The organism is Rhizobium sp. 16-488-2b, from assembly GCF_017741815.1.
Lineage (GTDB): Bacteria > Pseudomonadota > Alphaproteobacteria > Rhizobiales > Rhizobiaceae > Rhizobium.
Genome location: NZ_JAGHMF010000024.1, coordinates 1 through 114,722, shown reverse-complemented (window position 1 = coordinate 114,722; position 114,722 = coordinate 1). Strand labels below are relative to the sequence as shown.

Sequence of the window (114,722 nt, the reverse complement as noted above, 5' to 3'; positions counted from 1 at the left end):
CCGACCGAGAAGGTGCCGAACAGGGCTGTGGCCTGGTCGGTCTGCGGGGTGGCGAGCGTGCGGCTCTGCAGGAAACCGGCGCTCATGAAGAAGAGGGCGGCAAGTGCTGAGCCGACGGCCGAGCCCTTGAGGCTGATCTTCAGGAAATGTTTCTGGAACTCGTTGGCAACGAAGGAGCTCTCGGCGCCGACAAAGTGCAGGACTTCGACGATGTGCCTGTTGCCGGACAATGCGCCACGGGTGGCGAAGACGACGGTCAGCACCATGGCGGAGAAGACCAGCAGCAGCACGCCGGTGCCGATCATGACCGTCGTATGCGCCATCGAGACCAGGCGGTCGACCCAGGTGCGGTGATCGTCGAGCGAGGATTGCGGAATACTCTCCTTCAGCATGGCGCGCATCGCATCGAAATCGGGCGGATTGCTCTCGTCAATGGTGATGATGACGAGGCGGGGAACGGGCAATTCCTTGATGTCGAGGCCGGTGCCGAGCCAGGGTTCTAGCAGGCGCGCGGTGGCGGCCTCGTCGACGATCTGGCCATCCTTGGTGCCGACGAAGGTGAGCGCGATGCGGCGGGCGTCAGCCAGCGCCTTGTCCATGTCGAGCCCGTCGTCGGGCTTGATCTGGATGGTGATCTCGCGGGAGATCTGGCTTTCCCAGCTTGCCGCCGTCGAGCGCACCATGGAGACGCCGCCGAGCGTCAGGCAGGCGAGAAAGGCCATGATCGCGATGACGACCATCAGCGCGTTGCCCTGGATATTGGCGGACGGCAGGATCGGCGCGGTCGGGCGCACCTTCATCTCCGGGCGTTTCTGACCCTTGGAGGCTGCTGGCGCTGTGGGGCGGGCGGTTGGCTCAGTCATGGATGTCGAGGTGCCCTTCCGAGAGGATCATCCGGCGGGCGTCCACCTGGTCCATCAGCGTCAGATCGTGGGTGGCGATCACGACGGCGGTTCCGAGGCGGTTGAGTTCGAGGAAGAGGTTCAGCAGGCGGCGGGCCATCGGCGGATCGACGTTGGCGGTCGGCTCGTCGGCGAGCAGGATCTCGGGGCGGTCGATGAGGGCACGGGCGATCGCGGCGCGCTGCTTCTCGCCGCCCGAAAGCACTGGCGGCAGCACGTTGATGCGCTCGCCGAGGCCGACCCATTTCAGAAGTTCCAGCACGTCGGTCTTGTAGGAGCTCTCATCCTTGCCGCGCACGCGCAGCGGCAGCGCCACGTTCTCATAGGTGGTGAGATGGTCGAGCAGGCGGAATTCCTGGAAGATGATGCCGACGCGGCGGCGCAGCAGCGGCAGTTCGGTACGGGGTATATCGGTGATGTCGCGACCGAACATGCGGATCAGGCCGCGTGTCGGCTGCAGCGAGAGAAACAGAAGCCGAAGCAGCGTTGTCTTGCCGGCGCCGGAGGGGCCGGTCAGGAACTGGAAGGATTTCTTCGGGATGTCGAAGGTCAGGTCCCGGAGGATTTCCGGTCCCATTCCATAGCGCAAACCGACATTCTCGAAGTGGATCAACGGGCCGCTCAGTTTCTTGTTGTTTCACCGCATGACTTGTTAACCAGATCCGTTAACAACGGGTAAATTTCGCCGGAAAGACGCCTGTTTGATGGCGGCATTTGCGAAGCATTAACCAATAAAATTTACGAGTAGAGAGGATTCGTTTCAATGCCCGCCTCTGAGGTTGGGCGTGAAAGCAGTGGATACCGGAAAGGCGGTCGTCATGACATCCTCCTCGTTCAAGCGCCAGGCACCCGGGCGGGCCTACGATTTCCTGCCGCCTGATACCGTGAAGCGCGAGCACCGGCAAAGCCGTCCCGCCGATATCGCCGACGCCGAGTTCGTCGTCATCGGCAAGCAACGCGCGCCTGACTTCAACGATCGCAGCTTCAAGGGCCGTAGCTTCAACGACAACAGCCGCAGCGCCGGCGCTCGTCCATCGCCGCGTACAGCGCAAGCAGCGCCGGTTCAGGCGCCATCCTTCGTTCAGGCCGCAGAGGCCTGGCTGCAGCAGGCCTCGCTCAAGCATTTCTCCGTGCTTGTCGTGGCGCTCTGCGTCCTCGTCTTCGGCCTCTCCGGCGGGTTCTCCGGTCTGTCTGCATCCAATGCGGCGGTCGACACCGATCCGCTGCACTTCACCCATGTGACGGCGACACCGCGCGACGCCAATGGCATGCGGGTGCTGTTGATCAACGGCATCATCGACAATGTCAGCGGCACGACGCAGATGGTGCGGCCGATCCGCGCCAACCTCTACGCCGACGAAAAACTGGTCGCCAGCGTGGTGATCAATGCGCCCGCCGACGTGATCTATGGCGGCCAAAGCCGTGGCTTCTCCTCCAGGATACAGTATCCCGGTGGAAAAACGCCCGAGGTTCGGCTCGCTTTCATGCCCTAAAGCGCACCGCGATCCTGTGCGCGACATGCTTTATGGGGTGTTTCGCCGCGCGGTTTGTGCTAACGGCTTGTGCTTGTTTTCAGGGAGCAAGCCTTCATGCCTGTGGTGCGCGGTAAGAATATCGATCCTCTTTTCACGGCCGAGATGATTGCCGAGCGCAATCATGCCATCGCCCGGGAGATCGCCAAGGGACCGACCAAGGACCTGCTCGTCATCGCTGTCCTCAAGGGCTCGTTCATCTTCGCGGCCGACCTCATCCGCGCGCTGCATGACAGCGGGCTTGCGCCCGAGGTCGAGTTCATCACGCTGTCGAGCTACGGCACCGGCACGGTTTCGCAGGGTGTCAGGATCGTCAAGGATATCGACAGCGAGGTGAAGGACCGCGACGTTCTGCTGATCGACGACATTCTCGAATCCGGCCGCACGCTGAAGTTCGCCAAGGAACTGCTCTATGAGCGCGGCGCCCGCAACGTCACCATCGCCGTGCTGCTCGACAAGAGCGTGAAGCGCAAGGAAAAGCTGGAAGCGGATTATGTCGGCTTCGAATGCCCCGACTATTTCGTCGTCGGCTACGGCATGGACGTGGCCTATGCCTTCCGCGAACTTCCCTTCGTCGGCGTGGTGACGGGCGACGCGTAAACGTGTCATTTCAAGACGGGTTGTTAACCATCCCGTCCATCGCCCGGATCATTGCCTTCGGCCGTTTACCACTCGCAAAGGAAACTCGTGTGATTTGCGGGTAGGGCATGAAACGGAGCAATGCACACCATGGCAAGAATTCTGATTACGGAAGACGAAGATTCCCTGCGTTCTTTCGTAGCCCGCGCTTTGCGCCTCGACGGTCATGAGACCGAAGAAGCGGCTGACGGTGCGGAAGGGCTGGAGAAGCTCAACATCGGCGGCTACGACCTGCTGCTGTCGGATATCCGCATGCCCGTGATGGACGGCATCGAGCTTGCGCACCAGGCGAAGTCGGCCTTTCCGGCGCTGAAGATCCTTTTGATGACCGGCTATGCCGAACAGCGCGAACGCGCCGATGACCTCGCCGAGAAGATCGTCGACGTCGTGTCGAAGCCATTCGCGCTTCCCGATATCCGCAAGGCGGTCGCGCGCGCTCTGGCTGCCTGAGACAGCTCGTTAATGCCATTCAAAGCCGGCGCTCTCGCCGGCTTTTTCAGTTTTGTGGCTGAATGAACTTGCCCTCGAAGCGCACGCGAAAATTCCGGCGCTGCGGGTCTTCCTTGAAGCAGACGAAGATCAGTTCGATGTCTTCGGCATGGTCGCGCTTGTCGAGCAGGCTGAGGGTGACGACGAGCACGCCGTCGTAGGCGCGGGTCAGCCTGAAGGCGGCGTTGCGGATATCGTTGGCGTCGGGATCCTTGCGATCGTCACGGCGTTCATAGACCACCCAGAAAGGGCAGATGTCCCAGGTGGCGCGAAAGATCTCGGTCATTTCGGCCTGGAACTGCTCGGCATGCATGTTCGGGCCCCAGGTCAGCGTCTGCTCACCTTCGTCGGCGACGACGTTCAGATAGCCGTCATAGTCGTTGCCATGCTCGGACAGGGCACTGCCAATCATCTCGAATGCCGTGTTTTCGTCGATTACCGTCTTGAAGAGAATTGCCATCGAATCGCTATCGTTCGTCGCCTGCCGCCGCGACATTACGAAGCTTCCGCGGTTTTGGAATAGCCCCATACGGGTGAAAAGCCGCTGTTCGGGGCAGGTTTGAAATCAAGAATATATCCTGCGTCTTATTGAATATCGAGCAGGCGTTCAAGATAGCGCCGTTCCATCTCCTGTGAAGGGTTGTTGCCCAGCTTTTCTCTGATGGCATCGAGGATTTCGCGGGCGCGCTGCACGTCGATCTCGTCGGGCACCTTCACCTGATCGCCGAAGTCTGGACCGTCGGCGCGGCGCGGACGACCGAGCGGATCGCGGCCGTTCTGGTTGCCCTGGCCGACCTGGCCCTGCGGTCCCTGGCCCTGGCCTTGCTGACCCTGCTGCGCCTGCATCATCTGGTTCATCATGTCGCGGGCGCCCTGGCGTAGTGCCTCCAGCGCGCGGCCCTGACCCTGGATGGCCGGCTCGCCGCGGCCTTGGCCGAGCTCGCGGCCGGCGCCTTCCATCTCGCGCTGCGCCTGGCCGAAGCCCTGACCGGGCTTCATGCCCATGTCGCCGAGGCTCTTCTGCATCTCGCCGAGCTGCTTGCCGAGCTGGTCCTGACGCTCGCGCAGCTGCTTCAGCGCCTCGCGCAGCTGTTCGGCCGTCATCTCGTCCGACGGATTCTGGCCCTGCTGGCCTTGTTGACCCTGTTGCTGCTGGCCCTGCTGGTTCTGGCCTTGCTGGCCCTGTTGTTGCTGCTGATCCTGCGGCATGCCGTCATTGTCCATCGGCATGTCGTTCAGAAGCGGGTCGTTCATCCCGAGGTCGGGGTTCATGTTGTTGGGGTCGCCGCGCTGCATGCGGTCCTTCAGCTGCTGGTCGAGCTTGAAGGTTTCTTCCATCAGCTTCTGCTGATCGCGCAGGATCTGGCCGAGCTTGTCCATCTGCTGGCGCATCTGGCTGTTGTCCTGGCCCTGCTGCTGCTGGCCGCGCTGCGGCCGTCCGGCCTGCATGTTGTTCATCATCCGCTGCAGCTCCGACAGCATCTGCTGGGCGGCGTCGCGGTTGCCGGAGCGGGCCAGGTTTTCGATCTGGTCCATCATGCGCTCCAGATCCTGCTGGCGAATGACGTTCTGGGCGTTCTGGTTGGGCTGCATCGGCGCATTCTGCATGCGCTGTGCCAGCTCCTTCATGTAGTCCTGCATCGCCTTGCGCAGCTCGTCCATGAGCTTCTTGACCTCGGCGTCGGGCGCGTTGCGCTGCAGGGCGTCGGCGAGGTTCTGCTGGGCGTTGCGCAGATTGCGCTCGGCCTCAGAGAGATTGCCGTCCTCCATGCCGATGGCGATGTCCCAGAGATAGTCGGCGGTGTCCTTCAGCGCCTCGTCGCCCTTGGCGAGCTTCATGCGCTGGCGGGCGGATTCGATCAGCAGGTAATTGGTGAGATTGGGGATCGTCTCTTCCGGGCGCAGCGTCAGCGCCTCGTTGAGCGCGATCGCCTCAGGCATCTTGCGGGTGTCGAGCGCGAAGGTCTGGCGCTGCTCGGCGACGGCGGCTGCGAGCGGCTCGCTGAAGGGGCGGGCGGGTAGTGTCATCTCGTGCGGCGGGCTGCGGCCCGTCTGGCCGGCGGCGTCCTTGGCGATCAGCGTGATGCGCACGCGCTTGCCGGCGAGCGGATGCTCGGTGAGGTTCTTGCTGGCCACGCCCTTGGCGTCGCGGGCGTTGCGGCGCGGAATGTCGAGCTTGTATTCGGGCAGCGGATAAAGAGGCGTGGCGCTCGTGTCTGTCTCGACCGGCACGATTTCGGCGGTGGCTTCCTGGACGCCGTAGTCGTCCTTGATCGTGTAGCCGATCTCCAGCGCGCCGTTGACCGTCGGTTTCGGCAAGCCGTTGAAGGCGATCTCGGGCGCCTTGTCGGGGATGACGTCGAAGGCCCATTTGCGGCCGTTGACCTCGAGCGTGCCGTTTTCCTCGAGCTTCATCTGATGCGTGGAGGCGGTCTGCTGCTGGGGCGTTGCCGCTGCCGGCTGCTGGCCCTCTGCCGTTGACGGCGCGGGTGTCGCCGAAGCGGGGGCGTTCGGCGTGGCGGTAGGGTTCTCGGCTGCGGCGATCTCGATGCGTTGGCCGTCCTCGCGGGCGAAGACAACCTTCTCGTCGGCCTTGCCGCCGGAGACGCGCACGGTGAGGTTCGACGATTGCGGGATCTTGATCGCGCCCTGCTCGCTGCCGGTCGCGGTGAGATAGACGGGGGCGCGGCCGGTATAGGCGGGCGGGGTGATCCAGGCATCTATGCGCACGGCCGGGTCGGTTGCCTGCGCCTGCGGGCGCGGCTGCAACGCATCGCCGATCGAGCCGCCGTTCGTCGACAGCGAATAGCCGAAGGCGACGACGATCAGGAGGGCGGGGATGGCGCGCAGCGCCCAGCGGTCGTGCGAGGCGATATCGGGCTGCGGGAAGCCGGCGTCCAGCGAGGCGATCTTCTCGGCCATGCGGGTCTGGTGCTCGCGCCACAGCGCGCGGGCGAAGGGCGTGTCGAAGGCCGGCTCGTCTTCCTGCACGGCAACCGGCTGATGCGGCAGGCCGTTGCGCTCTTCCAGCAGCCGGTCGGCGGCGGCCGAGCCCGGCCAGTGCAGCTTGCGGAAGGGATAGAGCGTTGCCAGCAGCCCAAGGCCGAAGGCGATCAGCAGCACGATGCGCAGCCAATCGGGAACGATGCGGAAGACGCCGAACCAGGATGCGGCCAGATAAAGCGCCGCAAGCGACAGGATGGGCAGGGTGAGAGGCAGCACCTGCTCGAACAGCAACACGCATTGGGCGGTCAGGCGCTTTGCCGCCACCAGCCGCGCGAGCGACGGCTTCAGGGCAAAGGCACCTTTCTTTTCGCTCTTGGTGCTGTTCTTCAATCCGGTCTCCGCGATCTGGCGTTAGGGGCCTGGCGTTAAAGGGCAGAGAGGGCTTGCGCGGCGGCGACCGGGCAAGACGGTATGCGGAAAGGATAACACTCTTTGTGGCGAAGACGAGGGCAAGCCCCCGCCAATGCCGGTTTTTCCCGCGTCTTCGCCAAAAAGTGATTGCCGTTGATCAGTCGAGCCAGGCGGGGACGCTGTCGAGCGCGATCAGCTCTTCATAGGTCCGGCGCGGACGAATGACGTGGAAATCGCTGCCCTTGACCAGCACTTCGGGCACCAGAAGGCGGCTATTGTATGTGCCGGCCTGTACCGCGCCATAGGCTCCGGCGGAGCTAACGGCGAAGAGATCGCCCGATTTCGGCATCGCCATTTCGCGATCGAGCGCCAGGTAGTCGCCGGTCTCGCAAACGGGGCCGACGACATCGGCCTTGATGCGCGGCGCGTTGGCGGCCGAGATCACCACGGGGCGGATCTCGTGATAGGCCTCGTAGAGCGTCGGGCGGATGAGGTCGTTCATGGCGCCATCGACGATGACGAAGGTCTTCTCGCCGCCGTCCTTCACGTAGAGCACTTCGGTCACCAGGATGCCGGCATTGCCGACGATCAGGCGGCCGGGCTCCATGACGATCTTGCAGTCGAGTTCGCGCAGCTGGTTCTTGACGATCGCGGCATAGGCGTCGGGCAGCGGCGGCGGGTTGTTGTCGTCCTTGTAGGGAATGCCGAGACCACCGCCGATATCGACATGGTGGATGTCGTGGCCGTCGGCGCGCAGCGTGCTGACGAGCTCGCGCAGCAGCTTGAAGGCATCGTCGAAGGGCTGCAGCTCGGTGATCTGGCTGCCGATGTGCATGTCGATGCCGGTGGCTTCGATGCCGGGCAAGGTGGCGGCGCGGGCATAGACGGCGCGGGCGCGTTCCCAGGAGATCCCGAACTTGTTTTCCTTCTTGCCGGTCGAGATCTTGGCGTGCGTGCGGGCGTCGACATCGGGGTTGATGCGGAAGGAGACGGGCGCCTTCTTGCCGGCCTTGACGGCGCGCTGGTTGAGGATCTCGAGCTCAGGCTCGGATTCGACGTTGAAGCAGTAGATGCCGGCTTCGAGCGCATAGTCCATCTCATGCGCGGTCTTGCCGACGCCGGAGAACATGATGCGGTTGGCCGGGATGCCGGCTGCCAGAGCGCGGCGCAGCTCGCCTTCGGAGACGACATCGATGCCGGCGCCGAGATTGCCGAGCGTCTTCAGGACGGCCTGGTTCGAATTGGCCTTCATGGCGTAGCAGACCATCGAGTCGACATCGCTGAAGGCCTGCGAGAAGACCTTGTAGTGGCGCTCGAGCGTTGCCGTGGAATAGACGTAAAAGGGCGTGCCGACGGCCTTGGCAATCTCGGGAACGGGAACGTTCTCGGCGTAGAGGATGCCGTCGCGATACTCGAAATGGTTCACTTTAGTCGCCTGTTACAGAAGAGGATCGAGGAAGAAGTGGCGGTCCTTGACACCGGGCTGCTGCGTCGGTTTGGACGAGTCGCCCTCCTTCGTTGCCTGCACGCTCGGCGGATCGAGGTCGCCCTTGCGCCCGCATCCGGCGACGGCAAGGCCGATCACGGCGAAAACGACCGTCAGGCGGATGATCTGCGGGAAGCTGGTCTGCATGGAATTCCTCTTGGGAAGCGGCACGGATGGACACCTTCATAGCGAAGTTTATCCGCCTTGTGCACCCTGATTGTTGCGGTCTCGCGCTTTGCGAAATCGAAGGGGCGAAGCGGGTTGCGCTCCGCCCTTTTCGCGATCAGTTGCGGGCGCGCCAGTAAGTGATCTGCTTCCTGACTTCCGAAGGCGCCGTGCCGCCGAAGCTCTTGCGGCTGGCGACCGAGGCCTCGACGGTCAAGACGTCGTAGACCTTCTCCGTGATAGCGGCGTTGATCGCCTGGAGATCGGTGAGCGACAGGTCGGAGAGATCGCAGCCCTTGCTTTCGGCCAGCGCCACGGCGCGGCCGGTCACATGGTGGGCGTCGCGGAAGGGCAGGCCCGCCTCGCGCACCAGCCAGTCGGCGAGGTCGGTCGCGGTCGAATAACCGGTGCCGGCGGCAGCCTTCATGCGCTCGGTGTTGATGGTCAGGTCGCGGACCATGCCGGTCATCGCGGCGATCGCCAGTTCCAGGCTTTCTGCGGCATCGAAGACCTGTTCCTTGTCTTCCTGCATGTCCTTGGAATAGGCGAGCGGCAGGCCCTTCATGATCGTCAAAAGCGCGATCAGCGACCCGTTGATGCGGCCGGTCTTGGCGCGCACCAGTTCGGCGGCATCCGGGTTCTTCTTCTGCGGCATGATCGAGGAGCCGGTGGAGAAGGCATCCGACAGGCGCACGAAGCCGAACTGCGGCGTCGACCAGATGACGATCTCTTCGGCCAGGCGCGACAGGTGCATGGCGCAGATCGATGCCAGCGCCAGGAACTCGATGGCGAAATCGCGGTCGGAGACGGTGTCGATCGAATTGCGGGTCGGCTCGCGGAAGCCGAGCGCCTTGGCCGTCATGTGGCGGTCGATCGGATAGCCGGTGCCGGCAAGTGCGGCCGAGCCGATCGGGCTCTCGTCCAGATGCTCGATGGCGTGGCGCACGCGCGAGCGGTCGCGGCCGAACATCTCGACATAGGCCATGCAGTGATGGCCGAAGGTGACGGGCTGGGCGGTCTGCAGATGCGTGAAGCCGGGCATGACGGTATCGGCATGCTCTTCGGCGCGGTCGAGGAAGGCCGCGATCAGGCTGGTCAGCAGCTGTTCGGTCTTCTGCAGCTCTTCCTTCACCCAGAGGCGGAAATCGAGCGCCACCTGGTCGTTGCGCGAGCGGGCTGTGTGCAGGCGGCCGGCGGCAGGGCCGATCAGCGTCGCCAGGCGAGCCTCGACATTCATGTGAATGTCCTCAAGCTTGCGGGAGAATTCGAAATTGCCGCTCTCGATCTCTGACAGGATCGTGTTTAGCCCTTCGACGATCTTGTCCTTATCATCGGCCGAAATGATAGCCTGGTGGGCGAGCATGGTGGCGTGGGCGATCGATCCGCGAATATCCTGCGCAAACAGCTTCTTGTCGAAACCGATCGAGGCATTTATCTCCTCCATGATCGCATCTGGGCCGGAAGCGAAACGTCCGCCCCACATCTGGTTGGAGGATTTGGTGTCCGTGCTGTCGGCCATGAAAGATGCCTGCCTTGAAGAACGCGTGTCCGGGAGAATGAAATGACAACAAGAACGCCCTTGCGCCTGCCATCCCTGAAACTGATCGGGATCGCGGTCGTCGCAGGCATTATTGCCGGTGCGGCAGCGGTTTACATTAAGGAGACGGGGTCTGGCAATGGCGGCGCCGATATGGCGGCGGGCGAATGCAAGGCCACGAAGGACATCGCGACCCGCATCAAGCCCTTCCTGAAGGGCGAGGTGGCCGCCATGGTCGCGCCCGAACAGCCGGTCCGGATGACATCGATCGCCTTCAAGGATGCCGAGGGCAAGCCGATGACGCTCGACCATTTCGCCGGCAAGACGGTGCTTTTCAATCTCTGGGCGACATGGTGCGTGCCCTGCCGCGAGGAAATGCCGGCCTTGAACGCGCTGGAGAAGGAACTCGGCAGCGACAAGTTCCAGGTGGTGCCCGTCAACATCGACACCGGTGACGACGAGAAGCCGAAGACGTTTTTGTCGGAGACGGGGGTCGATGCACTGAAGCTTTACCGCGACGACACGATCGCTGTGTTCAACGGGCTGAAGAAGCAGGGGCTGGCGTTCGGTCTGCCGGTGACGTTGCTGATCGACGACAAGGGGTGCCTGATCTCGGCGATGAACGGCCCGGCGGCCTGGGATAGCCCGGATGCCAAGGCGCTGATCAAGGGGGCTGTGGGGATTTAGAGTTTTGGGGGGCTAGCCGCAACGTTTGCGCCGGTGGCCCCCTCATCGCCTCGCTGTGCTCCGGCACTTCTCCCCGCTGGGGAGAAGGGGCTGGGCGCGGGCGTTTTGCCCTTCTGAAGCCTTGGATAAGAAATTTCTCTAGCTAAGTTGCGAAGCGAGCGGCCCGCCCCAAAGTCTCTTCTCCCCGACGGGGAGAAGGTGCCGGCAGGCGGATGAGGAGGCTCCGGGCTCGGCGATTGCGGCCGGTCTTCGGCAGACCAAAAACCTACCGCGTCGGAACCGGAACCTCACCACGATAATCATAGAAGCCACGGCCCGACTTGCGCCCAAGCCAGCCGGCCTCAACATATTTCACCAGCAACGGGCAGGGGCGGTACTTGCTGTCCGCCAGGCCGTCATGCAGCACCTGCATGATCGAGAGGCAGGTGTCGAGGCCGATGAAGTCGGCGAGTTGCAGCGGGCCCATGGGGTGGTTGGCGCCGAGTTTCATGGCGGTGTCGATGGCATCGACGGTGCCGACGCCTTCGTAGAGCGTGTAGATCGCCTCGTTGATCATCGGCAGCAGGATGCGGTTGACGATGAAGGCCGGGAAGTCCTCGGCGACGGTGACGGTCTTTTCGAGCGAGGCGACGAATTCGCGGGCCTTCTTGAAGGTGGTCTCTTCGGTGGCGATCCCGCGCACCAGCTCGACCAGCTTCATGACAGGCACCGGGTTCATGAAATGGATGCCCATGAAGCGCTCGGGGCGGTCGGTGGCGGAGGCCAGACGGGTGATCGAAAGGGAAGAGGTGTTGGTGGCGATGATCGCTTCCGGCTTCAGGACCGGACAGACCGTGGCGTAGATCTTGCGCTTGACGCTTTCGTCCTCGGTCGCGGCCTCGATGACGAGATCGGAGGAGGCGAGGTCGTTGATGTCGGCGGAGCCCGATATCAACGAGAGCGTGCTCGAGCGCTCCTCGTCGGTCATCTTGCCGCTGGTGACGTGGCGGGCGAGGTTGCCGTTGATGGTGGCGAGCCCGCGCTCGATGCGATCCTGGGTAAGATCATAGATGTGGACCTTGTAGCCTGCGCTAGCCGAAACCTGCGCGATGCCGCAACCCATCTGGCCCGCGCCGATAATTCCGATTGTCTTGAACACCGCAGTCATCTCCACACCCCTGCTCGGCCTTCGCCCCCGCGATTGCCGTACCTATTCAACAAAACTGCCGGACGAATGATCGCCCGGCAGCAGTAGTAGCCCCTAAAAAGATAATTTTCCAGTCGCTCGCATGTGCGAAAGATGACACGCGATCATGGAAGCCCGGCGCCGCATGCGAAACCGGGCACCATCGACCTAGAGAGCCTTCTGCAGCTCGGGCAGGGCGTCGAAGAGATCGGCGACGAGGCCGAAATCGGCGACCTGGAAGATCGGTGCTTCCTCGTCCTTGTTGATCGCGACGATGACCTTCGAATCCTTCATGCCGGCCAGATGCTGGATGGCGCCGGAGATGCCGCAGGCGATGTAGAGATCGGGCGCGACCACCTTGCCGGTCTGGCCGACCTGCCAGTCGTTCGGCGCGTAGCCGGCATCGACGGCGGCGCGCGAGGCGCCGACGGCGGCACCGAGCTTGTCGGCAACAGGCAGGATGACTTCCTGGAACTTCTCCGAGGAACCGAGCGCGCGGCCGCCGGAGATGATGATCTTGGCCGATGTCAGTTCCGGACGGTCGGAGGTCGACAGCGCATCCTTGACGAAGGTCGACAGACCCGGATCGGAAACGGCGGGGATCGCCTCGACCGAAGCCGAACCGCCCTCAGGGGCAGCGGCGAAGGACGCCGTGCGGACGGTGATGACCTTCTTGGCGTCGGTCGACTGCACCGTCTGGATGGCGTTGCCGGCATAGATCGGGCGCTTGAAGGTGTCGGCCGAAACCACCTCGATGATCTCGGAGACCTGGGCGACATCAAGCAGGGCTGCGACGCGCGGCAGCACGTTCTTGCCGACCGAGGTGGCGGCCGAGATGATGGTGTCGTAGCTTGCTGCCAGCGAAACGATCAGGTCGGTCAGCGGCTCGGCCAGATTGTTGGCAAGCTCGTCGCTTTCGGCGAGCAGAACCTTGGAGACGCCCGACAGCTTGGCGGCGGCATCGGCTGCGGGCTTGGCGCCCTTGCCGGCGACCAGCACATGCACGTCGCCACCAATCTTGGCGGCTGCCGCAAGCGTCTTGGCGGTCTGGTCGGAAAGGGTTGCGTTGTCGTGATCAGCCAGAAGAAGAATGGCCATGGTGATATCTCCTTTCTCGAACCTTAGAGGACGCCAGCGGACTTGAGCTTTTCGACGAGCTCAGAAACCGATGCGACCTTGACGCCTGCCTTGCGGCCGGAGGGTTCTTCGGTCTTCAGCACCTTGAGCTTCGGTGCGGTGGAAACGCCGAAATCGGCGGGCGCCTTCTTGTCGAGCGGCTTCTTCTTCGCCTTCATGATGTTGGGCAGCGAAGCGTAGCGCGGCTCGTTGAGACGCAGGTCGGTGGTGACGACTGCAGGCAACTTGACGTCGATCGTCTGCAGGCCGCCGTCGACTTCGCGGGTCACGGTTGCCTTGCCATCGCCGATCTCGATCTTCGAGGCGAAGGTGGCCTGCGCGGTGCCGAGCAATGCGGCCAGCATCTGGCCGGTCTGGTTCGAATCGTCATCGATCGCCTGCTTGCCGACGATGATGAGGCCCGGCTGTTCGGCGTCGGCGACGCCCTTCAGGATCTTGGCGACGGCGAGCGGCTCGACGGCATCGTCGGTCTCGACGAGGATGGCGCGGTCGGCACCCATGGCGAGCGCGGTGCGCAGCGTTTCTTCGGCCTTCGCGGGACCGATCGAGACCACGATCACTTCCTCGGCCTTGCCGGCTTCCTTCAGGCGAAGCGCCTCTTCCACCGAGATTTCGTCGAAGGGGTTCATCGACATCTTGATGTTGGCCAGTTCGACGCCCGTGCCATCCGGCTTCACGCGGATCTTCACGTTGTAATCAACCACCCGCTTTACTGGGACGAGAATCTTCATGTGGTCCTTCCTTCAACTCTTTCGCCAAGAAAATGCGCGTTTCCGCGCTGCTCCGATTGTCGAATGGCGACATGGATACGCGTTTTTCCTCCAAAGACAACGCTTCCATGACGCAGACAGGCAAATTCCATGGGGATTATATTACCTTTACGTTCACGTCAATATTTTCGGCTTCATTTGTCCCAGGGCAAGCGAGGGCGGGGCGGCTGGCCTGACGTGGTGATCATGGCGGGATTGGGCGTGGGGCGGTCGCGCACGGCCTTGGGCGTCACCACCTCGCTGTCGAAGAGCGGCACCCCGCGACGGCGCATGACGAGCACCAGCAGAGCGCCTGCGATAATGCCGCCGACATGGGCGCCCCAGGAGACGTTACCATCAGGCTCGAGCGCCAGCATGACGAATTGCTGGCCGGTCCAGAGGATCAGCGGCACGAAGGCTGGAAGCGGCAGCGGCACGCGCATGAAGACCAGCACCCAGACCTTCACGCGCGGGTGCAGCATGAGATAGGCGGCGACGACGCCCGATATGGCGCCGGACGCGCCGATCAGCGGCGCCTGCGAGGTCATGCCGATCAGGCCATGCACTAGCGCGCCGGAGATGGCGCAAAGGAGATAGAAGACGAGGAAGCGCAGATGGCCCATCGCATCCTCGACATTGTCGCCGAAGACCCAGAGGAACAGCATGTTGGAGGCGAGGTGCCAGAAGCCGGAATGGACGAAGGCGTAGCTGATATAGGTCAGCGGCTCGGGCGTGATCGCGAGCGCCGGCTCGAGATGGGCGTAGTGGAAGGCGACGGCCGGGATGTAGCCGAGGCCGACGAAGGCTGCCTGCGCGACCGATTCCGTGGCGATGACGCCGGTAAACAGCCAGACGACGATGTTGACCGCGATCAGCCCCATCGTCACCCATTGCAGCTTGATATGCTTCAGCGTGTTGGCATCGTGCAGTGGTATGAACATATGGGCCGGCGGTCCAGTTGCTTGATATCAGTCAAGCCTAGCGGTTTTTTCCGGGAACCCAAAGCACATCCGCATGGCCGCGATCATTGGCATGGCGGGCGGCGACGAAGAGGAAATCGGACAGGCGATTGACGTATTTGAGCGCCGCGGCGCTGACGATCTCGCCTTTGCTGCGCGACAGCGTCACCATCAGCCGTTCGGCACGGCGGGTGATGGTGCGCGCCAGATGCAAGTGGGCTGCGGCGGAGTGGCCGCCAGGCAGCACGAAGGATTTGAGCGGCTGCAGATCGGCGTTCAGCTTGTCGATGTCGTTTTCGATGCGCGTCACCTGGCTTTCGACGATACGCAGCGGCTCATATTCCGGCGGCGTGCCGGTGTCGGGCGTGGCGAGATCGGCGCCGAGATCGAAGAGATCGTTCTGGATGGACATCAGCATGGCATCGAGTTCGGGCATGCCCTGCATGTGAAGCCTGGCGATGCCGATCGCCGAATTGGCCTCGTCGATGGTGCCGAAGGCCTCGACGCGCAGATCGTCCTTCAGCCGGCGCGGGCCGGCGACCAGCCCGGTCGTGCCGTCGTCGCCCGTCTTGGTGTAGATCTTGTTGAGCTTGACCATGCTTTATCTCCTCCTCGGTGGGGTGATCAGCTGGGGCGACCGCCGCCGGTCAGCCAGAGCGTCAGCATGATCAGGAGCACGGCGACGGCCTGCAGCAGCACGCGCAGCTGCATCAGCTTGTTGGACAGGTTGGCGTCGCCGCCCTTCATCATGTTGAACAGGCCGCGGATCAGAACGATGGCGACAAGGCCCATCACGATGATGGCGAGAACGTAGACGACAGTAGACATTGGGTTTCCTCCTCCTCAATCGAACCTGCGCAGCAGCCGGTAGAAGAGGTCCGCGGGCAAGAGCTTTTTCAAGAACATGCCCTGCTTGGCCGGCCGCGTCACTGGGTAATGTGGTCGCGGGCGCGGGGCGTTCAATGCGTGCTTCAGGACATCATAGACGGCCTCGGGGCCGAGCTTGTGGCGGTTGGCCGGGCCGGAGCCATCGAGCCTTGCCAGCTGGCGGCGATAATCCACGGCATGCGCCGAGCCCCTGACATTGATGTGCTCGTTGATCTTCGCAAGCGAATTGGCGACGAAGCGCGAAGCGATCGGGCCGGGCTCGATCAGGCTGACATGGATGCCGCTGCCTTCGAGCTCCATGCGGAGCGTGATGCTCAAGCCTTCGAGCGCGAATTTCGACGCGGTATAGGCGCCGCGATAGCGGTAGGGCACGACGCCCAGAATGGACGAGCACTGGACGATACGGCCGCGGCCGCACTTGCGCATCAGCGGAATGATCTGTCGCGTCAGCTCGTGCCAGCCGAAGAAGTTGGTCTCGAACTGCTCGCGCAACACGTCGGTCGTCAGGTCTTCGACGGCGCCCGGCTGGCCATAGGCGCCGTTGTTGAAGAGCGCGTCGATGCGTCCGCCGCTGAGCTCCGTGACCTCGCGGACGAAATCGGCGATCGAATCGGTGCTGGTGTAATCCATGCGGAAGGCTTCGATGCCATCGGCCTGAAGCGGCGCCAGATCGTCGAACTTTCTGACGGTCGCAAGGACGCGCCAGCCATCGGCCTTCAACGCACGGGCACAATAAGCACCGATCCCGGACGAACATCCGGTAATGATGATAGTGCGTTGATCCGACATGGAATGATTCCTGTACAAACTAGGACTCGTTTCCCATATTCGATCGGGCGACACAATGAGGAATGCCGGGAGCCGGAATGCTGAAACTTTTTCGCATCTTGTATGATGTGCTTTACGATGCGATCTGGCATTTCCTTGAAGATGACGGCTTCGCCATGGCAAGCCATGTCGCGCTTTCCACGCTTCTCGCCGTCTTCCCATTCCTGATTTTCGGCACCGCGCTTGCCAATTTCCTCGGCGCGGACCAGTTCTCGATGACGGCCGTGCATCTCGTCTTCGACACCTGGCCGGAGGCGATCGCCAAGCCGCTCGCCGACCAGGTATTGCTGGTTCTGACCGTGCCGCGCGGCGGGTTCCTGACGATCTCGGTGCTGGCGGCCGCCTACTTCGCCTCCAACGGCGTCGAGGCGCTGCGCATATCCCTTAACCGCGCCTACCGCGTGCAGGAAACGCGGCCGTGGTATTTCACCCGTCTCGCCAGCCTCGGCTTCGTGATGATCGCGGTGGTGATCTTCGCGGCGATCAGCATCCTGCTCGTGGCGGTGCCGCTGGCGCTCGATTATGCCCGGCAGTGGTTTCCGCTGTTTGCCGATACGCTCGACATCGTCTTCAACTGGCGTATCTACGGCACGCTGTTCGTGCTGACGGTCGGGCTGCTGGTCGTGCATCTGTGGCTTCCGGCCGGACGGCGGCGGGTGTTCGATGTCGTGCCCGGCGTGCTTCTGACGCTGATCCTGTGGTTCATCGGCGCACTGATCTTCGCCTATTATCTCGCGACCTTCGCCAACTACGCCGCCACCTATGCCGGTCTCGCATCGGTGATGATCGTGCTGATCTTTCTCTATATGATCGGGGTGATCTTCATCATCGGCGCCGAGCTCAACGCGGCACTGCTGAAATTCCGGGTGCGGGCGATCTTCTCGCACAATTTCCTGAGCGGTTAGGGCCAGAAGCCATCAAAGCCCGACGAGGTGGCGAATATCGTGCGCCGGGACGCCTCGGGCTCGTAGGTCCGAGAGGCTGGTATCGCCGCTGCTTTTCGAGAGCTTGCGACCGACCGCGTCGGTGACGAGGCGATGGTGGTGATAGGTCGGTGCCGGAAGATCGAGCAGCGTCTGCAGGGCGCGGTGCACCGAGGTCGCGTGGAAGAGATCGAGACCGCGCACGACATGGGTGATGCCCTGCAGCGCGTCGTCGACCACGACGGAAAGATGATAGCTCGACGGCGCGTCCGAGCGCGACAGCACGACATCGCCCCAGGATGAAGGGTCGGCGGCGATTACGCCCCGGTCGCCGTCGCCGGTCTCCTGCCAGGAGAGCGGCTCGCCGATGAGTTCGAGCGCTTTTGCCATGTCCAGCCGCCAGGCGTGTTTGAGGCCAGAGGACAGCATCGTCTGCCGCTCGCTGGAGGGGCGGTCGCGATCGTCAGTGGGGTAGAGCGGCGAGCCATCGGGATCGCGCGGCCACGCGCTGCCTTGTGCCTCGGATGCCGCGACCCTGGCCTTGACCTCGCCGCGGGTGAGGAAGGCGGGGTAGGCGAGGCCGCGGTCGATCAGGCCAGCCAAGGACGCCTGATAGGCGTCGAAGTGCTCCGACTGTCGGCGCACCGGTTCTTCCCAATTTATATCGAGCCACTTCAGGTCTGCGTAGATGCCCGCTTCGAATTCGGGTGTGCAGCGGGTGAGATCTATGTCTTCGATGCGCAACAGGAAGCGCCCGTCGGCGGCGTCGGCCATGTCGCGGTTCAGGAAGGCCGAGAGCGCATGGCCGAGATGCAGCGGGCCGTTGGGGCTCGGGGCAAAACGGAAGACGGGCTTTTGACGGGGAATCGCGATCATGCTTTCTTCTGCCACGGATTTTGGAAGATCGCGAGGAAGCGTGCATATCATTCGCAACGACGGGGACGTGGCCCAGGGATTGGCCGAACTCATCATCATCGACCCGCGTCTCGTCTCGATCGCCGCCGATGCCGGTCCGCTGCCGCTGCGATTGCGGGAGCCCGGCTTTGAGGGGCTGGCGCATATCATTGTGTCGCAGATGGTGTCGCGGGCGAGCGCCGAGGCGATTTGGCGGCGGATGCGGCCTGGCGATGTCGTGTTGACGGCCGAGGCCTATGCCGGCCTGCACCCCGAGGCATGGCGCGAGGTCGGCCTGTCGCGCGCCAAGGCGGAGACGCTGACACGGATCGCCGAGGCCGTCGCCTCCGGCGGGCTCGACCTGCAGGCACTGTCCGGCCTGCCGCCGGAGGAGGCTTTGGCGGCGCTGACGGCGCTGAAGGGCGTCGGGCCATGGACGGCGGAGGTTTATCTGATGTTTTGCGGCGGCCATGCCGACGTGTTTCCATCCGGCGACGTGGCGCTGCAGAATGCGGTGGCGGCCGCCTTCGGCTTGGACGCGCGGCCGGGGGCGCGACAGCTGGCCACAATGGCGGCGGACTGGGCGCCGTGGAGATCGGTGGCGGCGCGGCTTTTCTGGGCGTATTATGCAGCGAAACTGGGCCGCGGCCTGGTTCCGGTCGGCTGAACGGCAACACATACAAATGCCATTGTGTGGCTTGAATTTATTGGACTTCACAATGCCGTCACAACCGGCCTAATATAAGAGTGCAGATGCCGAATCGATCAGGAGAGTGCCTTGACGATTGCTGTTTCACCTCAGGCCCTGCCAGCGCTCGTTCTGAACGCTGACTATCGGCCGCTGAGTTATTATCCCTTGTCGCTCTGGTCCTGGCAGGACGCGATCAAGGCGGTCTTCCTTGACCGTGTGAATATCATCGCGGAATACGAACATTCGGTCTCCTCGCCGAGCTATTCGATGCGGCTTCCGAGCGTCGTGTGCCTGAAAACCTATGTGCAGCCTTCGCGCAATCCGGCTTTCACGCGCTTCAACGTGTTCCTTCGCGACAAGTTCGAGTGCCAGTATTGCGGCGATCATAACGACCTGACCTTCGATCACGTCATTCCGCGCGCCCATGGCGGCGAGACGACGTGGCAGAATGTCGTGGCGGCCTGTTCTCCCTGCAATCTCAGGAAGGGCAGCAAGCTGCCGAAGCAGGCAGGCATGTTCCCGCACCAGAAGCCCTACCAGCCGACCGTGCAGGACCTGCACAACAATGGCCGGCTCTTCCCGCCGAACTATCTTCACGACAGCTGGCTCGACTATCTCTACTGGGATAGCGAACTGCAGCCCTGATCCCCAGTCCGGCCCGTTTCCGGGCAGGGCTGCTTCACGCTTCGATGGATCAGCCCGGCTTGGTCGGGCCGACTTTGTTGGTCAGGCAGACTTGCGCACGCCGATAAAGGCGAATGCGGCGAGGATGAGGCTTGCGATCACGTTCCAGCCAGCCATGGACAGGCCAGCGACGCGCAGTGCCGCTTCCGTGCAGGAGGGGCCCTTGATGGTGTTGAGTTCCGTGAGCAGATCGCCGGCGTTCTGCGTCATGCTGCTGGCGCTGGTCGAGCAGGCGGTGGGGCCAGCCCAGAAGTGCCATTCGACACCGGCGTGATAGACGCCCATGCCGGCGCCGACGATCATCAGCAGGCCACCGGCGAGCAGGAAGGTGCGGCCGATCCAGTTGGGCAGGCCGAGCGCCGATGTGATGGCGCCGATGATGACCAGCGGGATGCCGTAGTAATAGGGCTGGCGCTGCATCAGGCAGAGCTCGCAGGGAATATAGCCACCGATATACTGGAAACCGAGCGCGGAGCCGATGACAATAGCCATGCCGATCGCCAGCACGATGGAATAGATGAAGGTGGGACGGCGGACAGAGAAGGTCATGCGGGGGCTCCGGGCAAATGGCGCATGGGATTATGGTATTAGCGGATGATCAGTGGGCAAGCAGCTTGTAGCCGACACCTGCCACGATCAGCACGCCGGCAACGATCGCGGTGATCTGGCCGAGGCGCTTTTCGATGAAGTGGCGGATCGGTTCGCCATAGCGGCGCAGCAGCCAGGCGAGAAACAGGAAGCGGGCGCCACGGGCGATGATCGCCGAGATGATGAAGAAGCCGAGGTTCATGTGAATGACGCCGGCAAGAATGGTGACGATCTTGATCGGCGGCAGATGCGCGAGACCCGAGGTCACCAGCAACAGCAGCAGGATTTCCCACTGGTCGTGGATATAGGTTCGCATCTGCTCGAAGGCGTCGAGCTTGCCGTAGAATTCGAGCACGGGGCGGGCGACGGTGTCATAGGCGTAATAGCCGAGCGCCCAACCGGCGATGCCGCCGAGCACGGAAGCGACGGTTGCCACCAGCGCGTAGCGATAGGCGCGCTCGGGCTTGGCAAGCGCCATCGGGAGATAGAGGACATCGGCCGGAACGAGAAAGACGGAGCTTTCGACGAAGGCGATAACGGCAAGCCAGACTTCGGCCGATTTGCGGGATGCCAGCGACATCGTCCAGTCGTACAATCTGCGAAGCATTCCGGTCCTTTCAGGTTGCGTGCATGAGCTTTATGGGCCTGATATCGGCCTGTAAATGGCTGCTGTGTCAGTCATGCGGCAGTGCGGTGAAAAACTCTTCGTGATCGTGCGAGGGGATTGTGCCGTGATCACGCCGGATCAGGAGGCGATACCAGGAGAAGGGACGCGCTTCTGGCGCATGACGTTCATCTCGGTGCGTTCGCGCGCCATCTCGCTGACCATCTGGCGCAGCGCCGGATGTTTCGCGGTGAACATGTTGAAATCGCGCCGTTCCAGCACGAAGAAATGGCAGAAATCGACGGCGACCACATCGGCGTTGCGGCGCCCGCCGCTGAGCAAGGCCATCTCGCCGAAGAAGGCGCCGGGCTCGAGCCTTATCGCATCATCCGGCAGCTGCACTTCGACGGCGCCCGCCGACAGGAAATACATGCCGCCGCCGCGATCACCCTTGCGCATGACGCGCTCGCCCGGGAGCGCCGATTTCGGGCGGAACAGCAGGAGCAGCTCCTCCTGCGAGTTCTCGTCGACATTGGCGAAGAGCGGGAAGGTTTCGCTGAGCTCACGCATTTCCAGCTGGTGCTGGTGTTCGCGCGCTTCGGTGATGGCGCGGATCTTGTCGAGCTCGTCGTTCAGCAGGTCGAAATTGGCGTGGCCATGGCGGGCGCTTTGCGGCCAGCGGCGCTGGATATAGCCATGCAGCGCCTCGGCCCCGGCGCAGACGATGGGGTTGAGCGTGATCGAAATGATGGCGCTGGCGAGAATGATGTCCTGCCCGTCGGTCGGCAGCAGGCCGAGCGTGACGCCAAGGCCGGCGAGGATAAACGAGAATTCGCCGATCTGCGCCAGCCCGCCCGCCACCGTCAGGCCCATGCCGATGGGATAGCGCAGCAGCGTGACGACGACGAAGGAGATGATCCCCTTGCCGACGATGATGAGCAACAGGGCGGAGAGCACGCCGAGCGGCTGGCGCACGATGATCGACGGATCGAACAGCATGCCGACCGACACGAAGAACAGCACCGAAAACGCGTTCTGCAGCGGCAGGGAATCGGCGGCGGCGCGGTGGCTGAGGCTGGATTCGCTCATGACCACGCCGGCGAAGAAGGCGCCGAGCGCGAAGGACACGCCGAAGATCTGCGCCGAGCCGAAGGCGATACCGAGCGCCAGCGCCAGAACCGTGAGCGTGAAGAGTTCGCGCGAGCCGGTGCGGGCGACGCGGATCAGGAGCCAAGGCACGACCTTGGGGCCGAGGAAGATCGCCATCGCTGCAAAGGCGCCGACCTGCAGAAGCGTCAGCGCGATGGTGAGCGGCAGCGGCATGGCGGCGCCATGCGCGCCTGATGGCGCGTGGCCGCCGAGCAGTTCGGCCAGAGCCGGCAGAAGCACCAGCGCCAGCACCATGGCCAGGTCCTCGACGATCAGCCAGCCGACGGCGACGCGGCCGCTCGCGGCATTGACGAGATTTCGCTCCTCCAGCGCCTTCAGGAGCACCACGGTGCTCGCGACCGACAGGCTGAGCCCGAAGACGATGCCGGCGCCGAGGCTCCAGCCCCACCACTCCGCCAGCCCGACGCCGAGCAGCGTCGCGACCAGGATCTGCGCGATCGCGCCCGGAATGGCGACGCCGCGCACGGCAAGCAGGTCACGCGCCGAGAAATGCAGCCCGACGCCGAACATCAGAAGGATCACCCCGATTTCGGCCAGCTGGCTCGCAAGCCCGGTATCGGCCACGAAACCCGGCGTGATCGGCCCCATCAAAATCCCGGCCAGCAGATAGCCCACCAGCGGCGGCAGCTGCAGGCGATCGGCAAGATAGCCAAGGATCGCCGCGAACCCGAAACTGACGGCAATGGTGGCAATGAGGGGGACGTCGTGATGCACGCTTGTGTGTTCTCCTTTTGGGAGCGGGCACTTTGACCGATGTGCGGGGGAAATTAAACTGCTGATTTAAATTGAGCTATGTATGGGCGTGGGGAAAGCCGGAGAGAACCGTTTTGCGCCTGCTTTTCGATAGTCGGGGCATGAGTCGGCGGCGTGACTTTCGGGAGCGCCCGCGTAACAGGGCGACAACCGTTCTCAACTTTAGATCATGGTAAAATGCAAAGGCCAAGCGGTAATGGGAAGTCCAGTGGTGCCCCATGCCGGAGTCGAACCAGCACTTCTTTCGAAACTCGATTTTGAGTCGAGCGCGTCTACCAATTCCGCCAATGGGGCAACGGATACCGACGAGGCGGGTGTCTAGCATGCGTTTGACTGATGGCGCAAGACGGGGATGCGGGTATCGGGCTGATTTCGTGGGGCTTCCGGCCGAATGGCTTCTGCCGGAAGGATGTCTTCAGTGAGCGACGGAGACGGCCGGGGTGGGTAGGCCCGATTTCTTGATCGTGATCGCCAGGATGGAGGCGAGCAGGCAGAAGGCGCCGGCGATGAAGAAGGCGGGGAGGTAGCTCTGCAGCTCGGTGCGCGACAGGCCGGCACCGTAGGCGGCCGTAGCGGCGCCCAGCTGGTGGCCGGTGAAGACCCAGCCGAAGACGATGCCGACCTTCTCCTTGCCGAAGCGCTCGGCGGCGAGCTTCACTGTCGGCGGCACGGTGGCGATCCAGTCCAGCCCGTAGAAGACGGCGAAGATCGACAGGCCGTAGAAGGAGAAATCGCTGAACGGCAGGAAGAGCAGGGAGAGGCCGCGCAGGCCGTAATACCAGAAGAGCAGCCAGCGATTGTCGAAACGGTCCGACAGCCAGCCGGAGCCGATCGTGCCGAAGAAATCGAAGATGCCCATGACGGCAAGCACGCTGGCGGCGGCCACCGGCAGGATGCCGAAATCGCCGCAGAGCGTGACGAAATGGGTCTGGATCAGGCCGTTGGTGCTCAAGCCGCAGATGAAGAAGGTGGCAAACAGGATCCAGAAGGTCGAGGTCTTCGAGACCTCCTTGAGGACGACGATCGGGGCTGCGAGCATGGTGAGCAGGCCGCCGGTCTGTACGGGCGGCGGGGTGATGCGGTCCTCGCCGAAGGAGGGGAGGTTGAGATCCGACGGGCGGTCGCGCATGAAGGCGAGCACGACCAGCGCGGCGAAAAGGATCATGCCGCAGACGAAGAAGACGGTGGCGCGCCAGCCGTAGCTCTCCGTCAGCTGCGCCATCAAGGGCAGGAAGACCAGCTGGCCGGTGGCGGAGCTCGCCGACAGCATGCCGACGACGAGGCCGCGATGCTTGGTGAACCAGCGGGCCGAGACGGTGGCGGCGAGCACCATGGCGGTCAAGCCCGTTCCGAGGCCGACGACGATGCCCCAGAGCAGCAGCAACTGCCAGATCTCGGTCATGAACAGCGAGCCGACGAAGCCGCTTGAGATCAGGATCATGGCGAAGACGATGACCTTGCGGACGCCGAAATAATTCATGAAGGCGGCCGAGAAGGGTCCCATCAGGCCGAAGAGCAGCAGGCGGACGGCGAGCGCCGACGAGATCTGCGATGTCTCCCAGCCGAACTCGTCCTGCAGCGGCTTGATCAGCACGCCCGGTGCGCCCATGGCGCCTGCGGTGACCAGCATGGTGAGAAAGGTCGCGGCGACGACGACCCATCCGTAGTGGATGTTGCGCCGCGCCAGCGTGGAGGCAAGTGCAGTGGAGACCATGGGGCTGTTCCGTATGATGTTGCCGGAGGCTAATGCAAATATTTAGATGATGGTCATCATCATTGTTGATTATTGATGATGTGCGTCATATAAATTGTCAAGCGGTGTTTTTTAGGAGCCTTGCTATGCGTGTCAGCCGGGAGAAATTCGCGGAAAACCGGGAGAAGATCCTCGGTGTCGCGGGCGTGCTGTTTCGCGAGAAGGGGTTCGAATCGACAGGCGTGGCGGAGATCATGAAGGCCGCGGGGCTGACCCATGGCGGCTTCTACGGGCATTTTCAGTCGAAGGAAGATCTGGCGCTCGAAGTCAGCCGGGCGCTGATCGAGCGGGTGAAAATCCGCTGGAACGAGATCATAGCAGGCGCCCCTGACGCGCCGCTCGATGCGCTCCTCAATCATTATCTCTCGCGTTGCAGCGTCGACGATCCCGGCGGCAGCTGCGTCTTCGCCTCGCTGGTGCAGGAGGTGAGCCGCAGCCAGGGTGCCGTGCGCTCGACCTTCAATGACGGGCTGTCGGCGCTGGTCGATATCCTCTCAGAGATCGTGCCCGGCGACAGCGCGGAGGAGCGCCGCGCCAAGGGGTTCACGACGCTTTCGGCGATGATGGGCGCGGTGATCTTGGCGCGCGCCGTGGAAAGCCGGGAGCTGTCCGACAATTTCCTGTTCACGACGCGTGATGCTCTTTCGCCGGCTAAGGGCTAGCCACGACGGGCGATCAGGCCGCTGATCTCGACCGTTTCGGCGAAGCGGCCATCCGGCGATAACCTTGCAAGCGCTGCGCTGAGCTCGGTTTCGAAGGCTTCCGCCTTGTCTCCCAGCGTTTCCGGCGAGGTGACCGAGGTTGAGAAGGCGCGGCCGATGATGTCGTCCGCGGTCAGTTGGCGCTCGCTGACGATGCCGATCCGCTCGAGATGGTTGAAGGGCGATTGCAGCAGGACAGTTTCGTGGGCGATCCAATCCGGGCCCTTGCGGCGTTCGCGGTCGGCGTTGCGCTCCGGCGCGAAGGTTTCCGACAGCGCGTTGACGGCTGTGCGCCAATCCGGCGTGGAGGCGATATGACGATCGCCGAAGAGCACGACGCAGCCTTCGTCGACGGTGATGGCGTCGAGTGCCTTGAGTGTCGCCGGGCGGTCCATCCAGTGGAAGGAGCGGCCCATGACCGTCATCTTCAGCGGTGCGAGCGACGGGCCGAGATCGTAGGACGAGCCCCGGATGAAATCGACGGTTACACCGGCCGCGTCGGCATCGGCGCGTGCCGTCTCCAGCATCTCCGGTTCGGGATCGATGCCGGTGACCTTTGCGCCTGTCATGCGGGCGAAGGCGATGCCGAGTTGGCCGGGGCCGCAGCCGAGGTCGAGCAGGTGTTCGCCTGTCTGCAGGCCGGCGCGCTCCGCGACGCGGGCGATCAGTTCGTCTGGATAGGGGACGCGGTAGCGGGTGTAGTAAGCGGCCGTCGAGCGGAAGCGGCGGGCCTCGAAGGGGATGACGGTCATGGTGATATCCTCAAGGGGCGATATCTTGGGAAGGGTAGTCGGCCTGCCCAAGTGAGGCAGGCCGGTGTCCGGCAGCCTTACTTGAAGCCCTCGACGCGGTGCGGCACGTAGGGCTCTTCCAGCACCGCTATATCCTCGGCCGAGAGCTTGACCGAGAGAGCACCGACGGCGTCGTCGATATGACCGGATTTCGAGGCGCCGATGATCGGGGCGGTGACGGCGCTCTTTTGCAGGATCCAGGCGGTGGCGATCTGGGCGCGGGAGACGCCGTGCTTCTTGGCGAGATCGCCGACCTTGCCGATGATGGCGCGGTCCGCGTCCTCGGCCTGCTGGTAGAGCGTCTTGCCGAACTCGTCGGTCTCGCTGCGGGCGGTCTTTTCGTCATAGTCGCGGGTCAGGCGGCCACGCGCCAGCGGGCTCCAGGGAATGACGGCGATCTTCTGGTCCTGGCAGAAGGGCAGCATCTCGCGCTCTTCCTCGCGGTAGAGCAGGTTCAGGTGGTCCTGCATGCTGACGAAGGGCGTCCAGCCATTGGCTCTCGATGTGTAGATCATCTTGGCGAACTGCCAGGCATGCATGGACGAGGCGCCGATATAGCGCGCCTTGCCCGCCTTCACGACATCATGCAGTGCCTCCAGCGTCTCCTCGATCGGCGTCGTCGGGTCGAAGCGGTGGATCTGATAGAGGTCGACATAATCGGTGCCGAGGCGCTTCAGGCTGTTGTCGATCTCGTCGAAGATCGCCTTGCGCGACAGGCCGGCGCCGTTCGGGCCCGGGCGCATGCGGTTGAAGACCTTGGTGGCGAGCACGATCTCGTCGCGGCGCGAAAAATCCCTTATCGCTCGGCCGACGATTTCCTCGGACGAACCGTCGGAATAGGTGTTGGCGGTGTCGAGGAAATTGATGCCGGCTTCGAGCGCCTGCCGGATCAGCGCGCGGCTCGGCTCCTCGGCCTGCGTCCAGCTGTGATTGCCGCGGCCGGGCTCGCCGAAGGTCATGCAGCCCAGGCAGATCTTCGAGACTTCGAGGCCGGTGCCGCCGAATTTGACGTATTCCATGAAATCGCTCCGTGATGAGACAAGAAACCCTGGCGCTACCGGTATCTAGGGCGCTACCCGCCAGATTGGCAGCGGCGGCAGCAAACAACCATGCGCGCCCTGGGGTGGGAAGGGCGATCCGGGCTTCACGCTTGCGTGAGCCGCGCCCAGGGTGTTAGCTGCTGCAGCATAACCGGACTCTTGCCCCGAGACCTACCGATGATCCTGCGCCCATGAAGCTGCCGCCGCGCGCTCGCTATGACGATCTCTATCGCGATTTCGCCTGGACGATCCCCGAGGATTTCAACATCGGCCGCGTGTGTTCGGACGATTGGGCGGCGCGCGAGCCGGAGCGGATCTGTCTTCAGCATTTCAGCCCGGATGGCGGTCATCTCTCGTTGAGCTATGGCGCGCTTGCGGCGCGCTCTGCCTCGCTTGCCAATGGGCTCGTTGCGCTCGGTCTGACAAAAGGCGATCGGGTGGCGCTGCTTCTGCCGCAGTCCTTCGAGACGGTGATCGCCCATATGGCGATCTACAAGATGGGCGCGATCGCGGTGCCGCTGGCGCTGCTCTTCGGCGTCGAGGCGCTGGAATACAGGTTGAAGACATCGGGTGCGGCCGCCGTCGTGACCAACGCTTTCGGCCTCGAGCGTATCCATGAAATCCGCGACCGGCTACCGGATCTCAAGACGGTGATCAGTGTCGATGCCGCGGAAGATGGCGGTGGCGTCGTCTCCTTTGGCAGCCTTGTCGAACGCCATGCGCCAAGCTTCGACGTGCCGCCGACCAGGCCGGACGAGCCGGCGCTGATGATCTTCACCTCGGGCACAACAGGGGCGCCGAAGGGGGCTCTGCATGGGCATCGGGTGCTCGCCGGGCATATTCCGGGCATCCAGTTCGCGCACGAGAATTTTCCGCAACCGGGCGACCGGATGTGGACGCCATCGGACTGGGCCTGGGCGGGCGGGTTGCTCAACGCGCTGCTGCCGAGCCTGATGCTCGGCGTGCCCGTGGTCTCGTCGCCGGCGCAGAAATTCGACGCGGACATGGCCTACAGGATCATGGCCGAGATGAAGGTGCGCAACGGCTTCATTCCGCCGACGGCCTTGCGGCTGATGAAATCGGTGCCCGATCCGCGCCAGCGATACGATCTCAAGCTGCGCACCATCGGCGCTGCCGGCGAGGCTCTGGGGGCGGAGACGCATGATTGGGCGAGCCGCACGCTCGGGATCGAGGTCAACGAATTCTACGGGCAGACGGAGTGCAATTTCGTGTTGTCCTCGAACGCCGCGCTTGGCGTGAGCAAGCCGGGGGCGATCGGCAAGGCGGTGCCGGGGCATAAGGTGGCGATCGTCGACGAGGCAGGTGCGGTGCTGGCGCCGGGCGCGGTCGGCCAGATCGCCATCGCGCGGCCTGATCCGGTGATGTTTCTCGGCTACTGGAACGACGAGGAGGCGACCGCGCGCAAATTCGCCGGAGACTGGCTGCTAACAGGCGATCTCGGCCGGCAGGACGATGACGGTTACATCACCTTCCTCGGCCGCGACGACGACGTCATCACCTCATCCGGCTACCGCATCGGCCCGGCCGAGATCGAGGACTGCCTGACCGGCCATCCGGCCGTGCAGATGGCAGCGGCGGTGGGAAAGCCCGATGCGCTGCGCACCGAGATCGTCAAGGCCTATGTGGTTTTGGCGCCGGGGTTTGCGGCAAGCGCCACGCTGGCGGCGGAGATCCGCGACTGGGTGAAGATGCGGCTGTCGATGCACGAATATCCGCGCGAGGTGGCCTTCGTCGATGCGCTGCCGTTGACGACGTCGGGCAAGGTGATCCGGCGGATGTTGCGGGAGCCGGCGGTGGGGGAGGGGTAGTGCGGGGATAATAATCTTGCGCGGTGAAAGATATCGCCGCGATATCAGCCATTTACTTATTCGATTTTCCCCATCCATCCCCGCCGCAATGGTCGCTCCCATACTGATGGCGTCATTGGACAGGGAGCCGGGTCGCGAACCGGATCTGACACATTAGGGCGCGAGCCCGGCGTCCGGTGATGGTTGTCGAAAGGTGGATGTTGCGGTCGTCAGGACCTCTCATCCATTCGGAAGCGAAAGGTCGAGAGACGCTCCTGTCGGCCTGGATATCCGGAAGCCTCGATATGATCGGGCAGGCGATATTGCCTGACAATCTTACTTTATACCGACCGTTGCCTGCCCATTCCCAGTCTGTCATGCCGTCGCGGAGAGGTCTCCGGCGCGGGGTTTTGTGGTGTGCGTATTGCCGGAGTCGCAACGTCTGCGCCCGCAGCCCCTCATCGCCTCGCTGTCGCTCCGGCACTTCTCCCCGCTGGGGAGAAGGGGCTGAGGGCATCGCTGTGCCCAATCGTGACGTCCTTTTCGCAAACGAGAAAGATCTGGCGAGCGGCTGACCACGAGTCTCTTCTCCCCCGCGGGGAGAAGGTGCCGGCAGGCGGATGAGGTGGCTCCTGGCGCTAACTTCGCCAGCCCCGTCAACTCCACAAACCTCACCCCCGCCCAGCCAGCGACATGATCTTCTGCCGCAACATCTTCGCGACATTGCGGGTGCTGCTGTAGAGGTGGAGCTGGGTGGCGACCTGGCGGACGTCGCGGTCGGCGTTCTGGTTGAGGCCGATGACGACGGTGCCCATCTCTTCGCGTTCCTGCCAGAAGCGGCTCATGATCGGGTGGTCGGGGACGGCGCAAGAGTCAGAGCGGACGATGTTGGCGTCGTCGAGGTGCCATTCGGTGAGTTCGCCCATCAAGAGCTTGCCCGGCGAATAGCGGGCATAGGCCTCGTCATAGGCGGTCTTCCAGGTGTAGGCCTCGCCGCCCATCATCAGGACGACGGTGGAGGCGATGGACTTGCCGTTGAAGTCGATCGAATGGATACGCACGGCGTCGACGGCGGCCAGGTTGGAGATCGCCTCGCGGGCAAAGGCCATGTGCAGGCGGTCGGTGACCAGCGCGCTGCGCTTCTTGCCCTTCCAGCCGCCGGCCTCGAGCGCCAGGAATTCCTCGAAGCGCATATGGATGTCGCGCGGCTGGCGGGCGACGTTGTAGACGACCGTGCCCTTCTCCTCGAGCAGGCGCCATTGCCGGCGCATCTCGCGCATGTGCGAGGAGGAGACCGACTGGCGCAGATAGGCGACGGCGTCCTCGTCGCTCTGCAGCATCGGGCGCAGATAGGGGTTGGTGGTCGTGATCGGCAGGTTACGGCCGATGGCGACGGCGCGGATCATGCGGGCGAAGATGCCGTTGAGACGCAGATCGGGCAGCACCAGGATGCCGGGCATGCGCAGGTCGCGTGCGGTCAGGCCCTCGAGGAAATTGTCGAGCGTTTCGGCGGCATCCTCGCCGTCGAGCAGCGGCGTGCCCAAGGGCGCGAAGCTGTTGGCCCAGACGCGGATGATCGAGGGGCCGACGGCGAAGCCCGGCTTTTCGACCGAAAACGGCATCAGCACGCGCAGGCGGCTGCGGGTCTCGTTCTGGTCGCGCAGCAGCGCGAAATTGACCTCGCGGTCGTCAAGACGCGGCATGGCGGGCGCCAGGAAGCGGCCGGTGAAGAAGACATTGGGCTCCAGCGCGCGGTTGGAGAGGAAATCCAGCTCGTCCTGCAGATCGTAGCCGAGCTTGCCGGAGTAGACGCAGAGCTCGCGGCCGGGGCGGCCGATCTCGACGCGGGCTTCGGCCTGCGGGGCGTCGAATTCCAGCGATGCCAGCTCGTGGACCATGCGGTTGGCGGTCGAGTCTGTGGTCTGGGTTCCGGGAGGATTGCGCACCATACTGTCAGGCTTCCATATCGTTGCCGGCGCTGGCCGGTCTGGCGAAGGCGAAGAGGGCGATGCCGAGCGTGCGGCGGACTGCGAGATGCAAGAGCACCGCCTCGACGCCCATGGCGGAGGCCGTGGCGATCGCCGCGCCCTCGATGCCGAAATGGGGAATGAGGAGAATGTTGAGGGTGACGTTTGCCGTCAGCGCGCCGGCATAGAGCGCGACGCAGATATTCTGCTTTCCGGCCATCATCAGCAGTGTTTCTGCGGGCCCTACCAGCGCTTTGGCGAGAATGCCGGCAAGCAGGATCGCCATCAGCACATAGCCTGCCGTAAAGGCGCCGCCGAAGAGCGACAGCAGCAGGTGCCCAGCGGCGAGCACGACAAGACCGACGGCCAGCGCCGGCCAGAAGGTCCATCTGGCAGCATCGAAAGCGGCGGCGGCAAGCTCGGCGCGGGTGCCCTCCGCGATGATGCTGGAAAAGCGCGGGCCGGAGGCGGCTTTCACCGAAAAGTTGATGAAGTGGACCAGCGCCATGGTCTTGGCGGCTGCGAAGTAGATGGCGACCTCGTGCGGCTCCAGGAAAATGCCGACGACGACGACATCGGAATTCGTCAACAGAAAGCTGACGCCCTCGATCAGGAAAATCGGGAAGGCGACACTTAGCCAGCTCAGGAAATCGATCTTGCTCGGGCCCTGGTGATAGTGCCGGCGCAGGCGGATGAGCGTCGCCACATACTGGCCGAGCGCGGTGAGGTAGGTTGCGACCAGCGCCGCCTGCATGGCGGTGACGGCCGTGTGCGGCGCGCCGAGGCCGATCGCAACCAGCATGCAGGTGATGATCAGGATCGGGCGGATGATATAGACGGGGCTCAGCGCCATGACGGGCCAGTGATTGGCGCGCGAGGTGCCTTCCAATATGTCGCCGAGCGCGATCATCGGCATGGCGAGCAGGCCGAGGAAGATCGGCACGACATAATAGCTCTGGATGCGATCGCCGAAGAGATGCAGGCCGATCATGCCGATGGCGAGCACCGCGGTGCCGGACAGCAGGCCGAAAATCCGGGCGGTGCCGGTCAGTCCGCGAATTTCCTCGAAGGCGCCCGATGCCTTGTACTGTGGGAGGAAGCGGACGATGGCGGTGTGGAAGCCGAGGCAGGAGAGATCGCCGAAGAGAACGATCAGCACCCAGACGAAGACGAAGATGCCGTATTCGTACTCGCCCATCAGGCGGGCAAGGATGATCTGCGAGAGAAAGGCGAGGGCGGCGCTGATGACGCGGATGGCGAATGCCGTCAGCGCCATGCGCTGTGCGGCGGCCTTTTCGCCGCGTCTGGTCATGATATCGCCGAGCATGCGAAGAAGGCGACCGCCCGCAGGACGCAGGCTCGCCGGTAGCATCTTCTCCGCCGTCTCGATGACCGCCATAATGGACACGCAAAACTCTCTGGCAAATCGTGCCTAGAGTAGTGGCATGACACGGTTAAGAAACGGTTGTGACGAGGCCCTCAGGCTTAACCTGTCCCCAACTCAAAGCGTCAGCCGCCACCGCGCGCCAACGCCCTGTCTATCAGGACATCCAGCACCTCGGCGTAGCTGACGCCGGATGCCGCCATCGCCTTGGCGTACATGCTGATATTGGTGAAGCCGGGTATGGTGTTGAGTTCGTTGACCACGAAGGACATGTCCTGCATCAGGAAGAAATCGACGCGGGCCATGCCGTCGCAGCCGAGCGCCTTGAAGGCCCGGCGGGCGGCCTTGCGCAGTTCGTCCTCGGTCTCCTTCGGCAGCTGCGCGGGTACGCGGAGCGCCGCACCTGCTTCATCGACATATTTCGCTTCGTAGCTGTAAAAACCGTGGCTTTCGGCCGGTGCGATCTCGCCCGGCAAAGAGACGGTGATGTCGCCATTCGCGTGCTCGAGCACGCTGAACTCGATCTCCCGGCCGGCGATGAATTCTTCGGCGAGCAGCTTGCTGTCGTGCCGGAAGCCCTCGGTAAGCGCGGCGGCGAAATCCTCTGGTGTCCTGACCTTGCTGACGCCGACCGAGGAGCCCTGGCGGGCGGGCTTGATGAAGAGCGGCAGGCCGAGTTCCCGCGCAGCGGCGTCAAAGGTGGGCACGCTGTCTTCCTCGATGCAGAGGGCCTTTGCCACGGGCAGGCTGGCTTCCCGGAGCAGGCGCTTGGCGATGTCCTTGTCGATGGCGGTCACCGATCCGAGCAGGCCGCAGCCGGCGAGCGGGACGCGGGCAACGGATGCCAGGCCCTGGATCGAGCCATCCTCGCCGTGCATCCCGTGCAGCACGGGGAAGAGGATGTCGATCGCGGGGACTTCGTAGGGCTGCGCGCCTTGCGGGATGGCGAGCATGCGGCCCTGGCCCCCCGGCAGAAGGCTGACCTCGACGGCTTCCTCGACCTTGGCGGCTGAAGACAGCGTGGTGCCCTTGGGCAGGAGCAGCCATTGTCCTTCCCTGGTCACGAAGATCGGCAAGACGTCGTAGCGCTCGGCGTCGAGGGCCGCGACGACATTGGTCGCCGAGAGGATGGAGACGTCATGCTCCGGCGAGCGGCCGCCGAAGAGGATGGCAATGCGCGGGCGGGTGGATTTTGTCGGCATGGTGGATGGGTCCCCTTGGGTTTTTGTTATTGGTCGAGCCTGACGGCGACGCCGCGATTGGCGAAGAAGCGGTCGAAGATCTCGGTCGGCAGCTCGACGTCGGCCTGGCTGGTCTCGTCATGGCCGGATGGGTTGTGGAAGCGGATGGTATCGGCGCTTGCCGCCGTCACCAGCACGAGGTGGCCGCCCTTCGAGGGTGGTTGGCGGTCGGGCCAGCGGATCTGGCTGTTGACCGAGGCGATGAAGAAGGCGTTGTCCTTGAGGATGTCGGCGATATGAGGTGTCGGCAGGCTGGTGATGGTTTTCGCGTCGAGGCCGAAGGTTTCGCCGACATAGGTGACGAAGGGCGCGTAGATCAGCCCCTTGATGGACTGGTCTTCCGCGTTGACGACATAGCCGCCGAAGGTGGTGCATCCGCGTGCGAGATCGATGGTGCGGTGGTCTTCGCCCCTGGCGGCAAGGATCATCTTCAGGCAGGCCATGCCGCAGATGTTGACCGCCCAGCGCGCATATTCCTCGACGGTGCCGGCGCCGGATCGCTGCCACAGTGGATCATCGAGCAAGGCGGGCGCGCCGCGCTCCAGCACGGAGAGCGTCATCGACGCCGTTTCCCACTGGCTGAAATAGCGGGCCTTGCAGGCGGTGCGGTTCATCGTGTGTCCCTGAAATCAATTCTGATATCGGCGCAAGCTCGGCGAACAAAGCGACTGTTTTGCGGCTGAATTTCGAGCGGAATATGAAATTGGAAGTTGTGGGCGGCGCACATGAAAAAAGCCCTCGCGACGTCCAGGTCGCGAGGGCTTCGATCTCAGGTCTCGATCAGGTCTCAGGCCTGCTCGAAGGCACCGTGGCAGTGCTTGTACTTCTTGCCCGAACCGCAGGGGCAGACCTCGTTGCGGCCGACCTTGCCCCAGGTTGCGGGGTCGTCGGGGTTGCGGTTTTCGGGCGCAACGATGACTTCCGATGCCTGGTAGACCGAGCCGAACTCGTCTTCGCCGGTATTGGGGTCGATGTGGTGGGCCTGCATGGCCGGCGGTTCCGGCTGCTCCTGCTGCACCAGTTCGACACGCATCAGCTGGGCAGTGACGGCCTGGCGGAGGCTGTTGAGCAGCGAGTTGAAGAGCTCGAAGGCTTCCGACTTGTATTCCTGCAGCGGGTCGCGCTGGGCGTAGCCACGGAAACCGACGACGGAGCGCAGATGGTCGAGATTGACGATGTGCTCGCGCCACAGCGCGTCCAACGTCTGCATGACGATAGAACGCTCGACGTAATGCATGATGTCGTCGCCGAAGCGCTCGGCCTTTTCGGTGAAGACGGCGTTGGCCGCTTCCGTCAGGCGTTCGCGGATATCGTCTTCGCCGATGCCCTCTTCCTTGACCCAGTCCTCGATCGGCAGGTCGAGATTGAGGAGCGCGTTGGCCTGCTCCTTGAGGCCAACGGCATCCCACTGTTCGGCATAGGCGCGCTCGGGAATGTGCTTCTGAACCAGATCCTCGATCACCTCACGACGCATGTCGGAAACGGTCTCGGAGATGTTGGTTGCTTCCATCAGCTCGAGGCGCTGTTCGAAGACCACCTTGCGCTGGTCGTTCAGAACGTCGTCGTACTTCAAGAGGTTCTTGCGGATGTCGAAGTTGCGGGCTTCGACCTTCTTCTGCGCGCGTTCCAGAGCCTTGTTGATCCAGGGATGGACGATCGCTTCGCCTTCCTTGAGGCCGAGCTTGGTCAGCATCGAATCCATGCGGTCCGAGCCGAAGATGCGCATCAGGTCGTCCTGAAGCGAGAGGTAGAACTTCGAGCGGCCGGGGTCGCCCTGACGGCCGGAACGGCCGCGCAGCTGGTTGTCGATACGGCGGCTTTCGTGGCGTTCGGTGGCGATGACGTAGAGGCCGCCGGCGGCCAGCGCCTTTTCCTTGAGCTGCTTGATCTCTTCGCGGATCGCCTCGATCTTGGCGTCGCGCTCCGGACCTTCCTCGACTTCGCCGAGCTCGCGCTCGACACGCATGTCGAGGTTGCCGCCGAGCTGAATGTCGGTACCGCGACCCGCCATGTTGGTGGCGATGGTGACGGCGCCGGGCACGCCGGCCTGGGCGACGATATAGGCTTCCTGCTCGTGGTAGCGGGCGTTCAGAACCTGGAAGTTGTTGAAGCCCTGCTTGCGCATCAGCTCGGCGAGCAGTTCGGACTTTTCGATCGAGGTCGTACCGACGAGAACCGGCTGGCCGCGCTTCTGCGCATCCGCGATCTCGGCGATGATCGCCTTGTACTTCTCTTCGAAGGTCCGGTAGACCTCGTCATCCTCATCGATACGCTGGATCGGCAGGTTGGTCGGTACTTCGACGACGTCGAGGCCGTAGATGTTGCCGAATTCCTCCGCTTCCGTCTGCGCGGTACCGGTCATGCCGCCGAGCTTGTCGTACATGCGGAAGTAGTTCTGGAAGGTGATCTGCGCCAGCGTCTGGTTCTCAGGCTGGATCTTCACATGTTCCTTGGCTTCCAGCGCCTGGTGCTGGCCTTCCGAATAACGGCGGCCCGGCATCATGCGGCCGGTGAATTCGTCGATGATGACGATCTCGTCGTTGCGGACGATGTAGTCCTTGTCGCGGGTGAAGAGCTTGTGGGCCTTCAGCGCGTTGTTGACGTGGTGGACGATCGCGACGTTCTCGATGTCGTAGAGGCTGGCGCCCTTGAGCAGGCCGGCTTCACGCAGGAGATTTTCGAGCTTCTCGGTGCCTTCTTCGGAGAAGTTGGCCGAGCGCTGCTTTTCGTCGATCTCGTAATCGCTTTCGACGAGCAGCGGGATGAAGGTGTCGATCGTGTTGTAGAGATCGGAGCGGTCGTCGAGCGGACCGGAGATGATCAGCGGCGTGCGCGCTTCGTCGACGAGGATCGAGTCCACTTCGTCGACGATGGCGTAGTTGTGGCCGCGCTGAACCATCTGGCCCTTCTCGTACTTCATGTTATCGCGCAGATAATCGAAGCCGAGTTCGTTGTTGGTCGCGTAGGTGATGTCGCAGCCATAGGCCGCTGCGCGTTCCTCGTCCGACAGGCCGTGGACGATGACGCCCGTGGTCAGGCCGAGGAAGCCGTAAAGGCGCGACATGGTGGCCGCGTCGCGCTGGGCGAGGTAGTCGTTGACGGTGACGACGTGGACGCCCTTGCCCGACAGCGCGTTCAGATAGACGGGAAGCGTTCCGACCAGCGTCTTGCCTTCACCCGTCTTCATTTCCGCGATGGCGTTGGAATGAAGGATCATGCCGCCGATCAGCTGGACGTCGAAGGGGCGCATGCCGAGCACGCGGCGCGATGCTTCGCGCACGACGGCGAAGGCCGGGACGAGGATATCGTCGAGCGTCTTGCCTTCGGCGAGCAGCTTGCGGAACTCCACCGTCTGGGCGGCGAGCTGTTCGTCGGACAGCGCCTTGGTCTTTTCCTCAATCGCATTGATTGCGGCGACGTTCGGCTGGAAGGACCGCACGCGGCGATCATTGGCGGAGCCAAATAGTTTGCGGGCGATGCCGCCAAAGCTGACCATACGACTGGTCCTTTCTGAATATTCATCCCGGGCTTCTCGTAAGGGCGGCCCGGCCGAATTTCGGGCGCACGTATCGAAACGCCAGGAAACTTTTCTGGACGCGAGGTTGCGTGACAGATAAGAGGGGGGTCGAATGATGTCAACGGATTTGGCTGATATAGAAAGGCCACATTCCAGTGTTGATGCCTGTTTCAGGGCAGGATTCAAGAAGTTGAAGCCGGTGGGTTAACTGTGAAGGAATGTTTGATGTTGAACTACAACAGAATCGCCGTGATGGCACTCGCCACGTTCGTCGCCTTCCAGGCGCCGGTGCGGGCACAGGACGGCGCTGACGCCGTCGTTGCCAAGGTCGGCGATGTCGAAATCCACCAGTCGGAACTCGACCTGGCGATCGCCAACCTCGATCCGCAGCTCGCGCAGCTGCCTGACGACCAGAAGAAGGTCGCAGCGCTTTCCGCCGCTATCGACGTGAAGCTGCTCGCCAAGGACGCGGCCGCTGAGAAGCTCGACCAGTCGGCTGAGTTCAAGAAGCGCATGCAGTACCTCGCCGATCGCGAACTGCACAACGCCTACTTCAAGAAGCACGTTGTCGACACCGTGACCGACGCAGAAGTCAAGGCACGCTACGACAAGGAAGTAGCAGCTCTTCCGAAGCAGGAAGAAGTTCACGCCCGCCACATCCTGGTGAAGACGGAAGACGAAGCCAAGGACGTCATCAAGCAGCTCGATGCCGGCAAGAACTTCGCCGACCTCGCCAAGGAAAAGTCGACCGACCCGAACAAGGCTGACGGCGGCGATCTCGGCTATTTCACCAAGGGCCGCATGGTCAAGGAATTCGAAGACGCGGCTTTCGCGCTCGACAAGGGTGCCTACACGAAGACCCCTGTTAAGACCGATTTCGGTTACCACGTCATCCTCGTCGAGGATAAGCGCGACGCCGCTCCTCCGGCTTACGACCAGGTCAAGGATCAGGTTCGTCAGCTCGTCATGCGCGACAAGTATCTTGCGCTTCTCGCCTCTGCCAAGGAAAAGTCCAAGATCGACATCACGGACGAAGCCCTGCGCAAGGGTTATGACGACGCCAACAAGCAGCCGCAGCCGGGTGACGCGCCCGCCGCAGCGCCGGCTCAGCAGTAATAGTATCCATCGAGGGCCCGGTTTTTCCGGGCCCTTCCGTATCCCCTTTCATGCCAGGTCGATGATCATGTCCGGTTCCGTTTCCCCGCTCGCTCCCAAAACCTTCGTGTCCATGCCAGCACTGCGCGGTGTCCGCATGGCGACCGCCTCGGCGGGGATCAAGTACAAGAACCGCACCGACGTCCTGATGATGGTGTTCGACAAGCCGGCGGCCGTTGCCGGTGTCTTCACCCGTTCCAAGTGCCCGTCGGCGCCAGTCGATTTCTGCCGCGCCAATTTGCCCGGCGGCATCGCGCGCGCCGTGGTCGTCAATTCCGGCAACGCCAACGCCTTTACCGGCGTGAAGGGCCGTAAAGCGACCGCGCTCACCGCCAAGTCCGCGGCTGCCGCCGTCGGCTGCAGCGAGAGCGAGATCTTCCTCGCCTCCACCGGTGTCATCGGCGAGCCGCTCGACGCCACCAAGTTTTCCGGCGTGCTCGACACGCTCTATTCGGATGCCATCGACGATTTCTGGTTTGAGGCCGCCAAGGCGATCATGACCACCGACACCTATCCGAAGGTCGCGACCCGCACGGCCGAGATCGGCGGCGTTGCGGTCTCGATCAACGGTATCGCCAAGGGCGCCGGCATGATCGCCCCCGACATGGCGACGATGCTCTCCTTCGTCGTCACCGATGCCGACATCGCGCCGGCCGCGTTGCAGGCGATGCTGTCCGCCGGTGTCGATCCGACCTTCAACTCGATGACCGTCGACAGCGACACTTCGACGTCAGACACGCTGATGCTGTTTGCAACGGGTGCTGCCGCCGAAGACGGCCAGGTTCGTGTCGAGACGGCCGACGATCCGCGCCTTGCGTCGTTCCGCGCCGCGCTCAACGATCTCCTCAAGGATCTGGCGTTGCAGGTCGTGCGCGACGGCGAAGGCGCCACCAAGATGCTTGAGATTACCGTGACCGGCGCCGAAAGCGATGCCGCCGCCAAGACGATCGCGCTCTCCATCGCCAATTCGCCGCTGGTCAAGACCGCCGCCGCCGGCGAGGACGCCAACTGGGGCCGCATCGTCATGGCCGTCGGCAAATCCGGCGAAATGGCCGATCGTGACCGTCTCGCCATCTGGTTCGGCGACGTGCGCGTTGCCGTCAACGGCGAACGTGATGCCGGCTACTCGGAAGAGGCCGCCTCCAACGTCATGAAAAAGCAGGACATTCCGGTGAAGGTCGAAATCGGCCTCGGAAACGGCACGGCAACGGTCTGGACGTGCGACCTCACAAAGGAGTATGTCGCCATCAACGGTGACTACCGGAGCTGATTTTTCATTGACTGAAGCATTCCCCAAGAAGGCAAATCTGCCGCTCGTGCGCAGGCTGGAAGCCGTCGGTTTCCGGGCCTGGCCTGCCTCGTCCGTTGTTTACGACGGCAGCTGGCAGGTGCGGCTGACGGCGGGGCATCCGTCGAACCGGCTGAACTCGATCGTGCCGCTCGATCCGTCCGACCATCGCGACGTCGAGATCCGGCTTGCCAAGGCGAGCCGCAAGTTCGAGGCCTATGGCCGCCCGGCGGTGCTGCGGCAGACGCCGCTGGCCTCGCCCGTGCTGATCGATCTGGTGAAGGCCGAGGGCTGGACGCCGTTCGACGAAACCATCGTCATGACCTGCGATCTCGCCAATGCCGATCTGCCCGATACGCTCGATCATTTGCCTACGCATGACATCAGCCGCTTCGTGGACGCCAATCTGGCGACCGACCAGGTGTCGAAGAAGCTGAAGCCGGCACTCGCCGAAGTCATCAACGCGATCAAGCCGCCATCCGGCCTGTTCATGGTGGAAGATCCGGAAACGGGGCCGCTGGCGACCGTGCTCTGCGTGCAGGACAACGATCTGGCCGGCATCATGTCGCTCTCGGTTACGCCATCGCGTCGCCGCGAGGGGCTTGGGCTCGAAATCCTGACCTCGGCTCTACGCTGGGCGCGGATGCGCAGCGCCCGCTCGGCCTGGCTGCAGGTCAAGACCGGCAACGTGCCTGCCATCACGCTCTACGAGCGCCTCGGCTTCGTCGAGGCCTATCGCTATTCCTACTGGCGGCGGGATCTTTGCCGATGAGCGGTACTGGCCACAGCATCCTTCTCGTCGTCGCCTGCGCGTTGATCGATGCGGATGGCCGAATCCTTCTGGCGCAGCGGCCTGAAGGCAAATCGCTCGCCGGCCTCTGGGAATTTCCCGGTGGCAAGATGGAGCCGGGCGAGACGCCCGAGGAAACGCTGGTGCGTGAACTCCACGAAGAGCTGGGGATCACCACCAAGGTGGCGTGCCTGGCGCCGCTCACCTTCGCCAGCCACACCTACGAGAAATTCCACCTGCTGATGCCGCTTTACGTCTGCCGTCGTTTCGAGGGCATTCCTGTCGGCCGCGAAGGGCAGGCGATCAAGTGGGTGAAGCCGCAGGCGCTGCGCGATTACCCCATGCCGCCGGCCGATGAGCCGCTGATCCCCATCCTGCAGGACCTACTTTAGAAATTTCTATTTTATAACTTTTTCTGTGCCAATCTGGCTGTGGATATTAATCGATCGTTTAACAGATTCTGGCAAAGATCGGCCTCAATCAAGCAACTGGCGTGTGTGTAGAAGGCTTGACGCATGGACGACGATTTCTGGAAAGCAGTTCGGGAGAAAGAGCAGGCTTCGGTTTCCTCGCGCAAGACGGGGGCGCTGAACATCGCCTTGCTGTTCGGCACGGCCGTCGTGGCCCTGACGCTGATCCTGACACCGATGCTCGCCGACAAATCGAAGTCGAGCGTCTTCGCGAGCGCGCCGTCTGAATTCGATTCCATCACCACGGGTTCAATTCCGAAGAGCGAGAACGGCCCGAAGAGCGAGAACGGCAAGCGCTACACGATCCGTCGCAGCGTGCTGCAGGATACGCCGGGCTCCGTCTGCGTGGTGCAGGGCTATGGAAGCGGTGTCGGCTGCTGAGGGCCCGGGGCCCGAGGTGACGCGGAGAAATCGACTGTGATGTCGAGCGACGAGGGACGAATGACGAGACTTCTGAAAGCATTTGTCACTGATCGCAATGGCGCCACCGCCATCGAATACGGCCTGATCGCCGCCTTGGTCGCCACTGCGATCATCACCGGCGTCGGCGCCGTCAGCGGGCAGCTGAACAACATCTTTACCATCATAGCAAACCACATACCTTCGGCGACTTGACGCCCAAACAACGCTGGTGAAGAGCCCTACTGCTTGAGCTTGTGCTCCTCGACCTTCAATGCGTCGGCGAGCCTGACCTTCGCCGATCCCGGCCGCAACGGCTTCTGCTGGCTCTCATGCGGCGCCCATCCCGAGACATAGATGATCGAGAAGGTGGCCCGGATGCGGCCATCCGGATCGGAATAGCGCTCCGCGTAAAGTTCGGCGGCGCGCATGAAGAAGGCGCGCGTCAAAGGCTTGCTGCTGCGCTCGGCAAGCGGGTTGGTCATGCCCATGGCCCGCAGGTCGCGCATCAGCGGAAAGATGGAATCGTAGCGGACCGTATAGGTCTCTGCATCGATGACCGGCAGCGCGAAACCGGCGCGCTGCATCAGTCCACCGACATCGCGGACGTCTGCGAAGGGAATGACACGCGGGCTGGCGCCGCCGGTCATCTCGATCTCGGTGGCGAGCAGGACCTCGCGCAATTCCTGCAGCGTGCCGGAGCCAGGAATGGCGGCGAGGAACAGCCCGTCGGGGCGCAGCGCGCGGCGGATCTGGATGAAGACGCCGGGTGTGTCGTTGGTCAGGTGCAGGCTGAGCGGCGCGATCACCAGATTGGCCGATTGCGGCTCCAGCGGAACCATCTCCAGCGGCGCCTCGATGAAGGCATCGTCGGACGTGGCGTAGGCCTGTTCGCTTTCGACGCGGGTGAGGCTGTCGATCTTGCCGGTTGCCTTGGCGGCGCGGGCGGCAGCACCGGTCGCGCCATGCAGTTCGACGGCATGCTCGAAGGTGCGCTCGACGACGGCGAGGCGTTCGCCCAGTTCGTCGGCTGCGATATCGAGCAGGAAGCTTGCCTTCGGATCGTTGTTGCGAAGCGCGCGGTGCCGGTTCGCCGCGATCCTTGTCGTGTCGAAGATGATGTCCATGCCGACGTCAATAATCCTGCCGGGGCGGGGCGGCAAGGCGATTTTCCTGTTGCGCGAAATGCGCTATCGTTTCGCCATGGGGTTGCGAGGGTGGCAAGGTTTGGTGGGGATCGACCGGGCGCTGATGCGTCCGCTGTCGGCTATGGTCGACCTCATCTATCCGCCCGCCTGCGCCGTCTGCGGCGTATCGACCGGGCGGCATCGGGGCGTCTGCCCAAAATGCTGGTCGGTGCTGCGCTTCATCGAGCGGCCTTATTGCGAGGTTCTCGGCATTCCCTTTTCGCATGATCTCGGCCCGGGGATATTGAGCGCCGCCGCCATCGCCGACCCGCCGCCTTTCGACCGGCTGCGCACGGCGGCTTTTCACGACGAGGCGGTGCGCAATCTCGTCCACGGGCTGAAATATCGCGACCGCACCGACCTGGCGCCGATGATGGCGGCTTGGATGCTGAGGGCATCCGATGGCGCCGTCGAGCGCTGCGATGCGATCCTGCCGGTGCCGCTGCATCGCACGCGCATCCTGTCGCGCCGGTTCAACCAGGCGGCTGAGCTGGCGCGGCACATGGCAAAGCAGGCCGAACGGCCGCTGCTGCCCGCGACGCTGCTGCGTATTCGCCGCACGCGCCAGCAGGTGGGGCTGGGTGCTAAAGCGCGGCAGGACAATGTGCGCGGCGCCTTTGCGATCGCGAAGGGACGCGAGGGCGATGTGTTCGGAAAGAGGCTGGTGTTGGTCGACGATGTCTATACGACCGGCGCGACGGTGGCGGCGGCGGCCAGGGTGCTCCGCCGCGCGGGTGCGGCCGATATCACGGTTTTGACCTTTGCAAGGGCGCTATCCGAAACTATATGACAGGGAGATTACTGCCTTGTCTGGAGTTACGATGGTACCGGTTACGATCTATACGCGCGATGGCTGCGGTTTTTGCGTTCGCGCCAAGTCTCTTCTTTCCGAGAAGGGTGTCGATTTCGTCGAGCACAATGCGACCTCCACCCCGGCCTTCCGCGCCGAGATGATCGTGCGCGCCAATGGCGGCTCGACTTTCCCGCAGATTTTCATAGGCGACAAGCATGTCGGCGGGTGCGATGATCTCTATGCGCTGGAGCGTGCGGGCAAGCTCGACCCGCTGCTGGCCGCTTAGGATAAGCCGATGACCTTCAAGGCCGCCGCCATTCAGATGTGTTCGGGTATCGATCCGCAGCGCAACGCGGCCGCGATGGCGCGGCTGGTGCGTGAGGCGGCCGCCTCGGGCGCCACCTATGTGCAGACGCCCGAGATGACCGGGATGCTGCAGCGCGACCGCGCCGCCGGGAAGCTGCATCTGCGCGACGAGGCCAACGACATCATCGTGCGCACCGCGCGAGAGCTCGCCGGCGAACTGCAGATTTACGTGCATGTTGGCTCGACGGCGATCGCGCTCGATGACGGCAAGCTTGCCAATCGCGGCTATCTCTTCGGTCCCGACGGCAAGATCCTGAACCGCTACGACAAGATCCACATGTTCGATGTCGATCTCGACAATGGCGAGAGCTGGCGCGAGAGCGCTGCCTACCGGCCGGGGCAGGAGGCGCGTGTCGTGTCGCTGCCGTTTGCCGAGATGGGCTTTGCGATCTGCTACGACGTTCGCTTCCCGGCACTGTTTCGCGCCCAGGCGGTCGCCGGAGCGCAGGTTATGACGGTGCCCGCCGCCTTCACGCGCCAGACCGGCGAGGCGCATTGGGAAATCCTGCTGCGGGCGCGTGCCATCGAGAACGGCATGTTCGTGATCGCCGCCGCGCAGGCCGGCGTGCATGAGGATGGGCGCGAGACCTTCGGGCATTCGATGATCATCGATCCCTGGGGCAAGATCCTGGCGTCCGCTGGCGGCACCGGCGAGGCGATCGTGATCGCCGAGATCGATCCTGCCGCCGTGAAGGCTGCGCGCGACAAGATCCCGAATTTGAAGAATGCCCGCGAGTTCTCGATCGAGACGGTTGGCGGCGATGTGTCCGGAGGCGTGTCCGCTTGATCCGTTATTCGCTGCGTTGTGACAATGCCCATGAGTTCGAAGGCTGGTTTTCCGAAAGTGCCGATTTCGACCGCCAGGTCGCGTCTGGTTTTCTCACCTGTCCCACCTGCAATTCGGCCGCCGTCTCCAAGGTGCTGATGGCGCCGTCGGTTTCGACCGCGCGCAAGAAGGACCAGATGCAGACGGTCGCCATGGATGCCGTGCGCCGCGAGGCCTTCCAGAAGCTGAAAGAGGCGGTAACCGCGATCAAGGCCAACTCCGAGGATGTCGGCGAACGCTTCCCCGAGGAAGCGCGCAAGATCCATTATGGCGAGGCCGATGCGCGCGGGATCATAGGCCAGACGACGCCTGATGAAGCGCAGGCGCTTATCGACGAGGGCATCGAGATCGCAGCCCTCCCCGTGCTTCCCGACGACGTGCACTAGGATGAGTTCTGAAGCGCGCCTTGCGATGTATAACTTCGGTTTGCACGTGGCGCCCTTCGAGAGCGACGCCGTCGATGGTTTTCGGCTGCGTGAGCCGGCCAATTTCGAGGCCGCGCGGCGCGCCTGCGGCTTTGTCGGCCGCTCCGGCTATGCCGGCGAGCCGGGAGCGCGAAGCTGGGGGCCGCAGGTCTTTCCGCGTTTCATCGAGGGGAGCGGTTTCGATAGCGCGCCATCGTCCCTGTCGCTCTGGGCCGATATCGAATCGCTGATGGCGTTCAGCTATGACGGCGTTCATGCCGATGCGCTGAAGCACGCGCGCAACTGGAACGTCAAGCCATCATGGCCGCCGCTGGTTCTCTGGTGGGTGGGGCCGCATCATCGGCCTGATTGGGCCGAGGCCGTCGAGCGCTTCGAGCACCTGGCCGATCACGGGCCGAGCGCGCGGGCCTTCACATTCAAGATACCCTTTGGGCCTGATGGCGCGGCGGTCGAGATCGATCGCGGCCGGGTAAAGGAGCTGGCGGCGCGCAACGCCGAGACGCAAGCCGATCTGCTTGCGCATGTCAGGACCTTGAAAGTCTAGGCGAAATGCCGGCGGGTGCTCTTATGCCTCGCGCTTGGCGAGCAGCATGTAGTTCACGTCCATATCGCGCGACAGGTTCCACTGGTTGGACAGCGGATTGAAGAACACGCCGGTGCGGTCGATGATGGTGAGACCGTCTGCAGTGACCGGCTTTTCGATCTCTTCCGGACGCACCAGCTTCTCGTACTGGTGGGTGCCGCGCGGCAGCCAGCGCAGGACGTTTTCGGCGGCGAAGATGGCGAGTGCCGCGGCCTTCATCGTGCGGTTGATGGTGGCGACGAACATCAGGCCCCCGGGGCGGACCATTTTCGCGCAGGTGGTCATGAAGAAATCGACGTCGGCGACGTGTTCCACCACTTCCATGTTGAGAACGATATCGAAGGTCTCGCCGGCCTCCGCCAGCTGTTCTGCCGTGACCGCGCGGTAATCGACCGGCACGCCCGACGCCTTCGCGTGGGTCGAGGCGATGCCGATGTTCTTTTCGGACGGGTCAGCGCCGATGGCGGTCGCGCCCATGCGGGCGACCGGCTCCGACAACAGGCCGCCGCCGCAGCCGATATCGAGCACACGCAGGCCTTCCAGCGGGCGGGCCGAGCGCGGATCGCGGCCGAAGTTCTCGGCGGCCTTGTCCCTGATATAGGCGAGGCGCACCGGGTTGAACTTGTGCAGCGGCTTGAACTTGCCGGTCGGGCTCCACCATTCGGCGGCCATGGCCGAAAAGCGGTCCACTTCGCTCTGGTCGATGGTGCTCTTCGCTGCTTCCGTCATGGTCCTGCTCCTTGATTGCTCAGGAGTGAAGTCGGACGAACGGTGCACGAAGTCAAGAGCCGGCGATAGTGTCGCGTGGTCGCGGTAGTGCCCGGCTTTGGCTCTTGGCTACTACAAGTGGATAAGGCGACATACATCAACACATTGTGATATACTTAATATATCGTTGAGGGTAAGGGCGATGTTGCGTGTGCGTAATGCATTGGCCGCCATGCTCGGCCTGTCCATGTGTTTTCCGTTGTGTTTCCCGTTTCCGGCGTACGCGGAGGTTGCGGTCGGCGAGGCGACTCTCATCAAGACAGAGGTGGCTGGGGAAAACGGGCCTCTGGTGGTCAAGGACCCTGTTCATCGCGATGAACGCATCCGCACCTCGATCGGCGGGCTTGGTCAATTCGTCTTCCGGGATGGTACCAAGCTTGCCGTCGGCGCCGGGTCGTCGGTGGTGATCGACAGCTATGTTTACGACGATGCCAACTCGGTCAAGAAGCTGACGATCAAGGCGGCGAAGGGCACATTTCGCTGGATCAGCGGCAATTCATCCTCATCGGCCTATTCGATCGTGACACCGGCGGGAACGATCGGCGTGCGCGGCACGGCGTTCGACGTCTATGTCGCGCCGAACGGCACCACGGCGATGGTGCTTCTCAACGGCTCGGCGCAGTTTTGCGGCGCCGGGGGCTGCAAGCAGCTGCGCGAGCAGTGCGACTGCGTGATCGCATCACGCGGCGGCGGGGTGTCGGATCCGCGCAAGGTGGACGAGACGACATTGCGGACGCTGCGAAACAACAAGGCGCTGCCGTTTCTTTCGGGAAACCAGCAACTGTCGGGGCCGCTTGGCAATATCCGCACCAGCTGCGGCCTGCGCAGCATCCGCGCCGAGCGGCAGGACCGGCCGCAAGAGAGCACACCGGTGCCGACGCTGTTTCCGCCCCAGGAGCGGGCGCTGCAGCAGGCGCCGCCAAAGACACCGGACCGGCCACAGAAGCCGGATAAACCGCATAAGCCGGACAAGCCGCATCATCATCACCCCGACAGGCATCACCATGACAGGGATGACCATCATCCGGGCCGTCACCACCATGATCGCGACAGGGATCACGATCATTGGGGCGGACGCGGCGGAGATCGCGACGGGCATCATGGCCACAATGACGGTGGCGGCTGGGGTCAGCGCAGCGGGCATCACGACGGTCAAAATGGGCATGGCCGGAGCGACGGATGGGGCAACCGGCACGAGGGGTCGCGCGATCGTGGTGGCGACAATCACGGTGCGCGGGATCACGTCGATCGCGGCGGTGCCACTCGCGATGGAGGCCGCGATCATGCCGATCGAGATCGCGAAAGACGGGATCGTGGCGGCCGGTCCGATGGCGACCGCAACGGGCGTGGCGGGCATCGTGACGGGCCGCAGGGCGGTGCTTCGCCGGCAAACGATGGTCAGGCCCAGGCCGGCGGGGCAGGGTCCGCTGCCGGCGATGGTGGCCAGGGCGGCGCCGGGACCGGGGCTGGCAACGGCGTCGGCTCGGGCGGACATCGTGGCGGGTGGCATGGCCGCAACGGCGATCAGAGTGGTGGCTGGCAGGGCGCAGGCGGTCGCCATATGCGCGACCGTAGCGGCGGCGATGGCGGTAGCAGCGACTAAGTCGGCTTTATCCTGATATGGACGTCTTCACGACGCCTGCTCCGATAGCGGGGCGGGGTCTTCGGTCGGTGTTTCCCTGAAATGGTCGCCGCGGCGGGCGAGGCGGCGGTAAAATTCCGCCAGTGTCGCCGGGTAGGGCTGCGCGCGCTGCCGGACCCTTGTCAGTAGCTTGCGGCTATCGGTGGAGCGGGTGGCGAAGGCTTCGACCAGGGCCTGATGCGCGCTTTCGAGAAGGGCAAAGGTTGCCGAGAGGCCGACGGTCTCGTCGCCCAGCGTGGCGTAGAGGCGGGTGCGGGTGCTCTTTCCCTTCAAACCCAGCGAGCCGGCGTCGAGCAGGGCGAAGTGCGGGAGGGCTGCGGCTGTCGTCTCGGAGACCAGGATATCGAAGCCGACTTCTTTGCAGCAGCCCTCGATGCGGGCCGAGACGTTCACGGCATCGCCGACGGCGGAATAGTTGAAGCGGCTTTCGGCGCCCATGTTGCCGACGCAGGCGAGGCCCGTGTGGATGCCGATGCCGATCCCCACCTGGTATTCCTCGCCGAAGCCGAAGGCATCGGTCGCGTTCAGCGTCGCCAGCGTCTCGCGCATGGCAAGGGCGGCGCGCACGGCCTTGGCGGGATGATCGGCGACATCGACGGGAGCGTTCCAGAAGGCCATGATGGAATCGCCGATGAATTTGTCGAGCGTGCCTTCATTGGCGACCACATGGCGGCTCAGCGCATCGAGCAGCGTGTTGAGAAAGCGGACGACTTCGGCCGGCTGCAGGCGCTCGCTCAGCGTCGTGAACCCCCTGACGTCGACGAACATGACCGTCAGCTCCCGATCGTCGCCACCGAGGCGCAGCGCGTCCGGATTGTGTTCGATGCGGTGCAGCAGCGAGGGCGAAAGATATTGGCCGAACGCCTTGCGCACCTCGCGCCGTTCGCGGTCGATGACCAGGATGCGGAAGGAGGTGGCGGCGAAGTGGATGATCGAGGCGGCGACAATCGGGGCCAGCGGATCAAACAGCAGTCCCCATCGCGAAAAGGCGAACCAGGAGCTTGCGAAGGCAAGCGCGGTGACGATCAGGCCCCAGGCGAGGCCGACGGCGGGGCTGACGAAGGTGGTGACGATGACGAGGCAGGTGCCGAGCACTGCGATCAGCAGGATTTCCATGCCATCGGCCCAATCCGGCCGCGAGAGGAAATGGCCGGACAAGATCTGCTCGACGGTCTGCGCGTGGATAGAGACGCCGGGCACGTTTTCGTCGAGTGCTGTGGTGCGGATATCCTGCAGGCCGGCGGACGAGGTGCCGACGAAGACGATGCTGCCTTGCACGGCCGCCGCGACATCCGGCGCGGGGCCGTCGGGCGCCAGCACCTTGCCAGCGGAAATGTAGCGATCGGCGATATCGGGGCTGGCGTAGAGCCAGAGCTCGCCGGATGAGGTGACGGGCGCCACGAAATCGCCGACCTTGATCGAGGTCAGCGTGTCGGGAATATCGGGGGCTGCCGCGACGATATAGGTCGAGGCGCCCTGGGCGACGCGCAGTGCTTCCAGCGCGAGGTTGGGATAGAGCTGCTCGCCGTCGCTGAGGAGCAGAGGCACGCGGCGGACCGTGGCGGAATAGGTGCCGGGGTTGAGGCTGATGTGGCCGAGGCCGGTGGCGTTGATCTGCAATTGCGGACGCACCGGCGTTGCCGCTGTCATGCGTGGCGGGGCGTTGAATGGGCTCTCGCCGGTAAAGGCGAAGCCCGCCTTCACCGGCGGCTTGTAGCTGCCGTCCATGGAGAGGCCGAAACCGAGCACGACGGGCTTGTCAGCGATGGCTTGCGCGAAGAGCTGGTCGTTGTCAGGTAGTCGGCTAAGAAGTGTTGGGTCGACGCCGGCGACATCGCGCATGATGGAGCGCGGCGATAGGCGGTCGGCCTCGGCGAACAGCACGTCGAAGGCGATCGCCGCCGCTCCCATATCGGACAGGCGCTGCACCAGAAGCGCCAGCCGGTCGCGTGGCCATGGCCACTGGCCGAATTCCCGGAGCGACGCCTCGTCGATATCGATGACGCGGACGGGTGTGTTTTCGAACTTGCGCGGGGTGATGCGCTGGTATTCGTCGAAGGTGATGTCGCGGATCTGGCGCAACAGCGGCGGATCGGTGGCGCGCAGCAGCGTGAAGCTCGCGACGAGCGCAAGGCCGAGAACCACGCCGATTTTCTGCATGCGTGTCATGATCGGCCGGCCCCCGAGCCTGCAACCGCTTCACACTTTCGCGCGACATGCTCTAGGCTGCCCGTTTCTTAGGTGTGACGCAACTGCGTCTTTCGGGCGTTCGGCGTTGCTAGAGTTCAGTGCATGTCAGCTCGACCGCGCCGGAGTTGTTCCAGTACATCCATGGAATGTCATTGGCGCAGCAGTAGAGAACGCCGTTCTTCGGGGCGATCCAGGACGGATAGGACGCGCCGATCAGAAACGCGGTCTCCGTGTCCTGATCGATTGACCCGATCAGGGCGAACCACTGCGCCTTAGGCATGACTCTCAATCCGGTAAACGGTCGCAGCCACGTCCGGTCATAGCCGTTCGCGTCCTCATCGATCTTCCAATCCGTCCACGTGCCCGATGCCGTGAAGGCGTAGGTCGCGCCCTGCCTGATGTCGCAGACGCGCGTCCAGCGTTCTCTTGCCGGTATGGATTTCGTTATTGTGAATGGCATGATGACATCTCCCCACGATGCGCAGCCGCAGGCGGGAAGATTAGTTGCATTCTGCAATGCTGCAACAAATAATTGTGACGGCGTTCAACTTGCCATCATTACGCGGCACTCAGCCCTGAGGCATCGCGTCGTTCTTGCTTGAGGCCGCGTGGGCTTCAAGTATTGCCGCCGCGATCACCTTGCGCAGTTCGTAGACCAGCGATCTGGAGCGCTTGCGGTCCAGATCCTGCGCCGCCTTCGCAAGGTTAAGTCCCTCGTTCAACACAATGTGATGGGCGCGGGCCAGTGCCCAGGTTTCGATATCAAGATTTCCCATTCGGAATCTCCGCCAAATCATTCAGCATCAAAGACATTCGCGAATCAATCTACGCCACATGCTTACGATTGAAGAAGAATCACAGTTACCTATGCTTGGAAATATATGCGACACCCGATTTTTAGTGGTGTGACAAAATTGTTGCGCCGTGGCAGCGGGTGCGCCGCGCCACGGTTGTGCCTATGCCCAATCGATATCAGTGCAGGTTGATCGCCGTCGGACCGTCAGTCGTTGGCGGCCATCATTCGGTTGCTGGGGCGTCCAGATGACCAGCGCGTCCATTGGTCCGGGCTGCCGTTGAAGACGTTGAGGTCGATCCTGCCTTCGACGCCATGCGACAGGCCAGAGCCGGAATACTGCCAGAAGAGCCACTTGCGGCCGGGATAGCGCTTGGACGGGTGGGCGGCGACGGAACGCAGCCAGAAGGGATAGTTCTGGAAGGCACCCTGCAGGTTGTCGGCATAGAAGTCGGGCGCCGTGTAGATGACAGGGCGCTTGCCGTAATAGCGCTCGAGCTTGTCCATGAAGACCTGCATCTTCTCGAGCACGTTTTCAGTCGAGGGGCGACGCTTGCAGGCGGATTCGCCGTTCCACTCAACGTCGATGACGGGCGGAAGCGCATCGGGATCGCGCGGCACGTTGCGGATGAACCAGTCGGCCTGTTCGCCGGCGGTGCGGCACCAATAGAAGAAGTGATAGGCGCCGCGCTTCAGGCCCGCTTCCTTGGCCTTGCGCCAGTTGGTGCGGAACATCGGGTCGAGGTGGTCGCCGCCGTCGGTGGCCTTAATATAGGCGAAGTTGGCGCCCTGGGTGCGCAGTCGCGGCCAGTCGATATCGCCCTGCCAGCGCGAGACGTCGACGCCGTGAACGGCGAGCTTGTGCGGCGAGGCGCGGCCGAAGTTGATCGGCTTGGCGTCTCGGAACTGGCGACTGTAGAGCTTGCTGCGGGTGCGCGGCTGCGCCGTCTCTTCCATATCGGGAAGATCGGGGCGCTCCATGATCGGGGCGACAACAGGCGTGACAACGGGCGGGCGGGCCGGCGGCGTCATCATCGCGACCTCCGTAGCAACCATCGGGCGCTCGGCGGGAAGCGGTGCGCCGACGGCGCGGTCGGCGGACTCGAAGGCCTTCGATTCCGGGATCGGGCCGGCCCATGCCAGCACTTCCTGATGCGGCGCGGTCTGTCCGGCTGACATGCCGACATCGGATGCGGGAACGGGTGCTGATGGAACGGCGGCGGGCGGGGCCACCGAGCTTGTCGTCTCGCGAGAGGGGGCGGCTGAAGCCAAGACGTCGGGGCCAGACGTCGACGTGCAACCCGCAAGGGTCAGACAGGCAAGGAAGATTGCTGGCACAGCCGAAAAACGCATTGGGAACCCGTTACTCATTACAGGCCGGACGCCGAACACGAATGGCGCCAGGAACATCAAAGGGTATTGCTAACGGGAAATTACCAAAAAAAGCTGAATCTAATCTTTACGCCGAAAAATGTGCGCGGACGGGGCAGCGCGCTTTGGTGGCCCAGCGCCTCGCGGGATTGTCATAGTCATGTCACATGTGGTTCGGCGCTGCCTCGCGCGGCCTGCAAATTACACGCGCAATTGAGGCCGTCATTCTCCTTTCCCCACCTTGCCACCCCCTCACAAACTCGTTAAGAGACGCCGCAACTTGGGCCCTTGGGCGCAGGGCTTTAGAAGGGTTCCAGAACCTCCCAATTCCGGCTCTTCGGCCCGTGGCTTCCAAGGCTTCGTCGTGCCGGGTCTGGCGTTCGTCTCTCCCGGCGGTTTGCTGTGGTAGAGGCTTATGGCACGCATCGTAATGAAGTTCGGCGGGACATCCGTCGCTGATCTGGACCGTATCAAGAACGTTGCCCGCCACGTCAAACGCGAGGTCGATGCCGGTCATGAAGTGGCCGTCGTCGTTTCCGCCATGTCGGGCAAGACAAACGAGCTGGTCGGCTGGGTGCAGAACACGCCGAAGGTCGTCGGCGCAAGCTCGCCTTTCTATGATGCCCGCGAATATGACGCCATCGTCGCTTCCGGCGAGCAGGTAACGTCAGGTCTTCTGGCGATCGCGCTGCAGGCCATGGACGTCAACGCCCGCTCCTGGCAGGGCTGGCAGATCCCGATCCGCACCGACAACGCGCACGGCGCCGCCCGTATCCTCGAGATCGACGGCTCGGAAATGATCAAGCGCATGGGCGAGGGCCAGGTGGCCGTCGTCGCCGGCTTCCAGGGTCTCGGCCCCGACAACCGCATCGCGACGCTCGGCCGTGGCGGTTCGGATACGTCGGCGGTCGCAATCGCCGCCGCCGTCAAGGCTGATCGTTGCGACATCTATACCGACGTCGACGGCGTCTACACGACCGATCCGCGCATCGTGCCGCAGGCGCGCCGCCTGAAGAAGATCGCGTTCGAGGAAATGCTCGAAATGGCATCGCTCGGCGCCAAGGTTCTGCAGGTTCGCTCGGTCGAGCTTGCCATGGTGCACAAGGTGCGCACCTTCGTGCGTTCGTCTTTTGAAGATCCCGATGCTCCGGGCATGGGTGATTTCTTGAATCCGCCCGGAACGCTGATTTGTGACGAGGAAGAAATCGTGGAACAGGAAGTAGTCACCGGCATCGCCTATGCCAAGGATGAAGCGCAGATCTCGCTTCGCCGTCTCGCCGACCGTCCGGGCGTCTCCGCCGCGATCTTCGGACCGCTGGCCGAGAACCACATCAATGTCGACATGATCGTCCAGAACATCTCGGAAGATGGCTCGAAGACCGACATGACCTTCACCGTGCCGTCGGGCGACGTGGACAAGGCCATCAAGGTGCTCGGCGAGCACAAGGATACGATCGGTTACGACGTCGTGCAGAACGAATCGGGCCTGGTGAAGGTGTCGGTCATCGGCATCGGCATGCGCAGCCACGCCGGCGTCGCGGCGACCGCTTTCAAGGCACTTGCCGATAAAGGCATCAACATCAAGGCGATCACCACCTCGGAAATCAAGATTTCCATCCTGATTGATGGTCCTTATGCGGAACTCGCTGTCAGGACTTTGCATTCCTGCTACGGTCTGGATAAGAATTGATTCCCAGCAGGGCCGCCGCGCGTACAAGTTGATTAGTGGCGCGGCGATCTGCCGGGCCACTTTGCCTTCTGTTTTTGGAGCTTGAGACGCAATGAGAGACCTTTCCGGCGGTCCGCGCGTGCTGCTCAAGCGGCTGCGCGAGTTGATGGCGGAGCCGCTGGAGCCACAAGAGCGTCTTGACCGGATCGTTCGCCAGATCGCCAGCAACATGGTGGCGGAGGTTTGCTCCGTCTACGTGCTGCGTTCCGACGGCGTGCTCGAACTCTATGCAACCGAAGGTCTGAACCGCGAAGCTGTCCACCTGGCGCAGCTGAAAATGGGGCAGGGCCTCGTCGGCACGATCGCCGCGTCGGCCGCCCCTCTCAATCTCTCCGACGCGCAATCGCACCCCGCCTTCCGCTACCTGCCGGAGACGGGCGAAGAGATCTATCACTCCTTCCTCGGCGTGCCGATCCTGCGCGCCGGCCGCTCGCTCGGCGTTCTCGTCGTGCAGAACAAGGCAAGCCGCAACTATCGCGACGAGGAGTTGGAAGCGCTCGAAACGACCGCGATGGTGCTGGCCGAGATGATCGCCACCGGCGAGCTGAAGAAGCTCACCAAGCCGGGGCTCGAGCTCGATCTCACCCGCTCGGTCACGATCGACGGCGATACCTATAATGAAGGTATCGGCCTCGGCTATGTCGTGCTGCACGAGCCGCGCATCGTCGTCACCAATCTGCTCAACGACGATGCCGACAAGGAAATCCGCCGGCTTGCCGAAGCGCTGGGTTCGCTGCGCATCTCGATCGACGATCTCTTGTCGCAGCGCGACGTCTCGATGGAGGGTGAGCACCGCGAGGTGCTCGAGACCTACCGCATGTTCGCGCATGACCAGGGATGGGTGCGCAAGCTGGAAGAGGCGATCCGCAACGGTCTGACGGCGGAAGCCGCGGTCGAGAAGGTGCAGAGCGATACCAAGGCGCGAATGATGCGCCTGACGGACCCTTATCTGCGCGAGCGGATGCATGATTTCGAGGATCTGGCGAACCGCCTGCTGCGCCAGCTGACCGGCTATACCGGCCGCACTTCGGGCGATGGTTTCCCGGGTGACGCGATAATCCTCGCCCGCGCCATGGGTGCCGCCGAACTGCTCGACTATCCGCGCGCCAATGTGCGCGGCCTGGTGCTCGAAGAGGGCGCCGTCACCAGCCATGTCGTTATCGTCGCGCGTGCCATGGGCATTCCCGTCATCGGTCAGGCGGCCGGGATCGTGGCGCTGGCCGATAATGGCGACGCCGTGATCATCGACAGCGATGGCGGCCATGTGCATCTGCGGCCGCTGCCGGAGCATCAGCGCTCCTACGAGGAGAAGGTGCGGTTCCGCGCCCGCCGTCAGGAGCAGTTCAGGGCCTTGCGCGCGGTCGAGCCGCTCTCCAAGGACGGGCAGCGCGTGTCGCTGCAGATGAATGCCGGCCTGCTGGTCGACCTGCCGCAGCTGTCGGAATCGGGCGCCGAGGGTATCGGGCTCTTCCGCACCGAGCTGCAGTTCATGATCGCCTCCACGCTTCCCAAGGCGGAAGAGCAGGAGCAGTTTTACCGCAACGTCTTGAAGCAGGCCGCCGGCCGGTCCGTGACCTTCCGCACGCTCGATATTGGCGGCGACAAGGTCGTGCCCTATTTCCGCGGCCATGAGGAAGAGAACCCGGCGCTCGGCTGGCGGGCGATCCGCCTGTCGCTCGACCGCCCCGGTCTTCTGCGCACGCAGCTGCGCGCCATGCTGAAGGCAGCCGCCGGCATGGAATTGAAGCTGATGGTGCCGATGGTGACCGAGGTATCGGAGATCACCGCGGTGCGCGAACTGCTGCAGAAGGAAGTACAGCGCCTGTCGCGCTTCGGCCACGGGCTGCCGCGCAAGCTGCAATTCGGCGCCATGCTGGAAGTGCCGGCGCTGCTGTGGCAGCTGGACGAGCTGATGGCGGCGGTCGATTTCGTGTCGGTCGGCTCCAACGATCTGTTCCAGTTCTCGATGGCGGTCGACCGTGGCAATGCGCGGGTCTCCGACCGTTTCGATACATTGGACAAGCCGTTCCTGCGTATCCTGCGCGATATCGTGCGCGCGGGCGAGCGCAACAACACGCCGGTAACGCTCTGTGGCGAACTGGCGGGCAAGCCGATTTCGGCCATGGCGCTCTTGGGCATCGGCTTCCGCTCGGTGTCGATGTCGCCGGCTTCCATCGGTCCGGTGAAGGCAATGCTGCTCGGCCTCGACGTAGGCGCACTGTCCAAGGCGATGCACGAGGCGCTCGACGATACGACGACGCCGACATCGATCCGCGAACTGCTTGCCCATTTCGCCGAAACACACAACATCCCTCTGTAGCCAGAGACAAACAGAATTGGAGTGAGGGTGGCGAAGCTTCCCGTTGAAAAGATGCGCGAGCTGGAACGCCGCTTCGGCGAGATCGAAGCGCGCATGTCGGCCGGCCCTTCGGCCGACGTCTACGTCAAGCTTGCCTCCGAATATGCCGAGCTGCAGCCCGTCGTGACCAAGATTCGCGCCTATGAAAAGGCGCTGTCGGAGCTTGCCGATCTCGAGACGCTGCTGGATGACAAGTCCGTCGACCGCGAGATGCGGGATATGGCGGAGATGGAGCTTCCCGAGGTCAAGGAGCGGATCGAGGCGCTGGAGCAGGAAATCCAGATCCTGCTTCTGCCCAAGGACGCGGCGGACGAAAAGAGCGCCATCCTCGAAATTCGCGCCGGCACCGGCGGCTCGGAGGCGGCGCTGTTCGCGGGCGATCTGTTTCGCATGTACGAGCGGTATGCGGCGGCGCATGGCTGGAAGGTCGAGGTTCTCTCGTCCAGCGAGGGGGAAGCCGGCGGTTTCAAGGAAATCATCGCGACGATCACCGGCAAGGGCGTGTTCGCCAAGCTGAAGTTCGAATCCGGCGTTCACCGCGTTCAGCGCGTGCCGGAGACGGAAGCGGGCGGGCGTATCCATACGTCGGCGGCGACGGTTGCCGTGCTGCCGGAGGCCGAGGAGATCGACATCGAAATCCGTGCCGAGGATATCCGCATCGACACGATGCGCTCGTCGGGAGCCGGCGGTCAGCACGTCAACACGACGGACTCGGCGGTGCGTATCACCCACTTGCCGACGGGTATCGTCGTCACCAGCTCGGAAAAATCGCAGCACCAGAACCGCGCCAAGGCGATGCAGGTTCTGCGCTCGCGTCTCTACGACGCCGAGCGTCAGCGCGCCGATAGCGAGCGCTCCGCCGACCGCAAGAGCCAGGTCGGCTCCGGCGACCGCTCCGAGCGCATCCGTACCTATAATTTCCCGCAGGGGCGCGTCACCGACCACCGCATCAACCTGACGCTCTACAAGCTCGACCGGATGATGGTTGGCGAAATCGACGAGATCGTCGATGCGTTGATGGCCGACTACCAGGCGAGCCAGCTGTCGCAGCTTGGCGAGCAGCAGCCATGAGCGATCAAGGGAAACAGGTCGGCGCGACGGTTTCCCAGCTTCTGGCCGAGGCACGGCGACGCTTCACCGAGGCCGGCGTGGCCGATCCGGCCGCCGACGCGCGGGTGCTGATCTCGGGGCTGCTCAGGCTGACGACGACCGAGATGCTGACGCGGGGTGGCGATGTCGTCGAGGATGCGGCCGCCGTGCGCATCGAGGACGCGATCACCCGCAGGCTGGCGCATGAGCCGGTGCATCGCATTCTGGGCGAGCGGGAGTTTTACGGCCTGCCTTTGTCGCTTTCGGCGGAGACGCTGGAGCCGAGGCCGGATACCGAAATCCTCGTCGATACCATGCTTCCTTATATGAGAGACCTTGCGGGTAAGCATGGCGATCTCCATATACTGGATATGGGAACGGGAACCGGGGCGATCTGCCTCGCGCTGCTCAACGAATGTCCCGAGGCATCGGGCATCGGCAGCGATATATCCGTCGACGCGCTGAAGACGGCGCAATCCAATGCGGAAAGAAACGGGCTGCAGCAGCGCTTCAAGGCGGTGCGATCCAGCTGGTTTCAGGCCATAGACGGGAAGTTTCACGCTATTGTCTCAAATCCGCCCTATATAGCGTCCAGTGTCGTTGACACTCTTGCTCCCGAAGTGACAAAATTTGATCCGGCCGCCGCACTGGATGGCGGCATGGATGGGCTTGACGCCTACCGTTCCATTGCCAAGGATGCCGCAAGGTTCATGCATCCAGACGGTGTTATAGGGCTCGAGATAGGCTACGATCAGCGAACGGAAGTGACCGAAGTTTTTGAGGCTGAAGGCTTCAAATGCTTGGAATCGGTGAAGGATTACGGTCACAACGACCGTGTGCTCGTGTTCGCCCGTAACTGATCGGCAACAAGCGGCTGAATAGACTAGTCCATTGGTGTCATTGCGAAGAAAAGGCTTGGATTTAAACGGGAAGCAATATAGGTTGCCCCCACGTATTGGAGAGATAGGTCAGAACGATTGTTCGTTCGAAGCTAGCTCGGCCTCGGGGGTCCACTCTCTTAAACGAGAGTTTCAAAGGTTGAAGACGACCCAATGCGTGAATCAGTCAAACTGACTTGAGAACAAGCGGCAGGTTGGCGCAAAGGCGCATTATGCTTGCGGCACGAATACCCTGAGTCGGACGAACGACCACGGTTGACGGTGCCATCACTCCACACAAACAGAGAATTCAGGTGAACGATCGATGAGGCCAGGACAGCAGAACAAACGCGGTCGCGGGCGTACCAACAATAACGGCGGCGGCGGCGGAAATAACAACAACAATAACAACAATTTCAACCGCAAGGGCGGCAACCCGCTGACGCGGACCTACGACAGCTCCGGCCCAGACGTGAAGATCCGCGGCACCGCGCAGCACATCGCTGAAAAATACTCGCAGCTCGGTCGCGACGCGCAGAGCTCCGGCGACCGTGTCATGGCTGAAAACTACCTGCAGCACGCCGAACACTACTATCGCATCATTGCCGCCGCACAGGCGCAGATGCAGGAACGCTTCCAGCGCGACGACCGCGGCGAATTTGACCGCGACGGCAGTGAGCGCGATGGCGACGAGATGGATGGTGGCGACAATGACGACGTCGTGGTCGTTCAGCCTCCGCGCCAGCAGCAGGAGCACCAGCAGCGCCGCAACAATGATGAGCAGCCGCGCCGTCAGAATGACGAGCAGCAGGGCCGCCGTTCGGACGAGCGCCGCTTCAACAACGAGCAGCGCCAGCGCCGCGACGAAGAGCAGCCACGCCGTCAGAGCGATGAGCAGCCGCGCAGCGAAGAGCAGCCCCAGCCGCAGCCGCGCGCCGAGGAGCAGCCACGTAGCGAAGAGCGCCCCGCTCGCCAGCCGCGCCGTCGCGAAGAGCGTCCGGCACCGGTTGCAGCCGCTGCCCAGCCCGAGGTGATCGACGGTACCGGCCCGCAGCCGGAGATCGAAGGCATTCCGGCCGAGGTATCGATGGACGAGGAAAGCGGTGCGGCAACGACCCGCCAGCCGCGCCGTCGTGCAGCCGCCCCGCGTCCGCGCCGTCCGCGCCGCGCTGAAGGTGAAGCTGCTGCCGAAGGCGATGCCGGCGCCGGCGAAGCGCCTGCCATGGCTGATGCGGCTTCGGAATAAGCCGTTACGGCTTGAAAGAAGACATGTTCAAAAGGGCGTCCCTCGGGGCGCCCTTTTTCATTGGGCGGTCGCGCTGTTCCTGAAATATAAGAAATCCACTATGAGTTTTCGCAGGGTTGCGACCTTAAATTAGATATTGGTTGTATACCCGGCGTTAACTCTCGCGGCATGATCATCGGTTGTGAGAGCTTCGGTGATTGCGATCTGAGATAGTTGTTATTTTCTCTCAGGATTTGCCCCATAAGTCTTCGAAGGAACGCGTTCCCGATGCCTCTCGCAACAACGCGCAACGCCAATGGCTGGCGTCGCAGGCAAGGGGATGGGAATGTTCGGTCTGGCATCTGATGCGGGATATATCCTCGGTGCGATTTCAAAATCGCAAGCAATCATCGAGTTCGATCTGAAAGGCAATGTGCTGAAGGCGAACGAGAATTTCTGCAATGCTCTCGGCTACAGCCTTTCCGACATTGTCGGCAAGCACCACAGCATGTTCTGCGAGCCGGCGCTGGCGGCATCGCAGGAGTATCGCGATTTCTGGGCCCGGCTTGGCCGGGGCGAATATGATGCAGGCGCCTACAAGCGGCTGGCGAAGGGTGGCCGTGAGATCTGGATCCAGGCCTCCTACAACCCGGTCTTCAAGCACGGCAAGCCGTTCAAGGTGGTGAAGCTCGCGTCCGACATCACGGATGCCAAGAACAAGGCGGTCGAGGACGCCGGTAAGCTGGACGCGATCTCGCGTTCGCAGGCGGTCATCGAGTTCAAGCCGACAGGCGAGATCATCACGGCCAACGAAAACTTCTGCAACGGTCTCGGCTATTCGCTGATTGAGATCGTCGGCAAGCATCACAGCATGTTCTGCGAGCCGTCCTACGCGCGCACCGAGGAATACGCCAATTTCTGGCGCCGGCTGGCGGCGGGCGAGTTCATCGCCAACGAGTTCGTTCGTTATGGCAAGGGTGGCAAGGAGATCTGGATCCAGGCGGCCTATAACCCGATCACGGATGCCAATGGCCGGGTCTACAAGGTGGTGAAGTTCGCCACCGACGTGACGCAGCGCATGAGCGCCATCAGCCTGCTTGGGCAGGCGCTGCGTGGGCTTTCCGAGGGAGATCTGACGAAGACGGTGGAGACCGCCTTCGTGCCCTCGATGGAGCAGCTGCGGCATGACTTCAACGCGACGATCGCGCGGCTCTCCGAGACCATGAAGACCGTCGGCGAGAACGCGCATGCGATCGCCGCCGGTTCCCGCGAGATCGGCTCGACGGCCGATTCCTTCTCGAAGCGCACGGAACAGCAGGCGGCCTCCGTCGAGGAGACGGCGGCGGCGCTGGAGGAGATCACCACCACGGTCAACGATTCCAGCCACCGCGCCGACGAGGCCGGCAAGCTGGTTTCCCAGACCAAAAAGGGCGCGGAGCAATCCGGTCAGGTCGTTCGCAGCGCCGTGGCGGCGATGGACCAGATCGAGCAGTCGTCGCGCGAGATCACCAATATCATCGGTGTGATCGACGACATCGCGTTCCAGACCAATCTCCTTGCTCTCAACGCCGGTGTCGAGGCGGCGCGCGCGGGCGAGGCGGGCAAGGGTTTCGCGGTCGTGGCGCAGGAGGTGCGTGAACTGGCGCAGCGCTCCGCAAGTGCGGCCAAGGAGATCAAGTCTCTGATCACCAAGTCCAGCGAGCTGGTGCGCAACGGGGTCGATCTGGTCGGGCAGACGGGCAAGGCGCTGGAGACCATCGTCAGCCAGGTCAACGACATCAATGTCAATGTCGTGGCGATCGTCGAGGGCTCGAAGGAGCAGGCGACGGGCCTGAAGGAGATCAACCAGGCGGTCAACCAGCTCGACCAATCGACGCAGCAGAACGCTGCCATGGTCGAGGAGAGCACGGCGGCAAGCCACAAGCTAGCGGCCGAGGCCGAGACGCTGCGCGGGCTGATCGCGCAGTTCAAGCTCAGCGAGGCCTATGCCATCAGGCCGCCGTCCAGGGCGGTGCAGAGCTCGCCCGCCCTGCATCTGGTCTCGCGTGTGGCAAGAGCCCACGGCATGGCGGCGCCGGTGGCCGATAGCTGGGAAGAATTCTGATCGTCATATCAGAATGATCGAGACGGCCGGCATCGCTCAAAGGCGGTGCCGGCCGTTTCATTTTGGCGCGCGAGGTAAATGATGGAATGCGTATCATTGATTGCATAAATCGACGCTTATATTCCAGAACGGGTACACATCGCACGCCCCTGTTTCGCCTCATTCCACCTGGCCGTCTCATCCTGCTGCAATCCGTCCCATTTAAGGAGGCATATGTCTCCGGTTGTGTCAGCATTCTCCATTAGCTGTTCATAATATGTTATCCGTCTTGCGAGGCTTACAAAACCTATACGCGAAACACGTTGAAATGTTAGAATTTACGCATATTCTTGTTTTCATGTAGAGGCGGGTAGTCTTCCACCCTTGGTTACAGCCCGCCGCTTCGGGAATGCGCGCTTCCCTTCATTGGTTTCGACTGCCTGGGCATTGGGCTCCGGCAGCATCTCTTGGAGGCTGGAATGAACTACAGTGCATCGAAATATGCTTTCCTGGCAGTAAGTTGCGCCGCTTTGCTGGCTCCGCTGCCCGCGAGCGCCTTTGACGTCGGCGGCAGCAATGGTCTTAGCATCGGGACCAGCAATGGGCTGAGCGTATCGCTCGGCGGCGCCAGCGGCGTGAATGCGACGGTCGGCGGAAACGGCAATGTTGCAACCGCATCAGTGGGCGGCGCCAGCGGTGTCAATGCAAATGTCGGTACCAGTTCAAGTGGTAGTCTCGGTGTCTCGGCCTCGGTCGGCGGCTCCGGGGGCGTCAATACGAACACATCTGTCGGTAGTGGTTCCGGCGGCGGGCTGAGCGTTGGAAATACCGCGAGCGTCGGTGGATCCAGAGGTCTCAACAGTAATGTCGGCGCCACGGTTGGCGGCTCCGGCGGTCTGGCGACGGCCAAGGCCAATGTTGGCCTCGGCGGCCGCACGTTGCTCAATCTCGGCCTCGGCGTCCCCGGTATCGATCCCGATGATCCGCGGAACCCGACCAATCCGAATAACCCGTCCAACCCGAACGGCACGAACACGGGCAACAACGGCAGCAACGGACGCAACAGCCTCAACAACAGGCAGCTCCAGGCCTTCAACGACATGTCATCGGGTGACCGGGCGAAGATGAAGGTTCGCTGCAAGGATATCCTGGCCGGTGGCGGTGGCGGCTTCGATGGCAGCCTCGTGAAGCTCTGCAAGATGGTCATCGCGATGCGCTAAGCGGCGGCCTCGCCCGGCGATCCGGTTGCGAGATGTCTCCCAAGCAGCGAGTATCGCGCCGCCTAATCATCAACAGGCAGGCGTGCGCGATACGCCTGCTGGGTTCGATGAAGCCCGGTATCGTCGGGATCACAGAAACAGGGGTGCGGCATGATTGCCGCACTTTTCATTTGTAGGGCCGTTGACGTAGCCCGTAGTCGCTCCGTCAGCTTGCGCTGTACTTCACCGCCGTGATGGTCACCGGCCCGTATTGGGTCGGGATGCGAACGAAGACGGGCGCTATGACGTTGGCCGCATCCGCCTTGGCAAACCAGATTTCCATGCGGCTGCTCTTGCTCAGATACTCGATGTCGCTGCGGCCCTTCTTGTAGCCCGAGCGCGGCACGAAGCGCACGTTGCAGACGGTGGCCTTGCCGGTGAAGCCTTGCGTGGAGAAATCCTTCGATCCGCTCGGCGACAGCACGAGGTCCATGCGCATCTCGCCGTCATAGATCGGTAGTTTCTGCGCGCAGACATTGGTGTCGGCGGGGAAGATCAGGCCGGAAATGGGATCGAGCACGGCGCGCATGTCGCTTGCGGGCACGTCGACCCAATTCTGCGGCGGCTTGCGCGGCGGCTTCACTGTCGTCGAGGTGATGTTGCCGTTGGAGTAGCGGACATCATAGGTGCGGGCGCGCTTGCCGCTCTTGTAATAGAGCAGATAGTGGTCCGCCTGCATGCGGTTGCCGCGCAGACGGCCATCGACGCTGGTCTTGGCCGAGATGGTGGTGACGAGATCGGCGAGGCCGGCGGAGCTGATATCGCCGGAGACGCGGTAGGTCTTGTCATCCTCGATGCGGGTCATGAAGGCGGCGCGGGCGATGGTGATGATGCCGAGCGCGACCTTGTATTCGGTGTGATGCACGACTTCGGCCGCGCCTGCCGGAATGGCCATCAGGCCCGCCAAGGCGGAAATGAAAATGCGTTTGCCCCAATGAGCCATGAATTGAACCTTGTTCGGTGCGCTGGTCAGGTCGCGAGATACGGTCTATACGCCTGTCGTGGCCTTTAGAGAACAAAAGCTTTTTGACGGAATTGCGAGGCTTTTGGACTGAATCGCCGGAAAGGCCAAGGTTTGGCTTGACGTGCACGGTCTGTCTGATTATAGAACCGCAACTTTCCAATCATGGCCTGATGGATTGCAAGCTCGACTTTGCGCGGGTCGGCAATCGATGGCCGAGAAAAACAAGAATAGGTGTCCCATGTCCCGCATGTGCGAATTGACCGGCAAGGCAGTCCTCGTTGGCAACAATGTCAGCCATGCCAACAACAAGACCAAGCGCCGGTTCCTCCCGAACCTGTGCCAGGTTACGCTGATCTCCGACGCGCTCGGCCAGCGTTACCGTCTTCGCGTTTCGGCTGCTGCTCTGCGTACCGTCGAGCATCGCGGTGGTCTCGATGCTTTCCTGATCAAGGCAAGCGAAAACGAACTGTCGATGCGCGCTCGTCTGCTGCGCCGCCAGATCGTCAAGAAGACCGCTGAAACGGCTGTTGCTGCCTAAGCAATAACCGACTTAAGCTATACGGCTTCAAAAGGCTTGCACGGTAATCCCGTTCAAGCCTTTTGCTTTGCCGGACTGTCCCTCCAACTGGTGGCATACCCCAGGATAAAAAAATGCTTCAGACGCGCTATACCCTTATCTACGTCGCCCTGATGACGCTTGTCGTCGTCTCGTCGAACTTCCTCGTGCAGTTTCCGCTGAACGTCACGTTCGCAGGCGTCAATCTCGCCGATCTCTTGACCTGGGGTGCCTTCACCTATCCGGTCGCCTTCCTGATCACCGATCTCACCAACCGCCAGTTCGGGCCGCAGGCGGCGCGCAAGGTGGTGTTTGCCGGTTTCCTCGTCGGCGTGGCGCTCTCCTTCTTCACATCGGTGCCGCGCATCGCGATCGCTTCCGGTACGGCCTATCTCGCTGGGCAGCTGCTCGATATCGCGCTGTTCAACCGGCTGCGCCGGCAGGCCTGGTGGCGGGCGCCGCTGGTCGGCTCGCTGCTCGGCTCCATGCTCGACACCGTGATCTTCTTCTCTCTATCGTTCGCGGCCTTCTTCGTCTTCCTCGGCCCGAACGAGCCGTTCGCGCTCGAGGCGTCGCCTGTTCTTGGCGTATTTGCCGCCGAAGCTCCGCGCTGGATCTCCTGGGCGATCGGTGATTTCTGGGTGAAGCTCCTGGTCGGTCTCGTGATGCTTCTGCCCTACGGGGCGCTGATGAGCGTGCTCAGGCCGATGCAGGGCGCACGCGCGGCCAGCTGATCCTTCATAAAGTCTAACGGCGGCGCTTCATCATGAAAGCGCCGTCGCCATCTTGGGGCGGTCGCGGACATATTGCCGGGGCGAGCAGCCCATGATCCGCTTGAAGGCCGTGCTGAAGGCCGCCTCGGACTCGTAGCCGAGCGACGGTGCGATGACCGAGATCGGGTCGCGGGAGTTCTCCAGCCGGTTTCCTGCCAGCAGCATGCGCCATTGCGCCAGATACTCCATCGGCGAAGTGCCGACCGTTTCCCTGAATTTCTGCGCGAATGTGGAGCGCGACATGCCGGCGCGGGACGCAAGTGCCTGCAGCGTCCAGCGTTCGGCCGGGCTGTCGTGGATCGCCGATATCGCAGCACTCATCTGCCGGTCGGCGAGCGCGAAGAGCCAGCCGACGCCGGTGTTCGAGCGATCCGCCAGATGCAGCCGCAAGGCCTGCACGAGGATCATGTGCGCGAGGTGCTCGACGATCAGGAAGCCGCCCGGCTGCGGCGCGCGCAGTTCCTGCATCATCTGCTCGACGGCAAAGCGCAAGGCCGCCTGGCTCTGCTCGTCGCGCAAGAGGACGATTGGCGGCAGCATTTTCAGCAGGATATCGGCGTGACTGCCGGCAAGGCCGAAGCGGCAGCTGACGATCGAGAAATCGCGGCCATCGTTGAGCGAGACGATGCCATCCTTGCGTGGGCCGAGGAAGATCGTGGCGGCCGGGGTTGGTTCGAGTGCGAGATCGGTCGCGAGCCTGAACGGCCGGCCGCGTGGGAGCAGAAAGCTGTCTCCGGGGTGCAGCTGCACGGCATCCTCCACACCCTCTACGCTGAGCCAACAGGAGCCCGACACGATGGCGCCGCACTTGATGCCACCATTCTGGTCCGGAAACTGGATCGCCCACTCTCCGCCCGCCTCCATGCCGGCGGAGAGGTAGTTTTGCGGCTTCAGCAGCGAAAGCACGTTTGATAGAGGATCCATTGAAAACTCCGGACGATCACGAAGATATTCCGGACAATATAGCATGGTCCGTATCGTCTCAAGGCCCTAGCTTCTCCTCGACACGTTCGCATCGGCGGCCGTGTGCAGCAAGCAAGGAGATGACCATGCGCGTTTTCGTTACCGGTGCCACCGGCTTTGTCGGCTCGGCCGTCGTTCAGGATCTCATTCAGGCCGGCCATCAGGTGCTCGGTCTCGCTCGCTCGGATGCTTCGGCCGCCTCGCTGGAGGCTGCGGGGGCTGCGGTTCATCGCGGCGATCTCGAGGATCTCGACGGTCTGCGCCGGGGGGCTGATGCCTGCGACGGCGTGATCCATACGGGCTTCATCCACGACTTCTCCAAGTTCAAGGAAAATTGCGAGATCGACGGGCGCGCCATCGAGGCGATGGGCAAGGTGCTCTCCGGCTCCGGCCGGCATATGGTCGTGACCTCGGGCACGGGTCTGCTGGCGCCGGGCGCGGTCGCCACGGAAGAGATGGCAGCACCCTCGTCGGCGGCCATTCCGCGCGTCTCGGAGAAGGCCGCGCTGTCCATGGTGCCGGATGGCCTCAGCGCCTCGGTGGTCCGTCTTCCGCCCTCGGTGCATGGTGATGGCGACCACGGCTTCGTGCCCATCGTCATCGGTCTGGCGCGCGAGAAGGGCGTCTCAGCCTATATTGGCGACGGCATGAACCATTGGCCGGCGGTGCATCGTCTCGATACCGGCAGCCTCTATAGGCTGGCACTGGAGAAGGCGCAGGCGGGCGCCCGCTATCATGGCGTGGCGGAGGAGGGCATTCCATTTCGCGAGATCGCCGGCGTCATCGGCAAGCGGCTGGGCCTGCCTGTCGTCTCAAAGTCGACTGAAGAGGCGGCGGAGCATTTCGGCTGGTTCACGCATTTCGCGTCGATCAACAACCGGGCGTCCAGTGCCTGGACGCGTGAGACGCTCGGCTGGGAGCCGACACATCAGGGGCTGATCGCGGATCTCGACCGGCCGGCCTACTTCGGGGGCTGACGCGCCCCGCTAATGAGAGGCGGCGGTGTCGGTCGAGGGATCGGGCCGCCGCTCGTCCAGCTTGAATTCCAGCATCAGGTTGCGCTGGAGGATCGAGTGGTTGTCGTCGGAGACGAGGATGACATGGACGCTGCCGTCGGCGGCGGTGAAGGTGTCGAGACCTTCCATGTTGTCGATCTGGTAGCCGAAATCGCCTTGGATCAATATCTCGCCGTCCATGACGCTGCCGGGCTTGATATCGGCCGACTTGATGCGGCGGATGCGCATGCCGATGCCTTCAGCCATGTTGAAACGGCGCTCCAGCAGCAGGAGATCGCCATTCGGCAAGAAGGCGCCGTCGGTGGCGTCGAAGTCGCCGTAATGGGCAAGCGCCAGCTTACCTTTCAGCGGTCCGTCCAGGATCGCGGCATAGGCGTTGCCGTCGTCGTCAAGGCTGCGCTCGGCGACGATCAGTGTACCGCCTTTGAGCGGGCTCGATGGCGGCGAGACGGCGATCGTCTCGAAGCCGCGATTGGCGCGCAGTTGCTTCTTTTCGAAGGGGATCGGCAGCGTGTCGAGCGCGCGCGAGGTCTCGAAACCGGGATCGGGATAGAGATCGACGCGGTGAAACTGCTCATATGAGACCAGCACCTTGCCGTCCTTCAGCGCGACACCCTCGGCATCCATCAGTGCCTTGCCCTCGAGGATCTTGCCGACGCGGTCGCGCATCGGCGTGATCTCGACATCGGCAAGCCCGCTCAGGCTGCCGTCCGCGCCGCGCTCGATGCGGCCGGTCATCCAGTGGCCGGTATCGAGGACGCCGACGAAATGCTTCTGGTCATCGCGGAAACGGATGGAGGAAAGCGAGCCAAAGAGGCGGTTGGGGGAGACCATTTCCAGGCCGCCGACGAATTCGAAAGGCCCGAAGCGCTTCTCGTCTGAGCCGATCTTGAAGTTCGAGATGATGCTGCTTCTCACTTCCGCCGCCGGCGTTTCGGCCAAGGCGGGCGTGCCGGCCACAAGCGAGGCGGCCAGCATGAGGGCTCCAGCGAAACGGGTTCGGAACGCCGGAGCCAGTCGCTTCATACGCGATCAGCCGGCGCGGCGGGCGCGTCCGCCGCGCGGTTGCGCCGCCTGGTCCTCGAAGAGCGAGGCCAGCTGTTCGGTCATCGCGCCTGCGAGTTCATCCGCATCGACGATGGTGACGGCGCGGCGATAGTAGCGCGTGACGTCGTGGCCGATACCGATGGCAAGCAGTTCGACCGGAGAGCGAGTCTCGATGCGCTCGATGACCGCGCGCAGGTGGCGCTCCAGATAGTTGCCCGGATTGACGGACAACGTCGAATCGTCGACCGGCGCGCCGTCGGAGATCATCATCAGGATCTTGCGCTGCTCGCGCCGCGCGATCAGGCGGTTATGCGCCCACATCAGCGCCTCGCCGTCGATGTTTTCCTTCAGCAGGCCTTCGCGCATCATCAGGCCGAGATTGGTGCGCGAGCGGCGCCACGGGGCGTCGGCGGACTTGTAGATGATGTGGCGCAGGTCGTTCAGGCGGCCCGGCGTCTGCGGCTTGCCATTGGCGAGCCATTGTTCGCGCGCCTGTCCGCCCTTCCAGGCCTTGGTGGTGAAGCCGAGGATCTCGACCTTGACGCCGCAGCGCTCCAGCGTGCGGGCGAGAATGTCGGCGCAGGTGGCGGCAACGGTGATCGGGCGGCCGCGCATGGAGCCGGAATTGTCGATCAGCAGCGTCACGACCGTATCGCGGAACTGCGTGTCGCGCTCCTTCTTGAAGGAGAGCGCCTGGGTGGGGTCGATGATCAGGCGCGTCAGGCGGGCCGGATCGAGATAGCCCTCTTCCAGGTCGAAATCCCAGGAGCGGTTCTGCTGCGCCATCAGGCGGCGCTGCAGGCGGTTGGCAAGACGGCCGACGGCGCCCTGGAGATGGGCGAGCTGCTTGTCGAGGAAGGCGCGCAGGCGTTCCAGCTCGGCGGCGTCGCACAGTTCCTCGGCGGTGATCGTCTCGTCGAACTCCTCGGTGAAGACGTGGTAGTCGACCTTCTCGTTGAAATCGTCGAAGGGCGTGTTCGGACGGCGGGTTTCGCCCGGCGTCTCCGAGTCGTCCTCGCCCTCTTCCTGCATGTCGTCGTCGGAGATCTCGGCGCCTTCGGTCTCGCCGTCCTCCATCTGCTCGTCGGCGACTTCGCTGTCCTCGACGGGGGCGGCATCCGAGCCGGCATCGTCCTCGACATCGTCGTCGTTCTGGTCTTCGCCGCTCGGCTTGTCTTCCTCGTCCTGCTGGTCGTCAGAGTCAGGATCGTTGTCGTCGTCGCCATACTCCTCGGCCATTTCCATGGCTGTCAGCATGTTGCGGATAACCTTGGAGAAGGCCTGCTGGTCGTTGATGACGCCGGTCAGGTTCTCGAGATCCTTGCCGGCCTTGTCCTCGATGAAGGAGCGCCAGAGATCGAGCACCTTGCCAGCCGATTCCGGCGGCTTTTCGCCTGTCAGCTTTTCGCGCACCATCATGGCGACGGCTTCGCCAACGGGTGCGTCTTCCTGGCGTTCAATGCCGGAGAAATTGGCCTTGGCGTATTTTTCCGTCGTCATCGAGCGCAGATTGCTGGCGACGCCTTCCATGCGCAACGCGCCGATCGATTCCACGCGCGCCTGCTCGACGGCATCGAAGATGGCGCGGGCGTCGGAGCCCTGCGGCGCCATCGTCGCGTGCACCTTCTCGTCATGGCAGGCGAGACGCAGCGCCATCGAATCGCCAAGCCCGCGGGTGACCGCAAGCTCGTGCATTGTCGGGCGCTTGGACAGTTCCGGCAGGCGGATGCGCTCGGCGGTCATGCCCGGCCGCTCGTTGGCGAAGGTCACCTCGACCTCGCCGTCGCCGGCGATCGCGCGCACGCTGCCGGTTATCGCCCGGCGCAGCGGCTCCACGTCGACGGGTGCACCGGGCTTTGCTTTCGAATTGTCACCACGCGCTGCCATGATCCGTTAGCCTCAGGCCTCCAGGACGATGTTGGCGGCGCTTTCCTTCAGCTCGACGCCGAAGGCGCGCTGATAGTGCTCGGCAACCAGCGGACGCTCCAGTTCGTCGCACTTGTTGAGGAAGGTGACACGGAAGGCGAAGGCGAGATCGCCGAAGATCTCGGCATTCTCGGCCCAGGTGATGACGGTACGCGGGCTCATGACGGTCGAGAGATCGCCGTTCATGAAGGAGGCGCGGGTGAGATCGGCGACGCGGACCATCTTGGAGACGGTATCGCGGCCGTTCTTGTCCTTGCCGAAGCTCTTCACCTTGGCGGCGACGATGTTCACTTCGTGCTCGTGCGGCAGGTAGTTCAGCGTCGAGATGATCGACCAGCGGTCCATCTGCGCCTGGTTGATCTGCTGCGTGCCGTGATAGAGGCCGGTCGTGTCGCCGAGGCCGATCGTGTTGGCGGTGGCGAACAGGCGGAAGGCCGGGTGCGGGCGGATGACGCGGCTCTGGTCGAGCAGCGTCAGGCGGCCGGAGGATTCCAGAACGCGCTGGATGACGAACATGACGTCCGGGCGGCCGGCGTCATATTCGTCGAAGACGAGCGCGACATTGTGCTGGTAGGCCCAGGGCAGGATGCCGTCCTTGAATTCGGTGACCTGCAGGCCGTCCTTGACGACGATGGCGTCCTTGCCGACGAGATCGATACGGCTGACGTGGCTGTCGAGGTTGATACGAACGCAAGGCCAGTTCAGGCGGGCGGCGACCTGCTCGATATGAGAGGACTTGCCGGTGCCGTGGTAGCCGGAGATCATCACGCGTCGGTTATGAGCAAAGCCGGCAATGATGGCGAGCGTGGTTTCGCGATCGAAGAGATAGTCGGGATCGAGATCCGGAACATAGGCGCTGCCCTGGCTGTAAGCCGGAACGCGGATGTCGGAATCGATGCCGAAGACCTCCCTGACCGAAACGGTGGTGTCCGGAAGTTCCGAGATATCAAGGTCAATCTTGCTCATCATGTCTCCAAGGCGGGTGGCCGACACCCTGCCATACTGTCTCAGCTCGTTTCGCGATCATGGCGTTGTGGTATCCCACGCGCTCATGTCTGAACGTCGGCGATGCTTCTCCGGGACTGAAACGAAACCTCGGGGACGATCAAATCACCGCCTGCGAGCATTCTTGACGATAGTCCCGGACAAGAAACGCCGCGTCCGGAAGTGGCCGAGGCGCCTGTGAGACAAACGCGGAAAAAGGTGCCGCGGTTGCCTGCGGCCTCAGCCGATTTGGACCATACCCGATTGAAGACCAAGAGCAAGGACGGGAATTAACAAAAACCGTTCTGCTTCAATAATTGATAGGCCTGGATCACGGCGCGGAAGCGCTCTTCGGAACCACGGTCGCCGCCGTTTGCGTCGGGATGGTGCTTCTTCACCAGTTCCTTGTAGCGGCTCTTGATCTCCGAAGACGTGGCGTTTGCTGCCAGGTTCATGGTGTCGAAGGCCTTGGCTTCCAGGCTCTTCAGCTTGCGCTGCTCGGGAAAGCGCGGGCCGCTGCTCTTGTTTTCCTTGACGAAGCCGAAGGGATCGCGAACCCGCGTATAGGCGCCGGAGCGGATGTCCGACTGGATCGGGCTATCCTTGGCCGACTTGTTGACGCCGACGGTCCAGGTCGGGCGATGGCCCGTGATCGCTTCCTTCTGGTAGCGCGCGATCTCGCCGTCCGAGAGGCCGGAGAAATAGTTGTAGCCCTTGTTGTACTCTTTGACGTGCTCGAAGCAGAAGAGAAAGAACTGCCCTTCGGCATTGCGTCCGACAGGAGCGCGATGCACGCCTTTCTTGTCGCAGCCGTCCCACTGACAGGATGGGGGAGCCTGTTCGGGTTCCTGCTCGCGTTTGCGGCGGGTGCGGATGCGATCGAAATATTTGGAATCAAGTCTCATGACGGCGCTAATTATGGGGCTCAGAATGGGTGAGGACAAGAATTGACAAACGGGAATGTTGCTGGCTTGGTGGGAACCTTTTTCTCAATTCGGCAAGATCGGCTCATGACAGTTCAATCCTCCATCGAAGAGAAGCTCACCGCGGCATTCGCGCCGGAGCGGCTTGATGTCATCAACGAAAGCCACTTGCATGCCGGCCATCACCCTGACGTTACAGGGGAAGGCGAGACCCATATGCGGGTCAGGATCATCTCCGCATCGTTTGCCGGCATGACACGGCTGGCGCGTCACCGGGCGATCACGGAGCTTTTGAAACCTGAACTGGATGCGGGGTTGCATGCGCTGGCGGTGGAGCCGGCGGCGCCCGGAGAGCCGGTGCGCTGGTAAGCCGACACCGCGTCATATGGGCGCGGTGCGGCGGTTTCGCAAGGATGGCGGGTCGCCTCTAACGAATCAGAAGTGCCGTCGCGTAGAGGCCGAAGCCGAAGACGGTGTGGGCGACGAGGCCGAGGAAGCGGACCTTGTTGGGGTTCGGCGTCTTGGATGCCGCCCAGCCGATGCCGAGGCCCGGCTGCAGCAGGAACCAGCCGCCGGCGATGGTGACGATGCCCCAGATCCAGGCAGGCAGGAAGGTCGGCGCGACCAGCCAGTAGGGGCCCGTCAGGATCACCAGCATGATGCCGTAGATGATGCCGACGGCGTAGTGGAAGACCCAGCCGAGCGCGACTTCATGCTTATAGGGTTCGGCCTTGCCGATATCGTCGTGGAAGACCGTGCCCTTGGCGAAGAGATGCCAGAGCCAGCGGCCGGGCGGTCCCCAATTCGGTATTGCGCCCTTGGCAAGCGCGATCGACCAGATGTCCATGAGAATGGTGGCGCCGATGCCGATGGCGATCGAGCGCCAGAGAAGATCAAACATATCAAATCCATAATGATGCTGCTCGCCGGGCTCCTCCCGCAGCGCGCAATGGGTGACAAGGGGATGACGGGAGATCAGGCGGGGTTGTTTTCGTTCTCCTCCGCCGGGCGGATACGCAGTCTGGTGATGCGGTTCTTGTCGCGCTTCATGACGATGAAGCGCTTGCCGTAGAAGGTGAAGGCCTGGCGCTCCTCGGGAATGGTCATGGATTCATGGATGACGAGACCGGCGATCGTCGTCGCTTCCTCGTCGGGCAGCTGCCAGTCGAGCGCGCGGTTGAGATCGCGGATCGGCACGTTGCCGTCGACCACCACCGAGCCGTCTGCTTCCTGGCGCACGCCCTGCATCTCGATGTCGTGCTCGTCGGAGATATCGCCGACGATCTCCTCCAGGATGTCTTCAAGCGTGACGATGCCCTGCACCTCGCCATATTCGTCGACCACGACGGCGAAATGCTGCTTGCGGCGCAGAAAGGCGTTGAGCTGCGCTTCGAGGTTGGTGCTGTCGGGCACGAACCACGGCTTTTGGGCGATCTTGATGATGTCGAGCTGTTCGGGCTCGGCGTTGCGCTCGGCGAGCGCCCTGAGCAGGTCCTTCGAATGCACGACGCCGATGATGTTGTCGGTCGTGCCGCGCCAGAGCGGCATGCGGGTAAACGGGCTGTCGAGAATGGTGCGCACGACCACTTCGGGCGGATCGTCGGCGTTGATGCAGCGCATGGCCATGCGGTGGACCATGATATCGGACAGTTCGAGTTCGCCGAGATCGAGCACGCCGCCGAGGCGGTCGCGGTCGGCCTTCACCACCGATCCCTCGCGATGCAGCAGATCGACCGCGCCGCGCAGCTCTTCGTGTGCCGACAGCATGGAGACTTCGCGCGACAGGTTGATGCCGAAGCGGGCAAGAATCCAGCGGACGATGAGGTTGACGAAGGAGGAGACGGGGCCGACGATGAAGACGAAGGCCTTGACGGCCTTGGCGACGGCGAGCGCGAAACGTTCGGGGATCGAGATCGCCCAGCTTTTCGGCAGCACTTCGGCGAAGATGACCAGAATGACCGTCATCGCCAGCGTCGCCAGCGCCACGCCGGAGTTGCCGAACAGGCCGAGAAAGACGCTGGTGGCGATCGAGGACGAGAGGATGTTGGCGAGGTTGTTGCCGATCAGTAGCGCGCCGATCAGCCGGTCGCGGCGTTCGATCAGTTCGCGGACGATGCCGGCGCGTTCTTCGCCGTTTGCCTCAAGCGTGTGGATGCGGCTACGCGATACGGCGGTCAGCGCCGTCTCGGAGCCGGAGAAGAAGGCGGACATGAGGACGAGGGCCACGATGGAAACGATTTCCGGCCAATATGCGGAAAGAAAAGCCAGCGTGCCTTCGAGGGTCATTGCGGGTGTTTTTCCTTGAGGAAGCTCAATACTTCGGATGCCGGGACGTCGTTTGCGACGAAGGACTGGCCGATGCCGCGGGTGAGGATGAAGGTGAGCTTACCGCCCTTGACCTTCTTGTCCTGCGCGATCGCGTCCATCAGCACTTCGGCCGGCGGCAGCGTGCCCGGGATTTGCGACATGCGGGTCGGGAGGCCGACTTCTTTCAGGTGATGCTCGACGCGCTTTGCATCGTCAGGGCTTGCGAGGTTCATGCGGGCCGAGAATTCGTGGGCGAGCACCATGCCGATCGCAACGCCTTCGCCATGGACGAGACGGCTGCTGTCGTAGGCGGTCGCGGCTTCCAGCGCGTGGCCGAAGGTGTGGCCGAGATTGAGCAGGGCGCGCTGGCCGTTTTCATGCTCGTCGGCGACGACCACGTCCGATTTGGCCTGGCAGCTTGCGGCAATCGCTTCGATGCGGGCGGCGCCGCCGGAGAAGACGGACTGCCAGTTTTTTTCCAGCCACGTGAAGAAATCGGGTTTGTCGATCAGGCCGTATTTGGCGACTTCGGCGTAACCGGCGCGGAATTCGCGTTCGGAGAGCGTGTTCAGCACATCGCTATCGGCCAGCACGAGGTCGGGCTGGTGGAAGACGCCGATCAGGTTCTTGCCGTGGCGGCTGTTGATGCCGGTCTTGCCGCCGACGGAACTGTCGACCTGCGACAGCAGCGATGTCGGGATCTGCACGAAGCGGACACCACGCCTGACAATGCCGGCAACGAAGCCGGAGAGGTCGCCGATGACGCCGCCGCCAAGCGCGATCACGTAATCGTTACGTTCGACGCGGGCTTCCAGAACCTTGTCGCAGGCGGTGATCAGATGTTCGAAGCTCTTGGTCTTTTCGCCGGCCGGCAAGACCAGCGAAGACGAGGCGATGCCGGAGGCCGTCAGGCTCTCGACGAGCGCGTTCAGATAAAGCGGTGCGACGTTCTCGTCGGTGATGATGGCGGCCTTGCGGCCCTTGAGGCGAGCGGCGATTTCGGCGCCGGCGCGTGCGATCAGGCCGGGGCCGATCAGGATGTCGTAGGCGCGGTCGCCCAGCGGCACGTGAACCTTGCATTCGGCGGAGGCGGCAATCGCATTCATCAGGCTGCACTTTCGGTTCTGCTGTCGATCACGGCTTTCAGCACTTCGTCGGCCATCACTTCCTTGCGCACATCGCGCGACAATACGGTGAGGTCGGCCTGCTCGTAGATCGGGTATCTTGCGTTCATCAGGTTTTCGAGTGTCTGCCTGGGATTTTCGGTCTTCAGCAGCGGTCGGGTGTCGCGCTTGTTGACGCGCTCCCAGAGCACGTCGAGATCGGCCTTCAGCCAGACGGACAAGCCGCCTCGCTTGATATGCTTGCGGGTGCGGTCGTTGATAAAGGCGCCGCCGCCGGTGGAGACCAGGCGTGGACCGCCCTTCAGCAGCCGCTTCATCACCCGTCCCTCGAGTGCGCGGAATTCGTCCTCGCCGTAGGCTGCGAAAAGCTCGCTGATCGACATGCGCGACACGCGCTCGATTTCGGCATCGCTATCGATGAAGGGGATGCCCAGCTGGGTGGCGACGATGCGGCCCACCGACGACTTGCCGGCGCCCATCAGACCAACGAGGATCAGATTGCGCGAACCGAGCGCAGCACGAGCTCTGTCCCTCAGGCTATCGGCAACGATCAGAACTGGGTCGTTCATTGGTCCATTCACACTTTGTTTGCGAACGGTATCAACAAATGCAGGTGTAGCGTCAAGTCAGAGGTAAGGGAATCATGCTTCAAAAGCTGGTTCTTGCACTTGCAAACGCGCTTCTTCATAAAGAAGCAAAGCCATGGAGTTGTTGAATGCCGAGCCTGTTCCGATTTCTCGCCATATTGGCGGTCATCGCCGGAGCGATATACGGAACGATGTGGGCGCTCGTGACTTTCGTCGAGCCGAAGGAGCGCGACGTGACGATCCGCATTCCATCCGAGCGGATCAACCCGCCCGCCACCGGCGCGATCAGCCCGGCGAAGAAGTGACGCGATGAGGGATCTCAGCCGCGTTCAGGTCGAGTCCTTTCTCGAAATGATGAGCGCCGAGCGGGGTGCTGCCGCCAACACGCTTTCCTCCTATGAGCGCGATCTCGACGATCTGCATTCCTTCCTGAACGGCAGAAGCGTACGGCTGACCGAGGCGGCGTCCGCCGACCTCTCCGCCTATCTGGCGTCTCTTGCCGCGCAGGGGTTCAAGCCCTCGTCGCAGGCGAGGCGGCTGGCGGCGATGCGGCAGTTCTACAAGTTCCTCTATGCCGAGGGCCTGCGCACCGACGATCCGACCGGCATTCTCGACGCGCCGAAGAAGGGGCGGGCGCTGCCGAAGACGATGGGTGTCGACGAAGTCGGTCGGCTCTTGGAGAGGGCCGAGGAGGAGGCGCAGGACGAGGCGCCCGGGCAATTGCAGCGGTTGCGCATGCTGGCGCTGCTGGAACTGCTTTACGCCACCGGCATGCGCGTCAGCGAGCTGGTATCGCTTCCCGCCCGCGTGCTCGACCAGGAAGGGCGCTTCCTGATCATTCGCGGCAAGGGCAACAAGGAGCGGCTGGTGCCGCTGTCGCAATCGGCGATCGCAGCGCTGAAGCTCTACGGCCGGATGCTGGCGGCCGAGGCGGCGAAAGCCGAAAATCCACAGGAAAGCCCGTGGCTGTTTCCGGCGGCCTCGAAAGAGGGCTATCTCGCCCGGCAGGTCTTTGCCCGCGACCTGAAGAACCTGGCGATCCGCGCGGGGCTGACCCCATCGATGATCTCGCCGCACGTGATGCGGCACGCCTTTGCCAGCCATCTGCTGGCCAACGGCGCCGATCTGCGCGTGGTGCAGGAACTGCTTGGCCATTCGGACATTTCCACCACGCAAATCTACACGCATGTGCTGGAAGAAAGGCTCCAGCAACTGGTCCAAACGCATCACCCCCTTGCCAAACAGGCGAAAAAGCAGGATTAGGACCGGCGACAAGGGCAGCCAAAAGACAAATGCCCCGGGCACAAGGAACGGAAACGCACCTCATGCACAATTATCTCGACTTCGAAAAGCCGATCTCCGACCTCGAAGGCAAGATCATCGAATTGAAGAAGATTGCCTCGGAAGACGAGAGCATCGACACATCCGATGAAATCGGCAGGCTCGAAGTTCGTGTTCGCGAAGCGACGGTCGAAATCTATTCGAAGCTCAACGCCTGGCAGAAGACCCAGGTCGCGCGTCATCCGCAGCGGCCGCACTTCGTCGATTATGCCAAGACGCTGTTCCAGGAATTCACGCCGCTCGCCGGCGACCGCAAGTTTTCCGAGGATGCGGCGATCCAGGCGGGTCTGGCACGCTTCCGCGGCCAGCCTGTTGCCGTCATCGGCCAGGAAAAGGGCAACGACACGAAGAGCCGCCTGAAGCACAATTTCGGCAGCGCGCGCCCCGAGGGTTACCGCAAGGCGATCCGCGTGCTCGAGATGGCCGACCGCTTCGGTCTGCCGGTCATCACGCTGGTCGATACGGCTGGTGCCTATCCCGGCGTCGGCGCCGAAGAGCGCGGCCAGGCGGAAGCCATCGCCCGCTCGACGGAAATGTGCCTCGGCCTCAAGGTTCCGATCATCTCCGTCGTCATCGGCGAAGGCGGTTCGGGCGGCGCGATCGCGATCGCGACCGGCAACCGGGTCTACATGCTCGAGCATGCGATCTACAGCGTGATCTCGCCTGAAGGTGCGGCCTCGATCCTGTGGCGCGATTCCGCGCGCGCCAAGGAAGCGGCCACCAACATGAAGATCACCTCGGACGACCTGAAGGCGCTCGGCATCATCGACGGCATCATCGGTGAGCCGCTCGGCGGCGCGCATCGCGATCCCGACAGCGTGATCGCGTCGACCGGCGATGTGATTGCCAATGCGCTCGGCGAAATGGCGAGCCGCACCGGCGAGCAGATCCGCAACGATCGCCGCCAGAAGTTCCTGAACATGGGCCGCAACCTCTAAGGAGGCCGCGAAGCAGGCTTGGGTGAGGCCGCGGATTGCGGCCAAACCTTGGCCACATTAGTGTTATCAATAGCTTTTGTGCTTGCGGGGGTCGTGGGTGCGCGGCATGGTCGTTAAGGTTTTATAAACCAGATTGGGCCAATGATTCGCTTCACTTCGAACCCGTTCAACGGATTGGGTCGCATCTCGTAATTGGGCTAGATTGAATGCGCTTTCGTCATTTTGCCTATGTTTCCCTGATGGCGCTGGCCTTGGCCGGCTGCAACGACGCGTTGGAAACCACGCAGATCGACCTCTCCAAGGTCAAGAACAAGGTCGAACAGCCGCTTCCGCCGCGCATCCTCAACGAAATGGCCGCCAAGAGCATGGATCGCAATTCGCCGATCCTGATCCGAATCTTCAAGGAAGAAGGCCAGCTCGAGATCTGGAAGGCGAAGACGGACAACCGTTACGACAAGATCGCCAGCTACAAGATCTGCGCCTGGTCGGGCCGTCTCGGTCCCAAGGTGAAACAGGGTGACCGGCAGGCGCCGGAAGGTTTCTACAACCTGACCAAGGCGAACCTGAACCCGAACTCGAAATATTATCTCGCCATCAATACCGGCTTCCCGAACCGCTACGACGCCGTCAACGGCCGCACCGGCACGGATTTGATGATCCACGGCGCTTGCTCGTCGTCGGGCTGCTATTCGATGACGGACGAGCAGGTGCTCGAGATCTACGCTTTCGCGCGCGACGCCTTCAAGGGCGGCCAGACCGGTGTGCAGCTGCAGGCGTTCCCGTTCCGGATGACTGCCGAGAACATGTTCAAGCACCGGATGAACGAGAACTTCGATTTCTGGAAGATGCTGAAGGTCGGCTACGACAATTTCGAAGTCACCAAGCGTCCGCCGGAAGTGAATTTCTGCGAGAAGAAGTACGTCTTCAACCAGCAGTCTTCGGGCGCGTTCAATCCCGGTGGCAAGTGCCCCGAGATGTCGACGCCGCCGGCGCTGACCGCAGCGCTTGCCTCCTACGACAAGACCTATGAGCTGGCCTACACCAAGGCGTCGAAGGAATTCGACGGCATGGCGTGGTACGATCCTTCGGAAGCCGAGCGCAAGGCCGTCGTTGCCAAGCAGCGCAAGGGCCGCGAACTCGCCTATGCGCCGACCGGCACCTCGCTCGAGGCCGGCAAGATGATGAAGGTCGCCGACCTCGAAGGCATGACGGCCGCCAGGACCGCGACCACGGTTGCGGCCAATACGGTGACCGGTTCGACACCTTCAGATGCCACCGCTGGCGTGAAGACGGCCGATGCCGCGATCGTCAACCCGGCATCCGTGCCGGTGCCGACGCCGAACCCGATGGAATCGGCTGCGACCACCGCGACGGCGTTTGCGCCCGTCGAGCAGCCTGAATCGGTCGAGGTTGCCTCCAAGAAGCCGTTCTGGAAGTTCTGGGGCCGGGACTGATCGCGCGTGAGCGCCATTTCCTATGATCTGCGCGGGCTGAAGTGCCCGCTGCCCGTCATCAAGACACGCAAGAAGATGTCGTCGCTGCCTTCAGGCGCGACGATCCGTGTCGAGACGACCGATCCGCTTGCGGGGATCGATATTCCGCATTTCTGCCATGAGGATGGTCACGAGTTGATCGAGATCGAGAGGACCGAGAGCGGTCACCGTTTTCTGATCCGCAAACGATAGCTCTAAAAACGCATTCCAGCGGAATGGCTAAAAGCGCATTCCGGGGATGGCCAGCGGGTTGTCGTTGAGGGCCGTGCGGTCGGCGGTGTCGATGCGCGGCTTGCCGAGGAAGGCGTCGAACAGGTCCTTGACGAAGGCTTCCGGCAGGTCCTTGGTGATCAGCACCATGCGGGTGCGCCGGTCCTCGGGATCAGGCCATGCCGGCAGGCGGATCGGCGGGTGGAAGATGCTCTGCACGCCATGCAGCACCAGCGGCCGGTCGGGACGATCCGACATCGCGACGATCGCCTTCATCCGCAAAAGCTTTTCGCCGTGCGCCGAGCGCAGGAGATCGACGAACATGTCGAGCGCCATCGGGTCGATCGGCTTGTCCTCGACAATCGAGAAGGAGCGGATCGAGGCGTCGTGACGGTTCACGTCGTGCACGTGCTGGTGGTCGTGGTGATGATGATCATGGTGGTGATGCCCATGATCATGGTGACCGTGGGCCTCATGTCCGTGATGATGATGGCCGTGATCGTGCCCATGGTGGTTATGATTATGCCCGTGATCGTGGTTATGATGATGCCCGTGATCGTGGGCGTCTTCGTCACGCAGCCAGCGGCCGACATCGGCGCTCTTGGTGGCGGGATCGTAAATGCCGTTGACGAGGGTGGCGGCGGTGCCGGTTGCGTCGTCGTCGGCATCCATCAGCGCGGCGCGCGGGTTGAGCGCGCGCAGGCGGGTTTCAAGCTTTTCCAGTATGGCCGGGGAGGCGAGCGTCTTCTTCGAGATGATCAGGCGATCGGCGACGGCGGCCTGCTTGACGGCTTCCACGTGGTTGTCGAGCGTCTGCAGCCCGTTGGCGGCGTCGACGACGGTGACGACGCCATCAAGCGAGAAGCTTTCGGCAATGATCGGATTGCCCATGATCGCCTGCATGACCGGCGCCGGATCGGCAAGGCCCGTGGTCTCGACGACGACGCGCTTCACCGGCTTGACGCGGCCGGTCTGGATGGCGTCCATCAGGTTGGCCAGCGTATCCACCAGTTCACCGCGCACGGTGCAGCACAGGCAACCATCCGACAGCTCGATGATCGCGTCGCCGGAGCTTTCGACCAAGAGATGATCGATGCCGACATCGCCGAACTCGTTGATGATCACGGCGGCGTCCTTCATGGCCGGATCCTTGAGGATGCGGTTCAGAAGGGTCGATTTACCCGCGCCGAGAAAGCCGGTGAGGATGGTGACCGGAATGCGATCCGCAACTGCGCTCATGCCTGTATGCCTTGGATGTGTCGATGCCTTAGAGGTCTGTAAGCCTTAGAAGCCAGAGGTGGGGCGCGGTGTCGGGATCGGCACGTTTGCGATGTCGCCGACGCCATCGGCCGTCGCCAGCTTGTCGGGCTGCGGGTCGTTCTGGCCGGGGATCAGGCCGGCATAGACGAAGTTCGGCTCGTGATCCATTTCCTGGATATAGGGTGAATGGATCTTCATACGGCCCACCTCGTCGCGCGTTTCGCTGCGGATCTTGGCGCCCTTGGCGCTGCAGATCTCGGCCGTGAGGTCGGCGACTTCCTGAGTTTCGCCATAGGGCTTCAGCGAGCCCAGCGTGTCGGTGCCTGTCGGCTGCGTGGTGAAGCCGCGCTGCAGCATGTCGGCCGACGCGTCGGCACGTGCGGCGAGGCTGTCAGTGCCGAGCACGACCGAAACCAGCGTGCGGCCGTTGCGCGTCGCCGAGCTGATCTGGTTGAAGCCCGATGCGCAGATAAAGCCGGTCTTCATGCCATCGGCGCCGGCGAAACGGCCGATCAGCATGTTGATGGCGGGGATGTTCTGCTTGCCCGTGGTGATCCCCTCCAGCGAGAAGTAGCTGGCATATTGCGGGAAATCACGGCGCAGCGCGACCGACAGGATCGCGAGATCGCGCGCCGTCGTGTACTGGCCCTTGCCCGGCAGGCCGTTCGGATTGACGAAATGGGTGTCGCTCATGCCAAGCTTGGCGGCTTCGGCGTTCATACGGAGAACGAAGGCATCCTGCGTGCCGCCCACGGCTTCGGCGACGGCGACCGCGATATCATTGGCAGACTTGACGATCAGGATCTTCAGCGCGCTGTCGAGCGTCAGCTTCTGGCCCGGCTTGAAATACATCTTGGCCGGCGGCTGGGCGGCGGCGGTCTTGCTCATGACGATCGGCGTGTCGACCGTGATCTGGCCGGAGCGGATCGCGTCGAAGGTGGTGTAGATGGTCATCAGCTTGGTGAGCGAGGCCGGATACCACTTGCGGAAGGCATCCTCATGCTCAAGCACACGGCCGCTCTGCACATCGACCAGGATATGCGGATTGGCATAGGCCTGCGTCGTCGCGGAAAAAGCGATGGCGGCTGCGGAAGCGGCGATGGTGATCGGCCGCAAGGCGGCAAGCAGGCGTTTCTGGCGCGTCGACACGGTTTGTCCTTAAAGATGTCCTGATGTCTCGAAAGTTTCCCCTATTTAACGTATATGGCCATGACATGGCAAAGGTCATTGTCTAACTTATTTGCGAGCCGTGGTATCAATCCCGTTATTGCCGCCGTTTTCGATTTTCATCAGGGAAGCAAGCATGCCGATTTTGAACAGAGCCGCCGAACTTCAGGACGAAGTGACCGAGTGGCGCCGGCACATTCACGAGCGGCCGGGCCTGCTCTATGCGGTGGAAGAGACGGCCGCCTTCGTGGCCGAGAAGCTCAAGGAATTCGGCGTCGACGAGATCGTCACCGGGATCGGCCGCACCGGCGTCGTCGGGCTGATCAAGGGCAATGGCGCGGGATCGCGTACGATCGGCCTGCGCGCCGACATGGACGCGCTGCCGCTGACCGAGATTTCGGGCAAGCCATGGGCATCGAAGATTGCGGGCAAGATGCACGCCTGCGGCCATGACGGCCACACGGCGATGCTGCTCGGGGCCGCGAAGTATCTCGCCGAGACCCGGAATTTCAACGGCAATGTCGCGGTGATTTTCCAGCCGGCGGAGGAGGGTGGCGCCGGCGGCGACCTGATGGTCAAGGACGGGATGATGGAGCGCTTCGGCATCCAGGAGGTCTACGGCATGCACAACATGCCCGGCCTTCCCGTCGGCCACTTCGCCATCCGCAAGGGGCCGATCATGGCCGCGACCGACGAGTTCACCGTCACGGTCAAGGGGCGTGGCGGCCATGCGGCGCAGCCGAACCGCACGATCGACCCGATCGCGATCGGCACGCAGATCATCACCAACCTGCAGATGATCGCATCTCGCAATGTTGACCCGCTGCGCTCGGTGGTGGTGTCGGTCACCAAGTTCAATGCCGGCTTCGCGCATAACGTCATCCCCAACGAGGCGACGTTCGCCGGCACCGTGCGGACACTCGACGAGGCGGTGCGCGATCTCGCGGAGAAGCGCTTCCGGCAGATCGTTGCCGGCGTCGCCGAGGCGCATGACGCGGAGGCCGATATCCATTTTCAGCGCAACTATCCCGTCACGTCCAATCATGCGAGTGAGACGGAGCATGCGACGGCGGTGGCGACCGACATCGCGGGTGCGAGCAACGTCGATGTCGATATCGATCCGATGATGGGCGGCGAGGATTTCTCCTACATGCTGAACGCGCGGCCCGGCGCCTTCATCTTCATCGGCAATGGCGATACCGCCGGCCTGCACAATCCGGCCTACGACTTCAACGACGACGTCATCAGCCACGGCATCTCCTACTGGGTGCGGCTCGCCGAGCAGCGGCTGGGCGAATGATTGGCTGATATCGGAGACCCGGGCGCCCGGGTCTTCTCGCGCATGACGCGGCGGAGCCGGGCCAGGGCCATGGCAAACGATCGAATGTGCAGGAAAATGGTGTCCACGAGAGGATTCGAACCTCCGACCCCAGGATTAGGAATCCTGTGCTCTATCCTGCTGAGCTACGTGGACAACGTCCCCTGCATAGCTTGACTGTCCCTGTCGATCAACAAGCTTTTGACGACATTCTCCTCTTCGCCATGACCCATCCGTTCAATCCTACGCTGGTCCGTTCGTCGTCATGGACATGAGCGATCTCAGGCAAACGCAAATTTTGGGCAATTGTCTCATAGGGGCACGGTGTTGCGTCATGGCGGGACAGGGTCATGTTGCGATGCAAAACTCGCGTTAACAGTGAGATTTATTAGTTTTGCACAACCATAGAAAGAGAAAGCTCTCGTCACTGTTGTGATCCATGTTCGGGACATCACTGCCCCAGTTTCATGCGATCGAGAGGCCATTTGTCCCAATTCAAGGCGAAAACATCCGCGCCGTTCCTGATTTCCGCCGTCTCGTCCGTGCGGGGCACGCTGATCGGGATCGGAATGACGAGCTGCTTCATCAATATCCTGGCGTTGACCGGCTCGTTCTTCATGCTGCAGGTCTATGACCGCGTGATACCCGCCCGCAGCCTGCCGACACTTGTCGGGCTCGGCATCATCACGCTGACACTCTTCGCCTTTCTGGGGCTGCTCGAACTCTTGCGCTCGCTGGTGCTGGCGCGGCTGGGGCAGTCGGTCGACGAGCGCTTCGGGCCGATCGTCTTCCGCTCCTTCGCCATCGCGCCGTCGCGGCGGAGCGTCGAGGAGAACGGGCTGCAGCCGATGCGCGATATCGACATGGTGCGCGGCTTCCTCTCCGGGCCGGGGCCGACGGCGCTGTTCGACCTTCCCTGGATGCCGTTCTATCTCGGGCTTTGCTTCCTGTTTCATGTCTGGATCGGCGCGGTGGCGCTGGCGGGGGCGCTTGTTCTGGTTGGCCTAACCATCATCGCCGAAATCCGCACGCGGGCGCCGACAAAGGCCGCGGCCAGGATCGGGCTGGAGCGAACGGCGCTTGCCGAAGCCACCCGCCGCAATGCCGAGACGGTGGCATCGATGGGTTTCGCGCGGCGGCTGGAGGAGCGCTGGTCGGCGATCAACCTGCGCTACCGCGACACGCAGTTTAAGGCGACCGGCATCACCGTATCGCTGTCGACACTGTCGCGTGTCGTACGGCTGGTGCTGCAGTCCGGCGTGCTGGCTGTCGGTGCCGTTCTCGTCATTCGCCAGGAGGCGACGGGCGGGATCATGATCGCAAGCTCCATCCTGATCAGCCGGGCGCTGGCACCGGTCGAGCTGGCGATCGGCCAGTGGCGGGGCTTTGCCGCGGCGCGCCAGAGCTGGGCGCGGCTTCTCAGGTTAAGCGAGGCGGATGAGGTCAGCGACCCAGAGGTGCGACTACCTGCGCCGGTCAAAGGGCTGAAGGTGGAGAACCTGCATCTTTCGGCGCCCGGTTCGGCCGTGCCGCTGTTGCGCGGAATCTCGTTCGAAGCCAAGGCGGGCGAGGCGATCGGGATCGTCGGGCCGAGCGCATCAGGCAAGTCGTCGCTGGCGCGCGGGCTGGTCGGGATCTGGGCGGCGCGCATGGGGGCCGTGCGGCTCGACGATGCGTCGCTGTCGCAATGGGAGCCGGAGGCACTGGGGCGGCACATCGGCTACCTGCCGCAGGAGGTCGGGCTCTTCGATGGAACGATTGCCGACAATATCGCCCGCTTCGATCCGACGGCGTCATCGGATGCCGTGATCGCGGCCGCCAGGGCCGCCGGCATCTATGAGATGATCGTGCGGATGCCCGAGGGTTTCGATACCGAGATCGGTGAAGAAGGGGCAGTGCTTTCCGCCGGCCAGCGGCAGCGGCTGGCATTGGCGCGCGCGCTTTACGGCGATCCCTTCCTGGTCGTGCTCGACGAGCCGAATGCCAATCTCGACACTGACGGCGATGCGGCGCTGACCCGCGCGATCGCGGGCGTGCGTGAGCGCGGCGGGGTGGCGATCATCATCGCCCACAGGCCGAGCGCGCTTGCCGGTATCGACAAGGTGCTGGTGCTGGCCGAGGGCCAGGTACGTGGTTTCGGTCCGAAGGAAGAGGTGCTTGGGAGGCCGGTGGCGGCGGTCTCGGCGGCATTCTCGCCGGTGCGCTTCGGGCGGGTGAGCGAGGGGAGGGCGGCGCGATGAAGCCTGTTGCAAATGGTGCGGGCGCACCGATCGCCGAACGGGCCATCCGGCGGCTGGCGCTTGTGGCGCTGGCGGCGGTTCTCGTTCTCGTCGGCGTGCTCGGCAGCCTTGCGGCGACCATCCATCTCAACGGTGCGGTGATCGCCTCGGGCACGCTCGTCGTCGACAGCTATGTGAAGCCGATCCAGCATCTGAAGGGCGGGACGGTCGGCGAGATCCTCGTTCGCAATGGCGACAAGGTGGAAGCAGGGCAGGTGCTGTTGCGGCTCGACGATACGCAGGCGCAGGCAACGGTTTCGATCGTGTCGCGGCGCTTGCGGCAGCTTGCGGCGCGAACGGCACGGCTTTCGGCCGAGCGGGACGGGCGGGAGACATTCGCGTTTCCCGATCTTGTGAAACAAGCGCCCCCGGAGGAGCGGGAGACGCTGATGCAGGGCGAGCAGCGGCTGTTCGAAGACCGGCGGGCTTCGCTCGGCGGACAGGTGGCGCAGCTGCGCGAGCGCATCCGCCAGCTCGGTCAGCAGGCGGGTGGGCTGGTGGCACAGCAGGACGGCAAGCGGCAGGCGATCGAGATCATCGGCAAGGAGCTGGCGAGCCTCGAGCCGCTGCTGAAGCAGGGCATCATTCCGGCAACGCGGGTCTATGCGCTGCAGCGCGACGCGGCCGATCTTACCGGCGAGCTTGGCAACCTCGTGGCGTCGGCAGCCGAGGTGAAGGGCAAGATCGCGGAGACGGAACTGCAGATCATCCAGCTTGGCGACGACAGGCGCAGCGAAGTCTCCGACCAGTTGCGGCAGGCACAAAGCGACACCGGCGAATATGCCGAGAGGCTGGTCGCGGTTGAGGACGATCTCAAGCATATCGACATCCGCGCGCCGCAGGCGGGCATCGTCCATCAGCTGTCGGTGCATGCATCAGGCGCCGTGGTGCAGGCCGGAGCGGCGATCATGGAGATCGTACCCGATGGTGACGCGCTGACGCCTGATGTCAGGCTCTCGCCTGGAGATATCGATCAGGTCGCGGTGGGGCAGGCGGTGGTGTTGCGCCTGTCTGCCTTCAATCAGCGCACCACCATGGAGCTCAATGGCCGGGTGGAGCGCATCGCGGCCGATCTCACCACCGATCAGAAAACCGGACAGAGCTACTACGGCGTGCGCGTTCATATCGAGGACGGCGAATGGCGAAGGCTCGGAAAGCTGACGCCGGTGGCCGGCATGCCGGTGGAGGCTTTCATCGAAACGGGGGAACGGACGGCGCTGGCCTATCTCGCCAAGCCGTTCACCGATCAGGCGGCCCGTGCCTTTAGGGAGGAATAAGGGGCCTGCCTGATGGCGTCTGGGAGGAGGCGCGTCGGGCAAGGGAGGAGCGTTCGGCCATCAGGGCATCGTGTGGATGCCCTTGGCAATGTTTCAATCACGAAAACCCTAGGAGATGAACCATGCCACAGTCGATTCAGAACGCAGTCGGCACAAGCCTGTTCTATAGCGGCGCTTCAACCGCCTGGCTGTCGGCGACAGGATCCGGACCGGTGCTCAACGGCACAGCCGGCAATGACAGCATATGGGGTGACAGCTCGGTCAACGTGACCATGCATGGGGGTACGGGTGACGATATCTATTATCTCTACTCCGCCATCAACCGCGCGGTCGAAGAGCCGGGTGGCGGGATCGATACGATCAACACCTGGATGAGCTATACGCTGCCCGAAAACTTCGAGAACCTGACGGTGACGGGCGCCGGGCGCTATGCCTTCGGCAACAGCGCCGACAACATCATCTCCGGTGCCGCGGGTAGCCAGACGATCGATGGCGGCGCGGGCAATGACGTGCTGATCGGTGGCGGCGGGGCCGATACATTTCTCTTCACGCGCGGCAATGGCAGCGACCTTATCGTCGATTTCAGCAGCGACGACACGATCCGCTTCAACGGCTATTCGCTGACGAGTTTCGATCAGGTTATCAGCCACTCGACACAGGAAGGGGCCAACCTCCGGATCGATCTCGGCGGTGGCGAAAGCCTCGTGCTGGCCAACACGACGGCTTCGGCGCTGCACGCCGACCAGTTCCAGCTGACGCTCGATCGTTCGGCGCTGACGATGACCTTCGCCGACGAATTCGACAGCCTGTCGCTCCATAGTGGCGGTCAGGGAACCTGGGATGCCAAGTTCTGGTGGGCGGCCGAAAAGGGGAGCACGCTGCCCGATAACGCCGAGGAGCAGTGGTACATCAACCCGTCTTATGCCGGTACGGCGTCGGTCAACCCATTCTCCGTCCATGACGGGGTGCTGACGATCACGGCGGCGCAAACGCCCGCGGCGCTTGCAGGCCAGCTCGAAGGTTTCGACTATACGTCGGGGATGCTCAACACCCACTCGACCTTCGCCCAGACCTATGGATACTTCGAGATCCGGGCGGACATGCCGACGGACCAAGGCGTCTGGCCGGCCTTCTGGCTGCTGCCGGAGGACGGCTCCTGGCCGCCGGAACTCGACGTAGTCGAAATGCGCGGGCAGGACCCGAACACCGTTCACGTGACGGCGCATTCGGCGGCGAGCGGCAGCCATACAAAGGATCATACGGCCGTCAGCGTCGCAAGCACGGAGGGCTTCCATACCTATGGGGTGCTCTGGGATCAGGATCAGATCGTCTGGTACTTCGACGACGTGGCAATCGCACATGCGGATACGCCCGATGACATGCACGATCCGATGTACATGATCGTCAACCTCGCGGTCGGCGGGATTGCCGGATCGCCGACGGACGGCTTGCCCAACGGCTCGGAAATGAAGATCGACTATATCCACGCCTATTCGCTGGCCGACAGTCCGGTTGCCGCTGCTGCGCATACAGCGACGGACGACTGGCAGACCTGAGGCGGTCCTGTCGGATGCTTTCGGATACGGGCGCTGAGATGCGCCCGTATTTTTTTGGTCCGCTTTTTTTGGGAACGATGAAAGCCCTCTGTCGTTGACCCCATGTCGATACGAAAGAAGGAGAAGCATCATGAAAGCGAAACTGATCGCGGCATCGATCCTGGCACTTGGTCTGGCAACAGGCGGGGCAATGGCCCAGTCAAACCCGAGCCCGGCTGGATCGACGATCGGCAGCAGCACGGTCGATAGCGGCGGTGGCGCAAACGCGGATGCTCCGAATACGACTGGAACATCGCCAACGGTGGTCGATCCGAACGCCACCTACAGCACCACGCCCGGCACGATGAGCGCGGGGCCGAACACCAACACGACAGGGACCGTCGACCGCACGCGCTGCCCGGCGCAGCCGATGCCGGGTACGACAGCCGCCCAGGGCGGCAATAGCGGCGCTTCCGAGAGCGAGGCATGCCCTGACTTCAAATAATCATGGCATTGCGATCAAGGATCCCGGCGCAGCCCGGGGTCCTTTTTTGTGCGCGGAAACCACCAATTCGTCGTGCTTCAGAAGACAAGAACGCGTGATGACGGTGGAACAACAGGCGATGACAGGGATTTATTCAGGCGCCGCCTGATTGACGCCCGAAATCAGCCAGAAATCGGGATGCATGTAGCGAATCAAACCCCACACATTTGCTTTTGAGCATTTGTTAATTTTGTTCATACAGCCGGGGTTGGTAAGTTATAACAAGGCACTATGTTTTTCTTCAGGATACTAAGGAGACCACAATGAACAAGACAATCGCATCGATCGTCGCAGCAGCCTCGCTGGCTCAAGTCTTCGCTACTTCGGTGGCGGCAGCGGATCTTGTGACGACTTATGAAGAGCCGGATCAGCGCGATGGCGTCAAGATCGGCGTTCTGACCTGCGACGTCGGCGGCGGTGTCGGCTACGTCTTGGGTTCGGCGAAGTCCGTCGATTGCGTCTTCAACGGTACGCGCGGCTCCGTCGATCACTACAGCGGCACCATCCGCAAGATGGGCGTCGATCTCGGCTTTACCACGCGCGGCCGTCTCGTCTGGGCCGTGTTCGCTCCGACGGCAGGCTATCACCGCGGTTCGCTCGGCGGCCTCTACCAGGGCATCACCGCTGAAGCCACGCTTGCAGGTGGCGTCGGCGCCAACGTGCTGTTCGGCGGCACCGCCGGATCGATCCAGCTGCAGACCATCAGCGTCACCGGACAGCTCGGCCTCAACGTCGCTGCAACCGGCACCTCGGTCACGCTGACGCCGGCCGGCTGATTTTATCATTTGATTTCAATGGAAAAGCCGCCCCGTGAGGGGCGGCTTTTTAGTTTCGTGGGTGCCGTGTGGGTGGCTCATTTCGGGAAGGGAACCTACGGCCGATCGTCGCGTTGTTCTGGTCAAAGGAGACCAAGCTCATGACCATGAAACTCTCGATGCTCGCGGTTGCCTATCTCTTGATTGGTGGCCTTCTTATCGCCGTCAGCTATCAGCCGAGCGGCCCCGTCACGACGCAGAAGACGGATCGTGTTGCCACTGGCTTCCTGACGGAACGCTTTGCCGGCTAATCGCTCAGACGGCTTCGCCAAGGTTGTCGAGCACGGATTGGGCGACAACGATGCGATTGCGGACCGTGTGGTCGCTTGCAGTCGTCTCGGCAACGATGATGGCGCTGGCAAGGTCCGCCTTGGTAGCGACCAATCCGGTGAGAACGATTTCATCTTGCTCGACTGACACTGCGATGTGCGAGGCGTCGAACCCGCTGGCGACCGCCAGCGCGGTGGATACATTCGCTGTCAGCGCTGCCTCTTCGCTCATGTCCGTCTTTCGTGAGGACGGTGATGTTTCGCAACTTGCCATGTCATGCCTTCCTTCCTCCCATCCGATTAAGAAACCTTTCGTCGCCGGCGTCGCGTGCGCGGTCACCAGCTGACCCGGTAGTTCAGGTTTATGCTTCCCGAGCGGGTGGATGAGCCAGGATTGCTGATTGTTGCGCTCAAATTAAGGTCGGGGAGGATCAACTGGTTCAGCGCCAGCGAACTCGTCACATCGCCATTGAAGCCAGACACCGTAGCGGCGGCCGAAAACGAGGTTCCTGTCCAGGGCTGGATCAGCTTCAGCGTCTGCGAGGTATCGACGGATGTCTGGCGGGTGTCGATGGCGTCGTAACGGACCTGCACGAAGCGGGTCGACACCATGTCCAGCGAATCGGAGAAGATCCAGCTGCGGGAACGGCTGAGCATCAGCGCGCCGCTGCCCCTCAAGGTATCGACGCGCACGCTGGCCGAGCGCTCGGCGCGGGCCGCGGGCGTGACGCTGACCTTGGTGATCTTGCCCCAGAGCGAGGCCTGTTCCGAGCCGCCGAGCAGCACGCCGCCCTTCGATGCCGCTAGGCCGATATCGGCGCCGGCGCTGGTTTCCCATTCGGCGGGCAGGCGAAAGCCCATCGTTGCCTTGTAGGAGCGTTCGGACACTTTCACAGGTGTCCAGATGACGAGGTTTTCTGCGTGGACGCGCGGTGCGAATGAAATGAGCGCGGCGGGCAGAAGCAATAAACTGCTTGTCGCTTTCATGGCCATTTGTCCCTTCGTAACGGTCAGGGTCTTCTGGTCGATGCGGGCTCAAGGCTGGAACGCACGAAAGCGCGCGGGAATTCGCCTTGCAAACCCGACATCTCGTTCTGGTTTCTATCGCGTCCGGCCTTTGGCGCGGATACGGAAGCGGGCGCGAAATTGGCGCCGCCGGAGCTTGAAAATTGCAACCGATACGATTGCCAATGCTCCTATCCCTGAGGATTGTTGTCAGGATCACATCGACCGGCGGGGATGTAAACCCCTCGGGCCCAAAAATCTGCTGCACTGCACACTTGCCGGTCATTCCAATCCCCTGTAGAGCCGAGGGAAATGACGGAACGCAGGCAAAATCGCGCATGATCACGGGCAGAAACGGGCCTCGGCGCCTCTCCATCTTCGGTTCGACCGGCTCGATCGGCAAGAACACGCTCGATGTGGTGAAGCATCTCGGCGGTCTCGAAAACTTCGAAATCTCCGTGCTGACGGGCAACGAGAACGTCGATCTGCTGGCGCAGCAAGCGCGCGCGGCCGGTGCCAAACTCGCGGTGACGGCGAGTGACAGCCATTACGAGGCGCTGAAGAGCGCGCTTGATGGAAGCGGGATCGCGGTTGCCGCCGGCCAATCCGGGCTGATGGAAGCCGCCGACCTCGAGGCCGAATGGGTGATGGCGGCGATCGTAGGCACAGCGGGCCTTGCGCCGACGCTGGCCGCGGCCCGCAAGGGTGCCGATATCGCGCTCGCCAACAAGGAATGCCTGGTTTCCGCCGGTGACCTCTTCGTGCAGTCCGTGCGGCGCGGCGGCGGCAAGCTCTTGCCCGTCGACAGCGAGCACAATGCGATCTTCCAGGTGCTGGAAGAGAACCAGCGCCACGCCGTTGAGCGCATCATCCTGACGGCGTCTGGCGGACCGTTCCGCAATGCGTCGCTCGAGGAGATGGCGGGTGTGACCGTCGAGACGGCGCGCGCGCATCCGAATTGGTCGATGGGGCTGAAGATTTCGATCGACAGCGCCTCGATGTTCAACAAGGCGCTCGAGATGATCGAGGCCAAGCACCTGTTCGGGCTGACGCCCGAGCAGATCGAGGTCATCGTGCATCCGCAATCGGTGATCCATTCGATGGTGGGTTATACCGATGGTTCGGTGCTGGCGCAGCTCGGCGCGCCTGATATGCGCACCGCGATCGGCTACGCGCTGGCCCATCCGCGCCGGCCGAACCTGCCGATCGAGCGGCTCGATTTCGCCAAGCTGGCGCGGCTGGATTTCGAAGCGCCCGATGAAACGCGCTTCCCGGCGCTGCGGCTCGCTCGCCTTGCGATGACGCGCGGCGGCGTGCAGGGTGCGGTTCTGAATGCCGCCAAGGAAGTGGCGCTGGAAGCTTTCATCGCCGGACGCCTGTCGTTCCTCGCCATGGCCGATGTGACCGAGACGGTGATGGACCAGCTGGCGCATCTGCCCGAGGCCGCGACGATGGACGACGTGTTTGCCGTCGACAAAGAAGCCCGGCAGCGAGCTGCGGTCTTGGTGGCGACACGGGAGAAGGCTGCCTGAGGGGCTGGTTGCGGACGGTCCGCGACGTACGCGAGTGTGCGGCACTGTTTTCGTCGAATAGGTTGCAGCGTTTCCAAACCCACCGCCGTCATGCTCGGTCTTGTGCCGAGCATCTGCTGAGCGGTCAACTTGCTCGACGTGGATGGACACTTGGCGAGGCGGGCGACGCGGATTGGCGGTAGAGTGAAGAGCTTGCTTCGCTCTTCCATGCGCTCAGCATCGTTGCATTCTCGGCGACGTGCTTAGATCCTCGGCTCGTTGGCCGAGGATGACGCCGAGAGTGGGGCGCCGTTTTCGTTCAACAGGTTATGCCCACTCTATCCGCAGCCGCCCCCAAGCCCACGACCATCATGCTCCGTCTTGTGCCGAGCATCTGCTGAGCGGCCAACTTGCTGGACGTGGATGGACACTTGGCGAGGCGGGAGACGCGGGTTGGCGGTAGAGCAGAGAGCTTGCTTCGCCCTTCCATGCACCCAGCACCGTTGCACTCTTGGCGACGTGCTTAGATCCTCGGCTCGTTGGCCGAGGATGACGTCGAGAGTGGGGCGCCGTTTTCGTTCAACAGGTTGCCCACTCTATCCGCAGCCGTTTCCAAACCCACCGCCGTCATGCTCGGTCTTGTGCCGAGCATCTGCCGAGCGGCCAACTTGCTGGACGTGAGTGGACACTTGGCGAGGCGGGAGAAGCGGGTTGGCGGTAGAACGAAGAGCTTGCTTCGCTCTTTCATGCACCCAGCACCGTTGCACTCTTGGCCACGTGCTTAGATCCTCGGGACGAGCCCGAGGATGACGCGGCGAGTGGGGTTTCCGCGTTCTTTCAATAGCTTATGACTCTCGCTGTCTGCCGTAGGCTCCAAGCCGAGAGTGCAGCGCCGTCGCGCGTGACTTTACGCTACGTGCCGGGCCAATGCGCAGCGCGACCACAGCGAATGCAGCGCTTCCACCAAGTGCTCGATGTCGGCATCGGTGTGGAGCGGGGTGGGCGTGATGCGCAGGCGTTCGGTCTTGACCGGAACCGTCGGGTAATTGATCGGCTGGACGTAGACGTCGCAATTGTCGAGCAACAGGTCCGAAATCCACTTGCACTTGGCGGCGTCGCCGACCATGACCGGCACGATGTGGCTCGGGTTCGGCATGTGCGGGATGCCGGCCTTGTCGAGCTGGGCGCGGAGCAGGCGAACGCGATCCTGGTGACGGGCGCGCTCGAAGGGGCTGACCTTCAGGTGCTGGATCGAGGCGACCGCGCCGGCGGCGAGCGTCGGCGGCAGCGCCGTGGTGAAGATGAAGCCGGAGGCGAAGGAGCGGATGAAGTCGCAGAGCGCAGTCGATGCCGCGATATAGCCGCCCATGACGCCGAAGGCCTTGCCGAGCGTGCCTTCGATAACCGTCAGGCGGTCCATCAGGCCTTCGCGTTCGGCGATGCCGCCGCCGCGCGGGCCGTACATGCCGACAGCGTGGACTTCGTCGAGATAGGTCATGGCGCCGTACTTGTCGGCGAGGTCACAGATTTCCTTGATCGGCGCGATATCGCCGTCCATCGAGTAGACGCTCTCGAAGGCGATCATCTTCGGCGCCTTCGGATCGGCGGCGGCGAGCTTGGCTTCCAGATCCTGCAGGTCGTTGTGCTTCCAGATGACGCGATCGCACTTGGCGTAGCGGATGCCCTCGATCATCGAGGCGTGGTTCAGCGCATCCGAGAAGATGATCATGCCGGGGATCTTGGCGCCGAGCGTGCCCAGCGCCGCCCAGTTGGAGACATAGCCCGAGGTGAAGACCAGGGCCGATTCCTTGCCGTGCAGATCTGCGAGTTCGCGCTCGAGCAGAACGTGGTAGTGGGTGGTGCCAGAAATATTCCGGGTGCCTCCCGCACCCGCGCCACAGTGATCAATGGCGTTCTTCATCGCCTCGATCACCTTGGGGTTCTGGCCCATTCCGAGATAGTCGTTGGAACACCAGACGGTCACATCCTTCGGTCCCTCGGGGGTGTGGCGCGTGGCACGCGGGAAGTTGCCGCGGTGACGTTCAAGATCGGCGAACACGCGGTAACGACCTTCGTTGTGAAGGCCTTCCAGCTCGTTCTTGAAGAATGCTTCGAAATCCATCTCATGCTCCAGTATCGTGCAGGCGTTCTCCGCCCAATGACGACTGCACGTCAACCCTTTTGGTCCGATTTAGCACCATGTGCGTCAATTGGCCCATAGTTTCGAATTACTTTAATTTGAAATTGGCGTTCTTGACCAGATCAATCGCGCATTGCAGCCCTGCGCGCAGTGCTTCGCATGGTTCTTGGTGACCGATTTGCCAGTCGATTTTCGTGGCTGCTTACCAATTGAAATCGATTGGAGCGGTTGCTTGCCCCTTTTTGCGCCATAGTTTGCAGTCTAGGTTACAAAAAAGACAGGAATCAGGGACGGCCACCGCCCGCTCGGGCGACCAATCAGGAGTTATTGATGAAAAAGATTATTGCGCTCGCCTTCATCGGCCTATCGATTGCAAGCTGCACGCCCACGCAACAGGGTGCGGGCATCGGTGCGGCATCCGGCGCCGTCATCGGCGGCGCGGTTACGGGCAATGTTCGTGGTGCCGCTGTGGGTGCTGCCGTCGGCGGCGTGTCCGGCGCGCTCATCGGCCGCGTGTCCGAACAGCCCGGCCAGTGCTACTACCGCGACGAATATGGTCGCCGCTATATCGACGATTGCCGCGGCTGATCCTTCGCCAAAACCTTTCAAATCCCGGGTCTCTGGCCCGGGATTTTCGTTTTTTCCGCTAAATCAGCAATCATGCGGTTTAAAACGGTACAACAAAATGAATTTTGCCGCTAAGGTCGCATCAGGCCGGGGGGCGCAGAGCTTAAATCCAGTGTAACCAAAAAGCGGCGGATGCAGATTAGACGGAAGGCACCGAAACCGGGTATTGCGTATCGGCGAGCAGGCATCGTGACAATGGTCGCGGTGGCGACTGCCTTGTCACCGGCACTCGTGTCGAATGCATACGCCTTCAAGCTTTTCGGGATCAACTTCTTCGGCAAGGACGATACGGACGCCAACCAGGTGCCCGACCCCGTTCGCTATGAGGTGACGCTGACATCGGATGCCGATGATCCCGACCTCAAGGAGGCGCTTGAGAACAGTTCGCGGCTGGTGGGAGACAAGGAGCAGCCGGTTTCGGGCGATCTCGGTGTCGTCGTCAAGGCGCGCGACGATCGCGAACGGCTGATCGCGGCTCTCTATGAAAAGGCGCGCTATGGCGGCGTCGTGACCATCACCGTCGATGGGCGCAATATCGACGACCTGCCGCCGAACCCCACCTTCAATCGCTCGCGCCCGGTCCCCGTCAATGTCAGCGTTGCGGCCGGGCCGGTGTTTCATGTGCGCGAAGTGCAATTCGGCGGCGACGCGGCAAACCGCAATCCCGCCGATTACGATCTCGGGTCGGGCGCTTCGGCCGGGTCGCTGACGATCATCAAGGCCGGCGACAAGATCGTCGAGCAGTTGAAGGCCGAGGGGCGGCCGCTGGCGAAGCTGACGACGCGCAAGGTGGTGGCCGATCACAGGACCGATACTGTCGATGTCGTGCTCGCCGCCGAGGGTGGGCCGGTCGCGCCGATCGGGACGGTGGGCGTGACGGGCGCCAAGGCCGTGCGATCCGATTTCATCGAGCGCTATTCGCGGATCAACAAGGGCGATCGCTATTCTCCGGAGGCGCTGAAGAAGGCCGGCGAGCGGCTGCGGGCGCTCGGCGTGTTTTCCAGCGTTACCATTCATGAGGGCGACCAGCTGGCCGGCGACGGCAGCCTGCCGATGATCATCGAGGTGTCGGAGGGCAAGCAGCGCTATTTCGGCGTCGGCGCGCAGTATTCGACGATCGACGGTTTCGGGGTCAATGGCTATTGGGGCCATCGCAATCTGTTCGGAGGCGCGGAAGGGCTGCGCGTCGAGGGTGCTGTTGGCCGTCTCGGCGATGCGACGGCTCTGGGCGATCTCGATTTCTCGGCGGGCATTACCTTCACCAAGCCCGGCGCCTTTGTGCCATCGGGTACGCTGATCGCCAGCATTCTCGCCAAGACTGAAAATCCCGACGCCTATAGCGCCAAGCTGGTGACGGCATCGCTCGGCTATTCCTACGAACTCAACGATACCGACACGTTTACCGGCGCGGGCGAAGTGAGCTGGGAAAAGGATGACGACGCGTTCGGGGACAACACCTACCTGACCTTCGCGGCCCCCCTCCAGTTCGACCGCGATGCGCGCGACAACAAGCTCGACCCGACATCCGGCTACCGGCTGATGGGCAAGGTGACGCCGAGCTATGAAGCCTATAACGGCACGTTCTTCTCCGCCTTCGAGGGTTCGGTATCGGGCTATTATGGTCTTGGCGCCGAGGACCGGATCGTGCTGGCCGGCAAGCTTTCGGCCGGGTTCCTGCTTGGCGCCGACGATCTTGAGAACATTCCGGCCACACGCCGCTTCTTCGCCGGCGGCGGTGGGTCGGTGCGCGGTTACGGTTATCAGGAAATCTCTCCCTATAACGCCGCCAACGAGGCGACGGGCGGGGCTTCCTTCATGACGGCGTCGTTCGAGACGCGCGTGAAGATCACCGACACGATCGGCATCGTGCCGTTTATCGATGTCGGGGTGGTCTCCGCCGATGTTGCGCCCGATTTTTCGGATATCAGGGCAGGTGCCGGCATCGGCCTGCGCTACGCCACCCCATTCGGGCCGATCCGGCTTGATTTCGCCGTTCCCCTCAACAAGTTCGAGGGTGGGACGGATTACGGCATTTACGCTGGCATCGGTCAGTCGTTCTAACGAGGTTCAGGCTCGCAGCGAGATTGCGATAGCCGCGCAGAAAACGGGATAGCTCCGGGTCCATGCTTACGCTGACGAACATCTTCAAGTGGATTGCACGACTGCTCGGTTACGGAGCCGGCGTTCTCGTCATCCTGCTTGCCGTGGCCATCGGCATCTTCGGCTTCACCGGCTTCGGCGCCCGCATTCTCGTCGACAAGGTGACGTCGACGATCTCCAACCGCGACATGACCATCCGGGTAATGGACCCGCAGGGGCTGCTGACCGGCGGCCTCGGCGCCACCCGCATCGTGCTTTCGGATACGCGGGGCACGTTTGCCGATGTCGACGGCCTGTCGATCAACTGGAATCCGCTGGCGCTATTCACCGGGCGCTTCCATGCGACGCGCCTGGAGGCGGATGCCATCCGAGTTCTGCGTAAGCCGGTCCGCACATTGCCGTCGCGGCCGGCCGCGGAAGGGGAGGCCAGCGGCGAGTTCTCGCTTCCGATCAAGGTCGACATCGATCAGATCTCGCTGCCGAAGATCAGCCTGTCGCAGCCCCTGATCGGGCGCGCCTTTACGCTCTCGGCCGATGGCAGCGTACGCGCCGATTCAAAGGGTGGCGATGCCAATATCACGGTTCACCGCCACGACGTGCCGGATGCCAAGCTGACGGCCGACGTCGCCTTCCTGCCTGAAAACAGCCAGCTTACGGTCAAGGCCAAGCTCAACGAGCCGAAGGGCGGGTTGCTTGCCGGCGTGCTCGCCTTGCCGAACAATCCGGCCGTCGAGATCAGCCTCAATGGCGATGGCCCGATCTCCGACTGGAAAGCCAAATTGCAGGCCTCGCTCGATGGCCAGCAGCGCGCCGCGATCGAAGCGCATCACACGCTGACGCCGGACCAGGCTCTGCATCATGTCGAGATCAAGGGCGGCGGCGATCTGAGCTCGCTGATGCCGGCGGCGTTCCGCCCGCTTTTCGCGGGCCAGACGAACATCGATCTCGCAGCGAACTTCGACAATGCCGGCAAGATCGACATCCAGACCGGCAATGTGGCGACCGGCGCCGTCGTGATCGCTGCTTCCGGAACGCTGGATCCGAAGGGCAAGAACAGCCTGAATGCGAATGTGCTCGGGACCTCTGGGCCGGTCGATTTCCGCTGGCCGCTGGCTGAAGGCGAAGCGCGCTTCATGATTTCGGGCGTCAATCTGGCGCTGACGGGGGATGCCAAGGCGTCGCGGCTCAATGCCAGCGCCTCGCTCGACACCGCCGTGCTGCCGCAGGCGACGATCGGTAACGTGAAGCTGACCGCCAAGAGCGACAACTTCAATCTCAGCGGTCGCTCCGGCGCGGTGCAGATCCGCCTTGTGGCCGGCGACATGACCTTCGCCAATCCCGATATCAACCGGGCGGTTCAGGGGCCGGTGACCATCGTGCTGCCGCTGCAGATTTCGCCGTCTGCGATCGGCTTTAATGGCGCGACGATCGAAAGCGCCTCGGCGAATGCCAGCCTCAATGGTGCGTATCAGCTCACCGACAATTCGCTCACTGGTAATGCCAAGCTGACCGTCGAGCCGCCGGCAATGCCGCCGGCTGTCGCGGCGCGGTTCAAGACGCCTGTCACGATCGAAGGCCAAGTGGCGGGCACCATTGCCGACAAGATCAATCTGTCGAACCTCAGCATCAAGTCGGACCTCACGGTCGCGACGGGCAATATCGTCCTCGACGGCACGACGCTCGATGCGACGCTTGCCGGCCGCGTGCCTGACATCAAGCCGCTGCTCGACACGGCCTCGGGCGCCGTGACATACAGCCTGAAGGCGGGCGGCGATCTCTCCGCGCTTGCGCTTTCCGCCAATCTCAACGCTCCCGCGATCGACATGGCCGGGCGCGGGCTGAGCGATCTCGCTGTGGCGTTGACCGCGACCGCCGATCCGAAGGCGCCCAAGGCGCAGGTGAAGGCGACCGGCAAGATCGATGGCCAGGCGATCGACATCAGCACCGACGTTTTGTCCGAGGGCGGGCAGACGACGCTGCCGTCGATCAAGGCCAATGTTGGCAACAACAGCCTGACGGGTCACGTCGCGCTGTCCGAAAGCTTCGCGCCGACCGGCGCGCTGACATTCGACCTGCCCGATCTCAGCCTGATTGCAGCGCTGGCCGGCCAGAAGGCGGAGGGCGATCTCAAGGGATCGGTCGACATCAGCAACGATGCCGGCAAGATCGGCCTGAAGGTGGCGGCGACGGGCAGTGGCCTGAAGCAGGGCAATTTCGCGATCGTCAGCCCCAATGTCGATGTCACCGTGACCGATCTCTCGGCGTTTGCGGCAACCGGGGCAATCAAGGCCGACGAGGTCGCATCCGGCACCAACAAGATCGACAGTCTGGCGGTGAACTTCACGCAGCTCGGGAACCGCACGAATTTCAGCCTCGACGGCTATTACGACAACCACCCGCTGGTGGCGGGCGGCGGTGTCGAAACCAATGCCGGCACGACGCTCGTCCAGCTCGACCGCTTCTCGGCCAAGCCGCACGACATTGCGGTGGATCTCGCCGCGCCGTCGCAGCTTTCGATCACTGATGGCACGGTTACGCTCGATGGTCTCGAGATCAAGACGGGTGACGGCGCGATCAACGTGACCGGTTCGGCGGGCCAAGCGCTAGATATCAATGCCGTGGTCAAGCAATTGCCGGCGAGCCTTGCCAACAGCTTCGTGCCCGATCTCGATGCGGCGGGCGCGATCTCGGGCAAGGTCGTGGTGTCGGGCACGCCGGCCGCACCCGTGGCCGATTTCACGCTCGACTGGAAGAACGCCGCGACCAGCCAGACGAAGGGCGCCGGGCTTTCCGCGCTCGCGATCGGTGCCGATGGCAAGTTCGCGGATAACAAGCTCGATTTCAAAACGGATCTGAGCGGCAAGGGCGGCGTTTCGCTGAAGGCGGCCGGCAATTTCGTCACGGCGGGGCCGAATGCGCAGTCGCTGCAGGTCGATGCCGATATCGTCAACATTCCGGCCGGATTGGCCAATGCCTTCGTGCCTGGGCTCAACGCCGAAGGCGCCATTACCGGCAGCGTCCCTGCTTCGGGCAAGCTGCCGGCGCCGGCGCTCGATTTCAAGCTGAACTGGAAGAATGCGGCCACCAGCCAAACCAAGGTCGCCAAGCTTTCCTCGCTCGGGCTGACGGCAAGCGGCAAGCTCGAAAACAACATCCTCAATTTCAATGCGAATGCCGGCGGCAGCGGCGGATTTGCGATCAAGGCCGATGGCAGCTTCGTCGTCACCGGCAATGACGCGCAGACGCTGAAGGTGGACGGCACGCTTGCCAATATTCCTGCGGCGCTCGCCAATGCCTTCATGCCCGATCTGGCCGCGCAGGGCATGATATCGGGAAGCTTCGGCGCATCCGGCAAGCTGCCGATGCCGGCCGCGCAGTTCGAGTTGGACTGGAAGAACGCCTCGACCAGCCAGATCAAGGCGGCCGGCCTTTCGGGCGTCGGCGCTTCGGTGAAAGGGACGTTCGCGGACAATACGCTCACCTTCGACAGCAACGTCTCGGCCACCGGCGGCATGTCGGTGAAGGCGGCGGGCAATCTCAAGCTTCAAGATTCGGCGATCGGCGATCTGAAGGTCGATGCGACGTTGAGCGCGGTTCCGGCCGGGCTCGCCAATGGCTTCGTTGATGGCCTCGGCGCCAGCGGCACGATTTCGGGCACGGCTTCGGCATCAGGCACGCTGCAGCAGCCGAAGGCCAGCTTCGATCTCGCTTGGGCCGATGTCGCGACCAGCCAGACGAAGGCGGCGAAGCTGCCGGCCATGGCGCTGGCGCTGAAGGGAACGCTGCAGGATAACGCGCTCGATTTCACCACAAAGCTCGACGGTCAGGACGGTGCGGCGCTCGAGGCGGCCGGCAAGGTCGGGATCGAAGGGACCAAGCCGACGGCGATCGAGGCCAATGCGACGCTCAACAACCTGCCGGCCGCACTTGTCAGCAGCTTCGTGCCCGATCTCGATGCCGGCGGCATGATCTCGGGCACTGCCAAGGTTTCCGGCGCGCTGCCGCTGCCATCCGTCGATTTCAAGCTCAACTGGGCGAACGCGACGACGCGGCAGACCAAGAGCGCCAACCTTTCGGCGCTCAGCCTCGATGCGACGGGAAAGTTCGCCGACAACAAGATCGACTTCGACGCCAATCTGGCCAGCAACAGCAAGACATTGCTCAAGGCGAAGGGGACGGCGGCGCTGGTTGGCGCCAATATCCAGGGGCTTTCCGTCGACGCCGATATCACCGACCTACCGGCGAGCCTTGCCAATGGCTTCGTGCCTGGCCTTGGCGCCGAGGGCACGATTTCGGGTCGGGCGAAGACATCGGGGACACCTGCCAATCCCGTCATCGACTTCAATCTCGACTGGAGAAACGCGGCGACGACGCAGACACGGGCCGCGGGCGTCGGCTCGCTGTCCGCCAATGCCAATGGCAAGCTTGCCGACAACAAGCTCGACTTCACCACCAATCTGACCGGCAACAACGTGGCGCTGAAGGCGGCGGGCAATTTCGTGGTCGCGGGCGCCAATGCGCAAGCGCTTGCCGTGAAGGCCGACATATCGAACCTGCCGGCGGGCCTCGCCAACGCCTTCGTTCCGGGGCTGGCCGCCGAGGGCAATATCTCGGGCACGGTTTCGGCCTCTGGCAAGCTGCCGATGCCGGATGTCGACTTCAAGCTCGATTGGCGCAATGCCGCGACCAGCCAGACGCGGGGCGCGGGTGTCTCGCCGCTTGCGATCGGCGCGAACGGCAAGCTCGCTTCCGGTAGGCTCACCATCGACACGACGGTTACCGGCGATGCCGGTCTGTCGCTGCGGGGCGGCGGCAACCTTGCCATTTCAGGCAACCGTGCACTCGACATGCGTTTCTCCGGCAACCTGCCGTTCGCCGTTCTCGGCGCGCAGCTCGCCGCGCAAGGGTTCGTGGCGGAAGGTAACGCCAACTTCAATCTGCAGGTCGGCGGCACCGCGGCGGCGCCCGTGATCAATGGGACGGTCGCCACCAGCGGCGCCAAGGTCATCGACGTCCGGCGCAATCTTGAGATCAACAGTCTGACGGCCGATATCCGCTTCGACGGGCAGCGCGCGGTGATCTCGCGCCTGACCGGGCAGCTTGCGAGCGGCGGCAACATCGCGGTGACCGGCGATGTCGGTATCCAGCCGGCAGCGAACTTCCCCGCCAATATCGATGTCCGTCTCAACAAGGCCGTCTATGTCGACGGCACGCTTGTCGTCGCCACGGTTGACGGCACGATCGGGCTGCGCGGACCGCTTCTTGCCAATCCGACGCTGAATGGCAAGCTCACGCTCGAAAAGGCGTCGATCACCGTTCCGGAAAAGCTTCCGACATCGCTGCGCGAGATCGATATCCGCCACAAGAACGCGCCCAAGGCCGTTCTCGCCCAGATGCGCGACACGACGCAGGAAGGCGCCAGGGGCAAGTCGAGCACGCTCAATCTCGACATCCAGGTCGATGCGCCCTCGCAGATCTTCGTGCGTGGACGCGGGATCGATGCCGAGCTCGGCGGCAGCGTGACTATCCGGGGCACGGCGTCCGTGCCTGTCGTTTCCGGCGGCTTCACCATGCGTCGTGGGCGTCTCACCATCCTCAACCGCCGTCTCGATTTCTCCGACAAGAGCCGGATCACCTTTGCCGGCGATCTGACGCCGGCGCTGCAGATGGCGGCGACCTCGACCTCGGGCACGACGACGCTGACCGTCGATGTTGCGGGCCTGGCGACCGATCCTGCCATCACCTTCTCCTCCTCGCCGGCGCTGCCGCAGGATGAAGTGCTGGCGCAGCTGATCTTCGGGCAGTCGATGTCGAAGCTCTCGGCTATCCAGATCGCCCAGCTCGCCGATGCCGTCAGCCAGCTTGCGGGCGGCCGCTCGACCTCGCTGTTCCAGGGATTGCGCAACCAGCTCGGCGTCGACGATTTCGATATCAGCACCGATGCCAACGGCCAGACCAATGTCGGCGTCGGCCGCTATCTCAACGAACGCACCTATATCGAGCTGCAGCAAAATACCAAGGACGGCGCCAAGGCGATCATCAACCTCGATGTGGGACGCGGCGTGAAGCTGCGCGGTGCGGCCGGCGCCAATGGTGCCGGCGAGGCGGGCGTGGTGTACGAGAAGGAATATTGAGGGCGGGGCGTGGGCCCCCCGCTTTCACCTCTCCGGCAGGCCGGCTTTCCGGAAGCCATCGGCGAAGTGGTCTCCCACATCTGTGTCGCGGAGCGGCTGGGAGTTGAGCCAATGGTCGATCGTGAAATGGGGATGGGCGATCAGGAACAATTCTGCTTCCCGCTGCGCCTCCTCGTCGTCGCCCAACTGCGCAAGCGTCGCGGCCAGGAATTTGCGTGAGTTTGTACGATAGGTCTCCTCCCTGCGCAGGGTAACCTTCGCTGCCTGATAGTCGTGCGCGGCGTACTGCGCCTGCCCGAGATGACAAAGGTACCAGCAGGCAGGATAGGGGTTGAGCCGCAGGGCTTTTTCGATCTGCGCCAGGCCGGCGGCAACCTTGCCATCAAGCACGGACATATCCGACATGGCGGCCCAGGTGTCGGCGTGGTTGGGGTCCAACTCCAGGGCCTTGGTGAAGGCTCCCTCCGATTCCTCCCATCGCCGCTCATAGGCCATGATGGTCCCCAGAATGTATCGGCAGCCTGCGTCGTTGGGATCCAGGTCGACCGCTTCCTGCGCCAACGTCACTGCCATCGCCCGGTTTGGATCTTCGGGCTCGCCGAAATGAGTCCAGGCAAGCCAACGGTTATATGCGAGAAGACCGAGGGCCTCGGCATATGACGGCTCAAGTTGAACGGCGCGCTGGAGCAGCATATGTGCCTCACGTTCAGTCTGAGGTGACTCTTCCGTCAGGAGGCGGGCGCGGACACACAGGTCGTATGCCTCGACGTTCTTCGGACGATTGCGTTGCGCCGGGGCGGTCAGCCGGCCGACGAGGGCTTCGACGATCTTGGCGTTGACTTCGTCCTGCAGTTCGAAAACATCTTCCACCGTCCTGTCAAACCGGTCGGCCCACAGGTGCTTGCCGCAAAGCGCGTCGAACAATTGCGCATTGATGCGGACACGCCCCATCGCGCGTCTGGCGCTCCCCTCAAGGACGTAGCGGACGCCGAGTTCCTGGGCCACCAGCCGTACGTCGACAGCTTTGCCCTTGTAAACGTAGACGGAATTGCGCGCGATGACGAACAGGCCAGCCGTACGGGACAGGTCGGTGATCAGGTCTTCGGTCAAGCCGTCGACAAAATGGGTGTCCGCTTCATCCCCGCTCATATTGGTGAACGGCAATACGGCGATCGAGGGGCTTTCGGGTAACTGCAATATGCTTTGCAGCGCATCCGGCCAATGCCACACGTGGACCGGGCGGGTCAGGTTCTTCAGGTAGCGCTCGCCTGCATCGAAGAACCGCTCGTTAATCTTGCCGACGATTTCGCCGTGGACGCCGGCTGAAATGCAGATGCCTCCCGATGCGGCTTGCGTCTGAAGGCGCGCGGCGACGTTTACGCCGTCGCCGAGGATATCCGAGCCGTCGCCTATGACATCTCCCACATTGACACCGACGCGTAAAAGCAGACGTCGGTCTCCCGGGGTCTTGGTGGCAGTGGTGGCCCGTTGTATTTCCAGCGCTGCCTTGACCGCATCCAATGCGCTAGCGAATTCGATTAGGAAGCCGTCGCCTACGATCTTGAAGATTCGACCGTTGTGGAACGTCACGGCGGGCTCGATAACGCCGGTACGGAGTGCCCGGAGGTTCTCCACCGTCGCGACTTCATCAGCCTCCATCAGGCGAGAATATCCCACCACATCGGCAACGACGATGGCGGCAAGACGCCGCTGAAGAGATGGATCTGTCATCTGAGGACAAGCCTAACGACTGAACTCGCAGGGTATTGTTCGCCCTTAGGTGAGTCAACAAGTCGTCAGAGGTTCAATGTTCACTATCGGCCTTCAGCGCACGAAATAGGTGCCGACTTCCACGCCATCCAGCTAAAAGCTAGTCTTCCTCGTCTTCAGCAATATGTTTGTCTCAGTTGTGTTGATGCCGTCGATCAGTCTTATGCGGCGCAGGGTTTCGTCGAAGGAGACGAGGTCGCGGTCTTCGAGTTCGGCGATGAAATCCCATTTGCCGTTGGTGCTGTGGAGTGCGCGCACCTGCGGCAGGCCGCGCAGCTGGTCGGCGACCTTGTCGGCGAGTTTGCCGAGTACTTCGATCATGACGATGGCGCGCACGCCGGCGGCGCGGGTCTCGTGGCCGGTGCGGATGGTGAAGGCGGCGATGGTGCCGTTGGCGACCAGTCTGTCGATGCGCGCGGCGACGGTGGCGCGTGAGGCGCCGGTCATGGCGGCAAGCGAGGAGACGGGGCTGCGGGCGTTGTGGCGCAGGGCGCTCAGAAGTTCCTGATCTAGGTCGTCCATGGTCTTACTTTGCAGGAGCGGGGTTTCACTTTGTATGGTTGGACTTGGCAAACTGTCAAATCATGCTGTGAAACTGGCACTTTTTCATCTTTTTGTCGCCGTGGCGATGTCAGATATTCAACCGAAGCAGTGAGCAGGAGAGACAAATGCAGGCACAGTCGCGATCGGTCACCCTTATCGGTGCGCCTTTGGAAGAGGGCTCCGGCCGCAGGGGGGCCGCGATGGGGCCGACGGCGCTGAGAATCGCTGGCGTCGACCGCGCGCTTGTCGATCTCGGCCATGATGTCGCTGACGCAGGAGACGTGCAGATCGTGCCGGCCCGTGACCTGCCGAACAATCCGAAGGCGCACAATCTGCGCACCGTCGGCGCATTCACGCGGGCGCTTGAAGCCGGCGTCTACGAGATCGCCGATGCCGGTCGTTTCCCGATCATTCTCGGCGGCGACCACAGCCTCTCGATGGGTACGGTATCGGGCATGGCGCGCTATGCCGCCAAGCAGAAGCGGCCGCTCTTCGTGCTCTGGCTCGATGCGCATTCGGATTTCAACACGCCGGAGACATCGCCTTCGGGCAATATTCACGGCATGCCCGTCGCTTATTATTGCGGCCAGGCCGATCTCTCCGACATTCTGCCGCGCGACCGGCCGCTGGTCGATCCGAAGAATGTCTTCCAGGTGGGCATCCGTTCGGTCGATGCGCCGGAGCGCGAGCTGATCAAGGAGCACGGCGTCAACGTCTTCGACATGCGCTCGATCGACGAGCAGGGGGTGGCGGCGATCATGCGCGACATTCTCTCCAAGGTCGAAGCGGCGAACGCGCTGTTTCATGTCAGCCTCGACGTCGATTTCCTCGATCCCGACGTGGCGCCCGGCGTCGGCACGACGGTGCCTGGGGGAGCGACCTTCCGCGAGGCGCATCTGATCATGGAGATGCTCTGCGACAGCGGGCTCGTCTCCTCTCTCGATCTGGTCGAACTCAACCCGTTTCTCGACGATCGCGGCAAGAGCGCCCGCGTTCTCGTCGAGCTGACGGCCAGCCTGTTCGGCCGCCGCATCTTCGACCGCCCGACGCGCGCTGCATAAGAAACCGCATAACAAAAGGGGACGACCATGAGCAGTTCAGCCAGATTGATTGATACCGAGCAGCGCCTGGGCGCCCATAACTACAAGCCGCTCGACGTCGTGCTGACGCGCGGCGAAGGGGTGTATGTCTGGGATACGGATGGCAAGCGCTATCTCGATTGCTTGTCTGCCTATTCGGCCGTCAACCAGGGGCATTGCCACCCGAAGATCCTTTCGGCCATGGTCGAGCAGGCGGGCAAGCTGACGCTCACCTCGCGCGCCTTCCGCAACGACCAGCTGGCGCATCTTTACGAGGAACTCGCGGCGCTGACGGGATCGCACAAGATCCTGCCGATGAACTCCGGCGCCGAGGCGGTCGAGACCGCAATCAAGGCGGTGCGCAAATGGGGGTACGAGGTGAAGGGCGTGCCGGAGGGCAAAGCCGAGATCATCGTCTGCTCCGACAATTTCCATGGCCGGACGCTGAGCATCATCAGCTTCTCCACCGATCCCGATGCGCGCTCAGGCTTCGGCCCCTACACGCCGGGCTTCCGCACTGTTCCCTTCGGTGACGCGGAAGCCTTCGCCGCGGCGTTCAACGAGAATACTGTTGGAGCGCTGATCGAGCCGATCCAGGGCGAGGCGGGTGTCATCATCCCGGAGCCCGGCTATTTCAAGACGGTGCGCCAGCTCTGCACCGACAATAAGGTCACCCTCATCCTCGACGAGATTCAGACCGGGCTCGGTCGCACCGGCAAGCTGCTGGCCGAGGAGCATGAGGGCATCGAGGCGGACGTGACGCTGATCGGCAAGGCGCTGTCGGGCGGCTTCTATCCTGTGTCCGCCGTGCTTTCGAATTCCGAGGTGCTGGGCGTGCTGAAGCCTGGCCAGCACGGCTCGACCTTCGGCGGCAATCCGCTTGCCTGCGCCGTGGCGCGCGCGGCGCTGAAGGTGCTGACGGAAGAAGACATGATCGGCAATGCCGAGCGCATGGGAAACTACTTCCTCGAGGGGCTGCGGTCGATCCGCTCGAACATCGTGAAAGAGGTGCGCGGACGCGGGCTGATGATGGCGATCGAGCTGGTGCCGGAAGCCGGCGGCGCGCGGCAGTATTGCTATGCGCTGAAGGACCTCGGTCTTCTCGCCAAGGATACCCACGAAAACACCATCCGTCTGGCGCCGCCGCTCGTCATCACCAAGGATCAGGTCGATTGGGCGGTGGAGCAGATCGAGAAGACGATCGTCTGAGACTTGGCTGCGTTGAACGGGTCCGGCATCCGTTCAACGCATTTCCCTCCGCTGCATTCCCCTTCTCACCGGGCGAAAAATCCTGCCGGTCGGTTTAGATTTGGGAAACACTCTTTCTTTACAGTCCTCAGTAACCGTAACGGTACTCTTCATATTCAGAGAACTGGCGGCTTGAAGGCAAAGTGCATCGACGCCAATGGTGGCGTGGTTGCTTCTGCCCTGGCTTTCGACAGTTGGGACATTTTTAATGACGACGATCAATTCTCCGAGCTTCAGTGGCGATACGCTTGAGATCATTGCCTTCCGCCTGCACGACCAGGAATTCTGCGTGAAGACGACGACCATCCGCGAAATCCGCGGCTGGGCGCCTTCGACGCCGATCCCGCATTCGCCGGCCGATGTCATCGGCGTCATGAACCTGCGCGGCTCGGTCATTCCGATCATCGACCTCGCCTTCAAGCTCGGCATGAAGAGCACCGTCGCCAATGAGCGCAGCGCCATCGTCGTCGCCGAAGTGCATAACATGGTCATCGGCATGCTCGTCGACCGCGTCTCCGATATCCTGACGATTTCGGCCGATCAGGTGCAGCCGGTTCCCGAGGTTACGGCATCCTTCGACCGCGCCTTCTGCGAAGGCATCATCGCTTCCGAAAACGGCATGATCTGCTTCCTGAACCTCGCCAAGATGTTCAAGGAAAACGAGACGGACGATCTGGTCGCTGCCTAAGCGCCATTCGATACAATCCGATCCCGCCCCGCCCGAGCAGCCCTCCGGCGGGGCGATCTCGTTTTCGGCCTCTCGGTGGCCGCTCGCAGGCGTGGTTTTTTGGGCGCGCCACCTCTTTAAACTTTCGCGGCTTCCCACCATATCCTGAGCAAGTTCTTCGCCTCGGTTTTGCCGCCGGCGAAGAGGCATGGCTCGCCTCTTGAGGGAGCTCAATCTCAGTCATCGGCCTGTGCCTTATGAGGGCAGGGCGATTTAAGGAGGTCTATTGATGAATATTGAAAAATACTCCGAGCGGGTGCGCGGTTTCATCCAGTCGGCGCAGACCTATGCGTTGGCCCAGGGTCACCAGCAGTTCTCGCCCGAGCATGTGCTGAAAGTGCTGCTCGACGACGACCAGGGCATGGCCGCATCTCTCATCGAACGCGCCGGCGGCGACGCCAAGGCCGCCCGCCTTGCCAACGATGCCGCCCTTGCCAAGCTGCCGAAGGTTTCCGGCGGCAACGGCCAGATCTATCTTGCCGCACCACTCGCCAAGGTTCTCTCGACCGCCGAAGAGGCATCGAAGAAGGCCGGCGACAGCTTCGTCACGGTCGAGCGTCTGTTGCAGGCGCTGGCGATGGAATCGTCCACCGCGATCACGCTGAAGAATGCCGGTGTGACGGCGGTGACGCTCAACCAGGTCATCAACGAAATCCGCAAGGGCCGCACGGCCGACAGCGCCAATGCCGAGCAGGGCTTTGACGCGCTGAAGAAATTCGCCCGCGACCTGACGGCGGAAGCCCGTGATGGCCGGCTCGATCCCGTGATCGGCCGCGACGACGAAATCCGCCGCACCATCCAGGTGCTCTCGCGCCGTACCAAGAACAACCCCGTTCTCATCGGTGAACCCGGCGTCGGCAAGACGGCGATCGCCGAAGGTCTTGCGCTGCGCATCGTCAATGGCGATGTGCCTGAGTCTCTGAAGGACAAGAAGCTGATGGCGCTCGACATGGGTGCCTTGATTGCCGGCGCGAAATATCGCGGCGAGTTCGAAGAGCGGCTGAAGAGCGTGCTCAACGAGGTGCAGGCCGAAAATGGCGAGATCATCCTGTTCATCGACGAGATGCACACGCTCGTCGGTGCCGGCAAGGGTGACGGCGCGATGGATGCCTCGAACCTCCTGAAGCCGGCGCTTGCGCGCGGCGAACTGCATTGCGTCGGCGCGACCACGCTCGACGAATACCGCAAGCATGTCGAGAAAGACCCGGCGCTCGCCCGTCGTTTCCAGCCGATCGTCGTCGAAGAGCCGACGGTCGAGGACACGATCTCGATCCTGCGCGGCCTGAAGGAGAAATACGAGCAGCACCACAAGGTCCGGATCTCGGATTCGTCGCTTGTGGCGGCCGCCACGCTGTCGAACCGCTACATCACCGACCGCTTTCTCCCCGATAAAGCGATCGACCTGATGGACGAGGCGGCTGCGCGCCTGCGCATGCAGGTCGATTCCAAGCCGGAAGAGCTCGACGAACTCGATCGCCGCATCATGCAGCTGAAGATCGAGCGCGAAGCGCTGAAGAAGGAAACCGATGTTGCCTCGGCCGACCGGCTTGTCCGGCTGGAGACCGAGCTCACCGATCTGGAAGAGAGCGCCGATGCGCTGACGGCCCGCTGGCAGGCGGAAAAGCAGAAGCTCGGCCTTGCCGCGGACCTGAAGAAGGAACTCGACGATGCGCGCAACGATCTGGCGATCGCCCAGCGCAAGGGTGAGTTCCAGCGCGCCGGCGAGCTGACCTACGGCGTCATTCCGGAGCTTGAAAAGAAGCTCTCGGAAGCCGAAGCGCAGGACAATGATCGCAGCGCCATGGTGCAGGAGGTCGTGACCCCCGACAACATCGCGCATGTCGTCTCCCGCTGGACCGGTATTCCGGTCGAAAAGATGCTGGAAGGCGACCGAGAGAAGCTGCTGCGGATGGAAGACGAGCTGGCGAAGTCTGTCATCGGCCAGGGTGACGCGGTTCAGGCCGTGTCGCGGGCGGTGCGCCGGGCGCGCGCCGGCCTGCAGGACCCGAACCGGCCGCTCGGCTCGTTCATCTTCCTCGGCCCGACCGGCGTCGGCAAGACGGAGCTGACCAAGGCATTGGCCCGCTTCCTCTTCGACGACGAGACGGCGATGGTGCGCATGGACATGTCGGAATACATGGAGAAGCACTCCGTGGCCCGGCTGATCGGCGCCCCTCCCGGCTATGTCGGCTATGAGGAAGGCGGTTCACTGACGGAAGCGGTGCGTCGCCGGCCCTATCAGGTCGTGCTGTTCGACGAGATCGAAAAGGCGCATCCCGATGTTTTCAACGTGCTCTTGCAGGTGCTCGACGATGGCCGCCTGACCGATGGTCAGGGCCGCACCGTCGACTTCCGCAACACGATGATCATCATGACGTCGAACCTAGGTGCGGAATATCTGACGCAGCTGAAGGACGGCGACGACAGCGATCTGGTGCGCGAGCAGGTGATGGAGATGGTGCGCGGCCACTTCCGGCCGGAGTTCCTGAACCGCATCGACGAGATCATCCTCTTCCACCGCCTGAAGCGGGACGAGATGGGCGCGATCGTCGACATCCAGCTGCAGCGTCTGGTCAAGCTCCTGGCCGAACGCAAGATCACGATCGAGCTCGACGATGAAGCCACGCATTGGCTCGCCAACAAGGGCTACGATCCGGTTTATGGCGCGCGGCCGCTGAAGCGGGTGATCCAGAAGTACGTCCAGGATCCGCTCGCCGAGCAGATCCTCGGCGGACAGGTTCCGGATGGTTCGACGGTGAAGATCACCGGCGGGACCGATCGGCTGCTGTTCCGCACTAGGAGTGCTGGTGTCAGCGAAGCGGCGTAAGTGGACTGGGGTGTGAGTGGAAACGGCGGCTTCGGCCGCCGTTTTTGTGTTTTGGCGATGAAGCGCTAACGTTGACGCCCGGCATACCCCCCTCTGTCCTGCCGGACATCTCCCCCACAAGGGGGGAGATCGACTCGTGGTGGGGTTTGCGCCAAACAATTGAGGTGAAGCGAGCGGGCGCCCCCAGCCAATCTCCCCACCTGTGGGGGAGATGCCCGGCAGGGCAGAGGGGGGTAACACACGGCAAAACGTCGCTTACAGCGACCGGCTCTTCACCGAGCCGAAATCCCGAGCCAACCCGAAAACTACTTGCTCGCCACCTGCGGCGGCGGCTGATTGCCCAGTAGCGTGTCGATCCGCTTGCGCTCATCCTCGAACTTCGCAAGCGCCGGACCCGCGAGCGACTTGCCACCAGGCAGACGCACACGCAGCGGGTCGACCTTGGTGCCGTTGACGATCATCTCGTAGTGCAGATGCGGACCGGTCGATTCACCCGTGGTGCCGACCCAGCCGATCACCTGGCCCTGGCGCACCTTGGCGCCCGGGACGACGCCCTTGGCGATCGCGCTCTGGTGGTTGTACGAGGATTCGTAGCCGTTGGCGTGGCGCACGATCGTCTGGTTGCCGTAGCCGCCGCTGTCCCAGCCGGCCTTTTCCACAGTGCCGTTGCCGACGGCGATGATCGCCGTGCCGCGCGGGGCGGCCCAGTCGACGCCGGTGTGCATGCGGGCGAAGCCCAGGATCGGGTGGCGGCGCATGCCGAAGCCGGAGCGGAAGATGCCGTTCGGCACCGGGTTGCGAAGCAGGAACTGGCGGATGCTCTTTCCGTCCTGGTCGAAGTAATCGATCGAGCCGTCTTCGGGGTCCTGGAAGCGGTAGAAGCGCGTCTGGGTATCGCCGAAGCGGGCGTTGACATAGAGCAGTTCGGACTGATCCGTCGCCTGGCCGCTGGCATCGGCCACCGAGAAGAAGGCCTCGAGCGTATCGGTCGGGCGCAGCTCGGCCTGGAAGTCGACGCTGCTGGCCAAGAGCTTGATGATCAGCGCCGTCATGTCCTTGGTCATGCCATAGGAAAGGGCGGCGCGGTAAATGCCGTCATAGACGCGCGGCAGATTCTGGTTCGACGGCGCGGTCATGGCGCTGTCGTCGAAAGCGGTGGCGATCGCATCGAGCTTCGGCGGTTCGCTGCCGGCGACGTAATGGTCGGTATCGTCGAGTGCCACCGTGACGACATGGCGGGAACCGCGATAGACACTGGCGCGGATGATCTTCGCCTGCTCGCCCTTCTGCAGGATGCCGATGCGCAGCACGTCACCCTTGGACAGGTTTTCCGATCCGAACAACGGCGACAGATAGGTGGAAAGACCCTTTGCCTGCGGCTCCGGATAGCCCGAATCCATCATGGCCTTGACGATCGGCGTATCCTGGCGGACCGGCACAATATCGTCGGCGAATTCCTCGGTCTGCGGGGTGATCGATTCCGGCGCCGACACCGTCATGTTCTGCTCGAGCACGCGCGCGGTCAGGCCCGAGGCCAGGTCGACGTCGTTGTCGTCGGTCGAAAAGCGCTGCGGGTCGACATAATAGAGGGCGGCCACCTGCGAGGCGCCGTCGGTCAAGACCGAGCCGTTGGAGCGGACGTTTTCCTCGATCTCGTCGAGCGACATGCCGGCGGCGATCTTCAGGTTTGAGCCCGATGCCGGATAGGCCTCGGTCTTCAGGCTGACTTCGGATTCGACGTCGGACCCGTAGATCTGGCCGGTGCGCACGCCCGGCTGCGGTTCCGGCTCATCGGCCGAGAAGATCGAGAGCGGGTTGAAGGCCGGGTAATCCTCGGTGGCGACGTGATTGGCCGCGAGCGTCATCTTCACGCGCGCGAAAGGCTGGCGGCGCACCACTTCCTTGTCGCCCTCATGCACGACCGTCGAGACTTCCATGATCTTGCGATCGGAGGGCTTGGCGGCAATCGCAGGCGCGATCAGGCGACCGCCACGGGTGACGTCGGCGTCGGGATTGGCGGTATTGGCAATGCTGGCATAGGCCTCGGCGGGGATCGCCAGCTGCTGGCGGCCGTCGAGGGCTGCAAACAGCGCCACGCCCATCAATACGCTCGAGGTGATGCCGGTCAGGAAGGTGCCGGATAGCCAGCGCAGCGAAACTTCGCGGCGGTCGGGCGCACGTCTGCCATCGGCGAGAAGGGCTGGCTCGTTGCCGAACGAGCGGATCATCATCTTCTCAGTCACCATGGCAAAGGCGTCCGCATCCTTTCAGCTGATCGGGTCAACCAGGCCCAGGGGGCATTTGGGTGGCCGGAAAAGTGCATAGTTTACATATGGGAGTCAAATGAGCGGACCCGAATGGACCGGCCACGACGTTCACGCTGCCCTTGAGACCACCTGATTGTGAAAATGTGAGGGCAGACGGCCTCGTCTCATGCTTTTGCGCTCCTATATAGACGTGGATGCTTGCCGCAAGCGTGCGCCGAAGGGGGGTATTTCCGGCACCCAAACAGGCCTTCTGGAAATTCCTTATCAAAATCAGTCAGTTGCCAGAAACTGCGATTTTTTGAAAAAGGCTTGTTGACTTGTTTGGGTATGGGGCCTTATAAGCCGCTTCACAGAACGAGGGCGGCGGCGCTGCTGGCGACGGTGACTTTCGCTCTGGATTTCTTGAATTGGCTGCGATGCTGATTGGTCCC

General features: G+C 63.0%; 101 protein-coding genes, 2 tRNA genes and 1 pseudogene (1 of these 104 running past the window's edge). 52 read left to right on the top strand and 52 right to left on the bottom strand.

Annotation, left to right across the window (positions count from 1 at the left end; all coding sequences use genetic code 11):
* A protein-coding gene (locus J5286_RS20145; protein WP_209191858.1) for a cell division protein FtsX crosses the window boundary here: on the bottom strand, positions 1-863 show its 5' portion. 148 nt of this gene lie to the left of the window's left edge; only the first 863 of its 1,011 coding nucleotides appear in the window; its start codon is at positions 861-863; its stop codon lies beyond the left edge, outside the window.
* The gene (gene ftsE, locus J5286_RS20140) at positions 856-1,515 is read right to left on the bottom strand and encodes a cell division ATP-binding protein FtsE (RefSeq protein WP_018901491.1); all 660 of its coding nucleotides are present in this window, start codon (positions 1,513-1,515) and stop codon (positions 856-858) included. The genes J5286_RS20145 and ftsE overlap by 8 nt, the downstream gene beginning before the upstream one ends.
* A gap of 205 nt (positions 1,516-1,720) precedes the next feature.
* On the opposite strand from ftsE, the gene J5286_RS20135 reads away from it, so the two are divergent.
* From J5286_RS20135 to J5286_RS20125, 3 genes are all read left to right on the top strand, one after another.
* Positions 1,721-2,395 (top strand): hypothetical protein, encoded by a 675-nt coding sequence (locus tag J5286_RS20135; RefSeq protein WP_245206333.1) that lies wholly within the window; start codon positions 1,721-1,723, stop codon positions 2,393-2,395.
* 96 nt (positions 2,396-2,491) lie between these two features.
* A complete protein-coding gene (hpt, locus tag J5286_RS20130; protein WP_018901493.1) occupies positions 2,492-3,034 on the top strand; it encodes a hypoxanthine phosphoribosyltransferase in 543 nt (180 codons plus the stop codon).
* Between the two features lie 129 nt (positions 3,035-3,163).
* Complete coding sequence (locus J5286_RS20125) at positions 3,164-3,523, top strand: response regulator (RefSeq protein ID WP_026283548.1); 360 nt, start codon at positions 3,164-3,166, stop codon at positions 3,521-3,523.
* Positions 3,524-3,569: 46 nt separating this feature from the next.
* Here the strand turns inward: J5286_RS20125 and J5286_RS20120 are convergent, their stop codons facing one another.
* From J5286_RS20120 to argH, 5 genes are all read right to left on the bottom strand, one after another.
* A complete protein-coding gene (locus J5286_RS20120) occupies positions 3,570-4,022 on the bottom strand; it encodes a hypothetical protein (RefSeq protein WP_026283549.1) in 453 nt (150 codons plus the stop codon).
* 125 nt (positions 4,023-4,147) lie between these two features.
* Positions 4,148-6,898: a TIGR02302 family protein gene (locus tag J5286_RS20115; protein ID WP_209191857.1), complete on the bottom strand. Its 2,751-nt coding sequence runs from the start codon at positions 6,896-6,898 to the stop codon at positions 4,148-4,150.
* A gap of 178 nt (positions 6,899-7,076) precedes the next feature.
* Positions 7,077-8,345 carry a diaminopimelate decarboxylase gene (gene lysA / locus J5286_RS20110; protein ID WP_209191856.1) on the bottom strand — a complete coding sequence of 423 codons (1,269 nt, stop codon included), beginning with the start codon at positions 8,343-8,345 and terminating at the stop codon, positions 7,077-7,079.
* Between the two features lie 12 nt (positions 8,346-8,357).
* A complete protein-coding gene (gene lptM / locus J5286_RS20105) occupies positions 8,358-8,552 on the bottom strand; it encodes an LPS translocon maturation chaperone LptM (RefSeq protein WP_018901498.1) in 195 nt (64 codons plus the stop codon).
* A 136-nt stretch (positions 8,553-8,688) separates the two neighbouring features.
* The gene (gene argH / locus J5286_RS20100) at positions 8,689-10,089 is read right to left on the bottom strand and encodes an argininosuccinate lyase (RefSeq protein WP_209191855.1); all 1,401 of its coding nucleotides are present in this window, start codon (positions 10,087-10,089) and stop codon (positions 8,689-8,691) included.
* Positions 10,090-10,131: 42 nt separating this feature from the next.
* Between argH and tlpA the strand changes: the two genes are divergently transcribed.
* Positions 10,132-10,794: a thiol:disulfide interchange protein TlpA gene (gene tlpA / locus J5286_RS20095; RefSeq protein ID WP_209191854.1), complete on the top strand. Its 663-nt coding sequence runs from the start codon at positions 10,132-10,134 to the stop codon at positions 10,792-10,794.
* 265 nt (positions 10,795-11,059) lie between these two features.
* Here tlpA and J5286_RS20090 read toward each other — a convergent pair whose 3' ends face one another.
* The 7 genes from J5286_RS20090 to J5286_RS20060 all read right to left on the bottom strand — a co-directional run bounded on the left by J5286_RS20090 (position 11,060) and on the right by J5286_RS20060 (position 16,481).
* Entirely contained in the window at positions 11,060-11,941 is an 882-nt protein-coding gene (locus J5286_RS20090; protein WP_026283550.1) for a 3-hydroxybutyryl-CoA dehydrogenase, read from the bottom strand.
* A gap of 186 nt (positions 11,942-12,127) precedes the next feature.
* Entirely contained in the window at positions 12,128-13,057 is a 930-nt protein-coding gene (locus J5286_RS20085) for an electron transfer flavoprotein subunit alpha/FixB family protein (RefSeq protein ID WP_209191853.1), read from the bottom strand.
* 23 nt (positions 13,058-13,080) lie between these two features.
* The gene (locus J5286_RS20080) at positions 13,081-13,827 is read right to left on the bottom strand and encodes an electron transfer flavoprotein subunit beta/FixA family protein (RefSeq protein WP_209191852.1); all 747 of its coding nucleotides are present in this window, start codon (positions 13,825-13,827) and stop codon (positions 13,081-13,083) included.
* Positions 13,828-14,000: 173 nt separating this feature from the next.
* Positions 14,001-14,786 carry a rhomboid family intramembrane serine protease gene (locus J5286_RS20075; RefSeq protein WP_209191851.1) on the bottom strand — a complete coding sequence of 262 codons (786 nt, stop codon included), beginning with the start codon at positions 14,784-14,786 and terminating at the stop codon, positions 14,001-14,003.
* A gap of 37 nt (positions 14,787-14,823) precedes the next feature.
* Positions 14,824-15,402 (bottom strand): cob(I)yrinic acid a,c-diamide adenosyltransferase, encoded by a 579-nt coding sequence (locus tag J5286_RS20070; RefSeq protein ID WP_209191850.1) that lies wholly within the window; start codon positions 15,400-15,402, stop codon positions 14,824-14,826.
* Positions 15,403-15,428: 26 nt separating this feature from the next.
* Positions 15,429-15,632: a twin transmembrane helix small protein gene (locus J5286_RS20065; protein ID WP_018901506.1), complete on the bottom strand. Its 204-nt coding sequence runs from the start codon at positions 15,630-15,632 to the stop codon at positions 15,429-15,431.
* 15 nt (positions 15,633-15,647) lie between these two features.
* Positions 15,648-16,481 (bottom strand): SDR family oxidoreductase, encoded by an 834-nt coding sequence (locus tag J5286_RS20060; protein ID WP_209191849.1) that lies wholly within the window; start codon positions 16,479-16,481, stop codon positions 15,648-15,650.
* Between the two features lie 77 nt (positions 16,482-16,558).
* Here J5286_RS20060 and J5286_RS20055 point away from each other — a divergent pair, with 77 nt between their 5' ends.
* On the top strand, positions 16,559-17,425 hold the full coding sequence (locus J5286_RS20055; RefSeq protein ID WP_209191848.1) for a YihY/virulence factor BrkB family protein: 867 nt from the start codon (positions 16,559-16,561) through the stop codon (positions 17,423-17,425).
* Between the two features lie 12 nt (positions 17,426-17,437).
* Here J5286_RS20055 and gluQRS read toward each other — a convergent pair whose 3' ends face one another.
* Positions 17,438-18,319 (bottom strand): tRNA glutamyl-Q(34) synthetase GluQRS, encoded by an 882-nt coding sequence (gluQRS, locus tag J5286_RS20050; RefSeq protein WP_209191847.1) that lies wholly within the window; start codon positions 18,317-18,319, stop codon positions 17,438-17,440.
* On the opposite strand from gluQRS, the gene J5286_RS20045 reads away from it, so the two are divergent.
* Positions 18,318-19,004 carry a DNA-3-methyladenine glycosylase family protein gene (locus tag J5286_RS20045; RefSeq protein ID WP_209191846.1) on the top strand — a complete coding sequence of 229 codons (687 nt, stop codon included), beginning with the start codon at positions 18,318-18,320 and terminating at the stop codon, positions 19,002-19,004. The genes gluQRS and J5286_RS20045 overlap by 2 nt on opposite strands.
* A 111-nt stretch (positions 19,005-19,115) precedes the next feature.
* Entirely contained in the window at positions 19,116-19,673 is a 558-nt protein-coding gene (locus tag J5286_RS20040; protein ID WP_018901511.1) for an HNH endonuclease, read from the top strand.
* Positions 19,674-19,754: 81 nt separating this feature from the next.
* Here J5286_RS20040 and J5286_RS20035 read toward each other — a convergent pair whose 3' ends face one another.
* The 5 genes from J5286_RS20035 to J5286_RS20015 all read right to left on the bottom strand — a co-directional run bounded on the left by J5286_RS20035 (position 19,755) and on the right by J5286_RS20015 (position 24,541).
* Positions 19,755-20,261, bottom strand: a complete 507-nt coding sequence (locus tag J5286_RS20035) for a disulfide bond formation protein B (protein ID WP_209191845.1) — start codon at positions 20,259-20,261, stop codon at positions 19,755-19,757.
* A gap of 49 nt (positions 20,262-20,310) precedes the next feature.
* Positions 20,311-20,907, bottom strand: coding sequence for a YqaA family protein (locus J5286_RS20030; protein WP_209191844.1), 597 nt, complete (start codon positions 20,905-20,907; stop codon positions 20,311-20,313).
* A 138-nt stretch (positions 20,908-21,045) separates the two neighbouring features.
* The gene (locus J5286_RS20025) at positions 21,046-22,788 is read right to left on the bottom strand and encodes a cation:proton antiporter domain-containing protein (RefSeq protein ID WP_209191843.1); all 1,743 of its coding nucleotides are present in this window, start codon (positions 22,786-22,788) and stop codon (positions 21,046-21,048) included.
* 248 nt (positions 22,789-23,036) lie between these two features.
* A tRNA-Leu gene (locus J5286_RS20020) sits at positions 23,037-23,121 on the bottom strand.
* Between the two features lie 121 nt (positions 23,122-23,242).
* Positions 23,243-24,541, bottom strand: coding sequence for an MFS transporter (locus J5286_RS20015; protein WP_113235397.1), 1,299 nt, complete (start codon positions 24,539-24,541; stop codon positions 23,243-23,245).
* 125 nt (positions 24,542-24,666) lie between these two features.
* Between J5286_RS20015 and J5286_RS20010 the strand changes: the two genes are divergently transcribed.
* A complete protein-coding gene (locus J5286_RS20010) occupies positions 24,667-25,242 on the top strand; it encodes a TetR/AcrR family transcriptional regulator (protein ID WP_209191842.1) in 576 nt (191 codons plus the stop codon).
* On the opposite strand, the gene J5286_RS20005 is transcribed toward J5286_RS20010, so the two are convergent.
* Both J5286_RS20005 and J5286_RS20000 read right to left on the bottom strand, forming a co-directional pair.
* A complete protein-coding gene (locus tag J5286_RS20005) occupies positions 25,239-26,033 on the bottom strand; it encodes a class I SAM-dependent methyltransferase (RefSeq protein WP_209191841.1) in 795 nt (264 codons plus the stop codon). The two genes, J5286_RS20010 and J5286_RS20005, sit on opposite strands and share 4 nt — an antisense overlap.
* A gap of 77 nt (positions 26,034-26,110) precedes the next feature.
* Complete coding sequence (locus tag J5286_RS20000; RefSeq protein WP_209191840.1) at positions 26,111-27,091, bottom strand: aldo/keto reductase; 981 nt, start codon at positions 27,089-27,091, stop codon at positions 26,111-26,113.
* 212 nt (positions 27,092-27,303) lie between these two features.
* On the opposite strand from J5286_RS20000, the gene J5286_RS19995 reads away from it, so the two are divergent.
* Complete coding sequence (locus J5286_RS19995) at positions 27,304-28,941, top strand: AMP-binding protein (RefSeq protein ID WP_209215377.1); 1,638 nt, start codon at positions 27,304-27,306, stop codon at positions 28,939-28,941.
* Between the two features lie 650 nt (positions 28,942-29,591).
* Here J5286_RS19995 and J5286_RS19990 read toward each other — a convergent pair.
* From J5286_RS19990 to secA, 5 genes are all read right to left on the bottom strand, one after another.
* Positions 29,592-30,869: a GNAT family N-acetyltransferase gene (locus J5286_RS19990; protein ID WP_112950915.1), complete on the bottom strand. Its 1,278-nt coding sequence runs from the start codon at positions 30,867-30,869 to the stop codon at positions 29,592-29,594.
* Positions 30,870-30,873: 4 nt separating this feature from the next.
* On the bottom strand, positions 30,874-32,286 hold the full coding sequence (locus J5286_RS19985; RefSeq protein ID WP_113197304.1) for a lipopolysaccharide biosynthesis protein: 1,413 nt from the start codon (positions 32,284-32,286) through the stop codon (positions 30,874-30,876).
* A gap of 110 nt (positions 32,287-32,396) precedes the next feature.
* Entirely contained in the window at positions 32,397-33,473 is a 1,077-nt protein-coding gene (locus J5286_RS19980) for a D-alanine--D-alanine ligase family protein (protein WP_209191838.1), read from the bottom strand.
* A gap of 26 nt (positions 33,474-33,499) precedes the next feature.
* Complete coding sequence (locus J5286_RS19975; protein ID WP_209191837.1) at positions 33,500-34,126, bottom strand: C39 family peptidase; 627 nt, start codon at positions 34,124-34,126, stop codon at positions 33,500-33,502.
* 173 nt (positions 34,127-34,299) lie between these two features.
* Positions 34,300-37,008 (bottom strand): preprotein translocase subunit SecA, encoded by a 2,709-nt coding sequence (gene secA, locus J5286_RS19970; protein WP_209191836.1) that lies wholly within the window; start codon positions 37,006-37,008, stop codon positions 34,300-34,302.
* A gap of 246 nt (positions 37,009-37,254) precedes the next feature.
* On the opposite strand from secA, the gene J5286_RS19965 reads away from it, so the two are divergent.
* The 6 genes from J5286_RS19965 (at position 37,255) to J5286_RS19940 (ending at position 41,347) form a co-directional block, all read left to right on the top strand.
* Complete coding sequence (locus tag J5286_RS19965; RefSeq protein WP_111564836.1) at positions 37,255-38,145, top strand: peptidylprolyl isomerase; 891 nt, start codon at positions 37,255-37,257, stop codon at positions 38,143-38,145.
* 67 nt (positions 38,146-38,212) lie between these two features.
* Positions 38,213-39,454, top strand: coding sequence for a bifunctional glutamate N-acetyltransferase/amino-acid acetyltransferase ArgJ (argJ, locus tag J5286_RS19960; protein WP_209191835.1), 1,242 nt, complete (start codon positions 38,213-38,215; stop codon positions 39,452-39,454).
* Positions 39,423-40,244, top strand: a complete 822-nt coding sequence (locus tag J5286_RS19955; RefSeq protein WP_449090049.1) for a GNAT family N-acetyltransferase — start codon at positions 39,423-39,425, stop codon at positions 40,242-40,244. Before argJ ends, J5286_RS19955 begins: the two co-directional genes overlap by 32 nt.
* Complete coding sequence (gene mutT, locus J5286_RS19950; RefSeq protein WP_047508596.1) at positions 40,241-40,654, top strand: 8-oxo-dGTP diphosphatase MutT; 414 nt, start codon at positions 40,241-40,243, stop codon at positions 40,652-40,654. The genes J5286_RS19955 and mutT overlap by 4 nt, the downstream gene beginning before the upstream one ends.
* Before the next feature lie 123 nt (positions 40,655-40,777).
* Positions 40,778-41,113, top strand: coding sequence for a hypothetical protein (locus J5286_RS19945; RefSeq protein ID WP_047508592.1), 336 nt, complete (start codon positions 40,778-40,780; stop codon positions 41,111-41,113).
* Positions 41,114-41,173: 60 nt separating this feature from the next.
* Positions 41,174-41,347: a Flp family type IVb pilin gene (locus J5286_RS19940; protein ID WP_209191833.1), complete on the top strand. Its 174-nt coding sequence runs from the start codon at positions 41,174-41,176 to the stop codon at positions 41,345-41,347.
* Between the two features lie 26 nt (positions 41,348-41,373).
* Here the strand turns inward: J5286_RS19940 and J5286_RS19935 are convergent, their stop codons facing one another.
* The gene (locus tag J5286_RS19935) at positions 41,374-42,258 is read right to left on the bottom strand and encodes a class I SAM-dependent methyltransferase (RefSeq protein ID WP_209191832.1); all 885 of its coding nucleotides are present in this window, start codon (positions 42,256-42,258) and stop codon (positions 41,374-41,376) included.
* 76 nt (positions 42,259-42,334) lie between these two features.
* On the opposite strand from J5286_RS19935, the gene J5286_RS19930 reads away from it, so the two are divergent.
* Genes J5286_RS19930 through J5286_RS19910 form a run of 5 tightly spaced genes read left to right on the top strand, consistent with a single transcriptional unit; the run spans position 42,335 to position 45,272 of the window.
* Positions 42,335-43,108, top strand: coding sequence for a ComF family protein (locus tag J5286_RS19930; RefSeq protein WP_209192006.1), 774 nt, complete (start codon positions 42,335-42,337; stop codon positions 43,106-43,108).
* 31 nt (positions 43,109-43,139) lie between these two features.
* A complete protein-coding gene (gene grxC, locus J5286_RS19925) occupies positions 43,140-43,397 on the top strand; it encodes a glutaredoxin 3 (protein ID WP_209191831.1) in 258 nt (85 codons plus the stop codon).
* A gap of 9 nt (positions 43,398-43,406) precedes the next feature.
* Positions 43,407-44,264, top strand: a complete 858-nt coding sequence (locus J5286_RS19920; RefSeq protein WP_209191830.1) for a carbon-nitrogen hydrolase family protein — start codon at positions 43,407-43,409, stop codon at positions 44,262-44,264.
* The gene (locus tag J5286_RS19915) at positions 44,261-44,689 is read left to right on the top strand and encodes a DUF1178 family protein (RefSeq protein ID WP_047508577.1); all 429 of its coding nucleotides are present in this window, start codon (positions 44,261-44,263) and stop codon (positions 44,687-44,689) included. Before J5286_RS19920 ends, J5286_RS19915 begins: the two co-directional genes overlap by 4 nt.
* Position 44,690: 1 nt before the next feature.
* A complete protein-coding gene (locus tag J5286_RS19910; protein WP_209191829.1) occupies positions 44,691-45,272 on the top strand; it encodes a DUF3291 domain-containing protein in 582 nt (193 codons plus the stop codon).
* A 21-nt stretch (positions 45,273-45,293) separates the two neighbouring features.
* On the opposite strand, the gene ubiG is transcribed toward J5286_RS19910, so the two are convergent.
* A complete protein-coding gene (ubiG, locus tag J5286_RS19905; protein ID WP_209191828.1) occupies positions 45,294-46,040 on the bottom strand; it encodes a bifunctional 2-polyprenyl-6-hydroxyphenol methylase/3-demethylubiquinol 3-O-methyltransferase UbiG in 747 nt (248 codons plus the stop codon).
* Between the two features lie 211 nt (positions 46,041-46,251).
* Here ubiG and J5286_RS31265 point away from each other — a divergent pair.
* A pseudogene (locus tag J5286_RS31265) lies at positions 46,252-47,196 on the top strand (FecR family protein); the annotation flags it as partial.
* A gap of 513 nt (positions 47,197-47,709) precedes the next feature.
* Here J5286_RS31265 and J5286_RS19895 read toward each other — a convergent pair.
* From J5286_RS19895 to J5286_RS19880, 4 genes are all read right to left on the bottom strand, one after another.
* Positions 47,710-49,890 carry a CHASE2 domain-containing protein gene (locus J5286_RS19895; protein ID WP_209191826.1) on the bottom strand — a complete coding sequence of 727 codons (2,181 nt, stop codon included), beginning with the start codon at positions 49,888-49,890 and terminating at the stop codon, positions 47,710-47,712.
* 109 nt (positions 49,891-49,999) lie between these two features.
* Positions 50,000-50,371 (bottom strand): hypothetical protein, encoded by a 372-nt coding sequence (locus tag J5286_RS19890; protein ID WP_209191825.1) that lies wholly within the window; start codon positions 50,369-50,371, stop codon positions 50,000-50,002.
* A 109-nt stretch (positions 50,372-50,480) separates the two neighbouring features.
* Positions 50,481-50,687 (bottom strand): hypothetical protein, encoded by a 207-nt coding sequence (locus J5286_RS19885; RefSeq protein ID WP_018901542.1) that lies wholly within the window; start codon positions 50,685-50,687, stop codon positions 50,481-50,483.
* 224 nt (positions 50,688-50,911) lie between these two features.
* On the bottom strand, positions 50,912-52,057 hold the full coding sequence (locus J5286_RS19880) for a glycoside hydrolase family 25 protein (protein WP_209191824.1): 1,146 nt from the start codon (positions 52,055-52,057) through the stop codon (positions 50,912-50,914).
* A 433-nt stretch (positions 52,058-52,490) separates the two neighbouring features.
* On the opposite strand from J5286_RS19880, the gene J5286_RS19875 reads away from it, so the two are divergent.
* From J5286_RS19875 to J5286_RS19845, 7 genes are all read left to right on the top strand, one after another.
* Positions 52,491-53,765, top strand: coding sequence for an aspartate kinase (locus J5286_RS19875; RefSeq protein WP_026283559.1), 1,275 nt, complete (start codon positions 52,491-52,493; stop codon positions 53,763-53,765).
* A 91-nt stretch (positions 53,766-53,856) separates the two neighbouring features.
* On the top strand, positions 53,857-56,124 hold the full coding sequence (gene ptsP / locus J5286_RS19870; RefSeq protein ID WP_209191823.1) for a phosphoenolpyruvate--protein phosphotransferase: 2,268 nt from the start codon (positions 53,857-53,859) through the stop codon (positions 56,122-56,124).
* 27 nt (positions 56,125-56,151) lie between these two features.
* The gene (gene prfA, locus J5286_RS19865) at positions 56,152-57,234 is read left to right on the top strand and encodes a peptide chain release factor 1 (protein WP_047508567.1); all 1,083 of its coding nucleotides are present in this window, start codon (positions 56,152-56,154) and stop codon (positions 57,232-57,234) included.
* Positions 57,231-58,112, top strand: a complete 882-nt coding sequence (gene prmC, locus J5286_RS19860) for a peptide chain release factor N(5)-glutamine methyltransferase (RefSeq protein WP_209191822.1) — start codon at positions 57,231-57,233, stop codon at positions 58,110-58,112. The genes prfA and prmC overlap by 4 nt, the downstream gene beginning before the upstream one ends.
* Before the next feature lie 343 nt (positions 58,113-58,455).
* Complete coding sequence (locus J5286_RS19855; RefSeq protein ID WP_209191821.1) at positions 58,456-59,376, top strand: DUF4167 domain-containing protein; 921 nt, start codon at positions 58,456-58,458, stop codon at positions 59,374-59,376.
* Positions 59,377-59,701: 325 nt separating this feature from the next.
* Positions 59,702-61,459 carry a methyl-accepting chemotaxis protein gene (locus J5286_RS19850; RefSeq protein ID WP_209191820.1) on the top strand — a complete coding sequence of 586 codons (1,758 nt, stop codon included), beginning with the start codon at positions 59,702-59,704 and terminating at the stop codon, positions 61,457-61,459.
* A gap of 458 nt (positions 61,460-61,917) precedes the next feature.
* Positions 61,918-62,658, top strand: a complete 741-nt coding sequence (locus J5286_RS19845; protein WP_209191819.1) for a hypothetical protein — start codon at positions 61,918-61,920, stop codon at positions 62,656-62,658.
* Positions 62,659-62,863: 205 nt separating this feature from the next.
* Here J5286_RS19845 and J5286_RS19840 read toward each other — a convergent pair whose 3' ends face one another.
* Positions 62,864-63,640: a DUF3108 domain-containing protein gene (locus J5286_RS19840; protein ID WP_209191818.1), complete on the bottom strand. Its 777-nt coding sequence runs from the start codon at positions 63,638-63,640 to the stop codon at positions 62,864-62,866.
* A 259-nt stretch (positions 63,641-63,899) separates the two neighbouring features.
* On the opposite strand from J5286_RS19840, the gene rpmB reads away from it, so the two are divergent.
* Both rpmB and J5286_RS19830 read left to right on the top strand, forming a co-directional pair.
* A complete protein-coding gene (rpmB, locus tag J5286_RS19835; RefSeq protein ID WP_026283561.1) occupies positions 63,900-64,199 on the top strand; it encodes a 50S ribosomal protein L28 in 300 nt (99 codons plus the stop codon).
* Positions 64,200-64,312: 113 nt separating this feature from the next.
* A complete protein-coding gene (locus J5286_RS19830) occupies positions 64,313-64,951 on the top strand; it encodes a queuosine precursor transporter (RefSeq protein ID WP_113009453.1) in 639 nt (212 codons plus the stop codon).
* 30 nt (positions 64,952-64,981) lie between these two features.
* Here J5286_RS19830 and J5286_RS19825 read toward each other — a convergent pair whose 3' ends face one another.
* Entirely contained in the window at positions 64,982-65,914 is a 933-nt protein-coding gene (locus J5286_RS19825; RefSeq protein ID WP_209191817.1) for an AraC family transcriptional regulator, read from the bottom strand.
* Between the two features lie 125 nt (positions 65,915-66,039).
* On the opposite strand from J5286_RS19825, the gene J5286_RS19820 reads away from it, so the two are divergent.
* Entirely contained in the window at positions 66,040-66,930 is an 891-nt protein-coding gene (locus tag J5286_RS19820; RefSeq protein WP_209191816.1) for an SDR family oxidoreductase, read from the top strand.
* A 9-nt stretch (positions 66,931-66,939) separates the two neighbouring features.
* Here the strand turns inward: J5286_RS19820 and J5286_RS19815 are convergent, their stop codons facing one another.
* From J5286_RS19815 to J5286_RS19800, 4 genes are all read right to left on the bottom strand, one after another.
* Positions 66,940-67,947 (bottom strand): esterase-like activity of phytase family protein, encoded by a 1,008-nt coding sequence (locus tag J5286_RS19815; RefSeq protein ID WP_209191815.1) that lies wholly within the window; start codon positions 67,945-67,947, stop codon positions 66,940-66,942.
* A 54-nt stretch (positions 67,948-68,001) separates the two neighbouring features.
* Positions 68,002-69,903, bottom strand: a complete 1,902-nt coding sequence (cobT, locus tag J5286_RS19810) for a cobaltochelatase subunit CobT (protein ID WP_209191814.1) — start codon at positions 69,901-69,903, stop codon at positions 68,002-68,004.
* A gap of 12 nt (positions 69,904-69,915) precedes the next feature.
* Complete coding sequence (gene cobS / locus J5286_RS19805) at positions 69,916-70,908, bottom strand: cobaltochelatase subunit CobS (RefSeq protein ID WP_018901558.1); 993 nt, start codon at positions 70,906-70,908, stop codon at positions 69,916-69,918.
* Between the two features lie 308 nt (positions 70,909-71,216).
* On the bottom strand, positions 71,217-71,831 hold the full coding sequence (locus tag J5286_RS19800; protein ID WP_018901559.1) for a J domain-containing protein: 615 nt from the start codon (positions 71,829-71,831) through the stop codon (positions 71,217-71,219).
* Positions 71,832-71,936: 105 nt separating this feature from the next.
* Between J5286_RS19800 and J5286_RS19795 the strand changes: the two genes are divergently transcribed.
* Positions 71,937-72,218 carry a BolA family protein gene (locus J5286_RS19795; protein ID WP_113237550.1) on the top strand — a complete coding sequence of 94 codons (282 nt, stop codon included), beginning with the start codon at positions 71,937-71,939 and terminating at the stop codon, positions 72,216-72,218.
* 58 nt (positions 72,219-72,276) lie between these two features.
* On the opposite strand, the gene J5286_RS19790 is transcribed toward J5286_RS19795, so the two are convergent.
* The 4 genes from J5286_RS19790 to J5286_RS19775 form a co-directional block, all read right to left on the bottom strand.
* Complete coding sequence (locus J5286_RS19790; RefSeq protein WP_209191813.1) at positions 72,277-72,750, bottom strand: DUF2938 domain-containing protein; 474 nt, start codon at positions 72,748-72,750, stop codon at positions 72,277-72,279.
* Positions 72,751-72,824: 74 nt separating this feature from the next.
* On the bottom strand, positions 72,825-74,135 hold the full coding sequence (locus J5286_RS19785; protein WP_018901562.1) for an HlyC/CorC family transporter: 1,311 nt from the start codon (positions 74,133-74,135) through the stop codon (positions 72,825-72,827).
* Positions 74,132-75,262, bottom strand: a complete 1,131-nt coding sequence (gene aroB, locus J5286_RS19780) for a 3-dehydroquinate synthase (protein ID WP_209191812.1) — start codon at positions 75,260-75,262, stop codon at positions 74,132-74,134. The genes J5286_RS19785 and aroB overlap by 4 nt, the downstream gene beginning before the upstream one ends.
* The gene (locus J5286_RS19775; RefSeq protein ID WP_047508540.1) at positions 75,262-75,849 is read right to left on the bottom strand and encodes a shikimate kinase; all 588 of its coding nucleotides are present in this window, start codon (positions 75,847-75,849) and stop codon (positions 75,262-75,264) included. The genes aroB and J5286_RS19775 overlap by 1 nt, the downstream gene beginning before the upstream one ends.
* A gap of 146 nt (positions 75,850-75,995) precedes the next feature.
* Between J5286_RS19775 and J5286_RS19770 the strand changes: the two genes are divergently transcribed.
* From J5286_RS19770 to J5286_RS19750, 5 genes are all read left to right on the top strand, one after another.
* Positions 75,996-76,172 carry a hypothetical protein gene (locus J5286_RS19770; RefSeq protein ID WP_018901565.1) on the top strand — a complete coding sequence of 59 codons (177 nt, stop codon included), beginning with the start codon at positions 75,996-75,998 and terminating at the stop codon, positions 76,170-76,172.
* Between the two features lie 4 nt (positions 76,173-76,176).
* On the top strand, positions 76,177-77,130 hold the full coding sequence (xerD, locus tag J5286_RS19765) for a site-specific tyrosine recombinase XerD (protein WP_209191811.1): 954 nt from the start codon (positions 76,177-76,179) through the stop codon (positions 77,128-77,130).
* A 62-nt stretch (positions 77,131-77,192) separates the two neighbouring features.
* Positions 77,193-78,146 (top strand): acetyl-CoA carboxylase carboxyltransferase subunit alpha, encoded by a 954-nt coding sequence (locus tag J5286_RS19760; RefSeq protein WP_018901567.1) that lies wholly within the window; start codon positions 77,193-77,195, stop codon positions 78,144-78,146.
* A gap of 206 nt (positions 78,147-78,352) precedes the next feature.
* Positions 78,353-79,600 (top strand): L,D-transpeptidase family protein, encoded by a 1,248-nt coding sequence (locus tag J5286_RS19755; RefSeq protein ID WP_209191810.1) that lies wholly within the window; start codon positions 78,353-78,355, stop codon positions 79,598-79,600.
* 6 nt (positions 79,601-79,606) lie between these two features.
* Entirely contained in the window at positions 79,607-79,831 is a 225-nt protein-coding gene (locus tag J5286_RS19750) for a sulfurtransferase TusA family protein (RefSeq protein ID WP_209191809.1), read from the top strand.
* A 27-nt stretch (positions 79,832-79,858) separates the two neighbouring features.
* On the opposite strand, the gene J5286_RS19745 is transcribed toward J5286_RS19750, so the two are convergent.
* Positions 79,859-81,088: a CobW family GTP-binding protein gene (locus J5286_RS19745; RefSeq protein ID WP_209191808.1), complete on the bottom strand. Its 1,230-nt coding sequence runs from the start codon at positions 81,086-81,088 to the stop codon at positions 79,859-79,861.
* 45 nt (positions 81,089-81,133) lie between these two features.
* Positions 81,134-82,258, bottom strand: a complete 1,125-nt coding sequence (locus J5286_RS19740; protein ID WP_209191807.1) for a D-alanyl-D-alanine carboxypeptidase family protein — start codon at positions 82,256-82,258, stop codon at positions 81,134-81,136.
* A gap of 154 nt (positions 82,259-82,412) precedes the next feature.
* On the opposite strand from J5286_RS19740, the gene J5286_RS19735 reads away from it, so the two are divergent.
* On the top strand, positions 82,413-83,576 hold the full coding sequence (locus J5286_RS19735; RefSeq protein ID WP_209191806.1) for a M20 aminoacylase family protein: 1,164 nt from the start codon (positions 82,413-82,415) through the stop codon (positions 83,574-83,576).
* Positions 83,577-83,673: 97 nt separating this feature from the next.
* On the opposite strand, the gene J5286_RS19730 is transcribed toward J5286_RS19735, so the two are convergent.
* Positions 83,674-83,750, bottom strand: a tRNA-Arg gene (locus J5286_RS19730).
* 311 nt (positions 83,751-84,061) lie between these two features.
* Between J5286_RS19730 and J5286_RS19725 the strand changes: the two genes are divergently transcribed.
* The 6 genes from J5286_RS19725 (at position 84,062) to J5286_RS19700 (ending at position 90,295) form a co-directional block, all read left to right on the top strand.
* Entirely contained in the window at positions 84,062-85,834 is a 1,773-nt protein-coding gene (locus J5286_RS19725) for a type I secretion system permease/ATPase (RefSeq protein WP_245206331.1), read from the top strand.
* Complete coding sequence (locus J5286_RS19720) at positions 85,831-87,150, top strand: HlyD family type I secretion periplasmic adaptor subunit (protein WP_209191804.1); 1,320 nt, start codon at positions 85,831-85,833, stop codon at positions 87,148-87,150. Before J5286_RS19725 ends, J5286_RS19720 begins: the two co-directional genes overlap by 4 nt.
* Before the next feature lie 122 nt (positions 87,151-87,272).
* Complete coding sequence (gene eglC / locus J5286_RS19715; RefSeq protein WP_209191803.1) at positions 87,273-88,706, top strand: endo-1,3-1,4-beta-glycanase EglC; 1,434 nt, start codon at positions 87,273-87,275, stop codon at positions 88,704-88,706.
* Between the two features lie 130 nt (positions 88,707-88,836).
* Positions 88,837-89,190 (top strand): hypothetical protein, encoded by a 354-nt coding sequence (locus J5286_RS19710; RefSeq protein WP_209191802.1) that lies wholly within the window; start codon positions 88,837-88,839, stop codon positions 89,188-89,190.
* Between the two features lie 302 nt (positions 89,191-89,492).
* Complete coding sequence (locus J5286_RS19705; protein WP_018901578.1) at positions 89,493-90,005, top strand: DUF992 domain-containing protein; 513 nt, start codon at positions 89,493-89,495, stop codon at positions 90,003-90,005.
* Between the two features lie 140 nt (positions 90,006-90,145).
* Positions 90,146-90,295, top strand: coding sequence for a hypothetical protein (locus J5286_RS19700; protein WP_209191801.1), 150 nt, complete (start codon positions 90,146-90,148; stop codon positions 90,293-90,295).
* A gap of 4 nt (positions 90,296-90,299) precedes the next feature.
* Here the strand turns inward: J5286_RS19700 and J5286_RS19695 are convergent, their stop codons facing one another.
* A complete protein-coding gene (locus tag J5286_RS19695) occupies positions 90,300-90,545 on the bottom strand; it encodes a BON domain-containing protein (protein WP_209191800.1) in 246 nt (81 codons plus the stop codon).
* 104 nt (positions 90,546-90,649) lie between these two features.
* Positions 90,650-91,300: a hypothetical protein gene (locus J5286_RS19690; RefSeq protein ID WP_245206329.1), complete on the bottom strand. Its 651-nt coding sequence runs from the start codon at positions 91,298-91,300 to the stop codon at positions 90,650-90,652.
* 356 nt (positions 91,301-91,656) lie between these two features.
* On the opposite strand from J5286_RS19690, the gene dxr reads away from it, so the two are divergent.
* Positions 91,657-92,850: a 1-deoxy-D-xylulose-5-phosphate reductoisomerase gene (gene dxr, locus J5286_RS19685; protein WP_209191799.1), complete on the top strand. Its 1,194-nt coding sequence runs from the start codon at positions 91,657-91,659 to the stop codon at positions 92,848-92,850.
* Between the two features lie 886 nt (positions 92,851-93,736).
* Here the strand turns inward: dxr and hemA are convergent.
* Complete coding sequence (gene hemA / locus J5286_RS19680; RefSeq protein ID WP_209191798.1) at positions 93,737-94,951, bottom strand: 5-aminolevulinate synthase; 1,215 nt, start codon at positions 94,949-94,951, stop codon at positions 93,737-93,739.
* 348 nt (positions 94,952-95,299) lie between these two features.
* Here hemA and J5286_RS19675 point away from each other — a divergent pair, with 348 nt between their 5' ends.
* The 3 genes from J5286_RS19675 to J5286_RS19665 all read left to right on the top strand — a co-directional run bounded on the left by J5286_RS19675 (position 95,300) and on the right by J5286_RS19665 (position 103,830).
* Positions 95,300-95,557, top strand: a complete 258-nt coding sequence (locus tag J5286_RS19675; RefSeq protein ID WP_018901584.1) for a YMGG-like glycine zipper-containing protein — start codon at positions 95,300-95,302, stop codon at positions 95,555-95,557.
* Between the two features lie 171 nt (positions 95,558-95,728).
* Positions 95,729-97,657: an autotransporter assembly complex protein TamA gene (locus J5286_RS19670; RefSeq protein WP_209191797.1), complete on the top strand. Its 1,929-nt coding sequence runs from the start codon at positions 95,729-95,731 to the stop codon at positions 97,655-97,657.
* 62 nt (positions 97,658-97,719) lie between these two features.
* On the top strand, positions 97,720-103,830 hold the full coding sequence (locus J5286_RS19665) for a translocation/assembly module TamB domain-containing protein (RefSeq protein WP_209215376.1): 6,111 nt from the start codon (positions 97,720-97,722) through the stop codon (positions 103,828-103,830).
* A 24-nt stretch (positions 103,831-103,854) separates the two neighbouring features.
* Here the strand turns inward: J5286_RS19665 and J5286_RS19660 are convergent, their stop codons facing one another.
* Both J5286_RS19660 and J5286_RS19655 read right to left on the bottom strand, forming a co-directional pair.
* Positions 103,855-105,561 carry an adenylate/guanylate cyclase domain-containing protein gene (locus J5286_RS19660; protein ID WP_209191795.1) on the bottom strand — a complete coding sequence of 569 codons (1,707 nt, stop codon included), beginning with the start codon at positions 105,559-105,561 and terminating at the stop codon, positions 103,855-103,857.
* Positions 105,562-105,693: 132 nt separating this feature from the next.
* A complete protein-coding gene (locus J5286_RS19655; protein WP_209191794.1) occupies positions 105,694-106,122 on the bottom strand; it encodes an Lrp/AsnC family transcriptional regulator in 429 nt (142 codons plus the stop codon).
* A 146-nt stretch (positions 106,123-106,268) separates the two neighbouring features.
* Here J5286_RS19655 and rocF point away from each other — a divergent pair, with 146 nt between their 5' ends.
* From rocF to clpB, 4 genes are all read left to right on the top strand, one after another.
* Complete coding sequence (gene rocF / locus J5286_RS19650) at positions 106,269-107,204, top strand: arginase (RefSeq protein ID WP_047508502.1); 936 nt, start codon at positions 106,269-106,271, stop codon at positions 107,202-107,204.
* A gap of 27 nt (positions 107,205-107,231) precedes the next feature.
* Positions 107,232-108,431 carry an ornithine--oxo-acid transaminase gene (gene rocD, locus J5286_RS19645; RefSeq protein WP_209191793.1) on the top strand — a complete coding sequence of 400 codons (1,200 nt, stop codon included), beginning with the start codon at positions 107,232-107,234 and terminating at the stop codon, positions 108,429-108,431.
* A 247-nt stretch (positions 108,432-108,678) separates the two neighbouring features.
* Complete coding sequence (locus J5286_RS19640; protein WP_047508497.1) at positions 108,679-109,158, top strand: chemotaxis protein CheW; 480 nt, start codon at positions 108,679-108,681, stop codon at positions 109,156-109,158.
* Positions 109,159-109,426: 268 nt separating this feature from the next.
* The gene (gene clpB / locus J5286_RS19635) at positions 109,427-112,024 is read left to right on the top strand and encodes an ATP-dependent chaperone ClpB (RefSeq protein ID WP_018901595.1); all 2,598 of its coding nucleotides are present in this window, start codon (positions 109,427-109,429) and stop codon (positions 112,022-112,024) included.
* A 305-nt stretch (positions 112,025-112,329) separates the two neighbouring features.
* Here clpB and J5286_RS19630 read toward each other — a convergent pair whose 3' ends face one another.
* Entirely contained in the window at positions 112,330-114,270 is a 1,941-nt protein-coding gene (locus J5286_RS19630; RefSeq protein WP_209191792.1) for a M23 family metallopeptidase, read from the bottom strand.
* Between the last annotated feature and the right edge of the window lie 452 nt (positions 114,271-114,722).

Bases quoted from the DNA above. Each gene is read 5' to 3' on its own strand.
- J5286_RS20085 (WP_209191853.1), bottom strand. From the start codon at position 13,057: ATGGCCATTCTTCTTCTGGCTGATCACGACAACGCAACCCTTTCCGAC.
- J5286_RS19640 (WP_047508497.1), top strand. From the start codon at position 108,679: ATGACGACGATCAATTCTCCGAGCTTCAGTGGCGATACGCTTGAGATC.
- J5286_RS19705 (WP_018901578.1), top strand. From the start codon at position 89,493: ATGAACAAGACAATCGCATCGATCGTCGCAGCAGCCTCGCTGGCTCAA.
- ubiG (WP_209191828.1), bottom strand. From the start codon at position 46,040: ATGACGGAAGCAGCGAAGAGCACCATCGACCAGAGCGAAGTGGACCGC.
- J5286_RS20080 (WP_209191852.1), bottom strand. From the start codon at position 13,827: ATGAAGATTCTCGTCCCAGTAAAGCGGGTGGTTGATTACAACGTGAAG.
- cobT (WP_209191814.1), bottom strand. From the start codon at position 69,903: ATGGCAGCGCGTGGTGACAATTCGAAAGCAAAGCCCGGTGCACCCGTC.
- J5286_RS19890 (WP_209191825.1), bottom strand. From the start codon at position 50,371: ATGCCATTCACAATAACGAAATCCATACCGGCAAGAGAACGCTGGACG.
- J5286_RS19875 (WP_026283559.1), top strand. From the start codon at position 52,491: ATGGCACGCATCGTAATGAAGTTCGGCGGGACATCCGTCGCTGATCTG.
- J5286_RS19885 (WP_018901542.1), bottom strand. From the start codon at position 50,687: ATGGGAAATCTTGATATCGAAACCTGGGCACTGGCCCGCGCCCATCAC.
- cobS (WP_018901558.1), bottom strand. From the start codon at position 70,908: ATGAGCAAGATTGACCTTGATATCTCGGAACTTCCGGACACCACCGTT.
- hpt (WP_018901493.1), top strand. From the start codon at position 2,492: ATGCCTGTGGTGCGCGGTAAGAATATCGATCCTCTTTTCACGGCCGAG.
- J5286_RS19795 (WP_113237550.1), top strand. From the start codon at position 71,937: ATGACAGTTCAATCCTCCATCGAAGAGAAGCTCACCGCGGCATTCGCG.
- J5286_RS19895 (WP_209191826.1), bottom strand. From the start codon at position 49,890: ATGACACGCATGCAGAAAATCGGCGTGGTTCTCGGCCTTGCGCTCGTC.
- J5286_RS19940 (WP_209191833.1), top strand. From the start codon at position 41,174: ATGACGAGACTTCTGAAAGCATTTGTCACTGATCGCAATGGCGCCACC.
- J5286_RS20120 (WP_026283549.1), bottom strand. From the start codon at position 4,022: ATGGCAATTCTCTTCAAGACGGTAATCGACGAAAACACGGCATTCGAG.
- J5286_RS19745 (WP_209191808.1), bottom strand. From the start codon at position 81,088: ATGAGCGCAGTTGCGGATCGCATTCCGGTCACCATCCTCACCGGCTTT.
- prmC (WP_209191822.1), top strand. From the start codon at position 57,231: ATGAGCGATCAAGGGAAACAGGTCGGCGCGACGGTTTCCCAGCTTCTG.
- J5286_RS19980 (WP_209191838.1), bottom strand. From the start codon at position 33,473: ATGCCGACAAAATCCACCCGCCCGCGCATTGCCATCCTCTTCGGCGGC.
- J5286_RS19755 (WP_209191810.1), top strand. From the start codon at position 78,353: ATGCGCTTTCGTCATTTTGCCTATGTTTCCCTGATGGCGCTGGCCTTG.
- J5286_RS20090 (WP_026283550.1), bottom strand. From the start codon at position 11,941: ATGACTGCGGTGTTCAAGACAATCGGAATTATCGGCGCGGGCCAGATG.
- J5286_RS19830 (WP_113009453.1), top strand. From the start codon at position 64,313: ATGCTTCAGACGCGCTATACCCTTATCTACGTCGCCCTGATGACGCTT.
- J5286_RS19775 (WP_047508540.1), bottom strand. From the start codon at position 75,849: ATGAACGACCCAGTTCTGATCGTTGCCGATAGCCTGAGGGACAGAGCT.
- J5286_RS19855 (WP_209191821.1), top strand. From the start codon at position 58,456: ATGAGGCCAGGACAGCAGAACAAACGCGGTCGCGGGCGTACCAACAAT.
- clpB (WP_018901595.1), top strand. From the start codon at position 109,427: ATGAATATTGAAAAATACTCCGAGCGGGTGCGCGGTTTCATCCAGTCG.
- J5286_RS20065 (WP_018901506.1), bottom strand. From the start codon at position 15,632: ATGTCTACTGTCGTCTACGTTCTCGCCATCATCGTGATGGGCCTTGTC.
- J5286_RS20000 (WP_209191840.1), bottom strand. From the start codon at position 27,091: ATGGAATACGTCAAATTCGGCGGCACCGGCCTCGAAGTCTCGAAGATC.
- J5286_RS19675 (WP_018901584.1), top strand. From the start codon at position 95,300: ATGAAAAAGATTATTGCGCTCGCCTTCATCGGCCTATCGATTGCAAGC.
- J5286_RS19815 (WP_209191815.1), bottom strand. From the start codon at position 67,947: ATGCTGGCCGCCTCGCTTGTGGCCGGCACGCCCGCCTTGGCCGAAACG.
- J5286_RS20060 (WP_209191849.1), bottom strand. From the start codon at position 16,481: ATGTCGGATCAACGCACTATCATCATTACCGGATGTTCGTCCGGGATC.
- J5286_RS19985 (WP_113197304.1), bottom strand. From the start codon at position 32,286: ATGGCGGTCATCGAGACGGCGGAGAAGATGCTACCGGCGAGCCTGCGT.
- J5286_RS19660 (WP_209191795.1), bottom strand. From the start codon at position 105,561: ATGACAGATCCATCTCTTCAGCGGCGTCTTGCCGCCATCGTCGTTGCC.
- J5286_RS19770 (WP_018901565.1), top strand. From the start codon at position 75,996: ATGCCGAGCCTGTTCCGATTTCTCGCCATATTGGCGGTCATCGCCGGA.
- J5286_RS19845 (WP_209191819.1), top strand. From the start codon at position 61,918: ATGAACTACAGTGCATCGAAATATGCTTTCCTGGCAGTAAGTTGCGCC.
- J5286_RS20030 (WP_209191844.1), bottom strand. From the start codon at position 20,907: ATGCTTCGCAGATTGTACGACTGGACGATGTCGCTGGCATCCCGCAAA.
- J5286_RS19735 (WP_209191806.1), top strand. From the start codon at position 82,413: ATGCCGATTTTGAACAGAGCCGCCGAACTTCAGGACGAAGTGACCGAG.
- grxC (WP_209191831.1), top strand. From the start codon at position 43,140: ATGGTACCGGTTACGATCTATACGCGCGATGGCTGCGGTTTTTGCGTT.
- J5286_RS19720 (WP_209191804.1), top strand. From the start codon at position 85,831: ATGAAGCCTGTTGCAAATGGTGCGGGCGCACCGATCGCCGAACGGGCC.
- J5286_RS20135 (WP_245206333.1), top strand. From the start codon at position 1,721: ATGACATCCTCCTCGTTCAAGCGCCAGGCACCCGGGCGGGCCTACGAT.
- J5286_RS20010 (WP_209191842.1), top strand. From the start codon at position 24,667: ATGCGTGTCAGCCGGGAGAAATTCGCGGAAAACCGGGAGAAGATCCTC.
- tlpA (WP_209191854.1), top strand. From the start codon at position 10,132: ATGACAACAAGAACGCCCTTGCGCCTGCCATCCCTGAAACTGATCGGG.
- J5286_RS19930 (WP_209192006.1), top strand. From the start codon at position 42,335: ATGGGGTTGCGAGGGTGGCAAGGTTTGGTGGGGATCGACCGGGCGCTG.
- J5286_RS19785 (WP_018901562.1), bottom strand. From the start codon at position 74,135: ATGACCCTCGAAGGCACGCTGGCTTTTCTTTCCGCATATTGGCCGGAA.
- J5286_RS19825 (WP_209191817.1), bottom strand. From the start codon at position 65,914: ATGGATCCTCTATCAAACGTGCTTTCGCTGCTGAAGCCGCAAAACTAC.
- J5286_RS19995 (WP_209215377.1), top strand. From the start codon at position 27,304: ATGAAGCTGCCGCCGCGCGCTCGCTATGACGATCTCTATCGCGATTTC.
- rpmB (WP_026283561.1), top strand. From the start codon at position 63,900: ATGTCCCGCATGTGCGAATTGACCGGCAAGGCAGTCCTCGTTGGCAAC.
- argH (WP_209191855.1), bottom strand. From the start codon at position 10,089: ATGGCCGACAGCACGGACACCAAATCCTCCAACCAGATGTGGGGCGGA.
- J5286_RS20075 (WP_209191851.1), bottom strand. From the start codon at position 14,786: ATGTTCATACCACTGCACGATGCCAACACGCTGAAGCATATCAAGCTG.
- J5286_RS19935 (WP_209191832.1), bottom strand. From the start codon at position 42,258: ATGGACATCATCTTCGACACGACAAGGATCGCGGCGAACCGGCACCGC.
- hemA (WP_209191798.1), bottom strand. From the start codon at position 94,951: ATGGATTTCGAAGCATTCTTCAAGAACGAGCTGGAAGGCCTTCACAAC.
- J5286_RS19630 (WP_209191792.1), bottom strand. From the start codon at position 114,270: ATGGTGACTGAGAAGATGATGATCCGCTCGTTCGGCAACGAGCCAGCC.
- J5286_RS20035 (WP_209191845.1), bottom strand. From the start codon at position 20,261: ATGACCTTCTCTGTCCGCCGTCCCACCTTCATCTATTCCATCGTGCTG.
- ptsP (WP_209191823.1), top strand. From the start codon at position 53,857: ATGAGAGACCTTTCCGGCGGTCCGCGCGTGCTGCTCAAGCGGCTGCGC.
- J5286_RS19655 (WP_209191794.1), bottom strand. From the start codon at position 106,122: ATGGACGACCTAGATCAGGAACTTCTGAGCGCCCTGCGCCACAACGCC.
- J5286_RS19920 (WP_209191830.1), top strand. From the start codon at position 43,407: ATGACCTTCAAGGCCGCCGCCATTCAGATGTGTTCGGGTATCGATCCG.
- J5286_RS19670 (WP_209191797.1), top strand. From the start codon at position 95,729: ATGCAGATTAGACGGAAGGCACCGAAACCGGGTATTGCGTATCGGCGA.
- mutT (WP_047508596.1), top strand. From the start codon at position 40,241: ATGAGCGGTACTGGCCACAGCATCCTTCTCGTCGTCGCCTGCGCGTTG.
- J5286_RS20005 (WP_209191841.1), bottom strand. From the start codon at position 26,033: ATGACCGTCATCCCCTTCGAGGCCCGCCGCTTCCGCTCGACGGCCGCT.
- J5286_RS19695 (WP_209191800.1), bottom strand. From the start codon at position 90,545: ATGAGCGAAGAGGCAGCGCTGACAGCGAATGTATCCACCGCGCTGGCG.
- J5286_RS20045 (WP_209191846.1), top strand. From the start codon at position 18,318: ATGCTTTCTTCTGCCACGGATTTTGGAAGATCGCGAGGAAGCGTGCAT.
- J5286_RS19965 (WP_111564836.1), top strand. From the start codon at position 37,255: ATGTTGAACTACAACAGAATCGCCGTGATGGCACTCGCCACGTTCGTC.
- J5286_RS19725 (WP_245206331.1), top strand. From the start codon at position 84,062: ATGCGATCGAGAGGCCATTTGTCCCAATTCAAGGCGAAAACATCCGCG.
- J5286_RS19820 (WP_209191816.1), top strand. From the start codon at position 66,040: ATGCGCGTTTTCGTTACCGGTGCCACCGGCTTTGTCGGCTCGGCCGTC.
- J5286_RS20070 (WP_209191850.1), bottom strand. From the start codon at position 15,402: ATGGTCAAGCTCAACAAGATCTACACCAAGACGGGCGACGACGGCACG.
- J5286_RS19665 (WP_209215376.1), top strand. From the start codon at position 97,720: ATGCTTACGCTGACGAACATCTTCAAGTGGATTGCACGACTGCTCGGT.
- J5286_RS19800 (WP_018901559.1), bottom strand. From the start codon at position 71,831: ATGAGACTTGATTCCAAATATTTCGATCGCATCCGCACCCGCCGCAAA.
- secA (WP_209191836.1), bottom strand. From the start codon at position 37,008: ATGGTCAGCTTTGGCGGCATCGCCCGCAAACTATTTGGCTCCGCCAAT.
- J5286_RS19955 (WP_449090049.1), top strand. From the start codon at position 39,423: ATGTCGCCATCAACGGTGACTACCGGAGCTGATTTTTCATTGACTGAA.
- eglC (WP_209191803.1), top strand. From the start codon at position 87,273: ATGCCACAGTCGATTCAGAACGCAGTCGGCACAAGCCTGTTCTATAGC.
- aroB (WP_209191812.1), bottom strand. From the start codon at position 75,262: ATGAATGCGATTGCCGCCTCCGCCGAATGCAAGGTTCACGTGCCGCTG.
- J5286_RS19700 (WP_209191801.1), top strand. From the start codon at position 90,146: ATGACCATGAAACTCTCGATGCTCGCGGTTGCCTATCTCTTGATTGGT.
- J5286_RS19850 (WP_209191820.1), top strand. From the start codon at position 59,702: ATGTTCGGTCTGGCATCTGATGCGGGATATATCCTCGGTGCGATTTCA.
- gluQRS (WP_209191847.1), bottom strand. From the start codon at position 18,319: ATGATCGCGATTCCCCGTCAAAAGCCCGTCTTCCGTTTTGCCCCGAGC.
- J5286_RS19840 (WP_209191818.1), bottom strand. From the start codon at position 63,640: ATGGCTCATTGGGGCAAACGCATTTTCATTTCCGCCTTGGCGGGCCTG.
- rocD (WP_209191793.1), top strand. From the start codon at position 107,232: ATGAGCAGTTCAGCCAGATTGATTGATACCGAGCAGCGCCTGGGCGCC.
- J5286_RS19910 (WP_209191829.1), top strand. From the start codon at position 44,691: ATGAGTTCTGAAGCGCGCCTTGCGATGTATAACTTCGGTTTGCACGTG.
- J5286_RS19975 (WP_209191837.1), bottom strand. From the start codon at position 34,126: ATGAACCGCACCGCCTGCAAGGCCCGCTATTTCAGCCAGTGGGAAACG.
- J5286_RS20015 (WP_113235397.1), bottom strand. From the start codon at position 24,541: ATGGTCTCCACTGCACTTGCCTCCACGCTGGCGCGGCGCAACATCCAC.
- J5286_RS19760 (WP_018901567.1), top strand. From the start codon at position 77,193: ATGCACAATTATCTCGACTTCGAAAAGCCGATCTCCGACCTCGAAGGC.
- J5286_RS19790 (WP_209191813.1), bottom strand. From the start codon at position 72,750: ATGTTTGATCTTCTCTGGCGCTCGATCGCCATCGGCATCGGCGCCACC.
- J5286_RS19990 (WP_112950915.1), bottom strand. From the start codon at position 30,869: ATGGTGCGCAATCCTCCCGGAACCCAGACCACAGACTCGACCGCCAAC.
- xerD (WP_209191811.1), top strand. From the start codon at position 76,177: ATGAGGGATCTCAGCCGCGTTCAGGTCGAGTCCTTTCTCGAAATGATG.
- dxr (WP_209191799.1), top strand. From the start codon at position 91,657: ATGATCACGGGCAGAAACGGGCCTCGGCGCCTCTCCATCTTCGGTTCG.
- J5286_RS20125 (WP_026283548.1), top strand. From the start codon at position 3,164: ATGGCAAGAATTCTGATTACGGAAGACGAAGATTCCCTGCGTTCTTTC.
- rocF (WP_047508502.1), top strand. From the start codon at position 106,269: ATGCAGGCACAGTCGCGATCGGTCACCCTTATCGGTGCGCCTTTGGAA.
- J5286_RS19690 (WP_245206329.1), bottom strand. From the start codon at position 91,300: ATGAAAGCGACAAGCAGTTTATTGCTTCTGCCCGCCGCGCTCATTTCA.
- J5286_RS19880 (WP_209191824.1), bottom strand. From the start codon at position 52,057: ATGCGTTTTTCGGCTGTGCCAGCAATCTTCCTTGCCTGTCTGACCCTT.
- J5286_RS19945 (WP_047508592.1), top strand. From the start codon at position 40,778: ATGGACGACGATTTCTGGAAAGCAGTTCGGGAGAAAGAGCAGGCTTCG.
- argJ (WP_209191835.1), top strand. From the start codon at position 38,213: ATGTCCGGTTCCGTTTCCCCGCTCGCTCCCAAAACCTTCGTGTCCATG.
- J5286_RS20055 (WP_209191848.1), top strand. From the start codon at position 16,559: ATGCTGAAACTTTTTCGCATCTTGTATGATGTGCTTTACGATGCGATC.
- lptM (WP_018901498.1), bottom strand. From the start codon at position 8,552: ATGCAGACCAGCTTCCCGCAGATCATCCGCCTGACGGTCGTTTTCGCC.
- J5286_RS19710 (WP_209191802.1), top strand. From the start codon at position 88,837: ATGAAAGCGAAACTGATCGCGGCATCGATCCTGGCACTTGGTCTGGCA.